Origin of the sequence: Amycolatopsis keratiniphila subsp. keratiniphila, from assembly GCF_001620365.2 — a bacterium.
GTDB lineage: Bacteria > Actinomycetota > Actinomycetes > Mycobacteriales > Pseudonocardiaceae > Amycolatopsis > Amycolatopsis keratiniphila.
In genome coordinates this window covers 68,151-149,481 of record NZ_LQMT02000005.1, presented here as the reverse complement: position 1 = coordinate 149,481, position 81,331 = coordinate 68,151, and the positions used below count along the sequence as shown (strand labels likewise).

The following is an 81,331-nucleotide window of genomic DNA, read 5'->3' as shown; positions in this document are numbered from 1 at the left end:
AACGACCCTTTCCTGACATCTCCAGCGGGCTCAGACCACCGCGAGCGGCAACGCCGTCGGGTGCACCGGAGCGGGCAGGTCCGAAGCACCGGTCAGGTAGGCGTCCACCGCGCTCGCCACCGAACGTCCCTCGGCGATCGCCCACACCACCAGCGAGGCACCACGGTGCGCGTCGCCACAGACGAACACGCCGGGCGAGGAGGTCTGCCAGTCCGCGCCGCACGAAAGCGTGCCGCGCTGGGTCAGCGAGAGACCGAGCCCGTCCAGCAGCGGCATGTGCTCGACACCCTCGAACCCGATCGCGAGCAGCACGAGGTCGGCGGGCAGTTCCTCGACCTCGTCGTTGACCGGGGTCACCATGCGCTTGCCGGTCTCGGGGTCCTTGACCACGCGGACCTGACGGAGCTCCACGGCGCGCACGTTGCCTTCGTCGTCACCGATGAACCGGGTGACCGCGACGGCGAACTTGCGCTCACCCGCCTCCTCGTGCGCCGGGTAGGTGCGCAGGATGTACGGCCAGGTCGGCCACGGCGAGCGTTCGTCGTCCCTTGTGGACGGTGGCGTCGGGTACTGGTCCAGCTGGGTCACCGAAAGCGCACCCTGCCTGGTCGCGGTGCCGTAGGAGTCGGCCCCGGTGTCGCCGCCGCCGATGATGACGACGTGCTTGCCCGCCGCGTCGATCGGCGACGGGCCGTCGCCCTCGACGTACTTGTTGGCCGGGACCAGATGTTCCATCGCCAGGTGGATCCCGGAGAGCTCACGGCCGGGCGTGGTCTTGTCGTCGCGGCCGCGCAGCGCACCCACGGCGAGGATCACCGCGTCGTACTCCGCCCGCAGTTCCTCGACGGTCAGGTCGACGCCGACTTCGCAGCCGGTGACGAACTTCGTGCCCTCCTTGCGGAGCTGCGCGAGCCGCCGGTCGAGGACCTTCTTCTCCATCTTGAACTCGGGGATGCCGTACCGCAGCAGGCCACCGAGCCGGTCGTCCCGCTCGAAGACGGTCACCTCGTGGCCGGCTCGGGTCAGCTGCTGCGCGGCGGCGAGCCCGGCCGGGCCGGAGCCGACGACCGCGACCCGCTGCCCCGACGAAACCGCCGAGACCTGCGGCTGCACGTAACCGGCTTCCCAGGACTGGTCGGCGATCGTCTGCTCGACCCGCTTGATCGACACCGGACCGCCGGACAGCGGCGAGATCGACAGCACGCAGCCCGCCTCGCACGGCGCGGGGCACAGCTTCCCGGTGAACTCGGGGAAGTTGTTGGTCGCGTGCAGCCGGTCGCTCGCCGCGGCCCAGTCGCCGCGGCGCACCAGGTCGTTCCACTCCGGGATCAGGTTGCCCAGCGGGCAGCCGGAACCACCGGAGTGACAGAACGGGATGCCGCAGTCCATGCACCGGGAAGCCTGCTTGCGCACCTGTTCGTTGCGCTCGCCGGGTTCCACGTCGGCGTAGACCTCTCCCCAGGTGGCGAGACGGTCCTCTTTGGACTTCTTCTTCGGCTCTTCACGGTCGTACTTAAGGAAACCCGTCGGATCAGCCACGAGCGGCCTCCATGATCGCTTCGTCGACGTCGCGGCCCGCGGCGCGCGCCGCCTTCGCCGCGTCAAGGACACGCTGGTAGTCGCGGGGCATCACCTTGGTGAACGCCGCCGAGCGACGCGGCCAGTCGCCGAGCAGCGACGCGGCCACGGCCGAACGTGTGAGGTCGTAGTGCTTCTGCACGGTCTTCTTGAGCCAGGCGAGGTCCTCGGACGACGGCGTCTGGAGGTTCACCATCTCCTCGTTGACCTTGCCGCGGTCCAGGTCGAGCACGTAGGCCTCGCCACCGGACATCCCCGCGGCGAGGTTGCGCCCGGTCGGGCCGAGCACCACGGCCTGCCCACCGGTCATGTACTCGAAGGCGTGGTCGCCGACACCCTCGGCGACGACCACCGCGCCGGAGTTGCGCACGCAGAACCGTTCGCCGACCTGGCCGCGCAGGAACATCTCACCGCCGGTGGCCCCGTAGGCGAGCGTGTTCCCGGCGATGGTCTGGCCTTCCGCGGCGAACTTCGCGTCCGGATGCGGGCGCACGATGATCCGCCCGCCGGAAAGGCCCTTGCCGACGTAGTCGTTCGCGTCGCCGACCATGTCGAGCGTGATGCCGCGCGGCAGGAACGCCCCGAGCGACTGGCCGGCGGAACCGGTCAGCAGCACGTGGATCGTGTCCTCCGGCAGGCCCTCACCGCCGTAGCGACGGGTGATCTCGGAGCCGAGCAGCGTGCCGACGGTCCGGTTCACGTTCCGCACCGGAAGCTCCAGCCGCACCGGATGCGCGTCCTCCAGCGCCGCCTCGGCGAGCTGGATCAGTGTCCGGTCGAGCGCGTGCTCCAGGCCGTGGTCCTGCGCCCGCGTGCGCCGCTTCGCCCCGCCGTACGGCGTTTCCGCCGGCATCTCGAAGATCGGCGCGAGGTCGAGACCCGAGGCCTTCCAGTGCTCGATCGCCTCGTCGGTGTTCAGCATCTCGGCGTGCCCGATGGCCTCGTCGAGGGTGCGGAAACCGAGTGCCGCCAACGTTTCCCGGACCTCTTCGGCGACGAACCGGAAGTAGTTCACGACGTGGTCGGCCTGGCCGGTGTACCGCTTGCGCAGATCCGGGCTCTGGGTGGCGACGCCGACCGGGCAGGTGTCGAGGTGGCAGACGCGCATCATGACGCAGCCTTCGACGATCAGCGGCGCCGTCGCGAAACCGTACTCCTCCGCGCCGAGCAGCGCGGCGATGACGACGTCCTTGCCGGTTTTCATCGCGCCGTCGACCTGCACGGTGATCCGGTCGCGCAAACCGTTGAGCAGCAATGTCTGCTGCGTCTCGGCGAGGCCGATCTCCCACGGTGTCCCCGCGTGCTTGAGCGAGTTCATCGGGGAGGCGCCGGTGCCGCCGTCGTGGCCGGAGATCAGCACGACGTCCGCGTGCGCCTTGGACACGCCCGCCGCGACCGTGCCGACGCCGAGCGAGGACACCAGCTTCACGTGGATGCGGGCGTTCTCGTTGGCGTTCTTGAGGTCGTGGATCAGCTGGGCGAGATCCTCGATCGAGTAGATGTCGTGGTGCGGCGGCGGCGAGATGAGCCCGACGCCCGGCGTCGAGTGCCGTGTGCGCGCGATCCACGGGTACACCTTGTTCGGCGGCAACTGCCCGCCCTCGCCCGGCTTCGCGCCCTGCGCCATCTTGATCTGGATGTCGTCGGCGTTGACGAGGTATTCGCTCGTGACGCCGAACCGGCCGCTCGCGACCTGCTTGATCGCGCTGCGCCGTGCCGGGTCGTAGAGCCGCTCGGGGTCTTCCCCGCCCTCACCGGTGTTCGACCGGCCGCCGATGCGGTTCATCGCGATGGCGAGCGTTTCGTGTGCCTCGGCCGAAATCGAGCCGTAGGACATCGCTCCGGTGTTGAAACGCTTGAAAATCGCCTCGACGGGCTCGACCTCGTCCAGCGGGACGGGCTCGCGGGCACCTTCGCGGAAGGAGAACAGCCCGCGCAGCGCGCCGCCCTGGCGGTAGAGGCGGTGCACCTCGTCGGAGTACTTCTTGTACACCTCTTCCCGGCCGGTCTTCGTCGCGTGCTGCAACAGGAAGACGGTCTCGGGGGTGAACAGGTGCAGTTCGCCCTCGCGGCGGTACGCGTACTCGCCGCCGGTCTCGAGTCCACGGTGGACACGATCGGTCGGGTTGTCCGGGTACGCGCGACGATGACGCATGGCGACCTCTTCGGCGAGCACGGTCAGCCCGACCCCGCCGAGCTTCGACGACGTCCCGGTGAAGTACTCGTCGAGCAGATCCTGTGCCAGGCCGAAGGATTCGAAGACCTGCGCCGCGGTGTACGCGCCGACGGTCGAGATGCCCATCTTCGACATGATCTTCAGGACGCCCTTCACGAGCGCCTTGACGTAGTTGCGGACCGCCGTGGCGGGCTCGATGCCGGTGACCGCACCGGTCGAGATCATGTCCTCGATGGTCTCGAAGGCCAGGTACGGGTTCACCGCCGCGGCGCCGTAGCCGAGCAGCAGCGCGACGTGGTGGACCTCGCGGGCATCGCCGGTCTCGACGACCAGCGCGACGCGGAGCCGCTCTTTGGTGCGCACCAGATGGTGGTGCACCGCGGACACCAGCAGCAGCGACGGGATCGGCGCCATGCGGTGGTCGGAGTCGCGATCGGACAGCACGAGCGTGCGCGCGCCGGCCGCGATCGCTTCGGATGCCTCGCGCCGGACCCGCTCGATCGCGGACGCCAGCGCCTCGGCGCCACCGTCCACTTCGTACAGTCCGGAAAGGACACTGCACGCGAAGCCGGGAAGGTCGCCGTCGTCGTTGATGTGGATCAGCTTGGCGAGTTCGTCGTTGTCGATCACCGGATACGGCAGCTGCACATGACGGCAGGAGGCCGGGCCGGGGGCGAGCAGGTTGCGCTCGGGGCCCATGATCCGGCTCATCGAGGTGACGAGCTCTTCGCGGATCGCGTCCAGCGGCGGGTTGGTGACCTGCGCGAAGTTCTGCTTGAAGTAGTCGTAGAGCAGCCGCGAACGCTGCGACAGCACCGCGGGCGGGGTGTCGGAGCCCATCGAACCGATCGGCTCGGCCGCCTTGACCGCCATCGGCGCGAGGAGGATCTTCAGCTCTTCTTCGGTGTAGCCGAAGGAAAGCTGACGCCGCAGCACGGAATCGTGGCTCTGCACGATGTGGTCGCGGTCCGGCAGGTCGGCGATCTGCAGGAGACCGGCGTGCAGCCAGCCTTCGTACGGGAGCTCCTTGGCCAGCGCCGACTTGACCTCTTCGTCGTCGACGATCCGGCCGGCTTCGGTGTCCACCAGGAACATGCGGCCGGGCTTGAGGCGCCCCTTGGCCACGACGTCCGAGGGGGCGACGTCGAGGACGCCCGCCTCGCTGGCCAGCACGACCCGATCGTCCGCGGTACGCCACCATCGGGCGGGCCGCAGGCCGTTGCGGTCGAGCACCGCGCCGACGAGCGTGCCGTCGGTGAAGGTGACACAGGCCGGGCCGTCCCACGGCTCCATGAGGCTGGCGTGGAACTGGTAGAACGCACGGCGCTGTGCGTCCATCCCGGCGTGGTTCTCCCACGCTTCGGGGATCATCATCAGCACCGCGTGCGGGAGCGAACGCCCGCCGAGGTGCAGCAGCTCCAGCACCTCGTCGAAGGAGGCGGAGTCCGACGCGTCGGCCGAGCAGATCGGGTACAGGCGGGTGAGGTCGCCGGGGATGAGGTCCGATTCGAGCAGCGCCTCACGGGCGCGCATGCGGTTGCGGTTGCCCCGGATGGTGTTGATCTCGCCGTTGTGCGCGACGAACCGGAACGGATGCGCCAGCGGCCACGACGGGAAGGTGTTGGTGGAGAACCGGGAGTGCACGAGCGCGATGGCGCTGGTGAGCCGGGTGTCGGTCAGGTCGGCGAAGAAGAGCGGGAGCTGCTCGGGGGTCAGCATTCCCTTGTAGACGATGGTCCGCGAGGACAGCGACGGGAAGTAGGTGCCGCAGCCGGCGGTCACGCTCTCGTTCTCGACCCGCTTGCGGAGACAGAAGGCGAGGCGGTCCAGTTCGAGCCCGGACGGACATCGCCCGTCGGCCTCGGCGCCCGCGACGAACAGCATCGCGAAATGCGGCATGACCGAACGCGCCGTCGGGCCGATGTCGGCGCGGTCGGCGTCGACCGGTACCTCACGCCAGCCGAGGACGTCGAGGCCTTCTTCACCGGCGATCCGCTCGATCAGGGCGATGGCCTTGTCCCGCTCCTCGACGTCCGAGGGCAGGAAACCGATCCCGGTCGCGTAGGTCTGGTGACCGTCGGCGTCCGCCTCGGGCAGGGGGAAATCCACCTCCGCCCGCAGCAGCTCGTCCGGGAGCTGCAGCAGGATGCCCGCGCCGTCGCCACTGGTCGGCTCCGCTCCGGCGGCCCCTCGGTGGTCGAGGTTCGTCAGCGCGGACAGACCGTCGGTGACGATGCCGTGCGAGCGCCGCCCGCGGACGTCGGCCACCATGGCCACCCCGCAGGAGTCCTGTTCGGATTCGGGATCGTAGAGACCCTGTTTGCCTGGAATGGCGGAGAAGATCATGAAGGGACCTCCTTCGTCGTCTGTGCTCAGCGGCCGGGCGGACCGGCCGGGGGATGCGCACGGGACGACGATGGCCCGTTCGTTAGCGCGACTTTAACACCTGTGAAACACGTAGGCATCAGTTCGGCGGGCGCGAAAGCCCGCCGATGGGTAACGATCTGGACGCCCGGAACGACACAGTTCCTGATGAGGTCACAGTAGTTCGTTCCGCTAAGTATATGTCCTGTTCCGGGATGTCACGAGCAGCGGTGAGGCGACCCTAGTCACTCCCGGCGCCCGGCGCGAGCCCAGGACACCGGAAATAGAACGTGTTACAGTTTCGGTCATGATCCTGGACCGTTTCCGGCTCACCGACCAGGTCGCCGTGGTCACCGGCGCCGGACGCGGGATCGGCGCGGCGACCGCCGTGGCGCTCGCCGAGGCCGGCGCCGACGTGGTGATCTCCTCCCGCACCGAAACCCAGCTCGAAGACGTGGCCGCCCTGGTCGCCGCCACCGGCAGGCGCGCCCACGTGGTGCCCGCCGATCTGAGCGACCCGGCCGCAGCCGGCGAGCTGGCGCGTATCGCGAAGGCGGAGTTCGGACGGCTGGACCTCGTGGTCAACAACGTCGGCGGCACGTATCCACGGCCGCTGCTGGAAACCACGCCGGACTTCCTCGAAGAAGCCTTTCGCTTCAACGTCTCCACCGCGCACGCGCTGACCGTGGCGGCGGCACCGTCCTTATTGGAGTCGGGTGGCTCGGTCGTCAACATCTCGTCGGTCATGGGCCGCGTGAACGGCCGTGGTTTCGCCGCGTACGGCACGGCGAAGGCCGCGCTGGCGCACTACACCCGGCTCGCCGCGGCCGACCTCGCGCCGAAGGTGCGGGTGAACGCGATCTCGGTCGGCTCGGTGGCGACCTCCGCGCTCGAAGTGGTGGTGGGCAACGACGAACTGCGCGGCCGGATGGAGGCCGCCACTCCCCTGCGCCGGATCGGCGAGGCCGAGGACATCGCGGCCACCGTCGTGTTCCTGGCGTCGGGCGCGGGCCGGTACGTCACCGGCAAGATCATCGAAGTCGACGGTGGACTGCAGGCCCCGAACCTGGAGCTGGGCCTGCCCGATCTTTAGGAGGCGAACGCCTTGCGCGTGGTCCAGTGGAGTACCGGGAACGTCGGCCGCCACGCGCTGGCCGGGATAGCCGCGCGGCCCGATCTCGAACTCGCCGGGGTCTGGGTGTCGAGCGAGGCCAAGGCGGGTGTGGACGCCGGGGAGCTGGCCGGGCTCGGGCGCCCGCTCGGTGTCGCGGCCACCACCGACGCGGACGCGCTCATCGCGCTGAAGCCCGATTGCGTGCTCTACACGGCGATGGCCGACGACAGGCTGGTCGAGGCTGTCGAGGACCTGAAACGCTTTCTGCGCGCCGGGATCAACGTGGTGTCCAGCAGCCCGGTGTTCCTCCAGTACCCCGAAGGTGTCGTGCCGCCGGAGATGATCGAGCCTATTCGCGAGGCAGCCCGCGAAGGCGGCGCTTCGCTGTGGGTCAACGGTGTCGATCCCGGTTTCGCCAACGACTGGTTACCGCTGGTGCTCACCGGCGTGTGCGAGCGGATCGACGAGGTCCGCTGCCTGGAGATCCTCGACTACTCGACGTACGACAACGGCAAGGTGCTGTTCGACATCATGGGCTTCGGCCGCGAGATGGACGACCTGCCGCTGCTGCTGCAGCCCGGCGTACTGTCGCTGGCCTGGGGCAGCGTCGTACGGCAGCTCGCGGCCGGGCTGGACGTGGAGCTCGACGCCGTCGAGGAGGTCTACGAGCGGCTCCCGGCGCCTGAGACGTTCGAGATCGCCTCGGGAACCATCAAGGAGGGCACGGCGGCGGCGCTGCGGTTCGAGGTGCGTGGCATGCGCGGCGGGCGGGCGGTGTGCGTGCTGGAGCACATCACGCGACTGCGCGGCGACCTCGGACCGGACTGGCCGCAGCCGACCGGGCAGGGCTGCTACCGCGTCCAGGTGACCGGGGAGCCTGAGTACGTGCTGGACCTGCGGCTGGTCGGGACCGACGGCGACCACAACACCGCCGGGCTGAAGGCGACCGCGATGCGGCTGGTGAACGCGATCCCGGCGGTGGTGGCGGCTCCGGCTGGGCTGCTGACGGCGCTGGACCTGCCTTTGGTGACTGGCCGGGGCCTGGTGACTCCCTGAGTCACGGCACTTTCACGTGACTGCATGGACGACACGTGTGATCAGACGGACGACACGCGTGACGGGACGGACGACACGGGCCGCGGCCAGGTCCTCTCGTGTGTCGTCCGTCTGATCACGTGTGTCGTCCGTCTGGACACATGTGTCGTCCGTCTGGTCACGCGACTCACCGCGGCGAGTCCCGAGTGCGGAGCGCTACTTCTCGGCGTCCGGCTTCGGGTCCTCGGTCGCCTTGTCGGCGGCGGAGTCCCGGACGGTGTCCGGAGCCGCCGCGACCTCCGCGTGCGACTCACCGGAGTCGGCCGAGGCGGAGTCGGCGTCCTCGCGCGGCACGTCCTTGCTCCACAAGGTTTCCGGCGCTTCCCTCGGCCCCCGTTTGGCGGCGAGGACGAAGTACGCGATCGCCGCGGCGAACAGCAGGATCGAGGTCCACACGTTGACCCGCAGGCCGAGGATGTGGTTCGCGGTGTCGGTCCGCATCATCTCGATCCAGAACCGGCCCGCGGTGTACCCGGCGACGTACAGCGCGAACACACGGCCGTGGCCGAGGCGGAACTTCTTGTCCGCCCAGATGACCAGCAGCGCGACACCGAGGTTCCAGAGCAGCTCGTAGAGGAACGTCGGATGCACCGGGCTGTCCGGCAGCGGGACGTGCCCGATCGCGACGCCGTTCAGGAAGTCGTCCGGGTTGGTCGGGTTGTAGCGCTGGTAGATCTCCAGGCCCCACGGCAGATCGGTGTGCGCGCCGTAGAGCTCCTGGTTGAAGTAGTTGCCGAGCCGCCCGATCGCCTGCGCGATCACGATCCCCGGCGCGAGCGCGTCCGCCATCGCGGGCAGCGGGATGCCCCGGCGGCGGCAGGCGATCAGCGCGCCGACGGCGCCGAGCGCGATGGCGCCCCAGATGCCGAGGCCGCCGTCCCAGATCTTCAGCGCGTTGAGCGGGTTCTTGCCCTCGCCGAAGTACAGCTGGTTGTCGGTGATGACGTGGTACAACCGGCCGCCGACCAGGCCGAACGGCACCGCGAAGACGGCGACGTCGATGACGGTGCCCTTCGTGCCGCCGCGGTTCACCCAGCGTCGCTCGCCCAGCCAGATCGCCACGATGATGCCGGCGATGATGCAGAGCGCGTAGGCCCGGATCGGGATCGGCCCGATATGCCAGACGCCCTGGTCGGGGCTGGGGATGGTCGCGAGGAACGCTGCCGAGGCGGTATTCACGTCGGCCACCGTAGCGCTTCATCGACTTCTTGGGGGCGTCAGCCCTCGACGGCGGCCAAATAGCCCGCGATCAGCGCCGACGCGACCTGCCCGACGGCGGCGTCGGGTGGCAGGAACACCTCGTCGTGCAGGCTCGGCGCGCCCGCGGTGTCGCCGAGGCCGACGAACATCATCAGCCCGCGCGTCATCCCGCAGTAGTGCGCGAAGTCGTCGGCGCCGAACGACCGGAATTCGGTGTCCACGGCCACCCCCGTCCGGACGAGCCGCCGGTGCGCGCGCTGGGTGAGCCCGGCGTCGTTGTGCAGCACCGGTTCGCACGGGCTGATCTCCAGTTCCGCCCGGCAACCGTGCGCCTTCGCGGTTCCGTGGACGACCTCGGCGAGCCCTTCCAGCGCGAGATCGCGGTCTTCGGCGCGCATCAGCCGCAGCGAGCCCGACAGGCGGGCCTCGTTCGGCACGACGTTCGCCGTGGTCCCGGCTTCGATCCGGCCGACCGAGCAGACCGCGCCGAACACCGGGTCGACCCGGCGGCTCGCGAGCTGCTGCAGGCTCACCACGATCTGGCTGAGCGCGAGGATCGGGTCCCGCAGCAGATGCGGGTACCCGGCGTGCCCACCCTGGCCGCGGACGACGATGTCGAACTCGTCGGTGGAGGCGTTGACCGGTCCCGGTACCGCCGACACCACGCCCGCCGCGAGCCGGGGCTGGACGTGCGCGCCGATCACCGACTCGACGCCGTACTCGGCGAGCACACCCGACTCGACGATGTCCTGTGCGCCGGACGGCGACGTCTCCTCACGCGGCTGCAGGAGCGCCACGAGCGGCCGCGGCACCCCGACGACGGCGGCCGCGCGGCAGGTCGCGACGAGCGCGGCCATGTGCACGTCGTGTCCACACGCGTGCATCAGCGGCGTCTCCGAAGCCCACGGGATCCCGGTGCGCTCGGTGACCGGCAGCGCGTCCAGTTCGGTGCGCAGCGCCACGGCCGGTCCCGGCTGGGTCCCGGGGAGCAGCACGGCGCGCCCGGTTTTGGCGACCTGGACGCCGTCGTCGATGCCCAGCGCCTCGACGACGACGCGCGCGGTGTCCTCCTCGTCCCCCGACGCCCGGGGGTCGGCGTGCACCCGGTGCCGCAGTTCGATCGCGGATGGCAGCTCCGCTTCGACCGCGGCCTCCCACCGGTCGTGCAGTTCGTCCAGCTCCGTCATGTCCCCTCCAGCCCGTACACCCGTTCGGCGTTGCGGTGCCCCACCAGCGCCGCTATCCGATGCGCGTCCACTTCGGACAGTACGTCCGAGGTGAGCCCCGCGTACAGGAAGTCGGACAGTCCTTGCCGGAACAGCGCGGTACCGAGGTGGTACAGCTCGGCCAGCCCGAACGCGTCCGTGGAGAACAGCAGCTTCCCGAACGGCACGATCTCCATTGTCTCCGCGATGATCGCGGGCGCACGATGACCGGCGTTGTGCGTCGCGAGTCCCACGTCGACGAACACGTGCTCGAACACCTGCGCCAGATACGCGGCGTTCCGGTGGAAGGGATAGTTGTGCAGCAGCATGATCGGCACCCCGTGTGACCGGGTGGCCCGCAGCAGCGCGGTGAGCAGCAGCGGATCGCAGCGGTGCAGGTCGACGTCCGAATCGCCGAACCCGACGTGGAACTGGATCGGCAACGCCAGGTCGATCCCGGTCCAGATCAGGAACCGGTGCAGCACCTCGTCCGCGAGCCGGACCGGTTCGCCCGCCTCGATCCGCGCGAGCCAGCGGCCCGCCGCTTCGGCGACTTCGGCGTCCGTCGGCCGCTCCCCCGCCAGGTCGAGGCCGACCCGGTAGGCGGCGATGGACTTGAACCCGACGGCCGTCGTGGCGCGTTTCGCCAGTTCCGTGGCGAAATCCGCCGCGAATCCGGCCGCGCCGGTCGCTCCGATCACCGTTTCGGCGACCTGTTCGAGGCGGACGATGTCCCGCGCGCGAGCGCCGGACAAGGTCGCGAACTGCTCCGTCGTGGTCAGCGTGTCCGGCAGGAAACCGCCGTCGAGCAGGAACTCGGTCGTGCCGGTGGCGCGCAGGAACCGCGCGTTGACCTCCGTGGCGCCCAGTTCGGCGCGGCGGGTCAGATAGACCTCGGCGGGGACGTGCGGCGGCAGGTCGAGCACGGGAGCGCAGCGGGCCCGCACGGCGAGCCCGATCAGCGAGTCGAACAGGGTCGTGCCCAGTGACGAGACGGTGTCGGCCTCGGTGAGCATCTGTTCGAACTCGATCCGGCCGAGGTCGCCGGTGACGACGCCGTGGCAGTGGTGGTCCACCAGCCGCGTCCGGGCCACGAACGGCAGGATCGGGGTTCCCGGCATGAGCGCGTCCCTTCTCGTGATCGACGAGTGCGGCCTCACCCTATGGCCGGATCCGGGCGTGGCAAGGGGCCGGAGAACAGGCCAGGATGAGGAACCATGGTGAACCGGGAAGCACTGACCGCACGCGCGACCGCCCTCACCGGGGAACTCCGGGCACGGGGTGTCGAGCTCGTGGCGCTGACCTTCGTGGACAACGCCGGGATAGCGCGGGTCAAGGCGGTGCCGCTGCGGAAGCTGCCGACGGCGGCCGCGTGGGGTGTCGGCGCTTCGAATTCCTTCGATTTCTTCGGTTTCGACGACGTCATCACCGGCGGTGAGCATTCCCTCGGGCCGGTCGGCGACCTGCGGCTGCATCCGGATCTCGACGCGCTGACCGTGCTCGCCGGGCAGCCCGGCTGGGCTTGGGCGCCGGTGACGAAATTGGACCAGGAGGGAGAGCCGCATCCTCAGGATCCGCGTGCCCTGCTCGCGACCGCGGTGGACCGGCTCGCCGCACGCGGTCAGCGGGCGCGGATGAGTTTCGAGATCGAATGGGTGATCACCAGCGCCGACGCCCCCGACGACGCGAAGTCGGCCACGGCGGGCCCGGCCTACGGTTACGCGAGGCTTTCCGAGCGCGCGGACTATCTTCGTGCCCTGGTGTCCACTTTGGACCGACAGGGCGTCGGGGTGGAGCAGATCCATCCCGAATACGCCGACGGCCAGTTCGAGCTGTCCGTCGCCGCCGCCGACCCCGTGCGGGCGGCCGACGTCGCCGTGCTGACGAAGGAGACGATCCGCGCGCTCAGCCACCGGCACGGGCTCAAGGCGTCCTTCAGCCCGAAGTTCGCGCCCGCCGGCGTGGGCAACGGCGGGCACGTGCATCTGAGTGTCTGGGACGGCACGCGGAACCTTTTCTCCGGCGGGGAAAGGGTTTTCGGCCTGTCACCGGTCGCCGAGTCGTTCAGCGCGGGCATCCTGGACCGGCTGCCCGCGCTGCTCGCGATCGGGGCGCCGTCGGTGGTCAGCTACCTGCGGCTGGAGCCACACCATTGGGCGGGGGTGTACACCGCGTGGGGGCTGGAGAACCGGGAGACACCGCTGCGGCTGGTGCGCGGCGTCGCCGGAAACCGTGAGACGGCGGCGAATCTCGAGGTCAAATGCTTCGACCTGACCGCGAATCCGTATCTGCTGGCGGCCGCGCTGCTGTTCGCCGGGATGGCCGGTGTCGACGAGGACGCGTCACTGCCGGCCCCACTGGACGTCGATCCCGGAACCCTGACCGAGGAGGAACGCGCCGCCCGCGGGGTCGAGCGACTGCCTCAGCGGCTGGAGGAGGCCGTCGCCGCGTTCGAGGCGGACAAGGACCTGGCGGCCGCGTTCGGCGCTCCGCTGGCGACGACGATCGTGGACGTGCGACGGGCGGAGATCGAGCGGTTCGCGGACGCGAGCCCGGAGGAGATCACCGAAGCGCAGCGGTGGCGGCACTGAGGCCACCACCGCGCCTTCGGATCAAGCGGGAGCGACGGCCTTCCGCACACCCGCGGCCAGTTCGGCCGAAAGTTCGCGCACCGCATCGGTCCCGCTCGCCGCGGCCGTCACCAGCGCCGAGCCGACGATGACGCCGTCCGCGAAGCCGGCGACCTGCGCCGCCTGCTCGCCGGACCGGACGCCGATCCCGACGCCGATCGGCAGTTCCGTATGCGCGCGGGTCCGCTCGACCAGCTCCTCGGCGTGCACGCCGACCTGGTCACGAGCACCCGTCACACCCATCACGGCGGTGGCGTACACGAAGCCCGAAGCGGCCGCGACGGTCTTCGCGATCCGCTCCTCCGAGGAGGACGGCGCGACCAGGAAGATCCGGTCCAGACCATGCTGTTCGGAGGCGGCCATCCACTCGTCGGCCTCGTCCGGGATCAGGTCCGGGGTGATCATCCCGAGCCCGCCCGCGGCGGCGAGGTCCCGCGCGAAACGGTCGACACCGTAGCGGTGCACCGGGTTCCAGTAGGTCATCACGACGGCCTTGCCGCCGCGCGCCGACACCGACTCGACGACCTCGAACAGGTGCTTGAGCTTGAAGCCGCCGGAGAGCGCGCTCACCGACGCAGCCTGGATGGTCGGCCCGTCCATCACCGGGTCCGAGTAGGGCACGCCCACCTCGACCAGGTCGGCGCCGCCGTCGACCACCGCGGCCAGCAGGTCCTTGGACCCGTCGACCGTCGGGAAGCCCGCCGGAAGGTAACCGATCAGCGCGCCGCGCCCCTCGGCCTTCGTCTTCGCGAAGATGTCGTCCAGTGCGCTCATGCGTTCTCCACCAGGCCGAAGTACTTCGCGGCCGTGTCCATGTCCTTGTCGCCGCGACCGGACAGGTTCACGATGATCAGCCCCTCGGGGCCGAGTTCACGGCCGAGCACCAGCGCGCCGGCCAGCGCGTGCGCCGACTCGATCGCCGGGATGATGCCCTCGGTGCGCGAAAGCAGCTTGAACGCGTCCATCGCCTCGGCGTCGGTCACCGGCCGGTACTCGGCGCGGCCGCTGTCCTTGAGCCACGCGTGCTCCGGGCCGACGCCCGGGTAGTCCAGCCCCGCGGAGATCGAGTGCGATTCGACGGTCTGGCCGTCCTCGTCCTGCAGCAGGTACGTCATCGCGCCGTGCAGGTTGCCCGGGGTGCCCTTGGTCAGCGTGGCGCCGTGACGGTTGCCCTCGATGCCCTCGCCGCCCGGCTCGAGACCGACCAGGCGCACCGACTCGTCGTCGATGAAGCCGTGGAAGATCCCGATCGCGTTCGACCCGCCGCCGACGCAGGCCGCGACGGCGTCGGGCAGGCGGCCCGCCTGCTCCAGGATCTGGGCGCGGGCCTCCTCGCCGATGATCTTGTGGAAGTTCCGCACCATCATCGGGAACGGGTACGGGCCCGCCGCCGTGCCGAAGAGGTAATGCGTGGTGTCGGCGTTGGTGACCCAGTCGCGCAGTGCCTCGTTGATCGCGTCCTTGAGCGTGCGCGAACCGGTCTTCACCGGGACGACCTCGGCGCCGAGCAGCTTCATGCGGGCGACGTTCAGCGCCTGCCGCTCGGTGTCGACCTCGCCCATGTAGACGATGCATTCCAGGTCCAGCAGCGCGCAGGCGGTGGCGGTGGCCACGCCGTGCTGTCCGGCCCCGGTCTCGGCGATGACCCGCTTCTTGCCCATCCGCTTGGTGAGCAGCGCCTGGCCGAGCACGTTGTTGATCTTGTGCGAACCGGTGTGGTTCAGATCCTCGCGCTTGAGGAAGATCCGGGCGCCGCCGGCGTGCTCGCCGAAGCGCTTGGCCTCGGTGAGCAGCGACGGGCGGCCGGCGTACTCGCGCAGCAGGCGCCGGAACTCGTTGACGAAGTCCGGGTCGGTCCTCGCCTTGTCGTATTCCGCCGCGACCTCGTCGACGACGCCGATCAGGGCCTCGGGCATGAACCGGCCGCCGTACGGGCCGTAGTAGCCCCGGCCGTCCGGGTCGTGCTCGCCGTGCGGTGTTTCGGTGTACTCCACGCTCATCGAGAAGGCCTCGGGCAAGCGGGGTGCGAACCGGCGGTCACGAGCTTGACCAGGGCGCCCTTCGGGTCTCCCGAAGCGACGAGCCCTTCGCCCACGAGGACGGCGTCGGCGCCGTGACCCGCGTAGGACATCAGGTCGCCGGGGCCGCGGACACCGGACTCGGCGATCTTGAAGACGTCCATCGGCAGGCCGGGGGCCAGCCGCGAGAAGACGTCCCTGTCGACCTCGAGGGTGTGCAGGTTGCGGGCGTTGACGCCGATCACCTTCGCGCCGGCTTCGAGCGCCTTGTCGGCCTCTTCGGCGTTGTGGATCTCGACCAGCGCGGTCATCCCGAGGGATTCGACGCGGTCGAGCAACGCGATCAGGGCGTTCTGCTCCAGCGCGGCCACGATCAGCAGGACCATGTCGGCGCCGTGCAGCCGCGCCTCGTGGACCTGGTACGGGCTGACGATGAAGTCCTTGCGCAGCACCGGGATGTCGACCGCCGCGCGGACCGCGTCGAGGTCGGCGAGCGAACCGCCGAACCGCCGCTGCTCGGTCAGCACGCTGATCACCCTGGCGCCGCCGTCGGCATAGTCCTTCGCCAGCGCGGCCGGATCCGGGATCTCGGCCAGATCACCCTTGGAGGGGCTGCGCCGCTTCACCTCGGCGATGACGCCGATACCGGACTCGCGCAGGGCCGCGAGAACGTCACGTGGGGGCGCGACCTGGGTCGCGCGCTTCTTCAGTTCGTCGAACGGCAGAGCCGCCTCGCGCTCGGCGAGATCGGCACGGACGCCGGCGACGATGTCTTCGAGCACGCTCACCGGAGTTCCTCACCGGCCGTCGTACTCACGGATTCCTTCGCAAGGTCGCTCACAAAAACCTTCCCCTTCCCGCCGAAACGATGCTAACCCCCGCACGGATACGGCCTGGTTCCGGGTATGTCCGTTACTCCGAATGCCCACCGTGTCATCTTTCCCGGCGTAGATCTCCGAAACCCGCGAATTCCGCCGTCGTCACCGCGTCGCGGTGGGATCTTCGCCGTCGGACAGCGCCTCCCACAGCTCGGTCTCCGGATCCTTCGCGGCCTTCTTCTTCGCCCCCGGCGCCGAATACTTCGCGCCGAGGCGCGGCATCCGGCCCGCGCCCTTGATGGCTGCCAACCCACCCGCGGTCACGAGAATTCCCCCGAGGATCGCGAGACCGCGGGCTCCCAGCATCTGGGCGACGGGCAGTCCGTCGGCGAACCCGCTGAACGAACCGCCCGCCACGCCGATCCACACCGCGGCGAGGCCGGACACGGCGAGTACCACGCCGAGCACCCGGCGTGGCCAGCCACCGGTGGCGATCAGCCCAGCGGTGCCGGCGAGCGCCAGCAACGCGAGGGGAATCAGCGCAACCGCGCGCTGTGAACCGGTTTCCGTGTACAGCACGGTGCCGCGCACGCCACCGTCGCGGAACTCCGCGAACCACACGAGCTGCGAAGAACCCCACAGCGCGACCGCGCCCAGCAGCAGGCCCACCACGGCGATCCACAGTGGACGCTTGGCCTTCTTCGCCGGGGCGTCAGACACGAGTGCTGTCACCCGCCGGGTCGAGCTCGTCCGCCGCGATCATCGTCTGCGCCGCCGCGACGGCGGAAAGCACCGTACGGGCTTTGTTGAGCGACTCGTTGTCCTCGTAGTCGGCCACCGAGTCCGCGACGACTCCCCCGCCCGCCTGGACGTACGCGGTGCCGTCCTTCATCAGCGCGGTGCGGATCGCGATCGCGGTGTCGGCGTCGCCCGCGAAGTCGAGATAGCCGACAACGCCGCCGTAGAGCGCCCTGCGGGTCGGCTCCAGCTCCTCGATCAGCTCCATCGCGCGGACCTTCGGCGCGCCCGAGAGCGTTCCTGCCGGGAAACAGGCGGTGACGGCGTCGAAAGCCGTCTTGTCGTCGAGGAGTTCCCCGGTGACCGTGGAGACGATGTGCATGACGTGGCTGTAGCGCTCGACGTCGAAGAAGTCGACGACGCGCACGGTGCCGGGTTTGCAGACCTTGCCGAGGTCGTTGCGGCCGAGGTCGACGAGCATCAGGTGCTCGGCGCGCTCCTTCTCGTCCGCGAGCAGGTCCTTGGCCAGCTGCGCGTCCTCTTCCGGATCGGCGCCGCGCCAGCGGGTGCCCGCGATCGGATGCGTGGTCGCGCGGCCGTCCCGCACGGTGACCAGCGACTCCGGACTGGATCCGACGATGTCGAAACCGTCCAGGCGGAGCAGGTACATGTACGGGCTCGGGTTGGACGTGCGCAGCACGCGGTAGACGTCGAGGGCGTCGGCCCGGGTCTCGATCTCGAAGCGTTGCGACGGCACGATTTGGAACGCTTCGCCCGCCTTGATCGCCTCGACGGCCTTCTCGACGGCCGCGTGGAAGTCGGGCTTGGACCGGCGGCGCGTGAATTCGGGCGCGGGACGGTCGAAGACCGCGGCCGTGGCCGGGGCGGCGACGTGCAGCTGCTTGGTCATCGCGTTCAGGCGCGCGACCGCGTCGTCGTACGCGGCGTCGACGCGCTCGGCCGAGTCGTCCCAGTTGACCGCGTTGGCGATCAGCGTGACGGTGCCCTCGTGGTGGTCGAAGGCGGCCAGATCGGTCGCCAGCAGCATGGTGAGCTCGGGGATGTCGAGGTCACGCTCGGCGAGCTCGGGGAGGCGTTCGAGCCAGCGGACGGCGTCGTAGCCGATGTAGCCGACCATGCCGCCGGTGAGCGGCGGCATGCCGGGCAGCTGTTCGGTGTGGAGGGCGGCGACGGTTTCACGCAGGACGGTGAGCGGGTCGCCCTCGGTCGGCAGGCCGACCGGCGGGGTGCCGGTCCACACGGCCTCACCGTCACGCACGGTCAGCGCGGCGGGGCTGTCGACGCCGATGAACGACCATCGGCTCCAGGAAGCGCCGTTCTCCGCCGATTCGAACAGGAACGTCCCCGGCCGGTCGGCGGCGAGCTTGCGGTAGACCCCGATGGGGGTCTCACCGTCGGCGAGCACGCGACGGACAACGGGGATGACGCGACGGCCCTCGGCGAGCGCGCGGAACTCGTCGCGCGAAGGGCTGACCGAGCCGAGCCCCGACGGGCTGGCGTTTGCGGCGCTGACCATGTCGCTCATTGTGCTGCAACGGCCGTGGGGCCGGGACGCGGGGATGAATTCAAAGGTTGTTGAATTTCTGGCCGGGTCCGTTCATGATGACGCCATGGCTGGTGAAGACACTACCGTGCGGCGACGGGGACGGCGGCCCGGCGGACAGGACACCCGGACCGCGTTGATCGAAGCGGCGCGCGCGGTGTTCGGCGAGAGCGGTTTCGACGGCGCGACCGTGCGCGCGATCGCGACCCGGGCCGGGGTCGACGCGGCGATGGTGAACCACTGGTTCGGCAGCAAGGAAGGGCTGTTCGCCCAAGCCATCCTGAAGCTCCCCTTCGACCCGCACGAACTGCTCGCCGAACTCCAGAACGGGCCCGACGACGAGTTCGGCCGCCGGATCGTCCGCACCTTCCTCACCCGATGGGACGGTGCGGGCGGCGAGGTGTTCCAGGCCCTCGTCCGCAGCGTCGCCGGACACGAGCAGGCCGCGGCCGTGCTGCGCGGCTTCTTCCAGAACTTCTTCACGAAGGTGATCGGCGGGCTGGGCTCGGACCGCGTCGAACTGCGGACCACGCTCTGCGCCTCCCAGCTCGTCGGGATGGGGCTGGTGCGCTACGTCGCGAAATTCGAGCCGATGGCTTCGAGCGAGATCGAGCCGCTCGTCACCGCGATCGCGCCGACCGTGCAGCGTTACCTCACCGGCGACATCGACTGACCCTTCGGGCGATCACGCGTGATCGAAGGCGGATCTCTCGTGATTGGAGGCGGATCTCGGAGTTCGGCTTCCAAACACGCGTGTTACGGCTTCAATCACGCGAGTTCCGGCTTCGATCACGCTGTGTCCGGTTCGATCTCCTTGACGGGGACCGTGTAGAGCGTGTCCTTCGAGAACCGGCCCCGCGGGAAGATCACGATCATGTCCGATTCCTCGCCACCGATGAAGACGGGGACCTTCTGAAGTCCCTTGAAACGGGGAGCGATCCGTAGCGACCGGCGCGTCTGAAGCAGCATGTAGTCGTGCTCGAGGTAGACGTCGATCCTGGGGTACAACCAGCCTGGCCGGACCGTCGCCGTGGCCTCGCGCAAACCGGTCTTCGAGGCCGAGCGATACCTGCTCCGCCACAGATAGGCGGCGTACAGACACACCGGGAAACCCAGGAAAGCCGAGAAAGACAGCGGAGTCAGCAAAACGTCATCGGAGTCGCCGACGACCTCACCGTCCAATGCCAGGAGTTTCGCGGGGTTTCCCGGCTCGTAGACCAAAGACACCTTGTCCCCGACCTCGAGCCCGCGCGCCGCTCTCATGCCGACCGCGATCGTCCGCGGTTTCGAGCCATCGGAATAGGCGAGTGTGATCTTTTTACGTCCGGATTTGGAGGACGGCTCGACCTTTTCCACCGTGCCCTGCACCCACACCCCGGTCCTCGCCACCTCCGCGGGATCCGGCCGGAGCAGATCGAGACCGAACTGGCAGACGACGAAGAAGATCAGCCAGAGCACCGACAAAGCCAGCGCCCGCACCTTGAACTGCGAAAGTTTCTCGATCAAAGGGATGGCCACGTCGTCGTGTACCGACGACGTGTCGTCAGGGCCTTCGGCTCCCGAATCGGGCCGAGGCAGCCCGGCGACGCGCGGACGGCGTCGCGGACGGTCACGATCGGCCGATCTTCTCCCCAGTTTCATGCGCTGAGGTTAATCGAGAAGAGCTGCCTTTCCGGATAACGAGTTCAGCGTCGCTCCGGGGCAACCGCAAGCCTCGGCCGAGCGTACAAGTGAGCAGGCGCGTCAGCCCGCGACCAGCACCGCGATCAGCGCCAGCGTGCCCGGCACCACCTGCACGAAGAAGATCTTCTTGCTCGCCGTCGCCGTCCCGTAGAGCCCGGCCACGATCACGCACGCGAGGCCGTAGATCTTGAACTGCCACGCCGTGCCGCCGGTCGCGATCAGGCCCCAGATCAGCGCGGCGGCCAGGAAACCGTTGTACAGCCCCTGATTCGCCGCGAGTGCCGAGCTCGCCTTCGCGAACTCTTCGGTGGTGCCGAAGGAGGCGCGAGCGCGCGGGGTGGTCCACAGGAACATCTCGAGCACGACGATGTACAGGTGGATCAGCGCGACGATGCCGACCAGCACGTTGGCGACGACATTCACGGGTTACTCGCTCTCGTCGGCCAGCAGCAGCCGTTCGCCGGTGTCGAAACAGGTGTGCGTGCCGGTGTGACAGGCCGGGCCGGTCTGGTCGACGCGCAGCAGGACGGTATCGCCGTCGCAGTCGATCCGCATCTCGCGCACGTGCTGGACGTGGCCCGACGTCTCGCCCTTGACCCACAGTTCCTTGCGGCTGCGCGAGTAGTACGTCCCCCGCCGGGTCGTGAGCGTGCGTTCGAGGGCCTCGTCGTTCATCCACGCCATCATCAGGACGTCCGATGTGGAGTGTTCCACGACGACGGCGGCGATCAGCCCGTCGGCGTTGCGCTTCAAACGATCCGAGAGGGCGGGGTCAAGCGTCATTCGTGGCTCCGAGAAGGTGCCGTTTCACCGGCATCGAGTTGAGCAGGACCGCCGCGTAGATGTACCCGGCGAAGAGGATCCCGGAGACGATCTTCACCCAGAAGAGTTCCGCCGCCAGCATCGACAGCGCGTGCAGCAAGCCGAAGAGGAAGCTGACCGCGAACCCGGCGAACCGCGCGGACGACATCTTCAGCACCAGCCCCGCCACGACGAGACCACCGAGGACGAGCGACGTCCCCGGGAGCAGGAACGTCCGCGCGGACGAATACGGCGCGAACATGAGGACCCCGGCCATCGCGAGGTACGCGACGGCGAGCCCGAGCAGCAGCGCGCAGACGACCTTGACCTCGGTGGCGGCCTTCCACTTGTTCGGCATCACCGGACCACGACCCCCCCGGCGCGCAGCGCGCTCTTGACCTCGCCGATCTTCAACTGTCCGAAGTGGAACACGCTGGCCGCGAGCACCGCGTCCGCGCCGGCTTCGACGGCGGGCAGGAAGTGCTCCAGCGCGCCGGCGCCGCCGCTGGCGATCACCGGGACGCGGACGGCCGCGCGCACCTGGGTGAGGAGTTCGAGATCGAAGCCGTTCTTGGTGCCGTCGGCGTCCATCGAGTTGAGCAGGATCTCACCGACGCCGAGTTCCTCCCCGCGCGCGGCCCATTCGACGGCGTCGATCCCGGTGCCGCGGCGGCCGCCGTGGGTGGTCACCTCGAAACCGGACGGGGTCGGTTCGGTGCCCTCGGGGACCCGGCGCGCGTCCACCGACAGCACGACGCACTGCGCGCCGAACCGGCGGGACGCCTCGCGCAGGAACTCCGGCCGCGCGATGGCGGCGGTGTTGATGCTCACCTTGTCCGCACCGGTGCGCAGCAGCCGGTTGACGTCGTCGTTCGTGCGCACGCCGCCACCGACGGTGAGCGGGATGAACACCTGCTCCGCGGTCCGGCGGACCACGTCGAAGGTGGTCTCGCGGTCTCCGGAGGAGGCCGTGACATCGAGGAACGTGAGCTCGTCCGCGCCCTCGGCGTCGTACAGGCGGGCGAGTTCGACGGGGTCGCCGGCGTCGCGCAGGTCGGCGAAGTTGACGCCCTTCACCACACGGCCCGCGTCGACGTCGAGACACGGGATGACCCTGACTGCGACTGACATGGGGACAAGCGTAGTCAAGCGCGTTCTAAGCTCGCGGAATGGCACAGGCGGGGCGGCGTCCGGGGCAGACCGAGACGCGGGAGGTGATCCTCGAAGCGGCGCGGCGCAGGTTCGCCGAACAGGGCTACGACGGGGCGACCGTGCGCGGCATCGCGGCCGACGCCGGGGTCAACGCGGCGCTGCTGCACCATTTCTTCGGCACCAAGCAACGGCTCTTCGCCATGTCGATGAACCTGCCGGTCGATCCGGGCGAGCTGGTCCCCCGGATCCTCGAAGGCCCCGAGGACGAGATCGGCGAACGCCTCGTCCGCGCGTTCCTCGGTCTCTGGCAGGCCCCGGAGGGCCGCGCGCCGTTCCTGGCGATGATCCGGTCCGCCACCACGAACGAGCAGGTCGCGACCATGATGCGACAGTTCCTGGAGCGGGCGGTGCTGGCGCGGGTCGCCGAGGCACGCGGCGTGCCGAAGGTGCGGGTGGCCGGGATCGCCGCGCAGATGATCGGGTTCGCGCTGCTGCGCTACGTCATCGGGCTTCCGCCGCTGGCCGCCGCCTCGGAGGACGAGATCGTCGCGATGCTGGCGCCGGTCGCTCAGTACTACCTGACCCCCGACGTTCACCACCCGGTCACTCCGCGCGGCTAGCTTCCCGAGGATGCGCATAGCTGCTCTCCTCCCCCTCCCCCTGCTGGCGGCTTCGCTGCTCGCCGCCGTGCCCGCCGAAGCGGGCCAGAACCCCTCGCCCGTGGCGCAGACCAGGGCGTACGTCGACGACGCCGGCGCGGACCCGGCGAACGCCGACGCCGACGACCCGGCGATCTGGGTCCACCCGAAGAATCCTTCGGCCAGCGTTGTGCTCGGCACGCTCAAGGAAGGCGGGCTGGCCGCGTTCGACCTGAAGGCGCGGCAGTTGCAGCATCTCGCCGTTCCCGAGGGCGGCCGGTTCAACAACGTCGACGTCGTCGGCGATCTCGCCGTGGTGAGCGACCGCGGCCGGGATCGCGTGCGCGTCTTCCGCATCGACCCCGCCGGTGCCGCGGCGGGCTCGCGGGTACTGCGGGACGTCACGGATCCCGCCGCCGCGCCGGTCTTCTCCGCGTCGGAGTCCGAAGTGGACGAACAGCGGACCGCGTACGGGCTCACCGCCGGACGCGACCCGCGCACCGGCGCGCGCTGGGTCGCGGTGACCCGGCGCCACGAGACGCGCGTGGCGCTCTTGCGACTTGTCGACAAAGCGGACGGCACCGTCGGCACGGCCCCGATCGGCACGATCGACCTGCCGTCGGAGTTCCGGCTGCCGAACGGGAAGACGTGGTCGCCCTGCGGCGAACCGGACGAGCGGCCGCAACTGGAGGGTTCGATCCTCGACACCACGAACCGCGTGCTCTACACCGCGCAGGAGGACGTCGGGATCTGGCGGATCCCGGTCCACGGCGCCGGTTTCGGCCGCCCGGAGCTGATCGACAAGGTGCGGTCGTTCGGGGTGCCGCAGCGGTTCGACGAGGCGACCGAGGAATGCGTCGCCGACGGCCCCGACCCCGGTTTCGGCGGCAAGTGGCTGACGGCGGACGCCGAAGGGCTGGCGCTGGCCGACGGCAAGCTGCTCGCGTCGAGCCAGGGCGACTCGCGGTTCGTGGTCTACGACCGTGAAGGCACGCCGCGGCGCGATTTCCGGGTCGTCGCCGGACGTGGGACCGACTCGGTCGAGCACTCCGACGGCGCCGCGATCTCCACGAAGCCCCTGGGTCCGCTGTTCCCGCACGGCCTGCTGGTGGTGCACGACGGCGAACGCCGCCCGGCGGCCACCGACCCCGCCGGCGAGGAGCTCGCGACGACCGGATTCGCCTTCGTCCGGCTGGAGACCGCCGTGCGGTGATCGTGTTCACCGAGAAAGTTCCGTTCCCGATGCATCAGCCGGGTGGTCTCGCGCGTCCTTAGAGGGAGACCACCGGCTGAGGGGGACACGTGCCTGCGACCTTCGACGAGTTCGTCGCGGATCGCCTGGACGGGCTCCTGCGCTACGCGACCGTCCTGACCGACGATCCGTATCTGGCGCAGGACATCGTCCAGGAGGTGCTGCTGCGTGCTCAGCAACGCTGGCCGAAGATCGACTCGCCACCGACCTACGTCCGCCGGATGGTGACCAACGAGTACCTCTCGTGGCGGAGGCGGCTGGCGGTCCGCCGGGTGACACCGTCGTCGCCGGAAGTGCTCGATCTGGTGAGCCCGCCGGTCTCCGATCACTCCATCGAGTACGACGAACGCGACGCGATGCTGGACCTGCTCGCGAAGCTCCCGCGCAAACAACGCGCCGCGATCGTGCTCCGCTACTACGAGAACTACTCCGACGAGGAGATCGCCGCGGTGCTCCGCTGCGCGACGTCGACCGTGCGCAGCCAGATCTCGCGCGCGCTCGCGACGCTGCGGGAAACCGGGCCGTCCCCGTCCGTGCAGCCCACGGGAGCCCGCAAATGACCCGACTGAGTGACGAGCACACCGAGGACCTGATCCGGGAGAGCCTCGAACACCTGGCGACGCGGGCGCCCGACGGGGCCGAGATCCGCGAAGTGCTGGCCCAACGGCCGTCGAGCCGCCCGACGATGGCCTTGGCACTGGTCGCGGCGGCGGTCGCGATCATCGCGCTCGCCGTCCCGCTGGGCCTGCGGGCCTACACCGCGGTCACCCCCGCCTCGCCGCGCAACGCCGATTGGGCGGTGCTGCCGTACAAGCCCGGCTGGCTGCCCGACGGCTTCAAGGAGCTGACCCGGAGCGCGAAGCCCTACCCCGGACCGCAGACCAGGACGTGGAGCAGCGGCGAGACCGGGCAGGTGCAGCTGACCACCACACCACTGGACGACCGGCGCGGACCCTGGACGATCGCGCCCGCGCCGAACCAGATCATCGTGCACGGCCGCGTCGGGATGGTCGCGGAGGTCTACGGCGACGGGACGATGCTGACCTGGTCGCCCGACGACACGTACCTGCTGAGCTTGACGTTGATCGGGGTGGAGAACCCGCGCGACGTCGGTCAGCGGATCGCGGACGAGATGGTCCGGGACGACCGTGCCCGGGTTTCGGGCGAACTGCGGTTCGGCCGGTTGCCCGCGGACCTGGAGTTGTCCAGCGTGTACACGCACGTGACGCCCGGCGGGGGCGCGACCGAACTCGAAGCCACCCGCGCCGGGCAACCCACCGCGGCGGCGGTCGTCACGGCGTCGCTCCGCGCCGAACGGCCGGACTCGGGCGACGCCACGCCCGTGCCGCTCAAGGTCAGGGGCGCCGACGGCTTCTCCCTGCCGAAACGGACCGGGCGGCTCGGGCAAGAGGACGAAACGGTCGCCGTCCAGGTGGAAGGCGGGCGATGGCTCACCGTGTCCGGCAAACGGGACCACGCCACGCTGCTCGACATCGCGAACGACGTCCAACTGATCCCCGGCGACTACAGTTGGTTCGGGAAGGCACCGGAATAGTGACGAAGGGGCGGGGGTTGTCGACGGCATGACGGACACCTACCGCTCCATCGCGTTCACCGAATACGGCGACTCCGGGGTCCTGCGCGTCCTCGAACGGGAGCTGCCCGAGCCGGGCCCCGGCCAGGTACGGGTCGCCGTCCGGGCCGCGGGCGTGAACCCGATCGACTGGAAGATCCGCTCCGGGCTGATGGCCGACGCGTTCCCCACGGAGTTCCCGGCCGTCCCCGGCGGGGACATCGCCGGCGTCGTCGACGCGATCGGCGAGGGCGTGTCCGGTTTCGCGCCCGGTGACGAGGTGCTCGGCTCCGGAGCGGGCGGATACGCGGAGTACGTCCTCGCGGATCCCGCGCGCCTGATCCCCAAGCCCGGGTCGCTTTCGTGGGAACTGGCCGCCGCGCTGCCCGCTGTCGTCAACACCGCCTATCGCGCCCTCAACCTGCTGGACCTCCGGAAGGGCGAGACCCTGCTCATCGACGGCGCCGCGGGCGGCGTCGGCACCATCGCCGTGCAGCTCGCCGTCGCGCGCGGGCTGACCGTGGTGGGCACCGCGAGCGAAGGGAACCACGAGTACCTGCGCTCGCTGGGCGCCGTCCCGGTCCAATACGGCGAAGGACTTGCCGAACGCGTACGCGACATCGCGCCTCAGGGCGTCGACGCGTCCTTCGACGCCTCCGGGCGTGGCTCACTGGCCACCCTCGTAGAGCTGACGGGTGGCCCGAAGCGGGTCATCACCATCGCCGCACCGGACGCGGCCGAGCACGGTGTCCGCTTCACGTCGGGCTCCCCGGCCGAGCAGGTGCCCGGCTCGCTGGCCGAAGGCGCCGCGCTCGCCGCAGAAGGCAAGCTCGACCTGCCGATCGCCCGGGTCTACCCGCTCGCCGAAGCGGCCGCGGCCCAGGACGAGAGCGAAGCGGGCCACGTCCGGGGCAAGCTCGTCCTGGTGCCATGACCCTTCCCACGACGGCGAGCTGGCTGCATCGGGACGCGCGGACCGGGCTCGAGGTCGCGTTCTTCCAAGAACACGAAGGCGGCTGGAGGATCAGCGGGGCCACGACGGCGGTCGAGGACGGCGAATCCTGGTTCGTCGAGTACGCGATCACCGTCGACGCCGACTGGCATACGCGGTCGGCCGAGATCTCGGGCCAGTCGGCGAGCGGCGCCCGGAGCACGGTGCTCGAATCCTGCGGCGACGGACGATGGCGGGTGGACGGGGTCACGGATCCACGGCTCGACGGCTGTTTCGACGTGGACCTCGAGTCGTCGACGATGACGAACACGCTGCCGGTGCACCGGCTCGGCCTGCCGTCGCACGCCGCCGCCGAAGCTCCCGCCGTGTACGTCCGGGCGGGCGACCTCGCCGTGGAGCGGCTCGAGCAGCGCTACGAGCGGATCGGTGACCGCGATTTCGCCTATGCGGCACCGGTCTTCGATTTCTCCTGCGTGCTGCGTTACGACCGGCACCTGCTGGTGCACGATTACCCGGGCCTCGCCGTGCGACTGTCCTGAACCACGCACCCCTTGACTCTCGCTTCTCAACGGGCGCAGAATTAAACGCATGGCTAATTCAGCGATCTCCGTGACCGGCCTCCGTGTCGTCCGCGGCGGCCGTGAGGTCGTCAGGGGCGTCGGTTTCGCGACGCCTCGCGGCCGGATCACCGGCCTGCTCGGCCCCAGTGGCTGCGGCAAGACGACGCTGATGCGCTCGATCGTCGGCGTGCAGATCGTCGCCGCGGGCGAGGTCACCGTGCTCGGTCATCCCGCGGGCAGCCCGCCGCTGCGGCGCTTGATCGGCTACGCCACCCAGAACCCGGCCATCTACGCCGACCTCACCATCACGGAAGCCTTGCGCTACTTCGCCTCCGTGCTCCGCGCACCGATGTCCGATGTGGACAGAGTGATCGGCGAGGTCGGGCTCGCCGAGCACGCGGGCAAGCTCGTCGGCGCGTTGTCGGGCGGGCAGCACAGCCGCGCCAACCTCGCCGTCGCGCTGCTCGGGAAGCCCGAACTGCTCGTCCTCGACGAGCCGACCGTCGGCCTGGATCCCGTGCTCCGCGACGAACTCTGGGCCCTTTTCCGCCGTCTCGCCGAGGGCGGGGCGACACTGCTCGTTTCCAGCCACGTCATGGACGAGGCCGCGCGATGCGACCGTCTGCTGCTCATGCGCGAAGGCCGGATCCTCGCCGACGACACCCCGGCCGGGCTGCGCGAGCGCACCGGGACGACCGATCTGGAGCAGGCTTTCCTGCGGCTGGTCCGCGAGACCGAGGTGAGCCCGTCATGAACCCCGCCTTGACCCTGGCCACGGCTCGCCGCATCCTCCTGCAGCTCCGGCACGATCCGCGCACGGTCGCGATGCTGATCGTCGTCCCGTCGCTGCTCATGGTGCTGCTGCGCTTCGTCTTCAACTCCGAAGCCGTGTTCAGCCGCGTCGCCCCGGCGTTGCTCGGTGTCTTCCCGTTCCTGATCATGTTCCTGATCACCTCGATCACGACCTTGCGCGAGCGCACCACCGCCACCCTGGAACGGCTGATGACCCTGCCGATCGGCAGGATGGACCTGCTCTTCGGCTACGCGATCGCGTTCGGCTCGATCGCGATCGTGCAGGTCGGCGTCGCCGCCGGGGTGTCGCTCGCCTGGCTGGGCCTCGACATCGCGGGCTCGATCGGGATGCTGCTGCTCATCGCCGTCCTCGACGCGCTTCTCGGGATGGCGCTCGGCCTCTTCGTGAGCGCGTTCGCGCGGACGGAGTTCCAGGCGGTGCAGTTCATGCCGCTGTTCGTGCTGCCGCAGATCTTGCTGTGCGGCCTGTTCGTGCCGCGCGGGGAGATGGGCTGGCTCCTGAACTGGCTCTCGAACGTGATGCCGCTTTCGTACGCCGTCGAAGCCCTCTCCCGGGTCACGACGTCGGGCACCGTGGACGCGACGCTGATCCGGAATCTGATCATCGTCGGGGCCTGCGCCCTGGCGGCGCTTGTCCTTGGCGCGGCGACCTTGCGGAGGCGGACGCCCTAGACTTTCGACATGGGATCGGAGTTCGAGCGGATCGCCGCCGAGAAGTACGTCGTCCTGACCACCTTCCGCAAGAACGGCGCCCCGGTGCCGACGCCGGTCTGGGCGGCGGGCGACGGCGGCGAACTGGTGCTCTGGTCCGAGCGGAAGGCGGGCAAGGTCAAGCGCATCCGCAACAGCGGGCGGGTCGAGGTCCAGGCCTGCGACTTCCGGGGCAACAAGACCCACGGCGACGTCGTCGCGGGCGAAGCGCGGCTGCTGGACCTCGACGAGACTGAACGGGTGCGCAAGGTGATCGCGCGGAAGTACGGCGTCACCGGCCGGGTCACGATGTTCTTCAGCAGGCTGCGGGGGCCGAAGGACCGGACCGTGGGGATCGCGATCAAGCTGGCCGAGTGAGCTGAGTCTTGCCGGGTGCCGGCCTTGCCCGAGGGTTGCGAAAGCCACTTTNNAGCCACTTTCGCAACGTTGAAGGTTGCGAAAGTGGCTTTCGCAACCTCGGCCGTCCTTACCACTCACGAGGCCTGTAGCGCCCGCAGCTCCGCCGCCATCGCCGCCGAATCGTGGTCCGGCCCGCAGCCGTCCACCAGGATCAGATCGCCCGGGATGTGGTCGGCTCGCAGGTGCAGGATCTCCTGGTAGGCGGCCGACGCGTACCACTCGCGGGCCACGTCGAGGCTCGGGAAGCCGATCATCACCAGCGCTCCCGGCCACTCCCCCTCGACGACCTCGATCTCGTTCCCGTGCACGAGGAACTTGCCGCCGAACGGGTCGAGCGTGTCCTGGATCCGCTCCAGGTATTCGAGCACCTCTTCGGTCGGTGCTCCGGTGGGGCGAAGGTGGGCGATACCGTACGCGGTCATGATGTCCTCCCAGGTTTTGTTGTCCTGGAAGGAATCCTGACCGAGCGGGCGCGTGGCGTCGATTACCCCGGAGGTAAAGCTCAGAACTCCGCGACGGCGGCGAGCGCCTCGGGCAGGGTGAACGCGCCGGCGTAGAGCGCCTTGCCGACGATGGAACCCTCGACACCGTCGCGGGCCAGCGCGGCCAGCGCACGGAGGTCGTCCACACTGGACACACCACCGGAGGCGATGACCGGCGCGTCGGTACGCGCGGCGACCTCGCGGAGCAGGTCGATGTTCGGGCCCTGGAGCGTGCCGTCCTTGCTCACGTCGGTGACGACGTAGCGCTGCGCGCCGTCGCGGTCGAGCCGGTCGAGGACCTCCCAGAGGTCACCGCCGTCCTGCGTCCAGCCGCGGGCGGACAGCCGGTGCCCGGCCTCGGTGATCCGCACGTCCAGCCCGATGGCGACACGGTCGCCGTAGGAGGAGACGACCTTCGCGGTCCACTCCGGGTCCTCCAGCGCCGCCGTGCCGAGGTTGACCCGGCGGGCGCCGGTGGCCAGCGCGGCCTCCAGCGAGGCGTCGTCGCGGATGCCGCCGGACAGCTCCACCTGGACGTCGAGCTTCGCCACGACGTCGGCGAGCAGTTCGCGGTTGGAGCCCTTGCCGAACGCGGCGTCGAGATCCACCAGATGGATCCATTCCGCCCCGTCACGCTGCCAGGCGAGCGCCGCCTCCAGCGGGCTGCCATAGGAGGTCTCGGTGCCGGCCTCGCCCTGGACGAGTCGCACGGCCTGGCCATCGGCCACATCAACGGCGGGAAGGAGCGTGAAAGTCACGCGCCCACTCTAAGACAGGGTCTGGAGCCAGTTGCGCAGCAGGTGCGCACCCGCGTCCCCGGACTTCTCCGGGTGGAACTGCGTCGCCCACAGCGGCCCGTTCTCGACGGCGGCGACGAAGTCCTGGCCGTGGTTCGCCCAGGTCACCTTGGGTTGCTGCCCGGCGAGGCCGGAGTCCAGATCCCAGGTCCGCGCGGCGTAGGAGTGGACGAAATAGAACCGCGTGTCCGCGTCGAGCCCGGCGAACAGCTGCGAATCCTCCGGGGCGCGGACGGTGTTCCACCCCATGTGGGGGAGGACGTCGGCCTCCAGCCGGTCGACCGTGCCCGGCCACTCACCGGCGCCTTCCGCCTCCACGCCGTGCTCGACCCCGCGCTCGAACAGGATCTGCATGCCGACGCAGATGCCCAGCACGGGACGGCCGCCGGCGAGGCGCTTGCCGATGATCTTCTCCCCCGACACCGACCGCAGCCCGTCCATGCACGCGGAGAAGGCGCCGACACCGGGGACGACCAGGCCGTCCGCCTCGAGCGCGGCATGCGGGTCGGCGGTGACCTCGACGTCGGCGCCGGCGCGCTCGACGGCGCGTTCGGCGGACCGGAGATTGCCGGACCCGTAGTCCAGGATCACCACGCGAGGAGTAGCCACGCTCTCCAGGCTAGCGGACCCGATTTTCCCGGGATTCCCTGTTTCGACCTTCACTCTTCTGGGTAATAGCGACTCCAAGTGAAAGGCCGGCGCAGGACCGCCCTGCACTTATGGAGGAACGATGCAGGACGCCGACGACCTGACCCGCCTGCTCAACGCCTGGCGCGAGGACATCGACAGCGTGCCTTTTCCTACCTTCGCGGAGTTGCTGATCCCGGCGCAGAAGCGGCGCACCGCCCCGGCCCGGACGGCCACGGCATCGGTTCAGGTGACGAAGACCACCGGATGGCGCGATCGCTGACACTCGACTCCGGTCGTGTGTGTGGTTTTCTTCTTGGGAAGGTGCCCCACGAGCCGACCAGGAGTGACGCATGAGCAGCAGCCCGGATCCGCGCGACTTCCTCGATCTCGACGCCGAGCTCTCCGCCGAGGACCGGGCCATGCGGGACGCCGTGCGCTCCTACGCCCAGGACCAGCTGCTGCCGAACATCGCCGAATGGTACGAATCGGGCGTCCTGCCCGCCGCCGAGCTCGCCAAGGGGTTCGGGCAGCTCGGCCTGCTCGGCATGCACCTGGAGGGTTACGGCTGCGCCGGGACCAGCGCCGTCGCCTACGGCATCGCCTGCCGTGAGCTGGAGGCCGTCGATTCCGGGCTGCGCAGTTTCGTCTCGGTACAGGGTTCGCTGGCGATGTACGCGATCCACAAATGGGGTACCGAGGAGCACAAGCAGGAGTGGCTGCCGCGGATGGCCGCCGGTGAGGCGCTCGGCTGCTTCGGCCTGACCGAACCGGACGCGGGGAGCGACCCCGGCAGCATGCGGACGCGCGCGGTGCGCGACGGCTCCGACTGGGTGCTGAGCGGCACGAAGATGTGGATCACCAACGGAACCGTGGCCGACGTCGCGGTCGTCTGGGCGCAGACCGACGAGGGCGTGCGCGGCTTCGTCGTCCCCACGAACACGCCGGGCTTCACCGCGAACGAGGTCAAGCACAAGCTGTCGCTGCGGGCCTCGCTGACCGCGGAACTCGTGCTCGACGGCGTCCGCCTGCCGGATTCGGCGGCGTTTCCCGAGGTCAGGGGGCTGCGCGGGCCGCTGTCCTGTCTGAACGAGGCGCGCTACGGGATCCTGTTCGGCGTCGTCGGCGCCGCTCGTTCCTGCTACGAATCCGCGCTGGAGTACACGCTGAGCCGGGAACAGTTCGGCAAACCATTGGCCGGTTTCCAGCTCACCCAGCGCAAGCTCGCCGACCTCGTCGTGGAGGTCAACCGCGCCGGGCTGGTCGCACTGCGGATCGGACGGCTCAAGGACGCCGGGACGCTGCACCACAACCACGTCAGCTTCGGCAAGCTCGCCAACGTCCGCTCCGCGCTGGAGGTCGCCAGGACCGCGCGCGGCATGCTCGGCGCCAACGGGATCTCGCTGGAGTACCCGGTGATGCGGCACATGTCGAACCTGGAGACCGTGCTGACCTACGAGGGCACCGAGGAGATGCACGCGCTCTCGCTCGGCCAGTCGGTCACCGGGCTGGCCGCCTTCCGCTGAGCCGTCCGCCGGAATTTGTCGGTGCGTGCCTCTATGGTCCGCAGATGATCGATTCCCCGGAGTTCCAGTCCGTCGTCGAGCTGCGCCGGTACACCCTGCACCCCGGCCGCCGGGACGAGCTGATCGAGCTCTTCGAGCGCGAGTTCGTGGAGAGCCAGGAAGCCTGCGGCATGCGCTTGTTCGGCCTCTTCCGCGAGCCGGCGGAGCCGGACAAGTTCCTGTGGCTGCGCGGTTTCCGTGACATGGCCACCAGGCGGGCCGCGCTCGAGGCGTTCTACGGCGGGCCGGTTTGGCGTGCGCACGGCCCGGCGGCGAACGAGACGATGATCGACGCCTCGGACGTCCTCCTCCTGCGCCCGTCCGGGCCCGGCTTCCCCGCTCCCGGCGGCGGCGGGGATTCCCGGGTGCTGGCGACGGTGTGCCATCCGGCCGTCCCGGTCAAGGAGTTCTCCGCGTACTTCGCGGATACCGTGGCCCCCAGGCTGCGGGAATCCGGTGTGGACACGTTCGGCCACTTCGAAACGGAGCCGGCGGAGAACACCTTCCCCCGGCTTCCCGTGCGGGAGAACGAAACGGTGTTCGTCTGGTTCTCGAAGGCCACCGAAGAGCACCGGGAAATCCTCGCCCGGCTGGGCGCGGAACTCGCGGGCAAGCTCGAACGCCCTTGGCAACAGCTGGAACTGGCCCCGACCGCGCGCTCAGTCCTGCGCTGAAAGGAGGTCCGCGAGTCCGTCCGGGTACAGGATCGCCTTGCCGCTCGCCACGTCGGCCATCGGCAGCCAGTGCACGCGCGCGCCGTCGTCGAGGACGACGCCGACCTCGTCACGCTCGTAGAACGTCTTGTCGATGAGGTCGGCGGTGAACAGGAACACGATCTCGTGCCCCGGCCTGCCTTCGTAGGTGAAGACGTTCTCCAGCACGGCGATCTGCTCGACCGAGGTCAGCTCCGCCGCGAGTTCCTCCTGGAATTCGCGGTGCAGCGCCTCGGCGGCGGTCTCACCGAACTCGATCCCGCCGCCGAGCGGACGGTGATAGGTCTCGCCTTTGGCGTGATCGCGGCCTTCGAACACGAGAAGGTCTTCGCCGCGGCGGATGACCCCGAGCGCGAGCGGGCGGATCTTCGTCATCCTGGTGACGCTAGCGGAGGAATTCCTTGACGGACAAGGCGATCGAGCCGGCGTCGAGACCGTGCGCGAGGTCGTGGTCGGCCATTTCGCCGTAGATCCGGACTTCCGCGTCGCGCCGGACGCCGAGCGAGAGCAGCCGGTGCGGCGTTTCGGACAAGGCGTCCGCCACCGCGTGCGCCGAGGTTCCCGCGAGGTAGGGCTCGACCAGCACGACGTCGGTGCTGCCCGCGGCCTCGACGGCCGAACGCAGCCCGGCGGCGTCGAACGGCCGGATCGTCGAGGTGTAGAGCACGGTGACGTCGAGGTCGACGGTCGCTTCCAGCACCCTGTCGAGCATCGGCCCGACGGCCACCACCACTCCTCGCGTGCCTTCGCGCAGCGTCTGGAGCCCCGCGCCCAGATGCGCTTTCGCGTTCTCCTGCGCGGAAAGCCGGAGATAGACGCGGCCGGTGCCGGGGATGGATTCGAGCAGCAGCCGCCGTGCTTCCTCGGGGTGTCCCGGCACGTGCACGGTCCAGCCCGGCAGCGTGTCGATGAGGGCGACGTCCCCGGGCGCCTGATGCGTGCGCCCGGCCGTCGGCATGTCGTAGGACGCGCCCGAGGACACCAGCACGGCGCCGACGTCCTGGTGCCCGAGGTCGAGTTTGACCTGCTCGAAGGCCCGCTCCACGAGGAACGACGAGAAGGTGTGGACGATCGGGCGCATCCCGGCAAGCGCCAGCCCGCCCGCGGTGCTCATCATCAGTTGTTCGCGGATGCCGACGTTGAGCACCCGGTCGGGGTGCTTCCTCGCGGCGAAGGCGAGTTGTGCCGCGGAGATGTCGGCGAGCACGACGGCGACGTTCGGGTCGGTGTCGAGCACTTCGGCGGCGGCTTCCAGGAAGGTTTCACGCATGTTCACGGGTTCAGGCCTTTCGCTCGACGGTCGCGACCACGGCGAGCGGCCGGTCCGGATGGGGGGTGGTGAAGGCTTCGTGGAGGGCGTCGTGATCGCGGCCGTCGACGGTGCGCGTGGTCCAGCCCTCGACCTCGAACCGGCGCGCGATCCCGCCGGGCCAGCCGTGCGTGGCCGAGGAGTTGTCGACGACGACGGCGGTCAGCTGCGGCATGCCGATGCGGCCGGCGACCGCGATGGCCTCTTGGTTGGAGCCCTCGTCGAGTTCCGCGTCGCCGACGAGGGTGACGACCTTGGCGTCACGGAATCCCTTGGCGCGCAGGCCGAACACCGTGCCGATGGCCAGCGGGAGGCCGTGCCCGAGCGAACCGCTGGAGATCTCGGCCACGGGCAGCCGCGCCCGGTCCGGATGGTGGCCGAGCCGGGACTCGGCCGAAGTCCAGTCGGCGAGTTCCTCCTCGTGGATGAAGCCCTTCTTCGCCAGCACCGCGTAATAGGCCATCGGGCCGTGGCCCTTCGACAGCAGGAAACGGTCGCGGCCGGGCTCGCGGACGTTCTCCGGGGTGATGTCGAGCACACGGTCGTAGAGCACCCACAAGACGTCCACAGTGGACTCGGCGGCGGCTTGATGCTTCTCGTCCCCGGTCATCAGCGAGATCAGCCTCGGCAGATCCTCGTAGCCGGTCTTGATGTCAGTGGTCATGAACCGAGGTTGCAACCTCGACTTAGGTCGAAGTCAAGGCTAGCCTGGCGACGTGACGAGACTGGCTGAACACCTGAGCATCGGGCAGGTCGCCGACCGCAGCGGCGTGCCCCATACGGCTTTGCGTTTCTACGAGGACAAAGGGCTGATCAGCTCCGAGCGCTCCGCGGGCAACCAGCGGCGGTACTCGCGTTCGGTGCTGCGCCGGATCGCCTTCATCCGCGCCGCGCAGCGGGTCGGCCTCAGCCTGGACGACATCAGCTCGGCACTGGAGACCCTGCCCAAGGACCACGCCCCCACCAAGGCCGACTGGGCCCGCCTCTCGCGGGGCTGGCAGGACGAGCTCGACGCGCGGATCGACGCGTTGCAGCGCCTGCGCGACCGGCTGACCGGCTGCGTCGGCTGCGGTTGCCTTTCCCTGCGCAGCTGCGGGCTCTACAACGCCGACGACCAGATGTCCCGGTTCGGCCCCGGCGCGGGCAAACTGCGCCCGGCTTCCGAGGGCGGCATCTGAATTCCGTTGCCACGCGGGGGCCGGATATGGGTCACTATGACTCGAAATGGACAAGAAACACCTCATCCGGGCCTCGAAACGACTCTCCCGGCATCTGCGGCACGCACCCGGCGACATCGGGATCACCCTCGCCCCCGACGGCTGGGTCGAGGTCGACACGCTCTTGGCGGCCTTGCGGCGCAACGGCTTGAAGCTCACGCGCGCCGAACTCGACGAAGTCGTCGAGGGCAACGACAAGCGGCGCTTCGCCTTCGACGAGGACGGGCTGCGGATCCGCGCCAGCCAGGGTCACAGCGTCGAGGTCGACCTGGCGCTGCCGGCGGCGATTCCGCCGGATGTGCTCTACCACGGCACTGTGTCCCGGTTCCTCGGCGCGATCATGCACGAGGGACTCCGGCCGATGAACCGGCACGCCGTGCATCTCTCGGCGACCGTGGACACCGCACGAGCCGTCGGAGCCCGGCGCGGCGTCCCGGTGCTGCTCGCCGTCGACACACGGGAGATGACCGCCGCCGGGCACGAATTCCAGGTCAGCGCCAACGGTGTCTGGCTCACCGCCGCCGTTCCGCCTGAGTTCCTGCGACGGCTAGACGAGACCGTTGGCCCGCAGTAGGCCCAGCGTGCCGACGGTGAACATGCCGTTCCATTCCAGCGCGGCCGCGGGCGAATAGCTGGTGTAGTCGACCCGCCAGCCGCCGTCCTCGTGCTGGCCGCCCGCCACTCGCCGCAGATCCGCTTCGATGACCTCGGGCCGGAACAGCTTCCGTGCCGGGCCTCCGGGTTCCGGCGCGAAATCGAGCGGGCGCATGGCCTCGCCCTCGATCCCGCCGCCGACGGCCACCACCCCGTCGGCCGGGAGGAACCGGCCGAGCTTCTCGACCAGACGCGTGTCGCCCAGGGCGTCCACCAGCTTCATCGCGAAGGCGAGCACGAGCGCGTGCGGTGTCTCGTCGAGCTTTTCGATCTCGGCGAGGCAGTAGCTCGTCGCCTTCGCCAGCCACGGATGCGCGGCGACCGCGGGATCGTGCGCCGCGACGCGATGGGCGGTGACCGCGACGATCGCGGTGATCTGCAGTGAGGAGACCGACGGATCGGCGTCCGCCCAGAACGGCGCGCTGCCGAACGGATCCGGCATCGGGACCGCGAACGGGATCCCGCCGTCGGGAAGGGAGATCGAGTCGAGCCAGTCGCAGAGTTCGGCCGCGCGCGGGCTGGTCACCGGGCCGACGTCGGCGAAGACCTCGAAAGCGTGCAGCGCGCCGCCGGGCTGACTCGTCGCCGAGCGGCAATCGGGTTCCAGCCCGTGGCCGTAACCGCCGTCGGGATTGCGGTACGCCTCCAGCGCGGCGAGCGCCGCCGCCGGATCACCGTCGCGGAAAAGGACCTCGAAGCGCCGCCTGTCGAGCAGCCGGGCCTGGGTGGCCATGAACGTGGCCGCCGTCTTCAGATCGATGTTCATACCGACAGGGTCGCGTGGATCGCGGCCGCTGTCTTGAACACATCGGTCACGAGCGGCGGCGCGGACGGTTGTAGAGCTTGCGTCCGACGGCCAAGAGCGTTTCGCGCAGCGTCTCGTCGTCGAGCGAGGCGACCTCGGGCGAGCCGCCGGCGACGGCGATCCCCGCCAGCAGGACCTGCGCGGTGACGATCGCGGTGAGATCCGGATCCGGGCCGACCAGGATCTCCAGCAGCCGGTTCTTGAAACTGTCCGAGCTGTGCACGGACTTCTCGATCGCGCGGGCGATGCCGGGGTCGCTGGAGAACAGGGCGACCAGCGACCGGTGGCGCACCACGAGATCGACGAAACCGTCCAGCAGGTGGTCGATCTGCGCGCCCCGAGTGCGCTGGGCGCGCGCGTCGTCGACGATGCCCTCCAGCTCGCGCAGCACGGGCTCGGCGACCGACTCGGTGATCTCCGCCTTCGTCTTGAAGTGGTAGTAGACGGCGGCCTTCGTGACGCCGAGGGCGTCCGCGATCATCTGCAGCGAGGTGCCTTCCACGCCGTGTTCGGTGAACAACCGCAACGCCGTGCCCAGTAGTCGCGTGCGGGTGTCCTCCGCGTGGACGACGTCCATGTTCCCTCCTCGTTCAGCCGTCGGAGATTACGTCAAGCGTGCCCGCGTGGCCAAACGAGTACTAGCCGTGCGGCTAGTCACACACTTGCCGATCGGCTTGTAGGCCCCTAGCCGATCGGCTAGCTTGGAATGAACCTGATCGAGTGAACGGGAGACTTTCGTGGCCAGCTTCCTCTACCGCCTGGGCCGGTTTTCGTTCCGGCGCCGGGCACTGGTGACGGCGGTGTGGGCCGCCGTCCTGGTGGCCCTCGGCGCGGGAGCGCTGACCCTGTCCGGCCAGCTTTCGAATTCGGTGACCATCCCCGGCACCGAGTCGCAGAAGGCGATCGACCAGCTCGCCGACCGGTTCCCGGAAGCCGCCGCCGGTGGCGCGACGGGGCGCGTCGTCATCTCGACGCCCGGCGACATCACCGACGCGAACGGGCGAGCGGCGATCGCGGGCCTCGTCAAGGGACTCAAGGACGCGCCGAAGGTCGCCGGGGTGGTCGACCCGTTGCAGGTGCAGGCGATCTCGCCCGACAAGCATGTGGCGCTGGCGCAGGTCAGCTATCGCGTGCCGGGTTTCGAGCTCACCGACGCCGACCGCGACGGCCTGATGGCCGCCGCCGATTCCGCCAAGGCGGCCGGGTACACCGTCGAATTCGGCGGTGACGCCGTGCAGGCGATGCCCGCGACCAACGCCACCGAAGGCCTCGGTGTCGCCGTCGCCGCGGTCGTCCTGATCATCACCTTCGGCTCGCTGCTCGCGGCCGGGATCCCGCTGCTGACCGCGCTCATCGGCGTCGGCATCGGCATGGCGGGCATCACGACGGCGTCCGGTTTCCTCGAACTGAACACGAACACGCCGGTGCTCGCGCTGATGATCGGCCTCGCCGTCGGCATCGACTACGCGCTCTTCATCGTTTCCCGCTATCGGCACGAACTCACCGTCGGCCGCGATCCGGAGGAAGCCGCCGGCCGCGCCACCGGCACCGCGGGTTCCGCTGTGGTGTTCGCCGGGCTGACCGTCATCATCGCGCTGGCGGGCCTGACCGTCGTCGGCATCCCGTTCCTCGGCGAGATGGGGATCGCGGCGGCGATCACCGTCGCGATCGCGGTCGTCATCGCGCTCACCCTGCTGCCCGCCGTGCTCGGCTTCGCCGGCGCCAAACTGGCGGGCGGCAAGATCCGCTTGCGCCGCAAGGAAAGCACGACGACACACGGCGAACGCTGGGCGAAGTTCGTCGCCCGCCACCGGATCCCGGTGCTGATCGCCGCGATCGCCGGGCTCGCGATCGTCGCCGTGCCCGCCGCGAGCATGCAGCTCGGCCTGCCGAACGACAGCACCGCCGCGCCGGACACCACCCAGCGCAAGGCCTACGACACCGTCGCCCGCAGTTTCGGCGAGGGCGCCAACGGCCCGCTGGTGATCGTCGTCGACCTGAGCGGCAGCACCGACCGGCAAGCCGCGCTCCAGCAGGCGGCCGCGGGTATCGGCGGCCTCCCCGAACGCCCGATCGTCACGCCGCCCAAGACCAACCGCGCCGGTGACCTGGCGCTGCTGACCGTCATCCCGAAGAGCGGCCCGAGCAGCACCGCGACCGAAGACCTGGTCAGCGACATCCGCGGCCTGAACGCGAAACTGGGCTCGGCCACCGGCGCGTCGCTGGCGGTGACCGGTCAGACCGCGGCCAACATCGACGTCTCCGAGAAACTCGCCGACGCGATGCTGCCCTACCTCGCGCTGATCGTCGGGCTCGCGTTCCTGCTGCTGATGCTGGTGTTCCGCTCGATCGTCGTTCCGCTGAAGGCGACGCTGGGCTTCCTCGGTTCGGTGGTCGCGACGTTCGGTGCCGTGGTGGCCGTGTTCCAGTGGGGCTGGCTCACCGACCTGCTCGGCGTGAAGACCACCGGGCCGATCATGAGCATGCTGCCGATCCTGCTGATCGGCGTGCTGTTCGGGCTCGCCATGGACTACCAGGTGTTCCTGGTGACGCGGATGCGGGAGGAATACGTCCACGGCGCCGACCCGCAGCAGGCGATGGTGACCGGTTTCCGGCACGGCTCCCGCGTCGTGGTCGCCGCCGCGCTGATCATGATCAGCGTGTTCGCCGGATTCGTGCTCGCGGAGTCCTCGCTGATCCAATCGATCGGGTTCGCGCTGGCCTTCGGGGTGCTGGTGGACGCGTTCGTGATCCGGATGACCATCGTGCCGGCGCTGATGTCGCTGCTCGGCCGCGGTGCGTGGTGGCTGCCGAAGTGGCTGGATCGCGTGCTGCCCGATGTCGACGTCGAAGGCGAGAAGCTCGCGAAGCAGCTGGATTCGCCTGATGAGCGGGAGCTGGTCGACGCCACGAAGTAGGTGCCGTTGCAGCGTGGCATCCGCATCAGTACGTGAAGGCCCCCTTCACTGCGCTAGACGCAGTGAAGGGGGCCTTCACGTACTCAGGTCGGAAGCCGCAGGCGCGGTCAGGCCAGCCAGGCGATGGCGCCGCCGATGGCCAGCAGCGCGCCGATCCCCAGCACGACGGCCATGAACTTGACGCTCTTCCAGGTCGCGTAGACGCCGCCGATCAGGAAGCCGCCGAGCGCGAACAGCAGCACAGCGATGGTCGTGTTACTCACGACCGCCACCCTGCCACACGCCCGCGAGCCGGACCGCGCCGGGCTCGCCCCTTGTCCGCCCCACCGGACGCATTTAGTCCTCTGGACGCGGGCTTAGAGGACGCCCTTCGTCGACGGGATGCCGCCCGCCCGCGGGTCCGGCTCGGTCGCGGCCCGCAGCGCCCGCGCGACGGCCTTGTACTCGGCCTCCGCGATGTGGTGCGGGTCCCGGCCGTGCAGCACCCGCACGTGCAGCGCGATCTGCGCGTGGAACGACAGCGAGTCGAACACGTGCCGCGTCAGCACGAACGGGTAGTTCCCGCCGATGGTGAAGCTGTTGAACTGCTCCGGCTCGCCCAGGTGCACGCAGTACGGCCGCCCGGAGACGTCGATCGCGGCGTGCGCGAGGGTCTCGTCCATCGGGATCCACGCGTCGCCGAACCGGCGGATACCGCTCTTGTCACCGAGCGCCTGCCGCAGCGCCTGGCCGAGCACGATCGCGGTGTCCTCGACGGTGTGGTGCGCGTCGATGTGCACGTCACCGGTCGCCTGCACCTTGAGGTCGAGCGAGCCGTGCACACCGAACGCGGTGAGCATGTGGTCGTAGAACGGGACACCGGTGTCGATCTCCACCTGACCCGTGCCGTCCAGATCGAGCTGGACCGAAATGGACGATTCCTTGGTGGTGCGATCCACCTTGCCGACGCGACTCATCGCGGCACCTCCTTGCTGGCCTCGAGAAAGGCGTCGTTCTCTTCCGGCGTGCCGATGGTCACCCGCAGGTGCCCGGCGATGCCGACGTCCCTGATCAGCACACCGTTGTCCAAATAGGACTTCCAGGTCGCGGGCGCGTCCGCGAACCGTCCGAAGAGGACGAAGTTCGCGTCGCTCGGGACCGGCGTGAATCCCAAGCCCAGCAACGATTCCACCACGCGGTCGCGTTCGGCCGCGAGTTTGGCGACCGAGGCGAGGGTGGCGTCCGCGTGCCGCAGCGCGGCGCGCGCGGCGGCCTGCGTGAGCTTCGAAAGGTGGTACGGCAGGCGCACCAGCTGCAGCGCGTCGACGATCGCGGGCGCCGCCGCGAGGTAGCCGAGCCGTCCACCGGCGAAGGCGAACGCCTTGCTCATCGTGCGCGACACGATCAGCTTCGCCGGGTACTCCTCGATCAGCTCGACTGCGCTCGGCTGCGACGAGAATTCCGCGTACGCCTCGTCGACCACCACGATGCCCGGCGCCGCTTCGAGCAGCCCGCGCAACTCGCCGAACGGGATCGACCCGCCGGTCGGGTTGTTCGGGCTGGTCACGAACACGATGTCCGGGCGGCGTTCGCCCACCAGCGCGGCCGCCTTCTCGGTGTCGAGCGTGAAATCGTCGCGGCGCGGCACCGGCAGCCAGTCGGTGCGGGTGCCCGCCGAGATGATCGGGTGCATCGAGTACGACGGCTCGAAGCCCAGGGCCGACCGGCCGGGACCGCCGAAGGCCTGCAGGATCTGCTGCAGGATCTCGTTGGAGCCGTTGGCGGCCCACACGTTCGACTCCGACACCAGCACGCCGGTGGACACCGCGAGATAGTCCGCGAGATCCTGGCGCAACGCGACGGCGTCGCGATCCGGGTAGCGGTGGAGCGAAGCGGCCTCGGCACGCACGGCCTCGGCGACGTCGGCCACCAGCTCATCCGGCGGCGGGTACGGGTTTTCGTTGGTGTTGAGCCGGATCGGCACGTCGAGCTGCGGTGCGCCGTACGGGGTCTTGCCCCGCAGGTCCTCCCGCAGCGGGAGCGTGTCGAGCGTGATCTCCTCGCCGATGCTCATGCCCGCTCCCCCTCGAACCGCGCCGTGATGGCCTCGCCGTGCGCGGGCAGGTCTTCGGCGTTCGCCAGCGCGACGACGCGGCCGGCGATCTCGCGCAGCGCGTCCTGGCTGTAGTCGACGACGTGCACGCCCTTGAGGAAGCTCTGCACCGAAAGCCCGGACGAGTGCCGCGCGAACCCGCCGGTCGGCAGGACGTGGTTGGACCCGGCGCAGTAGTCGCCGAGCGAGACCGGCGCGTACGCCCCGACGAAGATCGCACCGGCGTTGCGCACGCGAGCCGCCACCGCACGCGCGTCCGCGGTCTGGATCTCCAGGTGTTCCGCCGCGTACGCGTCCACGACGCGAATCCCGTCGTCCACAGTGGACACGAGGATGACGCCGGACTGCTTGCCGCCCAAGGCTTCCGTCACCCGCTCGGAGTGCTTGGTCGCGACAACGCGCCCGGTGAGTTCCTTGTCGACGGCGTCCGCGAGCTCCTCGGACGTGGTGACCAGCACACTCGCGGCGAGCGGGTCGTGCTCGGCCTGGCTGATCAGGTCGGCGGCGACGTGCACCGGGTCGGCGGTCTCGTCGGCGAGGATCGCGATCTCGGTCGGGCCCGCCTCGGAGTCGATGCCGATGATTCCGCGCAGCAGCCGCTTGGCCGCGGTGAGGTAGATGTTGCCGGGCCCGGTGACGATGTCGACGGGCTCCAGTGTCGCGCCGTCGGTGTCCGTGCCGCCGTACGCGAGCAGCGCGACGGCCTGCGCGCCGCCGACGGCCCAGACCTCGTCGACGCCGAGCAGTTCGGCGGCGGCCAGGATCGTCGGGTGCGGGAGCCCGCCGAACGCGGCCTGCGGCGGCGAGCACAGCACGAGCGTGCCGACGCCGGCGATCTGCGCCGGGACGACGTTCATCACCACGGTCGAGGGGTACACCGCCAGCCCGCCCGGGGCGTACAGCCCGACGCGCTCGACGGGAATCCAGCGCTCGGTGACGGTGCCGCCGTCGACGACCTCGGTCGTGACGTCCTGGCGGCGCTGATCGCCGTGGACCTTGCGGGCGCGGACGATGGACTCCTCCAGTGCCTCGCGGACGGCCGGGTCCAGGTTCGCGAGCGCGCTGGTGAGCTCCGCGGCGGCCACGCGGACTCCGCCGGGACGCACCTTGTCGAACTTCTCGGTGTACTCGAGGACCGCCTCGACGCCGCGATCGCGGACCGCCTCGACCACCGGCCGTACGTGATGCAGGGCCGCGTCCACGTCGTACTCGGCACGCGGGAGCGTGCTCCTGAGTTCGGCAACGGACGGGACCTGTCCACGCAGGTCGGTACGGTTCAGCATGGGTCAAGGGTACGAGGTGGCCGGATCGCCCCGAGCAGGCACACTGGGGTGGTGACCAGCGATCCCACGATGAGGGAGGCCTCCGTGCCGCGAATCGGGTTGTGCCAGCTCACGGCGGCCGAGGATCCCGAAACGAACCTGAAGCTGATTCGCGAAGGCGTGACGGCCGCGGCGGCCGAGGGCGCGCGGATCGTGGTGTTCCCCGAGGCGGCGATGGCGCGCTTCGGCATCCCGCTCGCGCCCGTCGCGCAACCCTTGGACGGTCCCTGGGCGTCCACAGTGGCGGCCCTCGCCGACGAGCACGGTGTCGTGGTCGTCGCGGGCATGTTCACGCCGTCGCCCGACGGGCGCGTGAGCAACACGCTGCTCGTCACCGGCGCCGGGCATCACTTCGGCTACGACAAGATCCATCTGTACGACGCGTTCGGCTTCGCCGAGTCCGACACGGTCGCCCCGGGCACCGCGCCCGTCACCTTCGAGGTCGACGGGGTCACCTTCGGCCTCGCGACCTGTTACGACATCCGCTTCCCCGAACTGTTCCGGAAGCTGGCCGACGACGGCGCCGACATCGTGCTCGTGCCCACGTCCTGGGGCGCGGGCGAGGGCAAACGCGAGCAGTGGGAGGTGCTGGTGCGCGCCCGCGCGCTCGACTCCGGCTGCTGGGTGCTGGGCTGCGGACAGGCCGATCCGGCCACGACGTCGACCCCGGTGAACCCCAAGGCTCCGACCGGGATCGGCTATTCCACGGTGTCCGACGGTTTCGGCCGTGTCCACACCCAACTGGGCGCCGGGGCGGAACTGGTCGTCGTCGATCTCGACCCCGCGGTCAGCGGGAAGGCGCGGGCGGCGACGGGCGTTCTGGCGAACCGTCGCCTGTAGCGTCCACCGATCGCTCGAAGAAGGATTCGAGCACCACGATCGTCTGAGTCCCGGTGACGCCCTCGATCGCGTACAGCCTGCGCAGGGACGCCTGAAGCTCCTCGGTGGTCGGCGTGCGCACCTTAACCAGCAGCGAGGCCGGGCCCGCGATGATGTGCGCCTCGACGACCTCCGGCAACGCCTCCAGCGCGGCCTTGGTCGGCGCGTCGCCCATCCACGACCCCGCCTCGACCAGCACGAACGCCATCACGCCCCGGCCGACGGCCGCCGGATCGACGTCGACGGTCGTGCGCCGGATGACGCCCTGTTCGCGCAGTTTGCGGACCCGCTCGTGCGCGGCGCCCGCGGACAGCCCGACCGCCTTGCCGAGCGCGGCGTACGCCTGCGTCGCGTCCTGCTGCAACGCGGTGAGCAACATGCGATCCACGTCATCCATGGGTTGACCATATCAAGTTCGGCAGTTCATGATGATCGCAATATCTCATTCGGAACACTGGGGTTCTCATGGACATGGTCAAGGCACAGTTCGAGGTGCTCGACGAGCGATTCGCCCGCGTCAACGGGGACGAGTGGATGCGGCGGCTGCACACCGGCTGCCGGTGGACCGAGGGCCCCGCCTACTTCCCCGCCGGGCGGTACCTGGTGTTCAGCGACATCCCGAACGACCGAGTGCTGCGCTGGGACGAGACCACGGGCGCGGTCGGCGTGTTCCGCGAGCCGGCCGGATTCCACAACGGGCACACCGTCGACCGGCAGGGCAGGCTCGTCAGCTGCGAACAGGGCGGCCGCCGGGTGACCCGCACCGAGCACGACGGCACGACCACCGTCCTCGCGGACACCTATCAGGGCAAGAGGTTCAACAGCCCCAACGACGTCGTCGAGTCCTCGGACGGCGCGATCTGGTTCACCGACCCGAGTTACGGCATCGACAGCGACTACGAGGGCCATCAAGCCGAGAGCGAGATCGGCGCCTGTCACGTCTATCGAGTCGATCCGGATGGTTCCGTGCGGATCGTCGCGGACGACTTCTCGCGCCCGAACGGGCTGGCGTTCTCCCTCGACGAGTCGCTGCTCTACATCGCGGACACGCGGCAGAATCCCAGCCACATCAGGGTTTTCTCGGTGGACGACGGCCGCCTTTCCGGCGGCGAGGTCTTCGCGACGAGTGACGCGGGCGGTTTCGACGGGATGCGGCTGGACGCCGCCGGACGGCTCTGGGCGGCCGCGCACGACGGCCTGCACTGCTTCGCGCCCGACGGCACGAGGATCGGGAAGCTGCGAGTGCCGGAGGTCTGTTCGAACCTGACCTTCGGCGGGCCGCGGCGGAACGATCTGTTCATCACCGCGTCCAGTTCGGTGTACACGCTGCGGGTGAACTTCTCGGGGCCACGGTTCTAGCGCAGCAGGCCCTCGCGGATCGCGACGCGGACGAAGCCGGCGCGCCGCCGCTCGCCGGTCTTGTCCCGGATCCGGTCGAGATAGGACCGCACCGTCCGCACGCTGATGTTCAGGATCTCCGCCACGTCGACGTCCCGCTCGCCGGCCGCGACCAGCCGCAGGACCTGTTTCTCCCGTTCGGACAGGACGATCTTGGGCCCGGCGTGGCGGTCTTCGCTGTCCTGGATGATCATCCCGGCCAGCGTCGGCGACACGTACGCGTTGTCTTCGGCGATGGTGCGGATGGCGCGCAGGAGTTCGTCGCCGTCGACGTCCTTGGACAGGAAGCCCTTCGCCCCGGCCTGCATGGCGCCCAGCACCTCGGGCTGCTCGGCGTGCGCGGACACCACGAGCACCTTGTGTCCCATCTGTCCCACCTCGAGTACCGCGGCGGCGTCCTGGACGCCGCGCAGCTTGAGGTCGAGGACGACGACGCTGCCGGGAGGCTGCTCCTGGACGGCGAACCGCGCGACGGAGTCGGCGACGGCGCCCAGCTCGATGTCGGGCGCCTCGGTGAGGACACGCGCGACGGCGTCCCGGTACAGCGGATGATCTTCGATCACCCCGACGTTGATCGGCGTACTGCGTTTCGGCTGCTGCTCGTCTGCGTTCACCGGCGTCCTTCGAATCCGCCCGCGTCGGCGCGGGGCGCGACCGGCCGAGACGGACCGGGCACCTCCGGCGGAGACGCGAGCCCGAGCTGGATGGCCTTGCGGACCAGACCGGCCCGCCTTCTCTCTCCGAGTTTGTCACGGATCCGGTCCAGATAACCGCGGACCGTCCGAACCCCGATACCCAGGATGCGGGCGATGTCGACGTCGCGTTCGCCCGCGGCGACGAGCCGCAGGACCTGCTTCTCCCGTGCGGAGAGCGCGACGTCCGGGGCCGACGCGGGGCGGTCGGCGTTGTCCTTGATGATCATTCCGGCCACCACCGCGGAAACGTAGGCCCGGCCCCGCGCGACCGTCCTGATCGCGGTCAGCAGCTCGTCGACGTCGACGTCCTTGGACAGGAATCCCTTGGCACCGGCCGCGATCGCGCCGAGCACCTGCTCGGGCTCGGCCTGCGCGGACACCACGAGCACGTGATGCCCCAGTTCGCACACCTGGAGCACGGCTGCCGCGCCGGCGATCCCAGGCAGGCCGAGGTCGAGCAGCACCACGCTGCCGGGCGGCTGCGGATGGACGTGGAACCGGGCGACCGAATCGACCACGGCGCCCAGTTCGATGCCGTCGGCCTCGGTGAGGACCCGGACCACGGCGTGCCGGTACAACGGATGGTCCTCGATCACCGCGACGTCGACCCGGTCGGTCTCCGGCCTGTCTTCGGTCCTCTGCACGTTCCCGATCACCCCGTCCCACCCGCCGCGGACACCGCCCGGCCCGCTTGCGCCGGATCCAGCGCGGGACCGCGCGGAACCAGCGCCAGCAATCCATTCGGAACCGGTTGCCGTTCGGCTTGGCCGTAGCCGAGGGAAGCGAGTGCCTCAGTGCTCGCCACCGGGTACTTCTGGCCCGTGTCGGTGACGACGTAGACCGTGCCGGAACCGGATTCCGCCACCACCGCGCCTCCCGACGGGGGCACGAAGACGGCGTCGGCGACCAACGCGTCGGTCCGCGCGGTCACCGGGATCGCCTTCGCACCTTGCGGCAACGGGACCTGTGCGGAGATAACGATTCGAGAACCCTGTGCGCATAACGTCACGGACTGTCCGGTAACGGGCGCTTTTCGCGGGATCCGGTCCGGATACTCCGCGGGATCGGCCCCGCCCGCCCGTGCCGTGCCGACCTTCGCCACCGCGGCGACGTCGGCCGCGCGCACCGCGACGGGCGCCGGGACGCCGGTGTAGGCGTCGGCGTTCTGCGGGGTGTTGATCAGCAGGCTCGCCTCGGTCTGGCCGATCGGTTCGAGCCCTTCGGCATGGACGAGGTAGTACGACGTCGCGTCGTTGGGCGACGCCATCGCGTCGATGACGCCGAGCACCGAGCCGACCTTCGTCGAGACGCCGCCGACCTTCGGGCCGGGCCGCCCGGCGTCGTCGACCGCACGGTAGGCGAGATCGCGTCCGGCGGCGACGGTGCCGATCCACCGGGAGGACACCGCGATCGCCGGGTAGGTGTCGAACTGCAACGCCGTGGCGGCTTCCGGGGTGAGCTTGTAGCGCCGCCCGGCCGTCACGAGGTAGCGCTCCCCCTCGGGGACGCGGACCACGACTGCCTGGTCCCTCGGCAGGTCGATCCCGGCGGCGGGCGCGCCGAGGAGCACCGTCGTCTCCGGTTCGGCCGACGCGGGCGCGTCCTGGGTCGTCCGCGAACAGGCCGTCCACGGGGTGTTCACCAGCGCGGCCGCCGCGGGCAGCGAATCGGGGGCGCCGGGGATGCCGATCTGCGAACCCCTCGGCGCCTTCGCGAGCTTGTCCGAAGGGACGGTCACCGTGGCCTCGCCGTTGCCGCCCGCCATCAGCCGCGCGGAGGCGTAGTTGAGCACCGGATGCAAAGCGCCGTCCTGGCCGAGGATGTAGCGCGCACCGGTGCCCTCCTCGACTATCACCTTGCCGCCCGCCAGCCAGTCCTTGCCGCCGGAGGGGTTCAGCAGGCCGATCACGCCGAAGACCGCGGTGACCAGCAACGCCACGCCGAGTCCGCACAGGGTGCCGATGACGAGCCTGCGGCTCGGGGCGACCGGGTGGTTGGCGTCAGCCGAGACCAGTGCCGAAACCAGTCTCCTGCGGAGGAATTGGTAGGCCTGGATCTGGTCCCGCTGCGTCCACACGCTCCCGTCCCCCGCCGTTCGTGCCCACCCGTTTCGAGGGTGCTCACGTTAGGTCCGGCCCCGGTTCGCGGTGAGGGTATTTTTTACGCCCCTCCCCCGCGCGGGGCGGGGCTACCGTCGGGCGCGTGCACGCTGAAGCCCCGGCCCGCCCCGCACCGGAAAAGGCGCCCGCGCGCGGGGTCGCGGGCGCGGCGCCGCTGCCCTGGCTACTGCCGGTCCGCCCGCTTCAGGCGGCGCTCTGGGAGATCGCCGGGATCGCGATCCTGCTGGCCTTCACCGTCGACGGGGTCCCGCAGGCCGCGCGGATCAGCATCGCCGCCGTCGCCGGCGTCCTCGTGCTGACGACTTCGGTCCGTTTCGCCGGACGCCTTGTCGCGGGCTGGCTGCTCACTTGGGCCGGTTATCGGCTGAAGCGCCGGGAAAAGCCCGAGGTCCCCGATCCGCTGCACCGGCTCGCCGGCCCGGTCCGGGTGCGTCAGCACGTCGACCGCGCGGGCAACCGGTTCGGCGTCGCCGAGGTGAGCGACGGATGGAGCGCGATCGTCCGGCTCACCCCCGGTGCCGTGGCGCCGACGCCGGACCTGCTCGTCGGCATCCTGCGGGACGCGTACGCGAGCACCGGAATCCCTTTGTCCAGCGCGCAACTGCTGACCTGGACCGTCCCCAATGGACAGTCGGTGCTGCGCGTCCGCTGGCTCACCGTCCGGTACCGGCCCGAGGACGCGCCGATCGCGGCGCTCGCCAGGGGCGGCGGGGAACTGGGCGCGCTGCGGAGCACCGCCTGCGCGGCGCTGTCGCTCATGGGCGCGCTGGCCGAAGCCGGGTTCGAGAGCACCGTGCTCGAAGCCGGTGAGGTGGCGGAAAACCTGCGCGTCGCGCTCGGCAGCGGTCAGGGCGCGCCGGTGGACGGCTGGCGTTCCTGGGACTGGGGCGGCGCGTCGCAGGTCTGCTACCGGCCCCGTTCGGAGCGGGAGCTCGCGCGGACACTGGATCTTCACGTCCCCGGCTCGGCGTTCACCGCGACTTCGTACACGCTGTACCGCTCCCCCGGCGGGCGCGAGAAGTCCGAGGTGACCATCCGGGTCGGCGGACGGCCGGGGGCGGAAACGGTGCGGCCGGGCGGGGTCGCGGTGACCCCACTGCACGGACGGCACGCGGTGGCGGTCCGGCGGACCCTGCCGCTGGCGCTGGAGAACTGAGGGGACGGTCCGTGGAGGGTTCCTTTCTTCTCTGAGGGTAGGGAAGGAATCCTCCACGGACGTGACGCATTTCGGACGACGCAACGACAAAGACACCGGCGGCAAGGCGCGAGCGCCGACAGAGGCCGCCACGCGTCAAGTGTCCGTTTGATATTCATATGACCGGTTCGACGCCCGGGGTCGTGAGTGATAATGAGGGTTAGAACCACCCAAATCACTCACGACCCCTGCACAAAGTGACCGAATCGGGCGTCTTGCCTCTGAATGTGTCCCTTGTGGACAGTCAGGACTGCGCAATGCGCTCGACGGGCCCGCACCCGTCACCAAATACCCAAGGGGAATCAGCCTCGCACGGCCTCGTAGACCCCCGCGATCATGCCGACGAACGGGATCAGCGAGAGCAGCACCAGGAACTCGACGATATCGAGAGTCCTTGCCCAGTAAGGGGAACGCCGCCCCTTCGCGACACGCGTCGCGTAGGTGAGGCAGACGCCCGCCGCGACGACGACGGCACAGCCGGCGGCGAAGACGAACGAGCGCGGGCCACCCGCGGCGAGCCAGAAACCGGCCGCCGCCAGGGCCGCCGCACCGAAACCGATGAGCACGAGCCGCTGTGAACGGCCGGCGAACGCACGCGAACGCAGCATCAGCGCCAGGCCCAGCAGCGCGCTCAGGCCGGCTTCCCAGGCACCGCCGGACGACGACAGGACCACCGACGCCGAGACCACGACGAGCCCGAGCGCGACGAGCAGCCCGGTCAGCAACGCCTGCGCGTAGGTCGTCCCGCCGACCATGTCCTCGCCGAGCGAAGGGTTCTCGTCGGCGCGGAACGAGTCCATGTCGTCGGGCACGCGCGGCAGCGGCAGCCTGCCGAGCCGCAGCGCCATCATCGGCGCCACCGCGGCCAGAGCGGTCGCCACGACGGCGACGACGGCGGCCGCCGAGACCGGACGGACGTCGGCCAGCAGCACGACGGCGGTGGTGATCGCGCCGAGCCCGGCCGCGACCGTCACCGCGACGAACCACGGCAGCCGGTCCGCCACCGAAACGGCCGCGATCACGCCGTACACGGTCACCACGGCGAGCCCCGCGGCCAGCGGTCCCGCCGACAGGGAGAACAGCGGATGCGGCGACAGGATCGACATCCCGGCCAGCAGGGCCGCGCCGACCCCGGCGAGGGCACCGGCGGCACCGGCCTCCGCGTCGCCGTACGCGCGGCTCAGCGCGCCACCGCCCAGAACCAGGACCAGCGCGAGCAATCCGGTCCCGATCGGCGCCAGCACACTCCCCGAGGCCGCCGCCTGCACCAGCAGCCCGCCGGCGAGCAGCAGCACCACGGACGCGACGATGCCCGCCTTGCGCGCCACCGACGGTCCCCAGCGGCCGGTGCCCGCCTCGGCGACGCTGGCGATCGAATCGACGACGTCGTCGAACAGCAGCGGACCCCGCGGGCGTTCCCGCGGGGTCAGATGGAGGACTTCGCCGTCGCGCACCTGCGCGGCGGCCACCGTGAGCCCGAGCGCGAGCGGAGCGCCGCCGAGGCGGGACAGCACCCAGCCGGGATGCTCGGCCGACGCCTGCCCCGAAGCACCCGCGAGCCGCACGAGCTGCGGGACGAGTTCGGCGAAAGTGCTCTGCTGCGGCAGCGCCACATCGACGCGCGCCCGCGGTGTCACCACCGTGACGCGCCGGGTGGAGCCCGCGATCGCGGCCGTCATGCTTCGATCGACTTGGCGGACTCGATGACCGGGGCGAATTTGGCGCTGCTGGCCTCGGCCAGTTTCTGCAGCCCGTTGTTGACCGCCTCCAGCACGATCTCCGAGAGGTTGCGCGCGTCGTACTGGCGCACCGCGCGCGGGTCGATGTCGATCGAGGTGAACCGGCCGTCCCCGCGCAGCACGACGGTGACCTCGTTCTGCCGGGAGTGCGCCTTGACCTCCATCGCCTCGACCGAACGCTGGATGCGCTGCACCTCTTCGGTCTGCTTGCGGACCTGGTCCAGCAACTCGTCCATGTCCGGCATGGCGTAGGGGTCGGTGGTCACGAGTCTTCTCCTTCATCTGCGGTGGTATCCCGGCGGACGTGGACACCGCCCACGAACCGCCGGAAGTCGTCGCCGAGGCCGCGGGCCGCCTCGGGGGTCGCGGTGCAGGCGATCTCGAGGATCAGCCGCTCGGCCGGGTTCGCCCCCGGCACGGTCAGCAGCACCTGCGTCTGGACGAGGTCCTGCCCTTCGCCGGTGCGGATGCGCAGCACCTGCGTCACGCCCGGCGCGACCCCGGTGCCGATCACCTTGCGCCGCACCACTTCGAGCGCGGCCATGGTGCGGCCGAGACGTTCGACGGCCTCGTCGGCGATGTCGGTGATCTGCGCCTGGTCCGGCCGTTGCCCGACGCTCAGGGTGATGTTCGGGGTGAACTCCGACGCGGTCCCGCGGTGCACCGCCACGAAGACCGCGCCCTCGGCACCGACGGACGACGGCTCGACCGGCACCCAGCCGTCGGGGATGTCGAAGCCGAGCGGAAGGGAGACCCGGTCCTGCATCGCCATGTCGTTCATCCCCGTCACCACGTGCCCACGTACGAGATCGCGTCGTCCCACGCCTCGCCGACGGCGTCCGCCGCCTGGCCCGCCGCGCCGCTCACCGCGTCGACGGCCGCGCCGCCGTACTCGCCGAAGGTGTCCGCGATCTTCGGCAGGTCGATGTCGATCTTCGCGCCGATCCCGGCACCGAGCCCGAGCGCGACACCCGCCTTGAAGTTGACCTTGATGTGCCCGGCGTCGTAGACGGCCTGGCCGTCGAGCTGCGCGCCGAGTCCATATTGGAGGGTGCCGCTCGCGCCGACGCCGACGCCCGCCACGTCCGCCGCGAGCTCGCCTTCGATCTTGCCGCCCACGAAGGCGTTGGCGTGCACTCCGACGCCGTGCGCGCCCGCCTGCAGCGAGCCGTTCACCTCACCGCCGACGAACGCGGTCCCCTTGGCACTGGCCGAAGCGACGCCCCATTCCTTCTTGCCTTCGAGCTCTTCCTTGAAGGCGGCCAATTCGGCGTGGCCGGACGCCTTGAAGTCCCAGCCCTGCGTGGAGATCTTGGCGTCCCACCCCGGGGTGAAACCGTCCTGCTCCTGTTTCCACTTGGCGTAGGTGATCTCGGTGTTGCCCCAGGCCTTTTCGCCCAGCGTCTCCGGCTTCGGCCTGCCGAACGGGGTGTCGCCCGCCCGCGGGGCGCGCGTGCCTTCGAGGCCGTCCCAGGTGAGCTTCTTCCAGCCGGAATTGCCGAACCACGAAGGATGCGAACGCGGGCGCTTGCGGCCGTCGAGCGCTTCGCCGTTGAGCCAGTACAACGGGCCTCGGCCCCATTTGCCGAGCTCGTGCTCGATCCGGCCGGTGCCCTCCGGCGGGAACAGCCGCGCGAGTTCCTCGCTCAGCTCGTCGGCGATCTCCTGTGCCGCCTGCGCCGCGCGTTCGCCGAGCTGGCGGGCGGCGGAGATGAACGCGTTGACCGCGTTCGCGTTAGCCGTCCGCGCCTGGCTGGTGAGCTGCGCGGCGTACTGGTCGAACTGCGCGAGGATCGAGTCCACACAGGACTTCGCGCCCTGCAGCGCCTGCGCTCCGGCCCGCAGCCGGTTCGACTGGTCGCTCAGTTTCGCGCCGAGCTCGCCGAGTTCCTGGCACAGTTTCGTGGCGGAGACGGAGAACGCCGTATAGGCGTCGCCTTCCCAAGACGCGTTGAGCGCCTTCGACGCCTTGCCGATCTCGTCCGCCCGGCCGGAAACCGTCGACGCCCGGTCGCCGCACCGCTGACCGGCGGCGGTCAGCGCCGAAGGGTCACCGGTGACCCGCCGCTGGTACTCGACCACCAGCCGCCGGTAATTCGACAGGATCGAGCTGACGACGCCCGAAGCGTCGACCACACCGCTCCCCCACACGGTTTACCTGCCCTTCGCCGGTGAATCCGCGCCCGCGTCGATGTCGATGTGCTGCTCGAAGTGCTTGCCGCCGTAGTTCATGTCGATGTCGATATCGATGTCCTGGCCACCCGGCGCCTGCACGGTGGACTTGCCGGTGCTCAGGTCGGTGGTGATGGTGACGGTGTTCCCGTTGCCCGGGTACGAGCCGCCGGAGCCCGAGCCGCCACCGGAGGGTCTGTCCACCGGGATCCAGGCGTCGGCGCCGCCCGGCCAGGTGCCCTGGGATCCGTTGCCGCCCAAGGCAGGCGGCCGGTACTGGGTGAACGGTGGCGTCTCGCCCGGCGTCGAACCGGCGCCCGCGCCGCCACCGGAACCGCCGATCGCGGCCTGCCCGGAACCGCTGGCGACCGAGCCCGGCGCCTGCGGGTTGGTGACCGGGGTGCCGGAGACCGCCGAGTTTCCCGCCGCGCCGTTGTCACCGGCGTCGTTGTGCCCGAACAGTTTCTGGACCTCGCCGATGATGGTGGCGATCTGGGTGATCTGGTTGGCGAGGTCGACCACGCCGAGCGCCTTCAGCAGCGCGCCGATCGCGGTGATGAACGCGCGCAGCGAAGCACTGGTGGCGGTGGAAAGCGCGACGGCGGCGCCGTAGGTCCACGGATTCGACATCAGGCCCGCGACCGTCGGGTTCACCGCCGAGACCACCGCCTTGTACGCGGTCTGCGCGGTCTTGATCAGCGTTCCCGCGATGCCGAGCAGCTCGGCACCCTTCTGCACGACCTGGATGATCTTGGTCAGCGAGTTCAGGGAATCGGTGATCTTCTTCAGCGCGGAGTCCGACGCGCCACCGGACCAGATCTTGCCCAGCTGCTCGGCGGCCTTCGTCACCTCGTTGTACATGGTGAGGAACTCGTTGGCCTTCTTGAGCACTTCGAGCACGTGCTTCGCGATCTGCTCCGGCTGGCCGGTGAGGATCTGCGGCAGGATGGTGATCGGCCCGCCCGAGGACGCCGTGGCGTCCATCGCGCTGGAATTGGGGTAAGTCAGCATGGTCGCTCCTCAGGCCGGAAGTCAGACGGAAGCCGGGCGGTAGACGCTGACCTTCGCCAGGCCGTTGATGTCCGCGTCGACGATTCCGTGGTTGTAGAGCAGCCCGCCCTCTCCGGCGATGGCGATGATCGGCTTGCTGTCGGAGAACAGGAGCGGTTCGACCACGACGACGTCACCGCTGTGCACACCGCCCGGCACGTCGCCGAAGTTGCGCGCCGTACCCGCGTAGACCTCGATGACCCCGACCCGCGCCTGGTTGTCGGCGTCACCGGCCAGCCAGTCGTTGAAGTCCGAGACGCCGTGGAACCGCGTGTCGGTGATCGGGTGGTCGCCGAGCTGCCCCAGCCGCGCGTCCCCCAGGTAGCGCAGCACGTTGCCGACCGACGACGGCTCGCCCTGTCCGCCGGCACTGTCGTTGATGGCCAGTGTCGCCAGCTCGGAAGCGTGCGAGTTCCCCCAGATCGACGAAGACGTCGATCCGGCACCGCCGCCGGGGCGGCCGCCGTATCCGCCCGCGACCGCCTCGTCGGCGGCCTGGTACGCGTCGGCGCTGCTCTTGATGAAGCCGTTGATCTGCTGCAGCAGCTGCAACAGGGTGCGGACCGCGACCACCTGCTGGCTCTGCATCGCCGTGTTGGCCGCCGCCACCGCGCTGCCGAACGTGGCGAACGACATCGGCTGCAGGACGGTGCGTTCGAGGTCGGCGACGACGTTGATGCCCTGCATGATGATGCCGCCCAGGTTCCCGACCGCCGAGCGCATGGCCTCGGGCTCCGCCCGGTACTCGCCCGTGCCGACCATGGCTCTCCTTCTCTCGTTCCCCCACGTCTGCGTGACCAGCAGCGTAAGTTCGCCACCAGACGTGAGCGGACGGCAAAAGTACCCACCGCAAGGGCGGCACGAGTGGCCAGAATGATCGGCAGGATTACCCACAAGCGGCCAGAAAGACCCTGATGAGCGCCACTCGCGACCGCCTGCCGGCCCTGGGCGAGCAGCCCGGAGAGATCGTCCTGCAGTCCCCGCCGATGCTGCCGAAAGGCTCCTCCGGTGGAGCCATGCAGCTGCTGATGTTCATGCCGATGATGCTGGGCATGGGCGCCATGTCGTTCGTCTACATCGGACGCGACGGCGGGGTGATGACCTACATCTTCGGCGCGTTGTTCCTCACCGCGATGGTGGGCATGGTGGTGATGTCGCTCGGCCGCGGCGGCGCGCAGAAGAAGGCGCAGATCAACGAGGAACGCCGGGACTACCAGCGGTATCTGACCGGTCTGCGCGGCCAGGTCCGCGAGATCGCGGACAACCAGCGCGCGGCGATGGCGGCGTTGCAGCCCGACCCGGCGGATCTGTGGGCGTACATCGAGACGGGGAAGCTGTGGGACCGCCGCAAGTCCGATCCGCAGTTCGCGCAGGTCCGCGTCGGGACGGGGCCGCAGCGGCTGGCGACACCGTTGAAGGCGCCGCAGACCGTGCCGCTGGAAGACCTCGACCCGGTGTGCTCGACGAACCTCAAGCACTTCATCCGCACCTACTCGACGGTGGACGGGCTCCCGGTCGCGATCTCGCTGCGGTCGTTCGCGCAGGTCAGCCTGTCCGGCCGCCGTCCGGACACGCTCGGGACGGCGCGGGCGCTGCTGACCCAGCTCGCGACCTTCCATTCACCCGGTGACCTGCGGATCGCGTTGTGCGTCAAGAACGACAGGCTGCACGACTGGGAATGGGCGAAATGGCTGCCGCACGTCGCCTCGACCGCGGCCGACGCCGCCGGCCCGCGACGGCTCGTCGACGCCGACTCCGGGAAGCTCGCCGACCTCCTCGGCCCCGACCTCGGCGACCGGCCCGCGTTCACCCGGCGGCCGGACGCCCGGCTGGATCTGCCGCACGTCGTCGTGATCGTGGACGGCGGGCACGTCCACGGCGACACCCGGCTCGTCGCCGAAGAAGGCAGGCTCGGCGTCACCGTGGTGGAGATCGGCACCGAGCAGCCGCGTTCGGTCTCGTCGGAACGGCTGCTGAGCCTGCACATGAGTCCCGATCAGCTCGGCATGGTCGTCGGCGACGGGACGGAGCAGCGGCTCGGGTTCCTCGGCAAGCCGGACACCTTGGACCGCGGGGCCGCCGAGGCGCTCTCCCGGATGCTGACGCCGCTGTTCCAGGGCGCGGCGGTGGTCAGCGAGGCGCCGATGTCGGCGACGTTCGGGCTGGCGGGGCTGCTCGGCATCGGCGATCCGCGCGACACCGACACCGCGGTCACCTGGGCACCGCGTTCGGCGCGGGACCGGCTGCGGATCCCGTTGGGCGTCAACCCCGAAGGCAGGCCTGTCGACCTGGACCTCAAGGAATCGGCCGAAGGCGGGATGGGGCCGCACGGGCTCGTCATCGGCGCGACCGGGTCCGGCAAGAGCGAGCTGCTGCGGACGCTGGTCACCGCGCTCGCCGTCACGCATTCCTCGGAGAAGCTCAACCTCGCGCTGATCGACTTCAAGGGCGGTGCGACGTTCGCGGGGATGACCGGGCTGCCGCACACCTGCGCCGTGATCACCAACCTGTCCGACGACCTCGCGCTGGTCGACCGCATGGCGGACGCGCTGAACGGCGAACTGTTGCGGCGTCAGGAACTCCTGCACGCCGCCGGGAACTACGCGTCGGTGCGGGACTACGAAAAGGCCAGGGAATCGGGCGCCAACCTGCGGCCGCTGCCGTCGCTGCTGGTGATCATCGACGAATTCAGCGAGCTGCTGTCGTCGCGGCCGGAGTTCATCGACCTGTTCGTCGCGATCGGGCGGCTGGGCCGGAGCCTCGGGATCCATCTGTTGCTGGCCTCGCAGCGCCTGGAAGAAGGACGGCTGCGCGGGCTCGATTCGCATCTGTCGTATCGGATCGGCCTGCGGACGTTCTCCGCATCGGAGAGCCGCGCGGTGCTGGGCGTCGCCGACGCGTACCAGCTGCCGCCCGTGCCGGGTTCGGCGTATCTGAAGTCCGACAACGACACCCTCATCCGGCTCAAGGCCGCGTACGTCTCCGGAGAACTGCCTCCGCGCAGCAAGATCGTGCGCAAGGACGGCCAGAGTCTCGGCCTGATGCCGTTCACGCTGGCGCCGGTCGAGATCCCGGTGACCGTCGAAGCCGAAGAGCCGGTCGAAAAGGGCACCGGCGAGACGATCATCGGCGCGATGATCTCGCGGATCGAAGGCAAAGGCCCGGAGGCGCACCAGATCTGGCTTCCGCCGCTGGCCGAACCGCCCACCCTGGACCAGCTGCTGCCGCCGCTCGGCGAAGACCCCGAACGCGGCTTGTGCCCGCTGGGCTGGGGCGGCAACGGCAAGCTGATGATCCCGGTCGCGTTGGTGGACAAGCCCTTCGAGCAGCGGCGCGACATGCTGTGGGCCGATTTCTCCGGTGCCGCCGGGCACGCGCTGATCGTCGGGGCGCCGCAGAGCGGCAAGAGCACGCTGATGCGCGACATCGCCGCCATGCTCGCGCTGACCCACACGCCGGAAGAGGTCCAGCTGTTCGTGCTGGACATGGGCGGTGGCGCGCTGGCGCCGATCGCCGGGCTGCCCCACGTGTCCGGCTACGCGACCCGGCGCGACGCCCAGCGGTGCCGCCGGGTGGTGGCGGAGCTGACGACCCTGCTCGAACAGCGCGAGGAGTTCTTCTCCGCCAACGGGATCGAGTCGATCACGACGTTCCGCCAGCGGCGTTCGGAATACCGGGAAAGCACCGACGGGCGCGAATTCGGCGACGTCTTCCTGTTCGTGGACAACTGGACCACGATCCGCCAGGAATACGAACAGCTGGAGGAACAGATCACCAGCCTGGCGTCACGCGGGCTCGGCTTCGGCATCCACGTCGTCGTCTCGATCAACCAGTGGATGGGTATGCGCGCGCCGCTGCGGGACGCGATCGGTACCAAGTTCGAACTGCGGCTCGGTGAGCCGGCGGACTCGCTGATCGACCGCAAGATCGCGCAGAACGTCCCGGCGGACCGGCCGGGCCGCGGCCTGACGGCGGACAAACTACATTTCCTCGCGGCGCTCCCGCGGATCGACTCGGACCAGCGGCCGGACACCGTCGGCGCGGGCGGACTGGACCTGAACCGCCGGATTTCGGCGGCGTGGAAGGGTGCGGCGGCGCCGCAGGTCCGGCTGCTGCCTCCCGAGGTCCCGTTGGACTCGCTGGAAGCCGGGCCGCGCAAGCAGGTCACGCTCGGCATCGCGGAATCGAACCTGCGGCCGGTGCACCTCGACTTCGCCACCGAACCGCATTTCGTGGCCTTCGGTGACGTGGAATCCGGCAAGAGTTCGCTCCTGCGCGCGATCGCGCAGGGCATCGTGTCGAAGTACTCCCCGGAGGAAGCGGCGATCGTGGTCGCCGACTACCGGCGAGGGATGCTGGGCGCGGTGCCGGATTCGCATCTGCTCGGCTACGCGGGTTCGGAAACCGTGCTGGGCGGGCTGATCGACCAGTGCCAGCAGGCGATGCGGAACCGGCTGCCCGGCCCGGACGTCACGCCGGAGCAGCTGCGGAACCGGTCTTGGTGGCGCGGCCCGGAGCTGTTCGTGCTCGTCGACGACTACGAGATGGTCGCGACCGTTGGCCGGAACCCGTTGCAGCCGCTGCTGGAATTCCTGCCGCAGGCAAGGGACATCGGGCTCCACCTCGTCATCGCGCGCGGCAGCGGCGGTGCCGGACGGTCCCTGTTCGAGCCTGTGCTGCAACGGATCCGGGAGCTGGGTTCGCCCGGGCTGGTGATGTCCGGCTCGCGGGACGAAGGGGCGCTGCTCGGGGACGTGAAGCCGGGACCGCAGCCCGCCGGGCGGGGTGTGCTGGTGTCGCGGCGGCATGGGACCGGGCTGGTGCAGGTGGCGTGGACGAAGCCGGTGGAGGACTGAGCTACAGTCCAAAAAGGACACTTTCGAGATCAAAGTGTCCGATTCAGGCACTTGCGCAGTGCTATCCGGGGGTCGTGAGTGGCGATGGTCGTTCTAACCCTCTTCATCACTCACGACTCCCCGCGAAACCGGATATACAGACACAAAGCAGGCGTCTACTGCCCGGAAAGTGACCACAGTGGACCTCAGGCGGTACAACGCGCCACATTTGACTCACCCCTCAACCCAGGGCCGCCCGGACGCACTCCGGGCGGCGACACCGGCGCGCCCAAGACGTGGTCGGCCAGGAGCTCCACGCGCCCGGCGGCAACACCCGCACGCACTCTGACCTGGGCGCGCTCGGAACTACCGCGCGTCCCTCCGCCGCAGCGGCACAGGCGATCGGCCCACCGGTCACCGCGTCGCTTCCGGCGAAGACGAAAGCCCGGCCACGACCCCGACGCACAGCTACCCCTCAGGGCAAGTGCTGATGCACCGCACCGCGATCGTGGTGCTCATCTCGTTACCAGGCCCGGAGATCATGCCCGTCAGCAACTTGTCCAGATCCTCCCGCACCCCACATCCCGAGAACGGCGGGATCTCGAAGCTGCTCGTGAGCACTGTCGGCGGCGCCGTGTCCTGCAACCCTGTCAGTCCCTTGACCTTGATCGTCAGCGGACCGGCCGTTTTGCAATTGGGGCCCAGATCGAGCACCTTGCCATCGACCTTGGTGTCACTCAGGCGAAGGCCGAGGCTGAGCGTCAGGTCGATGATCACCGACAGATACTTCTTGCCGTCCGGGAAAAGCCGGGGAGCCACCACACCCGCGTCGCCGGGGTTCTTCACCAATACCCCGTGCTGGTTGCCCTCGGAAACCAGGCTGACAGTGCTTGTCACCGGCATGAAGCGAAAAGCCACGAAATACGCGTTCACAGTGGGCGGTAAAGTGATCGAACCCGTCAGAGTTTCTTTCACCGAGTCGACAGTGCCGTCGAAACGTCCCTCACCGGTAGCCAGTTGAGAGCCCAGCTTCGCGATCCGCGAAACGGTATTCCGCACGAAATACGACGCCTTCAAACCCGCGGCCATGTTGGGCGCGTCCGCACGCGGAGCGTCGACCTCGCTCTGAGCGGCGGAAGCCGAGCTCAGCGAAAAGGCTCCCAGCGAGAGCACCACGCCGGCTGTGAACAGCCGGAAGGCGCGTCGATTCGCCAGAGTCATAGGGCTCAAATCCTTCACAGCCAACGGAATCGAGGTAGCGAACCGAACCGTACTCGGCGCCGTTCGCGGAAGGCAATCCATACCCGCGCGCTTGTCATCCGTCTCAGAAATCTTCCGCACTCGATTGTGACCCGCGTGATAACAAAGCACATGATGAAGTCACAGGTTGACACGTCTCCCCTAACGACGGCAGGCTGGGAACGCGAATGAGCCAAGAGGGGGAAATGATGAAGTTTTCGAGATATGCACTCACGAGTGCGATCGCCGTCGCCGGTCTGGGCGGCATGTCCGGCACGGCGGCGGCCCAGACGCAAGCCTGGACGATGTCCGTGTCACCGTCGACGAATCTCGCCGCCGAGCAGACCGTGAGCGTCAACGCCAGTGGCCTTGACGCCGGTCGTCAGATCCTGCTCCTCGAATGCCCCACCGAGGACGGCAGCTGTTACATCATCGGATATCCGACAGCGGACGCCAACGGCGTCATCTCGACCACCGCCACGGTCTACCGGCATATGTCGTTCGACGACCGCGCTTACGATTGCAAGACCTTGAGCGGGGGTTGCTCGGTCGTCGGCAGCGATTTCTCCACGGGCGGCGAATTGGTCAAGGTGCAGCTCACCTTCCAATAGCGGAGGCGATCTCCCGGGCACAGGCCAGAGCCTCGTTCACCCCCGTGTCCACCTCGACGTCGTAAACCACGCCTCGATGCACGACCTCGGCCTGCGCCTCCGCCATCCCCGTGACCCGATCTCCCCGCGCCATCTCCCGCCCGGCGGCCACGACACCGTCACACCGGACCCCGACCCACAGCACTTCGAGTCCGTCCAGCGCGTCACGCCACCGCTGCTGTGAGGCGGCCCCACCGAGGAAAGCGTCGTCGACGATCACCCGGGCCCCTGCCCGCACCATCGCCGCGACACCGGTCATCCATGCGTCCTCGAGCTGCCGGAAACCGGATCCGACATTCACCCCACCGTCCGCCGCGAAGTCGATCCCGTCTTCCACCGTGGACGGCATGGCGTCGATCAAGGTGTCCACGCCGAGGGTGAGCCACGGGTCCGGTAGCACCGCTTGCAGGCACCGGGCGATCCCCGACTTACCCGAACTGGAGCCGCCGTTCAACACGATCACCTTGGTCGTCACGCCGACAGCCTAAAGACGAACACATTTCCAGCAAAACGGATACAACGGACGTGTCAATACATTCTCGCGGCGTTTACCGACTTCGGTAGGTTACTAAAACCCTTACCGCGACCTAACTTGGTGAAACCGTTTCGAATCGAAGCGGTTTCACCGACGCAGGCCGAAGGGCGTATTCATGCGTATGTCCAAGATCGTCGCAACGGTGGCGGGCGCCGCCGCGGCGCTGACCCTTGCCGCCACCCCCGCCGCGAACGCGGGCCAGGACATCATCGGCGGAGGCACCGTGAGTTCCGCGCCGTGGGGCGCCCAGATCTACTGGGACGACGCCACCGCGTTCGGCGGTTTCAACTGCTCCGGCACGATCATCGCGCCGCAATGGGTCCTCACCGCGAAGCACTGCCTCAACAAGCCCGGTATGCATGTCAAGGTCGGCAACGTCAACCTGAACCAGGGCACCGAAGCCGACGTCGACCAGCAGAAGGCCGCGCCGAGCGGCGATATCGCCCTCCTGCACCTCACGACCGCGGTCAACACGACGTACATGAAGCTCGGCACCGCGAACCCCGCCAACGGCACCACGAACCAGATCTACGGCTGGGGCCGCACCCAGGGCAACAACCCGCCATCGAGCGTCCTGAAGACGGCCGATGTCCGCATCACCGGCACCAGCAGTGACGCGTACGGCGGCCAGGCCATCGCCAGCGTCGGCGTCAACGGTTCCGCTTGGCACGGCGACTCAGGCGGCCCACAGCTCGCGAACGGCGTCCAGGTCGGCGTCTGCTCCACCGGCAGCAACTCCGGCACGAACCCGCAAGGCACCCAGAACTACGCGAGCGTCGCGGCGAGCCGCGACTGGATCCGCACCACCGCGGGAGTCTGAGACGACCGGCAGGTGGCCGTTCGCGCGCGAACGGCCACCTGTCCAAAGTGGACCAACTGAACGTCAGACCAGTTGATGCATAGGCCGCCGCGCCCGGAGCGAAAGCGCCGAACCCGCCGCAACGACGGCGATGATCCCCGCGCCCGCGACCAGCGTCCAGAAGTCCGGACGCACAATGGACTGTCCTCGCTGAGCCTGCCAAGTCAGCAGCACGAGCAGCGCCGCGAAGCCCACCGAAGCGGTCCGCACCAGATTCCGCCGCACGAATTCCGATTCGAGCACCGGATACCGTCGGGCGAGTTTGAGCAGCCCGAAAGCGACCAGCGGCAGCACCTGGATCGCGTGGATCCCGAAGAAATGCGGGATCCGCATGTCCCCGCCCACCGTGCTCCACCCCAGCACCGGCAGCCCCGGCCCGCCGTCGGGCACGCCGACCGCGTGGGCGCCGACGATCGACGGCCGTTCGCCGGCGCGGAACTGGGCCATTTGCTGTTCGTTCGGCCCGAACATGAGCAACGCGATCCCGATCCCGGCGACCGACAACGCGGCACCCGCGCGCAACGCGGAATTCATCGCCCGGTCGGGAAGCCGTTGGAACAGCAGGAGAATCGCGATGGCCGCCGTCGCGGCCCAGCCGGTGAACGCGCCGTTCGCGACCATGTTGTTGATCCACTGGTCGACCGGGGTCTCCCGGTTGAAGTGCAGCGTCCGCCCGCGGACGGCGATCTGCCAGAACAGCAGCGCCATGTCCATGCCGAGGCCGACCGCGAACACCGTCCCGAGCCACCAGCCGAGCCGTTTGCCGCGGGTCAGCTGACCGATCAGCCAGGCCAGTGTCACCGCGTAGAGCCCCACGGAAATCGTGAACTTGAGCGGTTTGAGCCAAATGGGCGCGTTCACGAGACTGCGATCGTCGAAGACCAGGCCCCCGAGCGCGATCACGCCGAGCACCGCCATCGCCGCCGCCAAGATCATCAACGGGCGATGCAGTACTGCCCTGGATCCCTTGTCCACCATGGATTCGAGGGTGCCGGGAAGCTCCGATCCGGACACTGGAGCACTCCCCCTGATCGGGGGTGGGGAAAGCCCTACCGCCGACCTGTGGGTAATAGTGCCGTCACCGCGACCGGCAGTTGTGCCGTTTGACCGCACTCCCCTCTTTTCTAGCGTGTCCTTCACAAGAGCAGACAGGGCGTCCCCTGGTGCTCACCGGGATTTCCAGCGAGATGAGAGGAGGTGGCCCATCAATGACCGGTACGGGATATCAGGCAGACGCAGCTGCGATGGCGCGCGCCGTCCAGGGGTTCGAGGAAACCGCGTCGAACGCCAAGACCACGATGGCCAGCTTGGAGAGCGAGCTGACCCAGACCCTGCACAACTACAAGGGTGACCAGGCGGTCGCGTTCTGGGACCTGCAGCGCCGCCTGCAGGAGAAGATGACCATCGCCGTGAACGAGCTCAACACGATGTCGCGCCTCGTGCACGAGAGCAACCGGAACTACAACTCGGGTGACGAGCAGGTCCGGGAAAGCCTCACCGGGGTCAGCGGAGTCGTCGACCAGACCGTGATCCACCGGCTGAACCCCTGATCCGCGAGAGGACCACCAATCATGGCTGACGTCGTCGAAATCAACTTCGCCGCGCTGCAGCACAGCTCGGCCTCGCTGGCCGCCAAGGCCAAGGCGCTCACCTCACAGCTCGAACAGCTGCACACCAACCTGCAGCCGATCACCCAGACCTGGTACGCCTCCGGCAGCTCCGCCGGTGAGGCCGCCCGCGCGTCTGAAACCCGCCTGCGCCAGGCCACCGCGGACATCGTGGCGATCATCGCGCAGTTCGGTGGCAAGGTCGGCGACGCCCACGATCTCCAGCACAGCCTGGAGAACCGCAACCAGGGCCTGTTCGCCGGCTGATCCCCATCCGTCGGCCGGCCGGTGCTTTCACCCCCCTCGGCACCGGCCGGCCGGCTTTGCGTGTTGTCGTCCCCCTTGTCGGCGTGGCCGTTCACGAGAGAGCCGGGATCAATGCAAGACCACTCGTACTACGTCCATCTGGAATCACTGAAGGACTTCGTGCGGGAACTGGAGACCCAGATCCACGCGATGTCCAAGCCGAACGACTTCCTGCTGACCCTGAGCGAACAGCCGCTGCTGTTCGGCGAGTTCGGGGAAGCGGGTTCACTCAACAAGGCGCACCAGGCGGCCGTCGCCGAGATGCAGGGCCTGCTGGACCAGGTCAAGGGCGCGATCACGTTCGCGCAGGACGTCACGACGACCGTCGCCGACGGTTACGCGGCGGCCGACGATTCGGTGGCGGGCGACATGAACCACTCGAGCCAGCAGACCGGGCTGCTCGATCCGTTGCTCAACGTCCTCGGGGGCGTGCTGGGCGGTAACAGCGGCTCGAACGGCGGGGGGAACAAGGGATGACCGACACCGCGCACACGAACTTCGCCGCGTACTCGCACCAGCAGCTCTACGCGATGCTGCAGGCCGGCGACCCCAACACGGCCCGCCACGCGGCCCACAAATGGCAGTCCACCGGCTCCGGACTGTTCGAGCAGGCCGAGAACCTCACCGGCGAGCTGAAGGACTTCTCCGGCAACTGGACCGGCGGAGCGGCCGACAAGTACCACACGATGATCACCGATCTCGTCGGCGGAATCCGCAAGGTCGCCCAGACCGCGCACGCGATGAACAACCTCCTCGAGGACGCCGCGGACGCGCTCGTGAAGGCCAAGAAGGAGATGCCGCCGCCGGTCGCGGTGCCGGACGTCTCCCCCGCCGATCTCGCGCTGGCCGTCAATCCGCCGCTCCTGCCGCCGGATTCGTCGCAGGCGACGATCATCAACGCCGCCCAGCAACGGCAGCAGGCCATCGCGAACGTCGAAGCGCAGCAGCAGGCGGCGAGTGCGGCCAGCGCGGCGCACAGCAAGGCGATCGTGGTGATGACCCAGCTCGCGGGCGAATACTCCACGGCCGAGGAGTCGATCCCGGCCTCGCCGAACGCCGTCGCCCCGCCGCCGGTCACCGGTGGCGGCACGGCCCCCGGCGGTTCGATCGGCAACAACATCGGCGGGACGCCCGGCGTCGGCGTCGTTCCGGGCGACAACACGCATCCGCTGCCCTCGGACGGCTCCACCCCGCCCACCACCGGTCAGCCCGGCCAGCCGCCCAAGTCGAACCCGTTGTTCGGCGACATGTTCACCGCCGGTCTCGCCGCGGCTTCGGCCGCCGCGTTCGGCCGGTTCGGTTCGATCATGCCGCGCGTGCCCGCGTGGGCGAACGGCAAGAACGACAAGGACAAGAACGGCGAGCCCGCGGGCGGCGGCGCCGGTGCGGCCGGCGCGACCGCGGGTGGTGCCGGCGGCGGTATCCCGATCGGCGGTGGCGGAGCGCCGTCGCTGGACGGCGGTGCGATCGGTGCCGGTGGCGGCGGCGGGTTCTCCGGCCCCGGTGAGGCTCCGGCCGCGTTCTCCGGCCTCGCCGGCGACGGTGGCTCGGGCAGCGCGATGAGCGGCCTCGCGGGCGGAGCGGCCGGTGCCGCGGGCGCGGCGGCGGCCAAGGGCGCGATGCCGATGATGCCCATGATGCCGATGGGCATGGGCGCGGGCGGCGACATGGGCTCCGGACGGCGGATCCCGCCGTGGCTCGTGGAGACCGAGAACGTCTGGGGCCAGTCGTCCCCGGTCGCTCCCGCCGTGCTCGGCGAAGAACCCGAACAGTACTGATTTTCCCGACCAGGAGAGGCGGCTCGGTGATGGCATCCAGTGCGGGCGGTTACCGAGTCGCCCCCGCCAGGCTCGAAGCGGCGGCGGCCGAACTCGAACAGCGCGCCGGCGTGCTCAAGACCGCGCAGACCGCGCTGGCCGGCGAGAACGTTCCCGCCACCGCGTTCGGCCAGGTTTCCGCTTCCAGCGCGGCTTCGGCCACGTACGCCAAGACGATCAAAGACGTCTCGGGCAAACTCGACGGCCAGATCACCAAGGCGACGGTGATCCATCAGGGACTGACGGCCGCGGGCGGCGGTTACCGGCGCGCCGACGTCCAGGTCGCCGCCTCGTACCGGTCGCTGATGCCGGAGAACCCGTTGCCCAAGGCCGGGAACCCGGCAGGCGTCGGCGGCGCGGCCGACACCGGCTCGTGGGCCACCGCGATCGCCGAGAACCGCACGAAGGTCACCGACGCGCTGACCGCCGAACGCGAGCGGCTCGCGAATCTCCTGGCACAGGGCGGGAAAGCCGACGACATCGCGAGCTCGCGCACCCGGATCGCGCTGTACGAGGACATCCTCGCCAACGACCGGCAGATCCTGCGGTTCGACCCGTCCGGTAACGGCCGCATCGTCGAACTGGTCGGCCGCATCGAGCCGGGCACCCGCAACGTCGGGTTGTTCGTCCCCGGCGTCAACACCTCGTTCGACAACTTCCAGAGCTACGCCGACCTCGGCAAGAGCCTGGTCGCCGCGGACGCCACCGGCCGGACCGCGATGGTGGTCTGGGCCGACGGGGTGTTCCCCCAGAACGTCGTCACCGAAGGCCCGGCCGCGCACTACGCGCAGACGATGGCGCCCGATCTCAAGGCGTTCGGCGACGAACTGCGCGGCCAGATCGACAGCCACGCCGGACCGGGTGTCGTGGTCACCGCCGTCGGGCACAGCTACGGCGGCGCGACCGTGGGGCTCGCCGAGCAGCTCGGGCTCAGGGCCGATCAGGTGCTGCACGTCGAGTCCGCGGGCATGGGACACGGGATCTGGAGCCCGAGCGACCTCCCGGCCAGCCAGGCCGGTGTGCAGCGGTACTCCATGACGGCCCCCTTCGACCCGATCGTGATCGCGCAGGGCAACGCGGGGCTGGTCGAATGGCTCGGCGCCGGGCACGGAGCGGACCCCGACCGCTTCCCCGGCGTCGTCGAACTGGAAACCGGCCGCGACGCGAACGGCGATCTGCAGTGGGGTTTCGATTCCCACAGCGGTGTGCTCAAACCGGGTTCCGATTCGTGGAACAACATCTACGGTGTGATCACGGGCGGCGCGGTCACGCACGAGGGCTTCACCGGCGGCTCGCTGCGCGAGATGGTCATCGAAGGCGTCGGACGAGGCTTGTGAGGGACTGTTCATGATCACGAGGCACACCGGGCTCGACCCTCTTGCCGAGGACCTCACGGCGGTCATCGACGGTGTCGCGGGCACCTTCGGCACCACCGCGGAGCGCACCGTGGAAGGCGAGCTGGACTGCGACCCCACGCAGCCGGGCCGGTCGCTCTGCTGGCAGTACGGCCTCCGCGTGGACGACGCGACCGACGCGATCCGCAAACTCGTCGACGACGTCCTGCCGATGCTGGAAACGCAGGGCTGGCGGTGGCGCGACCGCAGCAACCCGCGTGAGCTGATCGCGCAGTTCAGCCGCGACGGCGCCGACTTCAACGTGCACGTCTCCCGCGCCGGCGACGGCGTGGCCATCGTGGGCTCGACCGCCTGCGTATCCGTCCCCTAAAACCTAGGGGGTCGCGAAAGACCTCGTGAGCGGTGGCGGTGTCCCCCAGTACACCGCTGCCGCTCACGAGGCGCGGAATCGCGAAGGTTTCCAGCCCCGTCGCTTGCCCCGCCGGACCGCGGCCACCACCACGCCCGCCGCGATGGCGAGGGCCACCCCGGCGATGGCGAGCACACCGGAGACCTTGTCCGCCCTGGTGGGTGCGGGAGCCGCCGCGGGGACGACGAACGTGTCCGGGCCGACGCTCGGCGGTCCTCCCGGGCCGGGCGTACCGGCCGGGATCGAGGCGGAAACGGCGGCGTAGGCGTCGATCGCGCCCCAGCCCCGGCGAGGATCGTGCCCACCGCTCGGACCGCGGTGCGCGGTCAGCGTCAGCCGCGCGACGACCTGCTCCGGCGACAGCCCGGGGTGATACGCGCGCACGAGCGCGGCGACACCGGCGACATGCGCGGCGGCCAGGCTCGGATCGCTCACCGGCCAGCGGTGCGCCACCGTCCCGCCCGCGCCGGCCGACGTGCTGACCAGTTCGGCACCGGGCGCGGAAATCCCTACGTACGAACCGGACTCCGTCTGCACGGCCTCGCCTGCCTGATTGGTCGAACCCACGGCGAGCACGCCCGGCGTCGCCGTCGGATACGACGTCTGGCCCTGCTGGGTCCCCGCGGCGGGCGAGACGATCAGCGCGCCCTTCTCCCTGGCGCGCGAGACGGCGCCGGTCAGCGCGGGACTGTCGGAAGCGGCCGGGACGGCGATCAGGATGATCCCGGCACCGCGGTTCAGCGCGGTTTCGATGGCGCCCGCGAGCTGTCCGGGATCGCCGCCACCGTTCACCTGGGTGTAGCGGATCGGCAGGATCTTGGCGCCGGGCGCGATCCCGGTGAACGTCGTGGACGGATCCGGTTGCGCGCCGACGATCCCGGCGGCGATCGTGCCGCGGCCGTCGCAGTCTTCGGCCTCGGTGCCCTGCCCGCCGAGCAGTTGTCCCGGCGCGAACTGGCCGTTGCCGCCGTCCACGCCGGTGCCGATCACCGCGACCAGCTGGCCGGTGCCGCGCGACAGCGGCCAGAGCCGCACGGGATCGATCAGCCGCTGTCCCCACGGGACGGCCGCGGTGTAGGTGCCCGTCGGGTTGGCGCACTGCTCGGCGACCGCCGTCGACGGGACGGGGGTGCCGAGCAGTGCCACGAAACCGACGCATCCCGCGACGGCACTTTTACCGGCAAAGCCCACCATTCCTCCAGAATCCCCTTGTCACACAAGGGAATTCTAGTGCGCCACGTCAGCGCAGGTCCATCCCGAGGTCGAGCGCGGGTGAGGAATGCGTGAGCGCTCCGACGGCGAGGAAGTCCACACCGGACTCCGCGTACGCCCGCGCGACGTCGAGCCGCAGACCGCCCGAGGATTCCAGGCGGGTCTTCGGGGAAACCTCGTCACGCCGGTCGACCGCCTTCGCGCATTCGTCGGGCGTGAAGTTGTCCAGCAGCACCTCGTCGGCACCCGCGGTGAGCGCCTCCTCCAGCTGGGCCAGGTCGTCGACCTCGACCTCGCAGGGCAGTTCGGGCGCGTGCTCGCGCGCGGCGGCGAGCGCCGCGGTCACCGAACCGGCGGCGACCACGTGGTTGTCCTTGATCAGCACCGCGTCGCCGAGCCCGAGCCGGTGGTTCACCCCGCCGCCCGCGCGGACGGCGTACTTCTCCAGCAGCCGAAGCCCGGGCAGGGTCTTGCGGGAATCCCTGACCCGGCAACCGGTTCCCTCCACCGCGGCCACCCAGGCGGCGGTCGCGGTGGCGATACCGGACAGGTGGCACAACAGGTTCAGCGCGGTGCGTTCGGCGGTGAGCAGGCCACGCACCGGACCGCGGACGACCAGCGCGGGCTCACCGGCGGTCAGCCGGTCGCCGTCGTCACGGGCGGCCAGGATCTCCAGATCCGAACCGAGTACGACGTCGAACACCGCCAGCGCCACCGGGATCCCGGCGACCACCCCGGCCGACCTCGGCGTGAGTTCGGCCAGTGCACGCGCCGATTCGGGGACGGTGGCGTTCGTCGTCGCGTCGGGCCCGTACCGCAGATCCTCGGCCAGCGCCGTCGTGACGACCCGGTGCACGTCGGCGACGTCGAGGCCGTGATCGGCCAGCGCCTTGACGACCCACGGGGAGAATTCGGTCATGCCACACCCTCCAAAGCGATCGGATCGGCCAGCACCGGCTGTCCCGAGGGGCTGAGCCGGATGAGCTGACCGCGCTGCCAGACGTCGTCGTCACGTTCGGGGAAATCGGTCCGCACGTGGCAGCCGCGGGACTCCGTGCGACGCGCCGCCGCCGCGACCAAGGCCTCCGCCACCAGGGTGAGCGCCGCGTCCTCGACGATCCTCGGCGCCCACAAAGGACTCTCGGTCACGGACAGATCCAGCACCGAACCCACGACCGCGAGACCTTCGGCGTCCCGGCCGATGGCGGCGTACCGGCTCATCGCCCGCTGCAACGCGTCCCGATCGGCCACCGGGACTTGCGCCGGAGGCAGGAGCACACCGCGGCGCGGGTCACCCAGCAGACCGGCGGCGAGGTCGATGGCGACCGCTTCCGCCACCCGCTGCCCGACGACCAGGCCTTCGAGCAAACTGTTGGAGGCCAAGCGGTTCGCGCCGTGCAGGCCCGTCCTCGCGACCTCGCCCGCGGCGTAGAGACCGCGGACACCGGACCGTCCGTCCACAGTGGTCACCACCCCGCCACAGGCGAAATGCGCCGCGGGCGTGACCGGGATCGGATCTTCGGCCGGGTCCAGCCCGATCGCCGCGCACGCCGCGTGGACGGTCGGGAACCGTCGGGCGAAGCCGGAAATCCCGGTGGCGTCGAGGAAGACGTGGTCGTCGACACCGCCGGGCGCCTGCCCCATCCGGCGCGTGATGGCCGCCGAGACGACATCGCGGGGCGCGAGATCGCCGAGCGGGTGGACGCCGCGCATCACCGAGGTGCCCGTCGCGTCGTGCAGGGTCGCGCCCTCGCCGCGCACCGCCTCGGTGACCAGCGGGAGGCGGCCGCGCGCGCCGGGCGTGAACAGGACCGTCGGGTGGAACTGGACGAACTCGACGTCCGCGACCTGCGCGCCCGCGCGCAACGCCAGCGCCAGCCCGTCCCCCGTGGCGAGCTCCGGATTCGACGTCGCCTGATAAAGCTGCCCCAGCCCGCCGCTGGCCAGCAGCACCGCGGGCGCCCGGACGACGCCGGGCACCCCGTTGTGGTCCAGGACGGTCACCCCGACGACCTCGCCCGCGGGGGTGCGGATCGCGTCGACGGCGATGTGGTGCTCCAGCACCGGGATCCGCCGGTCACCGGCCGTCGCGACCAATGTCCGCTCGACCTCGGCGCCGGTCGCGTCGCCACCCGCGTGGATGACGCGGAACGCGCTGTGCCCGCCTTCCCGCGTGCGGGCCAGTTCGGGCCGCCCTTCGGCCGCCGGGTCGAACCGCGCCCCCTCGGCCCGCAGCCGGGCCACCGCGGCGGGACCTCCGGCGATGATCGACCGGACGGCGTCCTCGTCGCAGAGCCCGGCACCGGCGGTGAGCGTGTCGTCGGCGTGCTTGCCGACCGAGTCGTCTCGCTCGTGCTCACCCTCCAGCACGACCGCGATACCGCCCTGCGCCCAGCGGGTGTTGCCGTCGGAGACCGTCGCCTTGGTGACCACCAGGACGTGCAGGCCGAGCTCGTGCGCGCGCAGCGCGGCGGTGAGCCCGGCCACCCCGCTGCCGATCACCACGAGATCGGCGGCGGCCTCCCAGACCGGGTGGGTTTTCGCCTGAAGAGCGGTAACCGGGTCGGTCATTCTCCGCCGCCAGGCTGCCCGATCTCGATCATGCGCTGCACGGAAGCGCGGGCGCGGGCGGCGGTTTCGGCGTCGACGTGGACCTCGTCGGCACCCTCGCGCAGCGACCGCAGCAGGGCGGCCGGCGTGATCATCTTCATGTACCGGCAGGACGCCCGGTCGTTCACCGCGCGGAAGTCGATCTCCGGCGCGGCCTTGCGCAGCTGGTGGATCATCCCGATCTCGGTGGCCACGAGCACCGACTTCGCCTTGGTGTCGCGGGCGGCGTGGACCATGTCGCCGGTCGAGAGGATCTTGACCCGCTCGGGGGCGACGGCGCCCTCTCCCGCCAGGTACAGCGCCGAGGTCGCGCAGCCGCATTCCGGGTGGATGAACAGGTCGGCGTCCGGGTTCTCCGAAGCCCGCTCGGCCAGCTCGGCGCCGTTGATCCCGGCGTGCACGTGACACTCTCCCGCCCAGATGTGCATGTTCTCCCGGCCGGTCACGCGTTTGACGTGCGCGCCGAGGAACTGGTCCGGCAGGAAGAGAACCTCCTGGTCAGCGGGGATGGAGGCGACCACGTCGACGGCGTTCGACGAGGTGCAGCAGATGTCGGTCTCCGCCTTGACCTCGGCCGTGGTGTTCACGTACGACACGACGACCGCGCCGGGGTGCTCGGCCTTCCAGGCGCGCAGTTCGGCGCCGGTGATCGAGTCCGCCAGCGAGCAGCCCGCCCGCGCGTCCGGGATCAGGACCGTCTTCTCCGGCGCCAGGATCTTCGCCGTCTCGGCCATGAAGTGCACGCCGCAGAAGACGATGGTGGACGCGTCACTGCTCGCCGCGATGCGGCTGAGCGCGAGGGAGTCGCCGGTGAAATCGGCGATGTCCTGGATCTCGGGGACCTGGTAGTTGTGCGCGAGCAGGACGGCGTCGCGTTTGCGCGCGAGGCTGCGCACCTCCTCCGCCCAAGCCGCGTCGGCGACCACGCCACCGTACGGGGTCAAGTCGTTCTGCAGAGTGCTCGTCATCGTTCTGGCCCTCCTGGACCTGTCTCCGGTTTTCGCCTTATAATCGAAAACCGTGCGAAGTCATCTTAACACCCAGACCCCCCTCGCCCACGAGGTCTTGGGGGCGGTCCTTCAAGTGCGCTCGGACACACTCCGGGTCCTCCTGTGGCGGCGCGCGCTCGATCCGCACCTGGGCCGCTGGTCCCTTCCCGGCGGCAGGCTTCGCCCGGATGAAGACGTCGAGGCGTCCGTCCGGCGGCAGCTCGCGGAGAAGGTCGACGTACGCCAGCTGAAGCATGTGGAGCAACTGGCCGTCTTCAGCGCGCCGGACAGGGTGCCGGGCCCCCGCGTCGTCGCGACGGCGTTCCTCGGCCTCGTTCCGTCCGATGTGGACCCCGAGATCCCCGAAGACACCGAGTGGCACGACGTTTCCGAGCTCCCCCGGACGGCGTTCGACCACGAGTCCATCGTTTTGCGCGCGCGGGACCGCCTCCGCTCGAAGCTCTGCTACACGAACCTCGGCTTCGCGCTCGCCCCGGAAGAGTTCACCGTTTCGGCGTTGCGGAGGCTGTACTCGGCTGCGCTGGGTTACCGCGTGTCCGCGACGAACCTGCAGCGGGTGCTGTCCCGGCGCGGGCTGCTCCTGCCCACCGGCCACACCGCCCCGCCCGGACGCAGCGGCGGCCGCCCGGCGGCGCTGTTCTCCTTCGCGGGCAAGGGGATGCAGATCACCGACCCGTTCGCGGTGTTCCGTCCGCCCAGCGGGAAGTGACCGTCCTGCGAAGTCCTCCCGGCCCCCGTACCTTGAACGGGTGACCGAGCCGAGCGAGGAGTCCACCGGGAAGGCGATCTTGCCGCTGTTCCCGCTACAGACCGTGCTTCTGCCCGGAACACACCTTCCGTTGCACATCTTCGAACCGCGGTACCGGCAGCTGATGGCCGACCTGGTCGCCGAAGTGGTCCCGGACCGCGAGTTCGGCGTCGTCGCGCTGCGTTCGGCGATGATCAGGGAGGTCAGCGGGCCCGAACACGTCCACGAGTTCGGCTGCAGCACGGTGCTGCGCGAGGCGAAACGGCTGCCGGACGGCAGATTCGACGTCGTCACCACCGCGCGGCGCCGGTTCCGGCTGCTGGAGATCGACCGCGTCTCCGCGCCGTACCTGATCGGCTCGGTCGAATGGGTACCCGACGACCGCATCGCCACGGTGCACGGCGACACCGTGACCAGGCTCGCCGACGTCGCGAAGGCCGCCCACCGACGCTACTGCGAGTCCGCCTGGAACGACGAGGACTGGACCACCCCGCCCGAGGACGGCGACATCGCGGCGCTCGCGTACCGGCTCACCGCCGACTGCCTGCTCCCGCTGGAGGACCGGCAGCGCCTGCTGGAGGAGACGAACCCGCTGCGGCGGCTGCGGATCGCGTGCCGCCTGCTGACGCGGGAGGCCGGGTTCCTGAGCACGCTGGGCGCGGTGCCGATGCCGCCGGGGGAACTCGGCGAGTTCACGCGCCCCTCGAACCTGAACTGAAGCGCCGGGCCCCTCGCTCCCTGCCCGGCCGCCGCTCCCTCGCCGGGGGCCGAAGGGCGCTTTCCCCGCATGCGACGCGACGAAAGCTCCCTTCACCACACGAGACGCGGCGAAGGCCCCTTCAGCCCGACCCCCTGCCCCGAATGCCATGAACGGACCGTTCCTTGCAAGGAACGGCCCGTTCATGGCACGCGTGAGGTGCCGACCCGCGTCGCGCTACTTGCCGGCCTCCGAAGAACCCCCGTCGTCCGCCCCGTTGCCGGTCCCGAACTTGCTCCACACCTTGCCCGCCGCCCCGGACACCGCCTCGCCGACGTCGCTGAACACCTTCGTCAGCGGGTCGGTCGAGCTGTTCCAGGAGTCCTTGTACGACTTCGCGGCCGACTTCAGGTCGTCGGTCCAGGTGGACGAAGGCGCGTCCTCGTCACGGCGCGGGTACTCGCCGGCCAGGATCCCCCGGTACTCCTCGGACGCCGCCCACTTCTGCAGTTGCGCGGCGCGCACGACGGCCAGCGGATGCGACATCGTCTCGACGTAACGCAGCTTCAGGTAGCTGTCGCGGATGTCGTCGACCGACTCGTACTCCGAAGCCTGCTGCAGGAAGGCCGGGATGTCGATCTTCGACGGGTCGATCCCGCCCGCGACCAGGATCTGCGAGCGCAGCGCCGCCGTCGGGTCCTGCGAGCACAGCAGCCCGGCGCGGTCGCAGGACAGTTCGGCCTTGCGGTACCACTCGCGCAGCGCCGCGATGACGACGCGGATGCCGATCGCGCTCACCGGCGTCCACGACATCGACATCTGCAGGCCGATCAGCCGGATCATGATCGTGCGGTACACCGCGTGCCCGGACAGCACGTGCCCCATTTCGTGCCCGATCACGAACCGCAGGGACGCGAGGTCCATCGCCTCGACAGCCGCGGTGTTGAGCACGATGAACGGCTCGTCCATCCCGATCGTCTGCGCGTTGACCTCGGGGCTGCGGGCGACGAACAGGTTCGGCACGCGGTCGAGGTCGAGTGTTTCGGCGCATTCGTGGCGCAGCCTGTCCAGTTCCGGATACTGCGTCGGGCCGACCCGGATCGCGGACGCGAGCGCCATGAGCCGCTCACCGCGTTCGGCGTAGAAACCCGAAACCGCCTTCACGACCTGCGCGAACCCCGGAACGGCGCGCAGGGTGGCCAGTGCACCGCGATCGACGGGATGTTCGTACGCGCGCGGGCTGATACCCGGGAAGCGGACGGCGTTGTGCCGGGAAACCTCGATGTCGTCGGTCAAGAGAAAGCCCCCTAGAGATGTGTCCCGGCCCACCCTAGAGGAAATTCGTCAGCCGAGACGGCGGCCCAGGTCTTCCCGTCCGTTCCACGCGGTCAGCAGCGTGTACGCCAGCGTCGTCATCAACGGCGCGGCGAGCATGATCCACGTCGATTCGATCTGCGGCGCCTTCGCGATGACGTCACCGACGGCGGGCGCGGCGCCGATCTCGTAGCGGCCGTTGGCGAACGCGACGCCCATCGTCGTCCCCAGCCAGCCCGCGAGGGTCGCACCGCCGGTCGCGGCGATCAGCACGACCGGGCCGCGGCGTTCCCGCAGCAGCCAGGTCACGATGCCGATCAGCAGCCCGGCGCCGAGCGCGAGGAAACCGTAGACGGCGAGGTCGTCGAAGCGGTGCCAGCTCTCCAGCTCCAGCGGGGCGAGACCGCCCTGGTCGTTGATCACCCGCATCCGCTGGGGCGGCGCGAGCCGCGCCCACAGCCAGGCCAGCGGGAAACCGAGCAGGCCCGCCGTGGACAGGACGCTGACCGCGGGCAGCAGATCGGCCTTGACGACGACCTTGGGGTACGGGCGGCGCGGCCTCGGCAGCACGGGCACCGACCAGGGGTCGGGCACGCTGGAAGACAGGTGCGCCGGTTTACCGGTCGTCTCGCCCAACCCCGGACTCCTCCCTCGTGCTGCTTGTGCAGAGCGTAACCAATGACGCCCCCAGCGCACGCAACCCGGCACCGAATCGCGGGAAAGTGTCAGCCGCTGAGTTCACCGTGACGGCTGCACCGGGCCGTCCACCCGACCGGGGTGATCTGGACGACCATCCGCCGCGCGCAGTACGTGCAGTACCGCGGCGGCTCGAGTGCCGTTCTGGGGTTGTGGCAGGCCGGATGTTCCGCGCCACCGTCGGACATCTGTCCACAGTGGACGCAGTACGCCGCTGGGTCAGAGGACGTCACTGATCGCCTTCACCGGCATCTTCAGCTCTTCGAGCATCGCCAGGTCCGCGGTGGCCGGCCGGCCGAGGTTGGTCAGGTAGTTGCCGACGATGATCGCGTTGATACCGCCGAGCATGCCCTGCTTGGTGCCCAGGTCGCCGAAGGTCAGCTCACGGCCGCCGGAGAAGCGGAGCAGCGGACGGGGCATCGCGAGCCGGAACGCGGCCACGGTGCGCAGCGCGTCCTTGCCCTCGACGACCTCGTAGTCCTCGTACGGCGTACCCGGCTGTGGGATGAGGAAGTTCATCGTGCACTCGTCGGGGTTCAGCTCGGCCAGCTGCGCGGCGAACTCGGCGCGCTGCTCGATGCTCTCCCCCATGCCGATGATGCCGCCGCAGCAGACCTCCATGCCCGCCTCGCGGATCATGCGGAGAGTCTCCCAGCGCTCTTCCCACGTGTGCGTGGTGACGACGTTCGCGAAATGCGAGCGCGCGGTCTCCAGGTTGTGGTTGTAGCGGTGCACGCCCATCTCGACGAGCTCGTCGACCTGCTCCTGGGTGAGCATGCCGAGCGAGCACGCGATCTGGATGTCGTTGCCGTCCTCGCGGATGGCCTTGATCCCCTCGCGGACCTGCGAGAGCAGCCGCTTGTCGGGGCCGCGGACGGCGGCGACGATGCAGAACTCGGTCGCGCCGGTCTCGGCGGTCTGGCGGGCGGCCTTGACCAGGCCGGGGATGTCCAGCCACGCCGACCGCACCGGCGTCGGGAACCGGCCGGACTGCGAGCAGAAGTGGCAGTCCTCCGGGCAGCCGCCGGTCTTGAGGCTGATGATGCCCTCGACCTCGACCTCGGGGCCGCACCAGCGCATCCGGACCTCGTGGGCCAGCGCCAGCAGGTCGGTCAGGCGGTCGTCGTCGAGCCGCAGGACTTCGAGGATCTGCTCTTCGCCGAGCCCGACGCCGCGCTCGAGGACCTGGTCACGCGCCACGGCGAGGATGTCGACGGTCTCCGGGGCAGTGGTCACGAGGCGGCTCCTGTTCGGGGTGGGGCAGTGAAGCGAAGGCACATCATCGTGCACGACCGGGCGGCTCGGCCACAGCGACGCAGGTCACTTCTGTGCCGAGGCCCGGCCGACGAAGCATTCCGGATCGAACTCCCCGCCGAACCACGGCGAAAGACCCGCCTTGGCCCGGTCGGCGAACTCCTCGGGCCCGGCCGTGCCCAGCCCGGCGGGAAGCACGCCCAGCAGCGGGGCCCCGGCGGCGACCGGCAGGTCCCGCAGATTCGACACCGCCGCCAGATCCGGCTCGTCCGGCCACGATCCGATGATCACCCCGGCCACGGTCAGCCCGCGTTTGGTGGCGACCTCGGCGGTCAGGGCGGTCGCGTTGAGCGTGCCCAGCCCGGCCTCGGCGACGATGATGACCAGCGCACCCAGCGACCACGCGACGTCGGCCAGCGTGGCCCCGTCGGCGTCGAAGCGGACCAGCAGCCCGCCCGCGCCCTCGATGAGGGTCAGGTCGTGTTCGCCGTCGAGGTCGCTCGCCGCGGCGGCGATCTCGCTCGGGGCCAGCGTCGGCAGTCCCGAGAGCCTGGCCGCCGCCTCCGGCGACAGCGGATCCGGGTACCTCCGCAGCTCACGGGTGGTCACCGGGCCGGCGAGGCGGAGGACGTCGGCGAGGTCGCCCGGCTCGTCCGGGCCCACTCCGGTCTGCGCCGGTTTCAGCACGGCGACACGCTGGCCCTGACCGGCGGCCAGAGCGGCGATGGCGGCGGTGGAGATCGTCTTGCCGACACCCGTACCGGTGCCGGTCATGACCAGCATGCTCACGTGCGCTAAATCTAGTGGGTCGGAATCTAGTCCCGCTGAACGGCTTCCGTTAGCCCCCGGATGCGGTGACCACCCCGACCGGGGTGAACGACGGGCTCCCCTCGTCCGACAGGTAGACCTGCGCCGCCCCGACGTCGAAGTACATCCCGGTCAGGTGCAGCTCGCCGCGCGCCTCCGCCTCGGCGATCAGCGGATAGTGGCGAAGGTGCTCCAGCTGCTGGAGCACGTTCTTGAGCGCCAGGCGGTCGACCTCGCTGCCCGGGCGTTCGCCGTCGAGGGTCACCGTGGCCTCGCGATGCGCGCTCGGCTCGGCGTGCCGCAGCCAGGAGGCCAGCATCGGCGCGCCGTCCGGGGCTCCGGTGGCCAGCGCCTGCATCGCCCCGCAGCCGGAATGACCGCAGACCACGATCTCGCGCACCTTCAGCACGCCGACGGCGAACTCGACGGTGGCGCCCATCGACGGATCGGCCCGTCGTGCGGGCACGAGGTTCCCGATGTTGCGCACGGTGAACAGGTCGCCGGGGCCGCTCGTGGTGATCATGTTCGGCACGATCCGCGCGTCACCGCAGGTGATGAACAGGGTGTGCGGTGACTGCCCGGCGGCCAGCTTGCTGAGCGCGGGCTGCATGAGCGCGGCGGTGCGCCGCTGGAACTCGGTCGCCCCGCGCAGGGTGGGCCCGCCGCGCTGTCCGGGCAGTTCGACGTCCTTGGCCTGCCAGTCGGACCACGGCGCGAGGAAGCGCGGCACCGAACGCGCCGCGGCCGTCCGGGTCAGCGTGGGATCGCCGGACTTGCCCTTGGCGAACCACGGATGCCCGACCTCGTCGACGATCACCGTGCCACCGGCGCGTTCGTGGCCCTGCTGCCAGTTCGACAGGCTCTCGAAGGCGGCGTGATCGAGGTAGTCGACGACCAGTTCCAAGGTCACCTTCGCGCCTGCGGGGACGGTCGCGAGCACACGGCTGAGCCTCGGCACCGAAAGGAACGTCAGGACGCCTTCGACGACGACGCGCCATTCGTCACCGTCGCGCTCGGCATGGATCCCGGACCACACCGTGCGCCGCAGCATCAGCAGCACCGACAGCGCGATACCGAGCAGGACGCCGGTGAGCAGGTCGAAGACGACGACACCGGCGAGCGTCACCAGATACAGCCCCAGGTCACCGTGCTTGAGGACCTGCTTCATGTGGCCGGGGTTCACCAGTTTCGCGCCGACGTGGACGAGCAGGCCTGCCAGCGCGGCGAGCGGGATGTTCTGGATGAGCCCGGCGAACGCGGCGACGAACACCAGGATCCAGACGCCGTGCAGGATCGCGGACGCCCGGGTGCGCGCACCGGCTGCGACGTTGGTCGAGCTGCGGACGATCACGCCGGTGACGGGGAGACCGCCCAGCGCGCCGGAGGTCATGTTCGCGGCGCCCTGGCCGATCAGTTCGCGGTCGAGGTTCGACCGCGGCCCGGTGTGCATCTTGTCGACGGCGACGGCCGAAAGCAGGCTTTCCACGCTCGCGATGAGGGCGATGGTGACGACCGCGACGGCGAACGCGCCCCAGCCGGTGTCCGGGAATTCGGGCGCGAAGCGGATGTTGAGCAGGTCGCCCGGCAGGTCGACCCGGGGCAGGGTCATCGAGGTGGCGACGGACAGCACGGTCACCAGCGCGATCGCGGCGAGCGGGCCGGGCACCTTGCGGACGGCCTTGGGCAGCCGCGGCCACACGAGCAGGATGCCGATCGTGAGCACGCCGATCAGCGCGGCGGTGTCGTGGTGGCCGACGATCTGCGCGGGCAGTTGCGCGATGTTCTCGAGCGCCGAGCTCTGCGCCGCTCCGCCCAGCACGACATGGAGCTGGCCGAGCACGATCGTGACGCCGATCCCGGCCAGCATGCCGTGGACGATGGCCGGCGAGATGGCGAGCGCCGCGCGGGCGATCCGGCTCAGCCCCAGGAGGATCTGCAACGCGCCCGCGGCGACGGTGATCGCGCAGGTGGTCGCCCAGCCGAAGGTCGCGATGGTCTCGGCCATGATCACCGTCAGGCCGGCGGCCGGGCCGCTGACCTGAAGCGCGGAGCCGCCGAGCGCTCCGGCGACGACACCTCCCACCACGGCAGCGATCAGCCCCGCGACGATCGGCGCCCCTGACGCGAGAGCGATCCCGAGTGAAAGCGGGACGGCGACGAGGAACACCACCAACGAGGCGGGCAGGTCGTGACGAAGCACGGCGAGAGGTTGTTTCATGATCACCAGGAAACTGGTGAATTGTCCGATATGCACCACCTGATCGAGTGAACATCACCCTACGAATGGGTGGCGTGGCCCACTTTTGCCCCGATTCGTTGCCTGGAGATGTCTCCCGCGTTGCGAAAAGCCTTGTCCCGTCCCGGATCCTGGGATCTATCGGTCGGCCGCCCGGCCAAGATCGTCGTGAGCGGCGACTGGTGGGGTTTTCTTGAGGGGTAAGGCAAGGTGGCGTGTTGCGAAAGCCACTTTCGCAACATTGAAGGTTGGGATAGTGGCTTTCGCAACGTCTGGCTGAACCGGGCTTCAGATGACCGATCGGACGACACGCGTGATCCAATGGACGACACGCGTGACTGGAGGGACGACA

The 81,331-nt window shown here is 69.8% G+C and carries 83 protein-coding genes; 33 read left to right on the top strand and 50 right to left on the bottom strand.

The window, feature by feature from the left end:
• Positions 1 to 30: 30 nt before the first annotated feature.
• Positions 31 to 1,539, bottom strand: a complete 1,509-nt coding sequence (locus AVR91_RS02725) for a glutamate synthase subunit beta (RefSeq protein WP_063272764.1) — start codon at positions 1,537 to 1,539, stop codon at positions 31 to 33.
• The gene (gene gltB / locus AVR91_RS02720; protein WP_063272765.1) at positions 1,532 to 6,100 is read right to left on the bottom strand and encodes a glutamate synthase large subunit; all 4,569 of its coding nucleotides are present in this window, start codon (positions 6,098 to 6,100) and stop codon (positions 1,532 to 1,534) included. Before gltB ends, AVR91_RS02725 begins: the two co-directional genes overlap by 8 nt.
• A 325-nt stretch (positions 6,101 to 6,425) precedes the next feature.
• Between gltB and AVR91_RS02715 the strand changes: the two genes are divergently transcribed.
• Positions 6,426 to 7,211 (top strand): SDR family oxidoreductase, encoded by a 786-nt coding sequence (locus AVR91_RS02715; RefSeq protein ID WP_063272766.1) that lies wholly within the window; start codon positions 6,426 to 6,428, stop codon positions 7,209 to 7,211.
• Positions 7,212 to 7,223: 12 nt separating this feature from the next.
• Positions 7,224 to 8,288: an NAD(P)H-dependent amine dehydrogenase family protein gene (locus AVR91_RS02710; protein ID WP_063272767.1), complete on the top strand. Its 1,065-nt coding sequence runs from the start codon at positions 7,224 to 7,226 to the stop codon at positions 8,286 to 8,288.
• A 195-nt stretch (positions 8,289 to 8,483) separates the two neighbouring features.
• On the opposite strand, the gene lgt is transcribed toward AVR91_RS02710, so the two are convergent.
• From lgt to AVR91_RS02695, 3 genes are read right to left on the bottom strand one after another with little or no spacing between them, the layout of a single operon-like run.
• Entirely contained in the window at positions 8,484 to 9,515 is a 1,032-nt protein-coding gene (lgt, locus tag AVR91_RS02705; RefSeq protein ID WP_063272768.1) for a prolipoprotein diacylglyceryl transferase, read from the bottom strand.
• A 29-nt stretch (positions 9,516 to 9,544) separates the two neighbouring features.
• Complete coding sequence (locus tag AVR91_RS02700) at positions 9,545 to 10,714, bottom strand: M20 metallopeptidase family protein (RefSeq protein ID WP_063272769.1); 1,170 nt, start codon at positions 10,712 to 10,714, stop codon at positions 9,545 to 9,547.
• Positions 10,711 to 11,853 carry an amidohydrolase family protein gene (locus AVR91_RS02695; protein ID WP_063272770.1) on the bottom strand — a complete coding sequence of 381 codons (1,143 nt, stop codon included), beginning with the start codon at positions 11,851 to 11,853 and terminating at the stop codon, positions 10,711 to 10,713. The genes AVR91_RS02700 and AVR91_RS02695 overlap by 4 nt, the downstream gene beginning before the upstream one ends.
• A 96-nt stretch (positions 11,854 to 11,949) precedes the next feature.
• Here AVR91_RS02695 and AVR91_RS02690 point away from each other — a divergent pair, with 96 nt between their 5' ends.
• Positions 11,950 to 13,323: a glutamine synthetase family protein gene (locus AVR91_RS02690; protein WP_063272771.1), complete on the top strand. Its 1,374-nt coding sequence runs from the start codon at positions 11,950 to 11,952 to the stop codon at positions 13,321 to 13,323.
• A 21-nt stretch (positions 13,324 to 13,344) separates the two neighbouring features.
• On the opposite strand, the gene trpA is transcribed toward AVR91_RS02690, so the two are convergent.
• The 5 genes from trpA to AVR91_RS02665 form a co-directional block, all read right to left on the bottom strand.
• Positions 13,345 to 14,136, bottom strand: coding sequence for a tryptophan synthase subunit alpha (gene trpA / locus AVR91_RS02685; RefSeq protein ID WP_063272772.1), 792 nt, complete (start codon positions 14,134 to 14,136; stop codon positions 13,345 to 13,347).
• Positions 14,133 to 15,362, bottom strand: coding sequence for a tryptophan synthase subunit beta (gene trpB, locus AVR91_RS02680; protein ID WP_046199846.1), 1,230 nt, complete (start codon positions 15,360 to 15,362; stop codon positions 14,133 to 14,135). Before trpB ends, trpA begins: the two co-directional genes overlap by 4 nt.
• Entirely contained in the window at positions 15,359 to 16,168 is an 810-nt protein-coding gene (trpC, locus tag AVR91_RS02675) for an indole-3-glycerol phosphate synthase TrpC (RefSeq protein ID WP_005155232.1), read from the bottom strand. Before trpC ends, trpB begins: the two co-directional genes overlap by 4 nt.
• Before the next feature lie 192 nt (positions 16,169 to 16,360).
• Entirely contained in the window at positions 16,361 to 16,918 is a 558-nt protein-coding gene (locus tag AVR91_RS02670) for a Trp biosynthesis-associated membrane protein (protein ID WP_083715273.1), read from the bottom strand.
• Complete coding sequence (locus AVR91_RS02665) at positions 16,911 to 18,473, bottom strand: anthranilate synthase component I (protein ID WP_063272773.1); 1,563 nt, start codon at positions 18,471 to 18,473, stop codon at positions 16,911 to 16,913. Before AVR91_RS02665 ends, AVR91_RS02670 begins: the two co-directional genes overlap by 8 nt.
• A 94-nt stretch (positions 18,474 to 18,567) precedes the next feature.
• Between AVR91_RS02665 and AVR91_RS02660 the strand changes: the two genes are divergently transcribed.
• Positions 18,568 to 19,173, top strand: coding sequence for a TetR/AcrR family transcriptional regulator (locus AVR91_RS02660; RefSeq protein ID WP_038510387.1), 606 nt, complete (start codon positions 18,568 to 18,570; stop codon positions 19,171 to 19,173).
• Between the two features lie 116 nt (positions 19,174 to 19,289).
• On the opposite strand, the gene AVR91_RS02655 is transcribed toward AVR91_RS02660, so the two are convergent.
• The 5 genes from AVR91_RS02655 to hisF form a co-directional block, all read right to left on the bottom strand.
• Positions 19,290 to 20,141: a hypothetical protein gene (locus AVR91_RS02655; protein ID WP_143253849.1), complete on the bottom strand. Its 852-nt coding sequence runs from the start codon at positions 20,139 to 20,141 to the stop codon at positions 19,290 to 19,292.
• Positions 20,142 to 20,243: 102 nt separating this feature from the next.
• Entirely contained in the window at positions 20,244 to 20,606 is a 363-nt protein-coding gene (locus tag AVR91_RS02650; RefSeq protein WP_063272775.1) for a DUF1304 domain-containing protein, read from the bottom strand.
• A 3-nt stretch (positions 20,607 to 20,609) separates the two neighbouring features.
• Complete coding sequence (gene hisI / locus AVR91_RS02645; protein ID WP_063272776.1) at positions 20,610 to 20,966, bottom strand: phosphoribosyl-AMP cyclohydrolase; 357 nt, start codon at positions 20,964 to 20,966, stop codon at positions 20,610 to 20,612.
• A complete protein-coding gene (locus AVR91_RS02640) occupies positions 20,956 to 21,345 on the bottom strand; it encodes a hypothetical protein (RefSeq protein ID WP_063272777.1) in 390 nt (129 codons plus the stop codon). The genes hisI and AVR91_RS02640 overlap by 11 nt, the downstream gene beginning before the upstream one ends.
• Positions 21,342 to 22,115, bottom strand: coding sequence for an imidazole glycerol phosphate synthase subunit HisF (gene hisF / locus AVR91_RS02635; protein WP_016335963.1), 774 nt, complete (start codon positions 22,113 to 22,115; stop codon positions 21,342 to 21,344). Before hisF ends, AVR91_RS02640 begins: the two co-directional genes overlap by 4 nt.
• Positions 22,116 to 22,153: 38 nt before the next feature.
• On the opposite strand from hisF, the gene AVR91_RS02630 reads away from it, so the two are divergent.
• The 9 genes from AVR91_RS02630 to AVR91_RS02590 all read left to right on the top strand — a co-directional run bounded on the left by AVR91_RS02630 (position 22,154) and on the right by AVR91_RS02590 (position 28,992).
• Positions 22,154 to 22,756 (top strand): TetR/AcrR family transcriptional regulator, encoded by a 603-nt coding sequence (locus AVR91_RS02630; RefSeq protein ID WP_063272778.1) that lies wholly within the window; start codon positions 22,154 to 22,156, stop codon positions 22,754 to 22,756.
• Between the two features lie 10 nt (positions 22,757 to 22,766).
• Positions 22,767 to 23,987 carry a phytase gene (locus AVR91_RS02625; protein WP_063272779.1) on the top strand — a complete coding sequence of 407 codons (1,221 nt, stop codon included), beginning with the start codon at positions 22,767 to 22,769 and terminating at the stop codon, positions 23,985 to 23,987.
• Between the two features lie 89 nt (positions 23,988 to 24,076).
• Positions 24,077 to 24,586 carry an RNA polymerase sigma factor gene (locus AVR91_RS02620; protein ID WP_063272780.1) on the top strand — a complete coding sequence of 170 codons (510 nt, stop codon included), beginning with the start codon at positions 24,077 to 24,079 and terminating at the stop codon, positions 24,584 to 24,586.
• Positions 24,583 to 25,581, top strand: coding sequence for a hypothetical protein (locus tag AVR91_RS02615; RefSeq protein ID WP_063272781.1), 999 nt, complete (start codon positions 24,583 to 24,585; stop codon positions 25,579 to 25,581). Before AVR91_RS02620 ends, AVR91_RS02615 begins: the two co-directional genes overlap by 4 nt.
• A gap of 28 nt (positions 25,582 to 25,609) precedes the next feature.
• Positions 25,610 to 26,533 carry an NADP-dependent oxidoreductase gene (locus AVR91_RS02610; RefSeq protein ID WP_063272782.1) on the top strand — a complete coding sequence of 308 codons (924 nt, stop codon included), beginning with the start codon at positions 25,610 to 25,612 and terminating at the stop codon, positions 26,531 to 26,533.
• A complete protein-coding gene (locus AVR91_RS02605) occupies positions 26,530 to 27,090 on the top strand; it encodes a putative glycolipid-binding domain-containing protein (RefSeq protein WP_063272783.1) in 561 nt (186 codons plus the stop codon). The genes AVR91_RS02610 and AVR91_RS02605 overlap by 4 nt, the downstream gene beginning before the upstream one ends.
• A gap of 49 nt (positions 27,091 to 27,139) precedes the next feature.
• Complete coding sequence (locus AVR91_RS02600) at positions 27,140 to 27,865, top strand: ABC transporter ATP-binding protein (protein ID WP_063272784.1); 726 nt, start codon at positions 27,140 to 27,142, stop codon at positions 27,863 to 27,865.
• Positions 27,862 to 28,596, top strand: a complete 735-nt coding sequence (locus AVR91_RS02595; RefSeq protein WP_063272785.1) for an ABC transporter permease — start codon at positions 27,862 to 27,864, stop codon at positions 28,594 to 28,596. The genes AVR91_RS02600 and AVR91_RS02595 overlap by 4 nt, the downstream gene beginning before the upstream one ends.
• A 9-nt stretch (positions 28,597 to 28,605) precedes the next feature.
• Positions 28,606 to 28,992, top strand: a complete 387-nt coding sequence (locus AVR91_RS02590) for a PPOX class F420-dependent oxidoreductase (RefSeq protein WP_063272786.1) — start codon at positions 28,606 to 28,608, stop codon at positions 28,990 to 28,992.
• 116 nt (positions 28,993 to 29,108) lie between these two features.
• Here AVR91_RS02590 and AVR91_RS02585 read toward each other — a convergent pair whose 3' ends face one another.
• From AVR91_RS02585 to hisH, 3 genes are all read right to left on the bottom strand, one after another.
• The gene (locus AVR91_RS02585; RefSeq protein WP_063277404.1) at positions 29,109 to 29,456 is read right to left on the bottom strand and encodes a DUF1330 domain-containing protein; all 348 of its coding nucleotides are present in this window, start codon (positions 29,454 to 29,456) and stop codon (positions 29,109 to 29,111) included.
• An 80-nt stretch (positions 29,457 to 29,536) separates the two neighbouring features.
• Positions 29,537 to 30,274 carry a bifunctional 1-(5-phosphoribosyl)-5-((5-phosphoribosylamino)methylideneamino)imidazole-4-carboxamide isomerase/phosphoribosylanthranilate isomerase PriA gene (gene priA / locus AVR91_RS02580; RefSeq protein ID WP_007029948.1) on the bottom strand — a complete coding sequence of 246 codons (738 nt, stop codon included), beginning with the start codon at positions 30,272 to 30,274 and terminating at the stop codon, positions 29,537 to 29,539.
• Positions 30,275 to 30,283: 9 nt separating this feature from the next.
• Positions 30,284 to 30,907 (bottom strand): imidazole glycerol phosphate synthase subunit HisH, encoded by a 624-nt coding sequence (hisH, locus tag AVR91_RS02575; RefSeq protein WP_063277403.1) that lies wholly within the window; start codon positions 30,905 to 30,907, stop codon positions 30,284 to 30,286.
• 136 nt (positions 30,908 to 31,043) lie between these two features.
• Here hisH and AVR91_RS02570 point away from each other — a divergent pair, with 136 nt between their 5' ends.
• The 3 genes from AVR91_RS02570 (at position 31,044) to AVR91_RS02560 (ending at position 33,179) form a co-directional block, all read left to right on the top strand.
• The gene (locus AVR91_RS02570) at positions 31,044 to 31,223 is read left to right on the top strand and encodes a hypothetical protein (RefSeq protein WP_063277402.1); all 180 of its coding nucleotides are present in this window, start codon (positions 31,044 to 31,046) and stop codon (positions 31,221 to 31,223) included.
• A 70-nt stretch (positions 31,224 to 31,293) separates the two neighbouring features.
• A complete protein-coding gene (locus AVR91_RS02565) occupies positions 31,294 to 32,466 on the top strand; it encodes an acyl-CoA dehydrogenase family protein (protein ID WP_063277401.1) in 1,173 nt (390 codons plus the stop codon).
• 44 nt (positions 32,467 to 32,510) lie between these two features.
• Positions 32,511 to 33,179 (top strand): NIPSNAP family protein, encoded by a 669-nt coding sequence (locus AVR91_RS02560; RefSeq protein WP_063277400.1) that lies wholly within the window; start codon positions 32,511 to 32,513, stop codon positions 33,177 to 33,179.
• On the opposite strand, the gene AVR91_RS02555 is transcribed toward AVR91_RS02560, so the two are convergent.
• Genes AVR91_RS02555 through AVR91_RS02545 form a run of 3 tightly spaced genes read right to left on the bottom strand, consistent with a single transcriptional unit; the run spans position 33,165 to position 35,191 of the window.
• Positions 33,165 to 33,593, bottom strand: coding sequence for an NUDIX hydrolase (locus tag AVR91_RS02555; RefSeq protein WP_063277399.1), 429 nt, complete (start codon positions 33,591 to 33,593; stop codon positions 33,165 to 33,167). The two genes, AVR91_RS02560 and AVR91_RS02555, sit on opposite strands and share 15 nt — an antisense overlap.
• Positions 33,594 to 33,603: 10 nt before the next feature.
• The gene (locus AVR91_RS02550; protein WP_063277398.1) at positions 33,604 to 34,494 is read right to left on the bottom strand and encodes a transketolase family protein; all 891 of its coding nucleotides are present in this window, start codon (positions 34,492 to 34,494) and stop codon (positions 33,604 to 33,606) included.
• Positions 34,495 to 34,498: 4 nt separating this feature from the next.
• Positions 34,499 to 35,191, bottom strand: a complete 693-nt coding sequence (locus tag AVR91_RS02545; protein ID WP_016335981.1) for a thiamine pyrophosphate-dependent enzyme — start codon at positions 35,189 to 35,191, stop codon at positions 34,499 to 34,501.
• 52 nt (positions 35,192 to 35,243) lie between these two features.
• Here AVR91_RS02545 and soxR point away from each other — a divergent pair, with 52 nt between their 5' ends.
• On the top strand, positions 35,244 to 35,705 hold the full coding sequence (gene soxR, locus AVR91_RS02540; protein ID WP_016335982.1) for a redox-sensitive transcriptional activator SoxR: 462 nt from the start codon (positions 35,244 to 35,246) through the stop codon (positions 35,703 to 35,705).
• A 46-nt stretch (positions 35,706 to 35,751) separates the two neighbouring features.
• A complete protein-coding gene (locus tag AVR91_RS02535; RefSeq protein WP_063277397.1) occupies positions 35,752 to 36,318 on the top strand; it encodes an RNA 2'-phosphotransferase in 567 nt (188 codons plus the stop codon).
• Here the strand turns inward: AVR91_RS02535 and AVR91_RS02530 are convergent.
• Positions 36,292 to 37,164 (bottom strand): prenyltransferase/squalene oxidase repeat-containing protein, encoded by an 873-nt coding sequence (locus tag AVR91_RS02530; RefSeq protein WP_063277396.1) that lies wholly within the window; start codon positions 37,162 to 37,164, stop codon positions 36,292 to 36,294. The two genes, AVR91_RS02535 and AVR91_RS02530, sit on opposite strands and share 27 nt — an antisense overlap.
• Before the next feature lie 46 nt (positions 37,165 to 37,210).
• Positions 37,211 to 37,780, bottom strand: a complete 570-nt coding sequence (locus AVR91_RS02525; protein ID WP_016335985.1) for a TetR/AcrR family transcriptional regulator — start codon at positions 37,778 to 37,780, stop codon at positions 37,211 to 37,213.
• A 160-nt stretch (positions 37,781 to 37,940) separates the two neighbouring features.
• Between AVR91_RS02525 and AVR91_RS02520 the strand changes: the two genes are divergently transcribed.
• Entirely contained in the window at positions 37,941 to 40,121 is a 2,181-nt protein-coding gene (locus AVR91_RS02520; protein WP_063277395.1) for an MMPL family transporter, read from the top strand.
• A 107-nt stretch (positions 40,122 to 40,228) separates the two neighbouring features.
• Here AVR91_RS02520 and AVR91_RS43280 read toward each other — a convergent pair whose 3' ends face one another.
• The 4 genes from AVR91_RS43280 to hisD form a co-directional block, all read right to left on the bottom strand.
• On the bottom strand, positions 40,229 to 40,384 hold the full coding sequence (locus tag AVR91_RS43280) for a hypothetical protein (protein ID WP_016335988.1): 156 nt from the start codon (positions 40,382 to 40,384) through the stop codon (positions 40,229 to 40,231).
• 93 nt (positions 40,385 to 40,477) lie between these two features.
• Complete coding sequence (gene hisB / locus AVR91_RS02515; RefSeq protein ID WP_007029930.1) at positions 40,478 to 41,077, bottom strand: imidazoleglycerol-phosphate dehydratase HisB; 600 nt, start codon at positions 41,075 to 41,077, stop codon at positions 40,478 to 40,480.
• Positions 41,074 to 42,174, bottom strand: a complete 1,101-nt coding sequence (locus AVR91_RS02510; RefSeq protein WP_063277394.1) for a histidinol-phosphate transaminase — start codon at positions 42,172 to 42,174, stop codon at positions 41,074 to 41,076. Before AVR91_RS02510 ends, hisB begins: the two co-directional genes overlap by 4 nt.
• Positions 42,171 to 43,496: a histidinol dehydrogenase gene (gene hisD / locus AVR91_RS02505; RefSeq protein WP_063277393.1), complete on the bottom strand. Its 1,326-nt coding sequence runs from the start codon at positions 43,494 to 43,496 to the stop codon at positions 42,171 to 42,173. The genes AVR91_RS02510 and hisD overlap by 4 nt, the downstream gene beginning before the upstream one ends.
• An 84-nt stretch (positions 43,497 to 43,580) precedes the next feature.
• Here hisD and AVR91_RS02500 point away from each other — a divergent pair, with 84 nt between their 5' ends.
• Positions 43,581 to 44,375 (top strand): carbon-nitrogen hydrolase family protein, encoded by a 795-nt coding sequence (locus AVR91_RS02500; RefSeq protein ID WP_063277412.1) that lies wholly within the window; start codon positions 43,581 to 43,583, stop codon positions 44,373 to 44,375.
• Here the strand turns inward: AVR91_RS02500 and AVR91_RS02495 are convergent.
• Entirely contained in the window at positions 44,323 to 44,811 is a 489-nt protein-coding gene (locus AVR91_RS02495) for an Lrp/AsnC family transcriptional regulator (protein WP_043848277.1), read from the bottom strand. The genes AVR91_RS02500 and AVR91_RS02495 overlap by 53 nt on opposite strands.
• A gap of 68 nt (positions 44,812 to 44,879) precedes the next feature.
• Here AVR91_RS02495 and AVR91_RS02490 point away from each other — a divergent pair, with 68 nt between their 5' ends.
• Entirely contained in the window at positions 44,880 to 45,773 is an 894-nt protein-coding gene (locus tag AVR91_RS02490) for an SMP-30/gluconolactonase/LRE family protein (protein ID WP_063277392.1), read from the top strand.
• Here the strand turns inward: AVR91_RS02490 and AVR91_RS02485 are convergent.
• From AVR91_RS02485 to eccB, 3 genes are read right to left on the bottom strand one after another with little or no spacing between them, the layout of a single operon-like run.
• Entirely contained in the window at positions 45,770 to 46,426 is a 657-nt protein-coding gene (locus AVR91_RS02485; protein WP_016335996.1) for a response regulator, read from the bottom strand. The two genes, AVR91_RS02490 and AVR91_RS02485, sit on opposite strands and share 4 nt — an antisense overlap.
• Complete coding sequence (locus AVR91_RS02480; RefSeq protein WP_016335997.1) at positions 46,423 to 47,163, bottom strand: response regulator transcription factor; 741 nt, start codon at positions 47,161 to 47,163, stop codon at positions 46,423 to 46,425. Before AVR91_RS02480 ends, AVR91_RS02485 begins: the two co-directional genes overlap by 4 nt.
• The gene (eccB, locus tag AVR91_RS02475) at positions 47,160 to 48,584 is read right to left on the bottom strand and encodes a type VII secretion protein EccB (protein WP_063277391.1); all 1,425 of its coding nucleotides are present in this window, start codon (positions 48,582 to 48,584) and stop codon (positions 47,160 to 47,162) included. The genes AVR91_RS02480 and eccB overlap by 4 nt, the downstream gene beginning before the upstream one ends.
• Positions 48,585 to 48,709: 125 nt before the next feature.
• Here eccB and AVR91_RS02470 point away from each other — a divergent pair, with 125 nt between their 5' ends.
• Positions 48,710 to 49,783, top strand: a complete 1,074-nt coding sequence (locus tag AVR91_RS02470; RefSeq protein ID WP_063277390.1) for a type VII secretion protein EccE — start codon at positions 48,710 to 48,712, stop codon at positions 49,781 to 49,783.
• Positions 49,784 to 50,124: 341 nt separating this feature from the next.
• Here AVR91_RS02470 and eccD read toward each other — a convergent pair whose 3' ends face one another.
• From eccD to AVR91_RS02440, 6 genes are read right to left on the bottom strand one after another with little or no spacing between them, the layout of a single operon-like run.
• On the bottom strand, positions 50,125 to 51,501 hold the full coding sequence (eccD, locus tag AVR91_RS02465) for a type VII secretion integral membrane protein EccD (RefSeq protein ID WP_063277389.1): 1,377 nt from the start codon (positions 51,499 to 51,501) through the stop codon (positions 50,125 to 50,127).
• Entirely contained in the window at positions 51,498 to 51,827 is a 330-nt protein-coding gene (locus tag AVR91_RS02460) for a YbaB/EbfC family nucleoid-associated protein (protein WP_016336001.1), read from the bottom strand. Before AVR91_RS02460 ends, eccD begins: the two co-directional genes overlap by 4 nt.
• The gene (locus tag AVR91_RS02455) at positions 51,824 to 52,333 is read right to left on the bottom strand and encodes a hypothetical protein (protein ID WP_063277411.1); all 510 of its coding nucleotides are present in this window, start codon (positions 52,331 to 52,333) and stop codon (positions 51,824 to 51,826) included. The genes AVR91_RS02460 and AVR91_RS02455 overlap by 4 nt, the downstream gene beginning before the upstream one ends.
• A 14-nt stretch (positions 52,334 to 52,347) precedes the next feature.
• A complete protein-coding gene (locus AVR91_RS02450; RefSeq protein ID WP_083715274.1) occupies positions 52,348 to 53,697 on the bottom strand; it encodes a WXG100 family type VII secretion target in 1,350 nt (449 codons plus the stop codon).
• An 18-nt stretch (positions 53,698 to 53,715) separates the two neighbouring features.
• Complete coding sequence (locus AVR91_RS02445; protein ID WP_063277387.1) at positions 53,716 to 54,744, bottom strand: hypothetical protein; 1,029 nt, start codon at positions 54,742 to 54,744, stop codon at positions 53,716 to 53,718.
• A 21-nt stretch (positions 54,745 to 54,765) separates the two neighbouring features.
• Positions 54,766 to 55,545 (bottom strand): WXG100 family type VII secretion target, encoded by a 780-nt coding sequence (locus tag AVR91_RS02440; RefSeq protein WP_034319392.1) that lies wholly within the window; start codon positions 55,543 to 55,545, stop codon positions 54,766 to 54,768.
• Positions 55,546 to 55,697: 152 nt separating this feature from the next.
• Between AVR91_RS02440 and eccCa the strand changes: the two genes are divergently transcribed.
• A complete protein-coding gene (eccCa, locus tag AVR91_RS02435; protein WP_063277386.1) occupies positions 55,698 to 59,639 on the top strand; it encodes a type VII secretion protein EccCa in 3,942 nt (1,313 codons plus the stop codon).
• Positions 59,640 to 60,086: 447 nt separating this feature from the next.
• Here eccCa and AVR91_RS02430 read toward each other — a convergent pair whose 3' ends face one another.
• Positions 60,087 to 60,839, bottom strand: coding sequence for a hypothetical protein (locus tag AVR91_RS02430; protein WP_063277385.1), 753 nt, complete (start codon positions 60,837 to 60,839; stop codon positions 60,087 to 60,089).
• A 206-nt stretch (positions 60,840 to 61,045) separates the two neighbouring features.
• Here AVR91_RS02430 and AVR91_RS02425 point away from each other — a divergent pair, with 206 nt between their 5' ends.
• The gene (locus AVR91_RS02425) at positions 61,046 to 61,468 is read left to right on the top strand and encodes a neocarzinostatin apoprotein domain-containing protein (protein WP_083715275.1); all 423 of its coding nucleotides are present in this window, start codon (positions 61,046 to 61,048) and stop codon (positions 61,466 to 61,468) included.
• On the opposite strand, the gene cpt is transcribed toward AVR91_RS02425, so the two are convergent.
• Positions 61,455 to 61,982 (bottom strand): chloramphenicol phosphotransferase CPT, encoded by a 528-nt coding sequence (gene cpt / locus AVR91_RS02420; RefSeq protein WP_211282615.1) that lies wholly within the window; start codon positions 61,980 to 61,982, stop codon positions 61,455 to 61,457. The genes AVR91_RS02425 and cpt overlap by 14 nt on opposite strands.
• A 181-nt stretch (positions 61,983 to 62,163) precedes the next feature.
• On the opposite strand from cpt, the gene AVR91_RS02415 reads away from it, so the two are divergent.
• Positions 62,164 to 62,862, top strand: a complete 699-nt coding sequence (locus AVR91_RS02415) for a S1 family peptidase (protein ID WP_063277383.1) — start codon at positions 62,164 to 62,166, stop codon at positions 62,860 to 62,862.
• A 63-nt stretch (positions 62,863 to 62,925) separates the two neighbouring features.
• On the opposite strand, the gene AVR91_RS02410 is transcribed toward AVR91_RS02415, so the two are convergent.
• On the bottom strand, positions 62,926 to 63,915 hold the full coding sequence (locus AVR91_RS02410; protein WP_143253848.1) for a hypothetical protein: 990 nt from the start codon (positions 63,913 to 63,915) through the stop codon (positions 62,926 to 62,928).
• A 194-nt stretch (positions 63,916 to 64,109) separates the two neighbouring features.
• On the opposite strand from AVR91_RS02410, the gene AVR91_RS02405 reads away from it, so the two are divergent.
• The 6 genes from AVR91_RS02405 (at position 64,110) to AVR91_RS02380 (ending at position 68,356) form a co-directional block, all read left to right on the top strand.
• Positions 64,110 to 64,451: a WXG100 family type VII secretion target gene (locus AVR91_RS02405; protein WP_076153289.1), complete on the top strand. Its 342-nt coding sequence runs from the start codon at positions 64,110 to 64,112 to the stop codon at positions 64,449 to 64,451.
• Between the two features lie 21 nt (positions 64,452 to 64,472).
• Complete coding sequence (locus AVR91_RS02400; RefSeq protein WP_005155348.1) at positions 64,473 to 64,775, top strand: hypothetical protein; 303 nt, start codon at positions 64,473 to 64,475, stop codon at positions 64,773 to 64,775.
• A 111-nt stretch (positions 64,776 to 64,886) separates the two neighbouring features.
• Positions 64,887 to 65,291, top strand: a complete 405-nt coding sequence (locus AVR91_RS02395; protein ID WP_016336011.1) for a hypothetical protein — start codon at positions 64,887 to 64,889, stop codon at positions 65,289 to 65,291.
• Complete coding sequence (locus tag AVR91_RS02390) at positions 65,288 to 66,592, top strand: WXG100 family type VII secretion target (protein ID WP_063277382.1); 1,305 nt, start codon at positions 65,288 to 65,290, stop codon at positions 66,590 to 66,592. The genes AVR91_RS02395 and AVR91_RS02390 overlap by 4 nt, the downstream gene beginning before the upstream one ends.
• 29 nt (positions 66,593 to 66,621) lie before the next feature.
• Positions 66,622 to 67,968, top strand: coding sequence for an alpha/beta hydrolase (locus tag AVR91_RS02385; RefSeq protein WP_063277381.1), 1,347 nt, complete (start codon positions 66,622 to 66,624; stop codon positions 67,966 to 67,968).
• 10 nt (positions 67,969 to 67,978) lie between these two features.
• Positions 67,979 to 68,356 (top strand): hypothetical protein, encoded by a 378-nt coding sequence (locus tag AVR91_RS02380; RefSeq protein ID WP_063277380.1) that lies wholly within the window; start codon positions 67,979 to 67,981, stop codon positions 68,354 to 68,356.
• 63 nt (positions 68,357 to 68,419) lie between these two features.
• On the opposite strand, the gene AVR91_RS02375 is transcribed toward AVR91_RS02380, so the two are convergent.
• Genes AVR91_RS02375 through nadA form a run of 4 tightly spaced genes read right to left on the bottom strand, consistent with a single transcriptional unit; the run spans position 68,420 to position 73,185 of the window.
• The gene (locus tag AVR91_RS02375; protein ID WP_063277379.1) at positions 68,420 to 69,589 is read right to left on the bottom strand and encodes a S8 family serine peptidase; all 1,170 of its coding nucleotides are present in this window, start codon (positions 69,587 to 69,589) and stop codon (positions 68,420 to 68,422) included.
• A 46-nt stretch (positions 69,590 to 69,635) separates the two neighbouring features.
• Positions 69,636 to 70,526, bottom strand: a complete 891-nt coding sequence (nadC, locus tag AVR91_RS02370) for a carboxylating nicotinate-nucleotide diphosphorylase (RefSeq protein ID WP_063277378.1) — start codon at positions 70,524 to 70,526, stop codon at positions 69,636 to 69,638.
• Positions 70,523 to 72,178 carry an L-aspartate oxidase gene (locus tag AVR91_RS02365; protein ID WP_076857234.1) on the bottom strand — a complete coding sequence of 552 codons (1,656 nt, stop codon included), beginning with the start codon at positions 72,176 to 72,178 and terminating at the stop codon, positions 70,523 to 70,525. Before AVR91_RS02365 ends, nadC begins: the two co-directional genes overlap by 4 nt.
• Positions 72,175 to 73,185: a quinolinate synthase NadA gene (nadA, locus tag AVR91_RS02360; protein WP_063277377.1), complete on the bottom strand. Its 1,011-nt coding sequence runs from the start codon at positions 73,183 to 73,185 to the stop codon at positions 72,175 to 72,177. Before nadA ends, AVR91_RS02365 begins: the two co-directional genes overlap by 4 nt.
• A gap of 115 nt (positions 73,186 to 73,300) precedes the next feature.
• Here nadA and AVR91_RS02355 point away from each other — a divergent pair, with 115 nt between their 5' ends.
• Positions 73,301 to 73,936, top strand: a complete 636-nt coding sequence (locus AVR91_RS02355; protein ID WP_063277376.1) for an NUDIX hydrolase — start codon at positions 73,301 to 73,303, stop codon at positions 73,934 to 73,936.
• A 40-nt stretch (positions 73,937 to 73,976) separates the two neighbouring features.
• Complete coding sequence (locus AVR91_RS02350; RefSeq protein ID WP_016336020.1) at positions 73,977 to 74,693, top strand: LON peptidase substrate-binding domain-containing protein; 717 nt, start codon at positions 73,977 to 73,979, stop codon at positions 74,691 to 74,693.
• 216 nt (positions 74,694 to 74,909) lie between these two features.
• Here the strand turns inward: AVR91_RS02350 and AVR91_RS02345 are convergent, their stop codons facing one another.
• From AVR91_RS02345 to AVR91_RS02325, 6 genes are all read right to left on the bottom strand, one after another.
• Positions 74,910 to 75,968 carry a M48 family metallopeptidase gene (locus AVR91_RS02345; protein WP_063277375.1) on the bottom strand — a complete coding sequence of 353 codons (1,059 nt, stop codon included), beginning with the start codon at positions 75,966 to 75,968 and terminating at the stop codon, positions 74,910 to 74,912.
• Positions 75,969 to 76,016: 48 nt separating this feature from the next.
• On the bottom strand, positions 76,017 to 76,622 hold the full coding sequence (locus AVR91_RS02340) for a DUF2567 domain-containing protein (RefSeq protein WP_016336022.1): 606 nt from the start codon (positions 76,620 to 76,622) through the stop codon (positions 76,017 to 76,019).
• Between the two features lie 89 nt (positions 76,623 to 76,711).
• Entirely contained in the window at positions 76,712 to 76,915 is a 204-nt protein-coding gene (gene bsaP, locus AVR91_RS43275; RefSeq protein WP_455577830.1) for a biotin synthase auxiliary protein BsaP, read from the bottom strand.
• A complete protein-coding gene (gene bioB, locus AVR91_RS02335) occupies positions 76,902 to 77,918 on the bottom strand; it encodes a biotin synthase BioB (RefSeq protein WP_063277374.1) in 1,017 nt (338 codons plus the stop codon). The genes bsaP and bioB overlap by 14 nt, the downstream gene beginning before the upstream one ends.
• An 84-nt stretch (positions 77,919 to 78,002) precedes the next feature.
• Positions 78,003 to 78,725 carry a dethiobiotin synthase gene (bioD, locus tag AVR91_RS02330; protein WP_063277373.1) on the bottom strand — a complete coding sequence of 241 codons (723 nt, stop codon included), beginning with the start codon at positions 78,723 to 78,725 and terminating at the stop codon, positions 78,003 to 78,005.
• 49 nt (positions 78,726 to 78,774) lie between these two features.
• Positions 78,775 to 80,961 (bottom strand): SulP family inorganic anion transporter, encoded by a 2,187-nt coding sequence (locus AVR91_RS02325; RefSeq protein WP_211282614.1) that lies wholly within the window; start codon positions 80,959 to 80,961, stop codon positions 78,775 to 78,777.
• Positions 80,962 to 81,331: the final 370 nt, after the last annotated feature.

Bases quoted from the DNA above. Each gene is read 5' to 3' on its own strand.
- gltB (WP_063272765.1), bottom strand. From the start codon at position 6,100: ATGATCTTCTCCGCCATTCCAGGCAAACAGGGTCTCTACGATCCCGAA.
- AVR91_RS02715 (WP_063272766.1), top strand. From the start codon at position 6,426: ATGATCCTGGACCGTTTCCGGCTCACCGACCAGGTCGCCGTGGTCACC.
- AVR91_RS02700 (WP_063272769.1), bottom strand. From the start codon at position 10,714: ATGACGGAGCTGGACGAACTGCACGACCGGTGGGAGGCCGCGGTCGAA.
- AVR91_RS02695 (WP_063272770.1), bottom strand. From the start codon at position 11,853: ATGCCGGGAACCCCGATCCTGCCGTTCGTGGCCCGGACGCGGCTGGTG.
- AVR91_RS02690 (WP_063272771.1), top strand. From the start codon at position 11,950: ATGGTGAACCGGGAAGCACTGACCGCACGCGCGACCGCCCTCACCGGG.
- trpA (WP_063272772.1), bottom strand. From the start codon at position 14,136: ATGAGCGCACTGGACGACATCTTCGCGAAGACGAAGGCCGAGGGGCGC.
- trpB (WP_046199846.1), bottom strand. From the start codon at position 15,362: ATGAGCGTGGAGTACACCGAAACACCGCACGGCGAGCACGACCCGGAC.
- AVR91_RS02665 (WP_063272773.1), bottom strand. From the start codon at position 18,473: ATGGTCAGCGCCGCAAACGCCAGCCCGTCGGGGCTCGGCTCGGTCAGC.
- AVR91_RS02660 (WP_038510387.1), top strand. From the start codon at position 18,568: ATGGCTGGTGAAGACACTACCGTGCGGCGACGGGGACGGCGGCCCGGC.
- AVR91_RS02655 (WP_143253849.1), bottom strand. From the start codon at position 20,141: ATGAAACTGGGGAGAAGATCGGCCGATCGTGACCGTCCGCGACGCCGT.
- hisI (WP_063272776.1), bottom strand. From the start codon at position 20,966: ATGACGCTTGACCCCGCCCTCTCGGATCGTTTGAAGCGCAACGCCGAC.
- hisF (WP_016335963.1), bottom strand. From the start codon at position 22,115: ATGTCAGTCGCAGTCAGGGTCATCCCGTGTCTCGACGTCGACGCGGGC.
- AVR91_RS02630 (WP_063272778.1), top strand. From the start codon at position 22,154: ATGGCACAGGCGGGGCGGCGTCCGGGGCAGACCGAGACGCGGGAGGTG.
- AVR91_RS02625 (WP_063272779.1), top strand. From the start codon at position 22,767: ATGCGCATAGCTGCTCTCCTCCCCCTCCCCCTGCTGGCGGCTTCGCTG.
- AVR91_RS02615 (WP_063272781.1), top strand. From the start codon at position 24,583: ATGACCCGACTGAGTGACGAGCACACCGAGGACCTGATCCGGGAGAGC.
- AVR91_RS02610 (WP_063272782.1), top strand. From the start codon at position 25,610: ATGACGGACACCTACCGCTCCATCGCGTTCACCGAATACGGCGACTCC.
- AVR91_RS02605 (WP_063272783.1), top strand. From the start codon at position 26,530: ATGACCCTTCCCACGACGGCGAGCTGGCTGCATCGGGACGCGCGGACC.
- AVR91_RS02600 (WP_063272784.1), top strand. From the start codon at position 27,140: ATGGCTAATTCAGCGATCTCCGTGACCGGCCTCCGTGTCGTCCGCGGC.
- AVR91_RS02595 (WP_063272785.1), top strand. From the start codon at position 27,862: ATGAACCCCGCCTTGACCCTGGCCACGGCTCGCCGCATCCTCCTGCAG.
- AVR91_RS02590 (WP_063272786.1), top strand. From the start codon at position 28,606: ATGGGATCGGAGTTCGAGCGGATCGCCGCCGAGAAGTACGTCGTCCTG.
- AVR91_RS02585 (WP_063277404.1), bottom strand. From the start codon at position 29,456: ATGACCGCGTACGGTATCGCCCACCTTCGCCCCACCGGAGCACCGACC.
- AVR91_RS02570 (WP_063277402.1), top strand. From the start codon at position 31,044: ATGCAGGACGCCGACGACCTGACCCGCCTGCTCAACGCCTGGCGCGAG.
- AVR91_RS02565 (WP_063277401.1), top strand. From the start codon at position 31,294: ATGAGCAGCAGCCCGGATCCGCGCGACTTCCTCGATCTCGACGCCGAG.
- AVR91_RS02560 (WP_063277400.1), top strand. From the start codon at position 32,511: ATGATCGATTCCCCGGAGTTCCAGTCCGTCGTCGAGCTGCGCCGGTAC.
- AVR91_RS02555 (WP_063277399.1), bottom strand. From the start codon at position 33,593: ATGACGAAGATCCGCCCGCTCGCGCTCGGGGTCATCCGCCGCGGCGAA.
- AVR91_RS02545 (WP_016335981.1), bottom strand. From the start codon at position 35,191: ATGACCACTGACATCAAGACCGGCTACGAGGATCTGCCGAGGCTGATC.
- AVR91_RS02535 (WP_063277397.1), top strand. From the start codon at position 35,752: ATGGACAAGAAACACCTCATCCGGGCCTCGAAACGACTCTCCCGGCAT.
- AVR91_RS02530 (WP_063277396.1), bottom strand. From the start codon at position 37,164: ATGAACATCGATCTGAAGACGGCGGCCACGTTCATGGCCACCCAGGCC.
- AVR91_RS02525 (WP_016335985.1), bottom strand. From the start codon at position 37,780: ATGGACGTCGTCCACGCGGAGGACACCCGCACGCGACTACTGGGCACG.
- hisB (WP_007029930.1), bottom strand. From the start codon at position 41,077: ATGAGTCGCGTCGGCAAGGTGGATCGCACCACCAAGGAATCGTCCATT.
- AVR91_RS02510 (WP_063277394.1), bottom strand. From the start codon at position 42,174: ATGAGCATCGGCGAGGAGATCACGCTCGACACGCTCCCGCTGCGGGAG.
- hisD (WP_063277393.1), bottom strand. From the start codon at position 43,496: ATGCTGAACCGTACCGACCTGCGTGGACAGGTCCCGTCCGTTGCCGAA.
- AVR91_RS02495 (WP_043848277.1), bottom strand. From the start codon at position 44,811: ATGGATGACGTGGATCGCATGTTGCTCACCGCGTTGCAGCAGGACGCG.
- AVR91_RS02490 (WP_063277392.1), top strand. From the start codon at position 44,880: ATGGACATGGTCAAGGCACAGTTCGAGGTGCTCGACGAGCGATTCGCC.
- eccD (WP_063277389.1), bottom strand. From the start codon at position 51,501: ATGACGGCCGCGATCGCGGGCTCCACCCGGCGCGTCACGGTGGTGACA.
- AVR91_RS02455 (WP_063277411.1), bottom strand. From the start codon at position 52,333: ATGGCGATGCAGGACCGGGTCTCCCTTCCGCTCGGCTTCGACATCCCC.
- AVR91_RS02445 (WP_063277387.1), bottom strand. From the start codon at position 54,744: ATGCTGACTTACCCCAATTCCAGCGCGATGGACGCCACGGCGTCCTCG.
- AVR91_RS02440 (WP_034319392.1), bottom strand. From the start codon at position 55,545: ATGGTCGGCACGGGCGAGTACCGGGCGGAGCCCGAGGCCATGCGCTCG.
- eccCa (WP_063277386.1), top strand. From the start codon at position 55,698: ATGAGCGCCACTCGCGACCGCCTGCCGGCCCTGGGCGAGCAGCCCGGA.
- AVR91_RS02430 (WP_063277385.1), bottom strand. From the start codon at position 60,839: ATGACTCTGGCGAATCGACGCGCCTTCCGGCTGTTCACAGCCGGCGTG.
- AVR91_RS02425 (WP_083715275.1), top strand. From the start codon at position 61,046: ATGAGCCAAGAGGGGGAAATGATGAAGTTTTCGAGATATGCACTCACG.
- AVR91_RS02415 (WP_063277383.1), top strand. From the start codon at position 62,164: ATGTCCAAGATCGTCGCAACGGTGGCGGGCGCCGCCGCGGCGCTGACC.
- AVR91_RS02405 (WP_076153289.1), top strand. From the start codon at position 64,110: ATGACCGGTACGGGATATCAGGCAGACGCAGCTGCGATGGCGCGCGCC.
- AVR91_RS02400 (WP_005155348.1), top strand. From the start codon at position 64,473: ATGGCTGACGTCGTCGAAATCAACTTCGCCGCGCTGCAGCACAGCTCG.
- AVR91_RS02395 (WP_016336011.1), top strand. From the start codon at position 64,887: ATGCAAGACCACTCGTACTACGTCCATCTGGAATCACTGAAGGACTTC.
- AVR91_RS02390 (WP_063277382.1), top strand. From the start codon at position 65,288: ATGACCGACACCGCGCACACGAACTTCGCCGCGTACTCGCACCAGCAG.
- AVR91_RS02385 (WP_063277381.1), top strand. From the start codon at position 66,622: ATGGCATCCAGTGCGGGCGGTTACCGAGTCGCCCCCGCCAGGCTCGAA.
- AVR91_RS02380 (WP_063277380.1), top strand. From the start codon at position 67,979: ATGATCACGAGGCACACCGGGCTCGACCCTCTTGCCGAGGACCTCACG.
- AVR91_RS02375 (WP_063277379.1), bottom strand. From the start codon at position 69,589: ATGGTGGGCTTTGCCGGTAAAAGTGCCGTCGCGGGATGCGTCGGTTTC.
- nadC (WP_063277378.1), bottom strand. From the start codon at position 70,526: ATGACCGAATTCTCCCCGTGGGTCGTCAAGGCGCTGGCCGATCACGGC.
- AVR91_RS02365 (WP_076857234.1), bottom strand. From the start codon at position 72,178: ATGACCGACCCGGTTACCGCTCTTCAGGCGAAAACCCACCCGGTCTGG.
- nadA (WP_063277377.1), bottom strand. From the start codon at position 73,185: ATGACGAGCACTCTGCAGAACGACTTGACCCCGTACGGTGGCGTGGTC.
- AVR91_RS02325 (WP_211282614.1), bottom strand. From the start codon at position 80,961: ATGAAACAACCTCTCGCCGTGCTTCGTCACGACCTGCCCGCCTCGTTG.